The organism is Streptomyces sp. NPDC060064 (genome assembly GCF_042736455.1).
Taxonomy (GTDB): Bacteria; Actinomycetota; Actinomycetes; order Streptomycetales; family Streptomycetaceae; genus Streptomyces.
The window spans coordinates 225,162-330,587 of sequence record NZ_JBHWWF010000004.1 but is presented as its reverse complement, the minus strand read 5'-3'; the positions used below and the strand labels follow the sequence as shown (position 1 = coordinate 330,587).

102 protein-coding genes and 1 tRNA gene are annotated in these 105,426 nt (G+C 69.8%); 34 read left to right on the top strand and 69 right to left on the bottom strand.

Going from position 1 to position 105,426, the window contains the following annotated elements; all coding sequences use genetic code 11:
- Window positions 1-56 precede the first annotated feature (56 nt).
- Entirely contained in the window at window positions 57-2,582 is a 2,526-nt protein-coding gene (locus ACFWDI_RS08000; RefSeq protein ID WP_362689129.1) for an ATP-dependent Clp protease ATP-binding subunit, read from the bottom strand.
- Window positions 2,583-3,013: 431 nt separating this feature from the next.
- On the opposite strand from ACFWDI_RS08000, the gene ACFWDI_RS07995 reads away from it, so the two are divergent.
- Window positions 3,014-3,592: an SCO3374 family protein gene (locus ACFWDI_RS07995; RefSeq protein ID WP_385301945.1), complete on the top strand. Its 579-nt coding sequence runs from the start codon at window positions 3,014-3,016 to the stop codon at window positions 3,590-3,592.
- Here the strand turns inward: ACFWDI_RS07995 and ACFWDI_RS07990 are convergent.
- From ACFWDI_RS07990 to ACFWDI_RS07945, 10 genes are all read right to left on the bottom strand, one after another.
- On the bottom strand, window positions 3,571-3,906 hold the full coding sequence (locus ACFWDI_RS07990) for an Lsr2 family protein (protein WP_362689135.1): 336 nt from the start codon (window positions 3,904-3,906) through the stop codon (window positions 3,571-3,573). The genes ACFWDI_RS07995 and ACFWDI_RS07990 overlap by 22 nt on opposite strands.
- Before the next feature lie 143 nt (window positions 3,907-4,049).
- Window positions 4,050-4,571 carry an amino-acid N-acetyltransferase gene (locus ACFWDI_RS07985; RefSeq protein WP_327325290.1) on the bottom strand — a complete coding sequence of 174 codons (522 nt, stop codon included), beginning with the start codon at window positions 4,569-4,571 and terminating at the stop codon, window positions 4,050-4,052.
- Window positions 4,572-4,580: 9 nt separating this feature from the next.
- Window positions 4,581-4,976 carry a BlaI/MecI/CopY family transcriptional regulator gene (locus ACFWDI_RS07980; protein WP_385301944.1) on the bottom strand — a complete coding sequence of 132 codons (396 nt, stop codon included), beginning with the start codon at window positions 4,974-4,976 and terminating at the stop codon, window positions 4,581-4,583.
- Between the two features lie 102 nt (window positions 4,977-5,078).
- Window positions 5,079-5,252: a hypothetical protein gene (locus ACFWDI_RS07975; protein WP_385301943.1), complete on the bottom strand. Its 174-nt coding sequence runs from the start codon at window positions 5,250-5,252 to the stop codon at window positions 5,079-5,081.
- Window positions 5,253-5,266: 14 nt separating this feature from the next.
- A complete protein-coding gene (locus ACFWDI_RS07970) occupies window positions 5,267-5,890 on the bottom strand; it encodes a hypothetical protein (protein WP_385301964.1) in 624 nt (207 codons plus the stop codon).
- Between the two features lie 107 nt (window positions 5,891-5,997).
- Window positions 5,998-6,795: a type III pantothenate kinase gene (locus ACFWDI_RS07965; RefSeq protein WP_108151068.1), complete on the bottom strand. Its 798-nt coding sequence runs from the start codon at window positions 6,793-6,795 to the stop codon at window positions 5,998-6,000.
- Complete coding sequence (gene nadC / locus ACFWDI_RS07960) at window positions 6,795-7,823, bottom strand: carboxylating nicotinate-nucleotide diphosphorylase (RefSeq protein ID WP_385301941.1); 1,029 nt, start codon at window positions 7,821-7,823, stop codon at window positions 6,795-6,797. Before nadC ends, ACFWDI_RS07965 begins: the two co-directional genes overlap by 1 nt.
- A gap of 2 nt (window positions 7,824-7,825) precedes the next feature.
- Complete coding sequence (locus ACFWDI_RS07955; protein WP_385301940.1) at window positions 7,826-9,523, bottom strand: L-aspartate oxidase; 1,698 nt, start codon at window positions 9,521-9,523, stop codon at window positions 7,826-7,828.
- Window positions 9,520-10,530: a pantoate--beta-alanine ligase gene (gene panC, locus ACFWDI_RS07950; protein WP_385301939.1), complete on the bottom strand. Its 1,011-nt coding sequence runs from the start codon at window positions 10,528-10,530 to the stop codon at window positions 9,520-9,522. Before panC ends, ACFWDI_RS07955 begins: the two co-directional genes overlap by 4 nt.
- Window positions 10,527-11,447, bottom strand: coding sequence for a Rossmann-like and DUF2520 domain-containing protein (locus ACFWDI_RS07945; protein WP_385301938.1), 921 nt, complete (start codon window positions 11,445-11,447; stop codon window positions 10,527-10,529). The genes panC and ACFWDI_RS07945 overlap by 4 nt, the downstream gene beginning before the upstream one ends.
- Before the next feature lie 132 nt (window positions 11,448-11,579).
- On the opposite strand from ACFWDI_RS07945, the gene ACFWDI_RS07940 reads away from it, so the two are divergent.
- Complete coding sequence (locus tag ACFWDI_RS07940) at window positions 11,580-12,722, top strand: threonine aldolase family protein (RefSeq protein WP_385301937.1); 1,143 nt, start codon at window positions 11,580-11,582, stop codon at window positions 12,720-12,722.
- A gap of 74 nt (window positions 12,723-12,796) precedes the next feature.
- Here ACFWDI_RS07940 and ACFWDI_RS07935 read toward each other — a convergent pair whose 3' ends face one another.
- Entirely contained in the window at window positions 12,797-13,021 is a 225-nt protein-coding gene (locus ACFWDI_RS07935; protein ID WP_385301936.1) for a hypothetical protein, read from the bottom strand.
- 104 nt (window positions 13,022-13,125) lie between these two features.
- Here ACFWDI_RS07935 and ACFWDI_RS07930 point away from each other — a divergent pair, with 104 nt between their 5' ends.
- On the top strand, window positions 13,126-14,250 hold the full coding sequence (locus tag ACFWDI_RS07930; protein ID WP_385301963.1) for a DUF5937 family protein: 1,125 nt from the start codon (window positions 13,126-13,128) through the stop codon (window positions 14,248-14,250).
- Window positions 14,251-14,322: 72 nt separating this feature from the next.
- On the opposite strand, the gene ACFWDI_RS07925 is transcribed toward ACFWDI_RS07930, so the two are convergent.
- Genes ACFWDI_RS07925 through ACFWDI_RS07915 form a run of 3 tightly spaced genes read right to left on the bottom strand, consistent with a single transcriptional unit; the run spans window position 14,323 to window position 16,883 of the window.
- Window positions 14,323-14,925, bottom strand: a complete 603-nt coding sequence (locus tag ACFWDI_RS07925) for an AAA family ATPase (RefSeq protein ID WP_385301935.1) — start codon at window positions 14,923-14,925, stop codon at window positions 14,323-14,325.
- A gap of 33 nt (window positions 14,926-14,958) precedes the next feature.
- Window positions 14,959-15,642, bottom strand: a complete 684-nt coding sequence (locus ACFWDI_RS07920; RefSeq protein WP_327325280.1) for a response regulator transcription factor — start codon at window positions 15,640-15,642, stop codon at window positions 14,959-14,961.
- Window positions 15,643-15,683: 41 nt separating this feature from the next.
- Window positions 15,684-16,883 (bottom strand): sensor histidine kinase, encoded by a 1,200-nt coding sequence (locus ACFWDI_RS07915; RefSeq protein WP_385301934.1) that lies wholly within the window; start codon window positions 16,881-16,883, stop codon window positions 15,684-15,686.
- A 99-nt stretch (window positions 16,884-16,982) separates the two neighbouring features.
- On the opposite strand from ACFWDI_RS07915, the gene ACFWDI_RS07910 reads away from it, so the two are divergent.
- Both ACFWDI_RS07910 and ACFWDI_RS07905 read left to right on the top strand, forming a co-directional pair.
- A complete protein-coding gene (locus ACFWDI_RS07910; RefSeq protein ID WP_385301962.1) occupies window positions 16,983-17,951 on the top strand; it encodes an SAM-dependent methyltransferase in 969 nt (322 codons plus the stop codon).
- An 81-nt stretch (window positions 17,952-18,032) separates the two neighbouring features.
- Entirely contained in the window at window positions 18,033-19,175 is a 1,143-nt protein-coding gene (locus ACFWDI_RS07905; RefSeq protein ID WP_385301933.1) for an NADH-quinone oxidoreductase subunit D, read from the top strand.
- A 99-nt stretch (window positions 19,176-19,274) separates the two neighbouring features.
- Here the strand turns inward: ACFWDI_RS07905 and ACFWDI_RS07900 are convergent, their stop codons facing one another.
- From ACFWDI_RS07900 to ACFWDI_RS07885, 4 genes are all read right to left on the bottom strand, one after another.
- Window positions 19,275-20,276 carry a hypothetical protein gene (locus tag ACFWDI_RS07900; RefSeq protein WP_385301932.1) on the bottom strand — a complete coding sequence of 334 codons (1,002 nt, stop codon included), beginning with the start codon at window positions 20,274-20,276 and terminating at the stop codon, window positions 19,275-19,277.
- An 84-nt stretch (window positions 20,277-20,360) separates the two neighbouring features.
- Window positions 20,361-21,332, bottom strand: coding sequence for an ABC transporter substrate-binding protein (locus ACFWDI_RS07895; protein ID WP_385301931.1), 972 nt, complete (start codon window positions 21,330-21,332; stop codon window positions 20,361-20,363).
- A gap of 35 nt (window positions 21,333-21,367) precedes the next feature.
- A complete protein-coding gene (locus tag ACFWDI_RS07890; RefSeq protein WP_327325275.1) occupies window positions 21,368-22,054 on the bottom strand; it encodes an ABC transporter permease in 687 nt (228 codons plus the stop codon).
- Entirely contained in the window at window positions 22,054-22,788 is a 735-nt protein-coding gene (locus ACFWDI_RS07885; protein ID WP_385301930.1) for an ABC transporter permease, read from the bottom strand. The genes ACFWDI_RS07890 and ACFWDI_RS07885 overlap by 1 nt, the downstream gene beginning before the upstream one ends.
- Before the next feature lie 127 nt (window positions 22,789-22,915).
- Here ACFWDI_RS07885 and ACFWDI_RS07880 point away from each other — a divergent pair, with 127 nt between their 5' ends.
- Complete coding sequence (locus ACFWDI_RS07880; RefSeq protein ID WP_385301929.1) at window positions 22,916-24,070, top strand: ABC transporter ATP-binding protein; 1,155 nt, start codon at window positions 22,916-22,918, stop codon at window positions 24,068-24,070.
- A gap of 71 nt (window positions 24,071-24,141) precedes the next feature.
- Here ACFWDI_RS07880 and ACFWDI_RS07875 read toward each other — a convergent pair whose 3' ends face one another.
- Entirely contained in the window at window positions 24,142-25,254 is a 1,113-nt protein-coding gene (locus ACFWDI_RS07875) for an alpha/beta hydrolase (RefSeq protein ID WP_385301927.1), read from the bottom strand.
- Between the two features lie 145 nt (window positions 25,255-25,399).
- On the opposite strand from ACFWDI_RS07875, the gene ACFWDI_RS07870 reads away from it, so the two are divergent.
- The 6 genes from ACFWDI_RS07870 to ACFWDI_RS07845 all read left to right on the top strand — a co-directional run bounded on the left by ACFWDI_RS07870 (window position 25,400) and on the right by ACFWDI_RS07845 (window position 30,369).
- Window positions 25,400-27,229 (top strand): phosphatidylglycerol lysyltransferase domain-containing protein, encoded by a 1,830-nt coding sequence (locus ACFWDI_RS07870; protein WP_385301926.1) that lies wholly within the window; start codon window positions 25,400-25,402, stop codon window positions 27,227-27,229.
- Between the two features lie 132 nt (window positions 27,230-27,361).
- Window positions 27,362-28,219 (top strand): dihydropteroate synthase, encoded by an 858-nt coding sequence (gene folP, locus ACFWDI_RS07865; RefSeq protein ID WP_385301924.1) that lies wholly within the window; start codon window positions 27,362-27,364, stop codon window positions 28,217-28,219.
- Window positions 28,216-28,662, top strand: a complete 447-nt coding sequence (locus ACFWDI_RS07860; RefSeq protein ID WP_327325269.1) for a nuclear transport factor 2 family protein — start codon at window positions 28,216-28,218, stop codon at window positions 28,660-28,662. The genes folP and ACFWDI_RS07860 overlap by 4 nt, the downstream gene beginning before the upstream one ends.
- A gap of 189 nt (window positions 28,663-28,851) precedes the next feature.
- Window positions 28,852-29,211 carry a dihydroneopterin aldolase gene (gene folB / locus ACFWDI_RS07855; RefSeq protein WP_327325268.1) on the top strand — a complete coding sequence of 120 codons (360 nt, stop codon included), beginning with the start codon at window positions 28,852-28,854 and terminating at the stop codon, window positions 29,209-29,211.
- Complete coding sequence (gene folK, locus ACFWDI_RS07850) at window positions 29,208-29,831, top strand: 2-amino-4-hydroxy-6-hydroxymethyldihydropteridine diphosphokinase (RefSeq protein ID WP_327325267.1); 624 nt, start codon at window positions 29,208-29,210, stop codon at window positions 29,829-29,831. The genes folB and folK overlap by 4 nt, the downstream gene beginning before the upstream one ends.
- A 61-nt stretch (window positions 29,832-29,892) precedes the next feature.
- The gene (locus ACFWDI_RS07845; protein ID WP_385301923.1) at window positions 29,893-30,369 is read left to right on the top strand and encodes a DUF3180 domain-containing protein; all 477 of its coding nucleotides are present in this window, start codon (window positions 29,893-29,895) and stop codon (window positions 30,367-30,369) included.
- A 269-nt stretch (window positions 30,370-30,638) separates the two neighbouring features.
- Here the strand turns inward: ACFWDI_RS07845 and folE are convergent, their stop codons facing one another.
- The 6 genes from folE to dacB form a co-directional block, all read right to left on the bottom strand.
- Entirely contained in the window at window positions 30,639-31,244 is a 606-nt protein-coding gene (gene folE, locus ACFWDI_RS07840; RefSeq protein WP_327325265.1) for a GTP cyclohydrolase I FolE, read from the bottom strand.
- Window positions 31,245-31,362: 118 nt separating this feature from the next.
- Window positions 31,363-33,384, bottom strand: a complete 2,022-nt coding sequence (ftsH, locus tag ACFWDI_RS07835; protein WP_385301922.1) for an ATP-dependent zinc metalloprotease FtsH — start codon at window positions 33,382-33,384, stop codon at window positions 31,363-31,365.
- A 172-nt stretch (window positions 33,385-33,556) separates the two neighbouring features.
- Entirely contained in the window at window positions 33,557-34,096 is a 540-nt protein-coding gene (gene hpt / locus ACFWDI_RS07830) for a hypoxanthine phosphoribosyltransferase (RefSeq protein WP_385301921.1), read from the bottom strand.
- Between the two features lie 51 nt (window positions 34,097-34,147).
- Window positions 34,148-35,224 (bottom strand): tRNA lysidine(34) synthetase TilS, encoded by a 1,077-nt coding sequence (gene tilS / locus ACFWDI_RS07825; protein ID WP_385301920.1) that lies wholly within the window; start codon window positions 35,222-35,224, stop codon window positions 34,148-34,150.
- A 187-nt stretch (window positions 35,225-35,411) separates the two neighbouring features.
- Window positions 35,412-36,542 carry a zinc-dependent metalloprotease gene (locus ACFWDI_RS07820; RefSeq protein WP_362689217.1) on the bottom strand — a complete coding sequence of 377 codons (1,131 nt, stop codon included), beginning with the start codon at window positions 36,540-36,542 and terminating at the stop codon, window positions 35,412-35,414.
- Window positions 36,543-36,609: 67 nt separating this feature from the next.
- Window positions 36,610-38,013, bottom strand: coding sequence for a D-alanyl-D-alanine carboxypeptidase/D-alanyl-D-alanine-endopeptidase (gene dacB / locus ACFWDI_RS07815; protein ID WP_385301919.1), 1,404 nt, complete (start codon window positions 38,011-38,013; stop codon window positions 36,610-36,612).
- A gap of 86 nt (window positions 38,014-38,099) precedes the next feature.
- On the opposite strand from dacB, the gene ACFWDI_RS07810 reads away from it, so the two are divergent.
- Both ACFWDI_RS07810 and ACFWDI_RS07805 read left to right on the top strand, forming a co-directional pair.
- Window positions 38,100-38,594 (top strand): inorganic diphosphatase, encoded by a 495-nt coding sequence (locus ACFWDI_RS07810; RefSeq protein ID WP_108151010.1) that lies wholly within the window; start codon window positions 38,100-38,102, stop codon window positions 38,592-38,594.
- A gap of 171 nt (window positions 38,595-38,765) precedes the next feature.
- Window positions 38,766-40,418, top strand: coding sequence for a threonine/serine exporter ThrE family protein (locus ACFWDI_RS07805; RefSeq protein WP_385301918.1), 1,653 nt, complete (start codon window positions 38,766-38,768; stop codon window positions 40,416-40,418).
- Between the two features lie 105 nt (window positions 40,419-40,523).
- On the opposite strand, the gene ACFWDI_RS07800 is transcribed toward ACFWDI_RS07805, so the two are convergent.
- Window positions 40,524-41,219 (bottom strand): DedA family protein, encoded by a 696-nt coding sequence (locus ACFWDI_RS07800; RefSeq protein WP_385301917.1) that lies wholly within the window; start codon window positions 41,217-41,219, stop codon window positions 40,524-40,526.
- 184 nt (window positions 41,220-41,403) lie between these two features.
- Here ACFWDI_RS07800 and ACFWDI_RS07795 point away from each other — a divergent pair, with 184 nt between their 5' ends.
- Window positions 41,404-41,769: a YbjQ family protein gene (locus ACFWDI_RS07795; RefSeq protein ID WP_327325257.1), complete on the top strand. Its 366-nt coding sequence runs from the start codon at window positions 41,404-41,406 to the stop codon at window positions 41,767-41,769.
- 73 nt (window positions 41,770-41,842) lie between these two features.
- Here the strand turns inward: ACFWDI_RS07795 and ACFWDI_RS07790 are convergent, their stop codons facing one another.
- A complete protein-coding gene (locus ACFWDI_RS07790; RefSeq protein ID WP_385301916.1) occupies window positions 41,843-42,601 on the bottom strand; it encodes a MerR family transcriptional regulator in 759 nt (252 codons plus the stop codon).
- A gap of 221 nt (window positions 42,602-42,822) precedes the next feature.
- Here ACFWDI_RS07790 and ACFWDI_RS07785 point away from each other — a divergent pair, with 221 nt between their 5' ends.
- Window positions 42,823-44,244 carry a glutamate decarboxylase gene (locus tag ACFWDI_RS07785; RefSeq protein ID WP_385301915.1) on the top strand — a complete coding sequence of 474 codons (1,422 nt, stop codon included), beginning with the start codon at window positions 42,823-42,825 and terminating at the stop codon, window positions 44,242-44,244.
- Between the two features lie 126 nt (window positions 44,245-44,370).
- Here the strand turns inward: ACFWDI_RS07785 and ACFWDI_RS07780 are convergent, their stop codons facing one another.
- Window positions 44,371-45,012, bottom strand: a complete 642-nt coding sequence (locus tag ACFWDI_RS07780) for a PadR family transcriptional regulator (protein WP_385301914.1) — start codon at window positions 45,010-45,012, stop codon at window positions 44,371-44,373.
- A gap of 40 nt (window positions 45,013-45,052) precedes the next feature.
- Here ACFWDI_RS07780 and ACFWDI_RS07775 point away from each other — a divergent pair, with 40 nt between their 5' ends.
- The gene (locus tag ACFWDI_RS07775) at window positions 45,053-45,703 is read left to right on the top strand and encodes a bleomycin resistance protein (protein WP_385301913.1); all 651 of its coding nucleotides are present in this window, start codon (window positions 45,053-45,055) and stop codon (window positions 45,701-45,703) included.
- Here the strand turns inward: ACFWDI_RS07775 and ACFWDI_RS07770 are convergent.
- From ACFWDI_RS07770 to ACFWDI_RS07760, 3 genes are all read right to left on the bottom strand, one after another.
- Window positions 45,700-46,248, bottom strand: a complete 549-nt coding sequence (locus tag ACFWDI_RS07770; RefSeq protein WP_385301912.1) for a DinB family protein — start codon at window positions 46,246-46,248, stop codon at window positions 45,700-45,702. The genes ACFWDI_RS07775 and ACFWDI_RS07770 overlap by 4 nt on opposite strands.
- A 152-nt stretch (window positions 46,249-46,400) precedes the next feature.
- Window positions 46,401-47,858, bottom strand: a complete 1,458-nt coding sequence (locus ACFWDI_RS07765) for an aldehyde dehydrogenase family protein (RefSeq protein WP_327325251.1) — start codon at window positions 47,856-47,858, stop codon at window positions 46,401-46,403.
- A gap of 69 nt (window positions 47,859-47,927) precedes the next feature.
- Complete coding sequence (locus ACFWDI_RS07760) at window positions 47,928-48,791, bottom strand: helix-turn-helix domain-containing protein (RefSeq protein WP_385301910.1); 864 nt, start codon at window positions 48,789-48,791, stop codon at window positions 47,928-47,930.
- A gap of 311 nt (window positions 48,792-49,102) precedes the next feature.
- On the opposite strand from ACFWDI_RS07760, the gene ACFWDI_RS07755 reads away from it, so the two are divergent.
- Window positions 49,103-49,609: an ATP-binding protein gene (locus ACFWDI_RS07755; RefSeq protein ID WP_385301909.1), complete on the top strand. Its 507-nt coding sequence runs from the start codon at window positions 49,103-49,105 to the stop codon at window positions 49,607-49,609.
- 32 nt (window positions 49,610-49,641) lie between these two features.
- Here ACFWDI_RS07755 and ACFWDI_RS07750 read toward each other — a convergent pair whose 3' ends face one another.
- The 5 genes from ACFWDI_RS07750 to rpmG form a co-directional block, all read right to left on the bottom strand.
- Window positions 49,642-49,884 carry a DUF397 domain-containing protein gene (locus ACFWDI_RS07750; RefSeq protein WP_327325248.1) on the bottom strand — a complete coding sequence of 81 codons (243 nt, stop codon included), beginning with the start codon at window positions 49,882-49,884 and terminating at the stop codon, window positions 49,642-49,644.
- Window positions 49,885-50,146: 262 nt separating this feature from the next.
- On the bottom strand, window positions 50,147-50,389 hold the full coding sequence (rpsR, locus tag ACFWDI_RS07745) for a 30S ribosomal protein S18 (protein WP_385301908.1): 243 nt from the start codon (window positions 50,387-50,389) through the stop codon (window positions 50,147-50,149).
- The gene (locus tag ACFWDI_RS07740) at window positions 50,389-51,534 is read right to left on the bottom strand and encodes a CobW family GTP-binding protein (RefSeq protein WP_385301961.1); all 1,146 of its coding nucleotides are present in this window, start codon (window positions 51,532-51,534) and stop codon (window positions 50,389-50,391) included. The genes rpsR and ACFWDI_RS07740 overlap by 1 nt, the downstream gene beginning before the upstream one ends.
- Window positions 51,534-51,782, bottom strand: coding sequence for a type B 50S ribosomal protein L31 (locus tag ACFWDI_RS07735; protein WP_327325246.1), 249 nt, complete (start codon window positions 51,780-51,782; stop codon window positions 51,534-51,536). The genes ACFWDI_RS07740 and ACFWDI_RS07735 overlap by 1 nt, the downstream gene beginning before the upstream one ends.
- Before the next feature lie 22 nt (window positions 51,783-51,804).
- Window positions 51,805-51,969: a 50S ribosomal protein L33 gene (rpmG, locus tag ACFWDI_RS07730; RefSeq protein ID WP_327325245.1), complete on the bottom strand. Its 165-nt coding sequence runs from the start codon at window positions 51,967-51,969 to the stop codon at window positions 51,805-51,807.
- A gap of 67 nt (window positions 51,970-52,036) precedes the next feature.
- Here rpmG and rpmB point away from each other — a divergent pair, with 67 nt between their 5' ends.
- The 5 genes from rpmB to ACFWDI_RS07705 all read left to right on the top strand — a co-directional run bounded on the left by rpmB (window position 52,037) and on the right by ACFWDI_RS07705 (window position 54,596).
- Window positions 52,037-52,273 (top strand): 50S ribosomal protein L28, encoded by a 237-nt coding sequence (gene rpmB, locus ACFWDI_RS07725; protein ID WP_385301906.1) that lies wholly within the window; start codon window positions 52,037-52,039, stop codon window positions 52,271-52,273.
- Window positions 52,273-52,578, top strand: coding sequence for a 30S ribosomal protein S14 (gene rpsN, locus ACFWDI_RS07720; RefSeq protein WP_385301905.1), 306 nt, complete (start codon window positions 52,273-52,275; stop codon window positions 52,576-52,578). The genes rpmB and rpsN overlap by 1 nt, the downstream gene beginning before the upstream one ends.
- Before the next feature lie 39 nt (window positions 52,579-52,617).
- Window positions 52,618-53,073 carry a hypothetical protein gene (locus ACFWDI_RS07715; protein WP_385301904.1) on the top strand — a complete coding sequence of 152 codons (456 nt, stop codon included), beginning with the start codon at window positions 52,618-52,620 and terminating at the stop codon, window positions 53,071-53,073.
- A 284-nt stretch (window positions 53,074-53,357) separates the two neighbouring features.
- The gene (locus ACFWDI_RS07710) at window positions 53,358-53,648 is read left to right on the top strand and encodes a DUF6355 family natural product biosynthesis protein (RefSeq protein ID WP_385301903.1); all 291 of its coding nucleotides are present in this window, start codon (window positions 53,358-53,360) and stop codon (window positions 53,646-53,648) included.
- Between the two features lie 273 nt (window positions 53,649-53,921).
- Entirely contained in the window at window positions 53,922-54,596 is a 675-nt protein-coding gene (locus ACFWDI_RS07705; RefSeq protein WP_385301902.1) for a hypothetical protein, read from the top strand.
- A 51-nt stretch (window positions 54,597-54,647) separates the two neighbouring features.
- On the opposite strand, the gene ACFWDI_RS07700 is transcribed toward ACFWDI_RS07705, so the two are convergent.
- From ACFWDI_RS07700 to ACFWDI_RS07680, 5 genes are all read right to left on the bottom strand, one after another.
- On the bottom strand, window positions 54,648-55,025 hold the full coding sequence (locus tag ACFWDI_RS07700; protein WP_385301900.1) for an ATP-binding protein: 378 nt from the start codon (window positions 55,023-55,025) through the stop codon (window positions 54,648-54,650).
- Window positions 55,022-55,231 (bottom strand): hypothetical protein, encoded by a 210-nt coding sequence (locus ACFWDI_RS07695; protein WP_385301898.1) that lies wholly within the window; start codon window positions 55,229-55,231, stop codon window positions 55,022-55,024. The genes ACFWDI_RS07700 and ACFWDI_RS07695 overlap by 4 nt, the downstream gene beginning before the upstream one ends.
- A gap of 195 nt (window positions 55,232-55,426) precedes the next feature.
- The gene (locus ACFWDI_RS07690) at window positions 55,427-56,545 is read right to left on the bottom strand and encodes a DUF2786 domain-containing protein (protein ID WP_385301897.1); all 1,119 of its coding nucleotides are present in this window, start codon (window positions 56,543-56,545) and stop codon (window positions 55,427-55,429) included.
- Between the two features lie 136 nt (window positions 56,546-56,681).
- The gene (locus tag ACFWDI_RS07685; protein WP_385301896.1) at window positions 56,682-57,521 is read right to left on the bottom strand and encodes a nitrilase-related carbon-nitrogen hydrolase; all 840 of its coding nucleotides are present in this window, start codon (window positions 57,519-57,521) and stop codon (window positions 56,682-56,684) included.
- An 86-nt stretch (window positions 57,522-57,607) separates the two neighbouring features.
- Window positions 57,608-58,324, bottom strand: a complete 717-nt coding sequence (locus tag ACFWDI_RS07680; protein ID WP_385301895.1) for a lipoprotein — start codon at window positions 58,322-58,324, stop codon at window positions 57,608-57,610.
- Between the two features lie 45 nt (window positions 58,325-58,369).
- Between ACFWDI_RS07680 and ACFWDI_RS07675 the strand changes: the two genes are divergently transcribed.
- Window positions 58,370-58,951: a sugar O-acetyltransferase gene (locus ACFWDI_RS07675; protein WP_385301894.1), complete on the top strand. Its 582-nt coding sequence runs from the start codon at window positions 58,370-58,372 to the stop codon at window positions 58,949-58,951.
- Here the strand turns inward: ACFWDI_RS07675 and ACFWDI_RS07670 are convergent.
- Window positions 58,932-59,849, bottom strand: a complete 918-nt coding sequence (locus ACFWDI_RS07670; protein ID WP_385301893.1) for an NADP-dependent oxidoreductase — start codon at window positions 59,847-59,849, stop codon at window positions 58,932-58,934. The genes ACFWDI_RS07675 and ACFWDI_RS07670 overlap by 20 nt on opposite strands.
- 126 nt (window positions 59,850-59,975) lie before the next feature.
- Between ACFWDI_RS07670 and ACFWDI_RS07665 the strand changes: the two genes are divergently transcribed.
- The gene (locus ACFWDI_RS07665) at window positions 59,976-61,244 is read left to right on the top strand and encodes a LuxR C-terminal-related transcriptional regulator (RefSeq protein WP_385301892.1); all 1,269 of its coding nucleotides are present in this window, start codon (window positions 59,976-59,978) and stop codon (window positions 61,242-61,244) included.
- 97 nt (window positions 61,245-61,341) lie between these two features.
- A complete protein-coding gene (locus ACFWDI_RS07660) occupies window positions 61,342-63,027 on the top strand; it encodes a bifunctional 3'-5' exonuclease/DNA polymerase (RefSeq protein WP_385301891.1) in 1,686 nt (561 codons plus the stop codon).
- Window positions 63,028-63,145: 118 nt separating this feature from the next.
- Here the strand turns inward: ACFWDI_RS07660 and ACFWDI_RS07655 are convergent, their stop codons facing one another.
- Window positions 63,146-63,448 carry a hypothetical protein gene (locus ACFWDI_RS07655; protein WP_385301890.1) on the bottom strand — a complete coding sequence of 101 codons (303 nt, stop codon included), beginning with the start codon at window positions 63,446-63,448 and terminating at the stop codon, window positions 63,146-63,148.
- A 163-nt stretch (window positions 63,449-63,611) separates the two neighbouring features.
- Entirely contained in the window at window positions 63,612-66,461 is a 2,850-nt protein-coding gene (locus tag ACFWDI_RS07650) for a BTAD domain-containing putative transcriptional regulator (protein WP_385301889.1), read from the bottom strand.
- Window positions 66,462-66,730: 269 nt separating this feature from the next.
- Between ACFWDI_RS07650 and ACFWDI_RS07645 the strand changes: the two genes are divergently transcribed.
- Complete coding sequence (locus tag ACFWDI_RS07645; RefSeq protein WP_385301888.1) at window positions 66,731-67,603, top strand: hypothetical protein; 873 nt, start codon at window positions 66,731-66,733, stop codon at window positions 67,601-67,603.
- 212 nt (window positions 67,604-67,815) lie between these two features.
- Here ACFWDI_RS07645 and ACFWDI_RS07640 read toward each other — a convergent pair whose 3' ends face one another.
- From ACFWDI_RS07640 to ACFWDI_RS07630, 3 genes are read right to left on the bottom strand one after another with little or no spacing between them, the layout of a single operon-like run.
- Window positions 67,816-68,055 carry a hypothetical protein gene (locus tag ACFWDI_RS07640; protein WP_385301887.1) on the bottom strand — a complete coding sequence of 80 codons (240 nt, stop codon included), beginning with the start codon at window positions 68,053-68,055 and terminating at the stop codon, window positions 67,816-67,818.
- 25 nt (window positions 68,056-68,080) lie between these two features.
- On the bottom strand, window positions 68,081-68,179 hold the full coding sequence (locus tag ACFWDI_RS07635) for a polymorphic toxin type 17 domain-containing protein (RefSeq protein ID WP_385301886.1): 99 nt from the start codon (window positions 68,177-68,179) through the stop codon (window positions 68,081-68,083).
- Window positions 68,166-68,480 carry a hypothetical protein gene (locus ACFWDI_RS07630; protein WP_385301885.1) on the bottom strand — a complete coding sequence of 105 codons (315 nt, stop codon included), beginning with the start codon at window positions 68,478-68,480 and terminating at the stop codon, window positions 68,166-68,168. Before ACFWDI_RS07630 ends, ACFWDI_RS07635 begins: the two co-directional genes overlap by 14 nt.
- Window positions 68,481-68,575: 95 nt before the next feature.
- Here ACFWDI_RS07630 and ACFWDI_RS07625 point away from each other — a divergent pair, with 95 nt between their 5' ends.
- Together ACFWDI_RS07625 and ACFWDI_RS07620 are read left to right on the top strand one after the other, a co-directional pair.
- The gene (locus ACFWDI_RS07625; protein WP_385301884.1) at window positions 68,576-69,448 is read left to right on the top strand and encodes an arylamine N-acetyltransferase; all 873 of its coding nucleotides are present in this window, start codon (window positions 68,576-68,578) and stop codon (window positions 69,446-69,448) included.
- Window positions 69,449-69,865: 417 nt separating this feature from the next.
- Window positions 69,866-70,306, top strand: a complete 441-nt coding sequence (locus ACFWDI_RS07620; RefSeq protein WP_385301883.1) for a hypothetical protein — start codon at window positions 69,866-69,868, stop codon at window positions 70,304-70,306.
- Between the two features lie 789 nt (window positions 70,307-71,095).
- On the opposite strand, the gene ACFWDI_RS07615 is transcribed toward ACFWDI_RS07620, so the two are convergent.
- The 12 genes from ACFWDI_RS07615 to ACFWDI_RS07560 all read right to left on the bottom strand — a co-directional run bounded on the left by ACFWDI_RS07615 (window position 71,096) and on the right by ACFWDI_RS07560 (window position 88,036).
- Window positions 71,096-71,479 (bottom strand): hypothetical protein, encoded by a 384-nt coding sequence (locus ACFWDI_RS07615; RefSeq protein WP_385301882.1) that lies wholly within the window; start codon window positions 71,477-71,479, stop codon window positions 71,096-71,098.
- 450 nt (window positions 71,480-71,929) lie between these two features.
- Window positions 71,930-72,003 (bottom strand) — tRNA-Thr (locus tag ACFWDI_RS07610).
- 114 nt (window positions 72,004-72,117) lie between these two features.
- Window positions 72,118-73,668, bottom strand: a complete 1,551-nt coding sequence (locus ACFWDI_RS07605) for an alpha/beta hydrolase (protein WP_385301881.1) — start codon at window positions 73,666-73,668, stop codon at window positions 72,118-72,120.
- Window positions 73,669-73,808: 140 nt separating this feature from the next.
- The gene (locus ACFWDI_RS07600) at window positions 73,809-75,014 is read right to left on the bottom strand and encodes a DNA polymerase III subunit delta' (RefSeq protein ID WP_385301880.1); all 1,206 of its coding nucleotides are present in this window, start codon (window positions 75,012-75,014) and stop codon (window positions 73,809-73,811) included.
- A gap of 143 nt (window positions 75,015-75,157) precedes the next feature.
- Entirely contained in the window at window positions 75,158-78,277 is a 3,120-nt protein-coding gene (gene tmk / locus ACFWDI_RS07595; protein ID WP_385301878.1) for a dTMP kinase, read from the bottom strand.
- A gap of 123 nt (window positions 78,278-78,400) precedes the next feature.
- A complete protein-coding gene (topA, locus tag ACFWDI_RS07590; RefSeq protein ID WP_385301876.1) occupies window positions 78,401-81,247 on the bottom strand; it encodes a type I DNA topoisomerase in 2,847 nt (948 codons plus the stop codon).
- 210 nt (window positions 81,248-81,457) lie between these two features.
- The gene (locus tag ACFWDI_RS07585; protein WP_385301875.1) at window positions 81,458-81,655 is read right to left on the bottom strand and encodes a hypothetical protein; all 198 of its coding nucleotides are present in this window, start codon (window positions 81,653-81,655) and stop codon (window positions 81,458-81,460) included.
- Window positions 81,656-81,933: 278 nt separating this feature from the next.
- On the bottom strand, window positions 81,934-83,448 hold the full coding sequence (locus ACFWDI_RS07580; RefSeq protein ID WP_385301874.1) for a methyltransferase: 1,515 nt from the start codon (window positions 83,446-83,448) through the stop codon (window positions 81,934-81,936).
- A 139-nt stretch (window positions 83,449-83,587) separates the two neighbouring features.
- Window positions 83,588-84,274 carry a small secreted protein gene (locus ACFWDI_RS07575; RefSeq protein ID WP_385301873.1) on the bottom strand — a complete coding sequence of 229 codons (687 nt, stop codon included), beginning with the start codon at window positions 84,272-84,274 and terminating at the stop codon, window positions 83,588-83,590.
- A gap of 187 nt (window positions 84,275-84,461) precedes the next feature.
- Complete coding sequence (locus tag ACFWDI_RS07570) at window positions 84,462-86,867, bottom strand: sodium-translocating pyrophosphatase (RefSeq protein ID WP_385301872.1); 2,406 nt, start codon at window positions 86,865-86,867, stop codon at window positions 84,462-84,464.
- Window positions 86,868-87,141: 274 nt separating this feature from the next.
- Complete coding sequence (locus ACFWDI_RS07565) at window positions 87,142-87,591, bottom strand: ATP-binding protein (protein WP_385301871.1); 450 nt, start codon at window positions 87,589-87,591, stop codon at window positions 87,142-87,144.
- A 91-nt stretch (window positions 87,592-87,682) separates the two neighbouring features.
- Window positions 87,683-88,036 (bottom strand): STAS domain-containing protein, encoded by a 354-nt coding sequence (locus ACFWDI_RS07560; protein WP_003967428.1) that lies wholly within the window; start codon window positions 88,034-88,036, stop codon window positions 87,683-87,685.
- A 79-nt stretch (window positions 88,037-88,115) separates the two neighbouring features.
- Between ACFWDI_RS07560 and ACFWDI_RS07555 the strand changes: the two genes are divergently transcribed.
- Window positions 88,116-90,608 carry a DEAD/DEAH box helicase gene (locus ACFWDI_RS07555; protein WP_385301869.1) on the top strand — a complete coding sequence of 831 codons (2,493 nt, stop codon included), beginning with the start codon at window positions 88,116-88,118 and terminating at the stop codon, window positions 90,606-90,608.
- Here the strand turns inward: ACFWDI_RS07555 and ACFWDI_RS07550 are convergent.
- From ACFWDI_RS07550 to ssd, 7 genes are all read right to left on the bottom strand, one after another.
- Window positions 90,544-90,909: an Rv3654c family TadE-like protein gene (locus ACFWDI_RS07550; protein WP_385301867.1), complete on the bottom strand. Its 366-nt coding sequence runs from the start codon at window positions 90,907-90,909 to the stop codon at window positions 90,544-90,546. The two genes, ACFWDI_RS07555 and ACFWDI_RS07550, sit on opposite strands and share 65 nt — an antisense overlap.
- The gene (locus ACFWDI_RS07545) at window positions 90,906-91,343 is read right to left on the bottom strand and encodes a TadE family type IV pilus minor pilin (protein WP_385301960.1); all 438 of its coding nucleotides are present in this window, start codon (window positions 91,341-91,343) and stop codon (window positions 90,906-90,908) included. Before ACFWDI_RS07545 ends, ACFWDI_RS07550 begins: the two co-directional genes overlap by 4 nt.
- A gap of 61 nt (window positions 91,344-91,404) precedes the next feature.
- Window positions 91,405-91,560, bottom strand: a complete 156-nt coding sequence (locus ACFWDI_RS07540; protein WP_385301865.1) for a DUF4244 domain-containing protein — start codon at window positions 91,558-91,560, stop codon at window positions 91,405-91,407.
- A 71-nt stretch (window positions 91,561-91,631) separates the two neighbouring features.
- Window positions 91,632-92,402 carry a type II secretion system F family protein gene (locus tag ACFWDI_RS07535; RefSeq protein WP_385301864.1) on the bottom strand — a complete coding sequence of 257 codons (771 nt, stop codon included), beginning with the start codon at window positions 92,400-92,402 and terminating at the stop codon, window positions 91,632-91,634.
- Window positions 92,399-93,247, bottom strand: a complete 849-nt coding sequence (locus tag ACFWDI_RS07530; RefSeq protein WP_385301862.1) for a type II secretion system F family protein — start codon at window positions 93,245-93,247, stop codon at window positions 92,399-92,401. The genes ACFWDI_RS07535 and ACFWDI_RS07530 overlap by 4 nt, the downstream gene beginning before the upstream one ends.
- The gene (locus ACFWDI_RS07525; RefSeq protein WP_385301860.1) at window positions 93,247-94,395 is read right to left on the bottom strand and encodes a TadA family conjugal transfer-associated ATPase; all 1,149 of its coding nucleotides are present in this window, start codon (window positions 94,393-94,395) and stop codon (window positions 93,247-93,249) included. The genes ACFWDI_RS07530 and ACFWDI_RS07525 overlap by 1 nt, the downstream gene beginning before the upstream one ends.
- Complete coding sequence (gene ssd, locus ACFWDI_RS07520) at window positions 94,392-95,495, bottom strand: septum site-determining protein Ssd (RefSeq protein ID WP_362677974.1); 1,104 nt, start codon at window positions 95,493-95,495, stop codon at window positions 94,392-94,394. Before ssd ends, ACFWDI_RS07525 begins: the two co-directional genes overlap by 4 nt.
- Window positions 95,496-95,974: 479 nt before the next feature.
- Between ssd and ACFWDI_RS07515 the strand changes: the two genes are divergently transcribed.
- Window positions 95,975-96,823 carry an HAD family hydrolase gene (locus ACFWDI_RS07515; protein ID WP_385301859.1) on the top strand — a complete coding sequence of 283 codons (849 nt, stop codon included), beginning with the start codon at window positions 95,975-95,977 and terminating at the stop codon, window positions 96,821-96,823.
- A 337-nt stretch (window positions 96,824-97,160) separates the two neighbouring features.
- Here ACFWDI_RS07515 and ACFWDI_RS07510 read toward each other — a convergent pair whose 3' ends face one another.
- Complete coding sequence (locus tag ACFWDI_RS07510) at window positions 97,161-97,991, bottom strand: oxidoreductase (RefSeq protein ID WP_385301858.1); 831 nt, start codon at window positions 97,989-97,991, stop codon at window positions 97,161-97,163.
- Between the two features lie 102 nt (window positions 97,992-98,093).
- Between ACFWDI_RS07510 and ACFWDI_RS07505 the strand changes: the two genes are divergently transcribed.
- Window positions 98,094-99,080, top strand: a complete 987-nt coding sequence (locus tag ACFWDI_RS07505) for an ATP-binding protein (protein WP_385301857.1) — start codon at window positions 98,094-98,096, stop codon at window positions 99,078-99,080.
- Window positions 99,081-99,128: 48 nt separating this feature from the next.
- Here the strand turns inward: ACFWDI_RS07505 and ACFWDI_RS07500 are convergent, their stop codons facing one another.
- On the bottom strand, window positions 99,129-100,397 hold the full coding sequence (locus tag ACFWDI_RS07500) for a hypothetical protein (RefSeq protein ID WP_385301856.1): 1,269 nt from the start codon (window positions 100,395-100,397) through the stop codon (window positions 99,129-99,131).
- 292 nt (window positions 100,398-100,689) lie between these two features.
- Between ACFWDI_RS07500 and ACFWDI_RS07495 the strand changes: the two genes are divergently transcribed.
- Window positions 100,690-103,086, top strand: coding sequence for a SulP family inorganic anion transporter (locus ACFWDI_RS07495; RefSeq protein WP_385301855.1), 2,397 nt, complete (start codon window positions 100,690-100,692; stop codon window positions 103,084-103,086).
- Between the two features lie 264 nt (window positions 103,087-103,350).
- Window positions 103,351-105,306: an acetate--CoA ligase gene (gene acs, locus ACFWDI_RS07490; RefSeq protein WP_385301854.1), complete on the top strand. Its 1,956-nt coding sequence runs from the start codon at window positions 103,351-103,353 to the stop codon at window positions 105,304-105,306.
- Window positions 105,307-105,426 lie beyond the last annotated feature (120 nt).

Sequence of the window (105,426 nt, the reverse complement as noted above, 5' to 3'; positions counted from 1 at the left end):
GGACCGTACGAGTCGTACGGTCCGGGGCAGCCCCTCTGTTCAGCTGCTCAGAACGCTTACGCGTCCTTCGACAGGTTCGGACCGGCTCCGCCGGCCGCCTGCTCGATCGGCGGAACGTCCGGCAGTGCCGACTTCTCCTCGCCGCGGAAGGTGAACTTCTTCTCCTCACCCTCGCCCTCGGTGTCCACGACCACGATGTGACCGGGGCGCAGCTCGCCGAAGAGGATCTTCTCCGACAGGATGTCCTCGATCTCGCGCTGGATCGTCCGGCGCAGCGGCCGGGCGCCCAGGACCGGGTCGTAGCCCTTCTTGGCGAGGAGCGACTTGGCCGTGGGGCTGAGCTCGAGGCCCATGTCACGGTCCTTCAGTCGCTCATCCACCTTGGCGATCATGAGGTCGACGATCTGGATGATGTCTTCCTCGGTGAGCTGGTGGAAGACCACCGTGTCGTCGACACGGTTCAGGAACTCGGGCCGGAAGTGCTGCTTCAGCTCTTCGTTGACCTTGACCTTCATCCGCTCGTAGTTCGACTTGACGTCGCCCTGAGCCGCGAAGCCCAGGTTGAAGCCCTTCGAGATGTCCCGGGTCCCGAGGTTGGTCGTCATGATGATGACCGTGTTCTTGAAGTCCACGACGCGGCCCTGGGAGTCGGTCAGACGACCGTCCTCCAGGATCTGCAGCAGGGAATTGAAGATATCGGGGTGGGCCTTCTCGACCTCGTCGAAGAGGACGACGGAGAACGGCTTCCGGCGCACCTTCTCGGTGAGCTGGCCGCCCTCTTCGTAACCCACATATCCGGGCGGGGAACCGAAGAGACGGGAAACCGTGTGCTTCTCGCTGAACTCCGACATGTCGAGGGAGATCAGCGCGTCCTCGTCGCCGAAGAGGAATTCGGCGAGCGTCTTGGACAGCTCGGTCTTACCGACACCGGACGGGCCGGCGAAGATGAACGAGCCACCGGGGCGCTTCGGGTCCTTCAGACCGGCTCGCGTACGGCGGATCGCCTGCGAAAGGGCCTTGATGGCGTCCTTCTGCCCGATGACGCGCTTGTGGAGCTCGTCCTCCATGCGGAGGAGCCGCGAGGACTCTTCCTCGGTGAGCTTGAAGACGGGAATGCCGGTGGCCGTCGCGAGGACCTCGGCGATCAGCTCGCCGTCGACCTCGGCGACGACGTCCATGTCGCCGGCCTTCCACTCCTTCTCCCGCTTGGCCTTCGCCGCCAGCAGCTGCTTCTCCTTGTCGCGGAGCGAAGCTGCCTTCTCGAAGTCCTGGGAGTCGATCGCCGACTCCTTGTCGCGGCGGACGCCCGCGATCTTCTCGTCGAACTCGCGGAGGTCCGGCGGCGCAGTCATCCGGCGGATGCGCATCCGGGATCCGGCCTCGTCGATCAGGTCGATCGCCTTGTCCGGCAGGAAGCGGTCCGAGATGTACCGGTCGGCCAGGGTGGCGGCCTGAACCAGTGCCTCGTCCGTGATGGAGACCCGGTGGTGCGCCTCGTAACGGTCGCGCAGACCCTTGAGGATCTCGATGGTGTGCGGCAGCGACGGCTCCGCGACCTGGATGGGCTGGAAGCGGCGCTCGAGGGCCGCGTCCTTCTCCAGGTGCTTGCGGTACTCGTCGAGCGTCGTCGCACCGATGGTCTGCAGCTCGCCACGGGCCAGCATCGGCTTGAGGATGCTGGCGGCGTCGATCGCGCCCTCGGCGGCGCCCGCACCCACCAGGGTGTGGAGCTCGTCGATGAACAGGATGATGTCGCCGCGGGTGCGGATCTCCTTGAGCACCTTCTTCAGGCGCTCCTCGAAGTCACCGCGGTAGCGGGAGCCGGCGACCAGCGCGCCGAGGTCGAGGGTGTAGAGGTGCTTGTCCTTGAGGGTCTCGGGCACCTCGCCCTTGACGATGGCCTGCGCCAGGCCTTCGACGACCGCCGTCTTGCCGACGCCGGGCTCGCCGATGAGGACCGGGTTGTTCTTCGTACGGCGGGACAGCACCTGCATGACCCGCTCGATCTCCTTCTCGCGCCCGATGACCGGGTCGAGCTTGGACTCACGAGCGGCCTGGGTGAGATTCCGGCCGAACTGGTCCAGGACGAGCGAGGTCGAGGGGGTGCCCTCGGCCGGGCCGCCTGCAGTGGCGGCTTCCTTGCCCTGGTAACCGGAGAGCAGCTGGATGACCTGCTGCCGCACCCGGTTGAGATCGGCGCCCAGCTTCACGAGGACCTGGGCGGCGACGCCCTCGCCCTCGCGGATCAGGCCGAGCAGGATGTGCTCGGTGCCGATGTAGTTGTGGCCGAGCTGGAGGGCCTCGCGGAGCGACAGCTCCAGGACCTTCTTGGCACGAGGGGTGAAGGGGATGTGCCCGGACGGAGCCTGCTGGCCCTGCCCGATGATTTCCTCCACCTGCTGGCGGACCGCCTCGAGCGAAATCCCGAGGCTCTCCAGGGCCTTAGCGGCGACACCCTCACCCTCGTGGATAAGGCCCAGGAGGATGTGCTCGGTGCCGATGTAGTTGTGGTTGAGCATCCGGGCTTCTTCCTGAGCCAGGACGACAACCCGCCGCGCGCGGTCGGTGAACCTCTCGAACATCGTTAATCGCTCCTCAGAGCGGTCAGGCAGTAAGGGGTCGGTCCCCTCCCTGTCCTTCCGCAGCTTAGTCCCGCAAGCGGGGACCGCTCATTCCAACTGCCGACACCCGTCTGTGGCCTCCTGACCGCTGAACGCCGACAACTGCTCCAACCCGATGGTGCGAGACGATGTTCCCGCAGGCCAGGCAGTTACCCTCGCCATCGCTACGCCGATGGCGAACGCAAGGCGGCCAAACAGGCGTGTCGCCCCTCCCCACTAGGAATGTCTTACCCGTAAGGACTGACAGTCCATGCAGCGCGCACCGGTTCCCTCAGCTACGGGCGAACAACCTTGCGCCCTCGAATGGGCTTGTACGCCCCCAACTCGGACACCGCGTGCAATCATCCGTCGACTCTGCGTAACTCTCGAGTCGCCTCAGGAGTTCCGGGGGTATGGCCTTCACCGTCCCGCTCCCCCGTGCGCCCTTCGACGGCGGCACCGCGCAGTGGTACGAGAACGAACTCGGCTGGGCCGTGGCGGACTGCGATCCGGTGCAGCTGCTCACCGGTCTGCGCTTCGACGTACTGGAGCTGCCGGCGGACGCAGGCGCGGCTGTGCTGCGCCGAACGGGGCCTGCCGGGCCTGTGGCCCTCATGGGGCAGCGAATGCGGCTTCTGGTGGCCGCAGGGAGCGCGGACGAGCTGCCTGGGCTGCTCGACTGGCTGGAGTGGGGCGGTATCGCTCTCGATCTGACCGCCATCGGCGCGGGCGGACGGATGACCGCCCCGCCGCCGCCCGGATGGTCCGGCTCGCGGGAGGCCGCCGTATGGCTGCGGCCCCCCGTGCCGGGACGCGAGGTGGAACCGACGTTGCCGGCGCTTGCCCCATTCGGGCGCAGCGCCGGTTCCGGTGGGGGAATCAGCCCCGATCTCGTACGACTCGTGGCCACAGCGGCGACCGAGTGCCACCGGGCCCGTTTGCTGCGTACGAATACGCCGCAAACAAATACTCAGCCGTTGGCCTTCTCGTAAGCCTCGCGCACCGTGGCCGGGACGCGGCCGCGGTCGTTGACCTCGAAGCCGTTCGCCTTGGCCCAGGCGCGGATTTCGGCGGTGTCCTTGTTGCCACCGGCCGCGGCGCGGCCCTTGCCCCGACCGGCCGCAGCACGGCCACCGGTACGCCGGCCGCTCTTTGCGTACGGCTCGAGCAGACCACGGAGCTTGTCCGCATTGGCGGTGGTGAGGTCGATCTCGTAGGTCTTGCCATCCAGAGCGAACGTCACGGTCTCGTCCGCCTCGCCACCGTCGAGGTCATCGACAAGAAGGACCTGAACCTTCTGTGCCACCGGATTTCCTTTCATCGAAAATGCAGTACGCGGAAAGGAAACCGCTTTTCCCTGGAAAACACAAACCCTTGGCAGAGGTTCAGAACCTCAAGAACGCGGGAAACGTGCGCGATTCGGACATAGGGATCCGCCTCTTGTGGTGATCACAGGTGCAGAAGCATCCGGCTGTTGCCCAAGGTGTTCGGCTTCACTCGTTCGAGCCCGAGGAACTCGGCGACACCCTCGTCATAGGAACGCAGCAGCTCGCTGTAGACATCTCCGTCGACCGGCGTCTCACCGATCTCCACGAAGCCGTGCTTCCCGAAGAAGTCGACTTCGAAGGTGAGACAGAAAACCTTGCGCACTCCCAGCCGGCGGGCGGTCTGCAACAGCTTGTCGAGCACGTGATGACCGATGCCGGTGCCCTTGAACGCGGGATCCACCGCAAGAGTGCGTACTTCGGCGAGGTCTTCCCAGATGACATGCAGTGCACCGCAGCCGACCACCTGGGCATCCTCGTCGCGTTCCGCGACCCAGAACTCCTGGATGGCTTCGTAAAGCGTCACCGTCGCTTTGTCGAGCAGGATGCCTTCACTCACGTACGGGTCGACGAGTCGGCGGACCGACGGCACATCGCTGGTCCTGGCCCGTCGGACGGTGATGGCATTTGCTGCGGCATAAGGCATGGCCCGACGCTATCGCTCCGGCGCTGTCCCACCGTCGGCGGCCTCGTCGCCCTGAACGATGCGGACGGCGGCTTGCAGAGCCTCACGCTGCTCGGGCGACATCATGCCGAAGAAGGCGACAAGTGCGGCCGCGGGGTTGTCGCTCTTGGACCACGCTTCGTTCATGAGTGCGGCCGAGTAGGCGGCGCGGGTGGAGACCGCCGTATATCGATAGGCGCGGCCTTCGACTTCCCTGCGCACCCAGCCCTTCTGATGGAGATTGTCCATTACCGTCATGACGGTGGTGTAGGCGATGGACCGTTCCTGCTGAAGGTCTTCGAGGACTTCCCGGACCGTGACCGGCCGGTTCCATTGCCAGACGCGTGTCATGACGGCGTCTTCCAGCTCTCCCAATTGGCGGGGCACAGCGCCACCATAGTCGGAGATGTCGGAATGGCTGGTTATTGACGTAACAAAAAGGACGTACGGGCATAAAACGTCCGTACGTCCTCGATGCTGAGGAACGCGTCAGTCGCCGCGGACGACCTGCTGTGCGGCCTCCGCGCGAGCGACCGCGGCGTCCACGATCGCGTCCTCCTTGGCCTTGTTCGGGCCGCCCTGGCTCTTGACGATCGTCACGACCAAGAAGGTGAAGAAGGCAGCCATCACCACGGGGGGCAGGAGCGCGGATACGTAGTCCATGGCTCCCAGAGTAGCTATCCGACGGCCAGCTGTTCCGGTGGGGGCACGGGCTTGCGGCGCGGCGGGAAGGCCTCGGAAGGCTTCGGGACCGGGCGGTCGGTGGGCGCCGGCGCCTTGGGCTGCGGTTTCTCCTGCGGTTTCTGCTGGGGCTTCTGCTGCGGTTTCTGCTGCGGCTTCGGCTCGTCGGCGGCGGCGCGGCCGCCGGGGAGCGCGAGCAGGCGGGTGCGCCGGCCCGCGGCGACGGCTGCGGGCACCGCCTCGACCCGACGGCCCGCCAGCCGGGCCCGTACCGACGCTTCGGCGAGCGTCTGGCAGCGGTGCAGCACAGCGGCACCGGCCGCGGTACCGCGCAGGGTGCGCAGCGCGGCCAGATCCTCCGGGCGGGGGTCGTACCCGGCGGCCAGGGCGTCCTGGAGCAGCTCCAGATAGCCGGCGGCGGAGCCCGGGAGCGCTTCGCGGTAGCGGGCGAGATCGGCATGGAGGAACGCTCGCAGCCGGCCGGCCTCGCGGACCGCCTCGTCCAGGGAATCGGCCAGACGCAGACAGTCCTGGATGTCCTCGTCGGCGAGAGGGGCAGGGTGGAGGGCGACGGCGAGGGCACGTCGGAGCACACGCAGCTCGTCTGCGCCGAACGCCATTCCGCCGCGGGATCCGTATGGCGTGGGCATGGGCCGACGATACGCGCCAAAGGGACAAAATCTGGTTAATGCGATGAGTTCCGGCGCGGCGGAATGCCGCGCCGGGCTCACATTCGGGAGACGTTCCGCTCGTAGACCAGACGCAGGCCGATCAGGGTCAGCCACGGCTCGTGCTCGTCGATCGCCGAGGACTCGCCGAGCACCATCGGGGCCAGACCGCCGGTCGCGATCACGGTGACCTCGTCCGGGTCGTCGGCGAGCTCGACCTTCATACGTGCGACAACGCCGTCGACCTGGCCCGCGAAGCCGTACACGATGCCGGACTGCATGGCCTCGACGGTGTTCTTGCCGATGACACTGCGCGGACGGGCCAGCTCGATCTTGCGGAGCTGGGCGCCCTTGACGCCGAGCGCCTCGACGGAGATCTCGATGCCGGGCGCGATCACACCGCCCGCGTACTCGCCGCGCGCGCTGACCGCGTCGAAGGTCGTCGCCGTACCGAAGTCGACGACGATCGCCGGGCCGCCGTAGAGATCGACGGCGGCGACCGCGTTGATGATGCGGTCCGCGCCCACCTCCTTGGGGTTGTCCATCAGGATCGGCACGCCGGTCTTGATGCCGGGCTCGACGAGGACGGCCGGGACGTCGCCGTAGTAGCGGCGGGTCACCTCGCGCAGCTCGTGCAGGACGGAGGGGACGGTGGAGCAGATCGCGATGCCCTCGATGCCGTCGCCCAGCTCGTCGCCGAGCAGCGGGTGCATGCCCATCAGGCCCTGCAGCAGGACGGCGAGTTCGTCGGCGGTGCGGCGGGCGTCGGTGGAGATGCGCCAGTGCTCGACGATCTCCTCACCGTCGAACAGGCCGAGGACGGTGTGGGTGTTGCCGACGTCGATCGTGAGCAGCATCAGAGGCCTGCCTCGCGCAGGTCGAGGCCGATGTCGAGGATCGGGGAGGAGTGCGTCAGCGCGCCCACCGCGAGGTAGTCGACGCCCGTCTCGGCGTAGGCGCGGGCGTTCTCGAGGGTGAGGCGGCCGGAGGACTCGAGGGCGGCGCGGCTCGCGACGAGCGCGACGGCCTCCTCGGTCTCGGCCGGGGTGAAGTTGTCCAGCAGGATCAGGTCCGCGCCCGCGTCGACAACTTCGCGGACCTGGTGCATGGTGTCCACCTCGACCTCGATCGCGAGGTCCGGGAACTGCTCCCGTACGGCCTTGAAGGCCTGCGCGACGCCGCCCGCCGCCACCACGTGGTTGTCCTTGACGAGCGCGGCGTCGGACAGCGACATGCGGTGGTTGACGCCGCCGCCGCAGCGCACCGCGTACTTCTCCAGCGCGCGCAGGCCCGGGGTGGTCTTGCGGGTGTCGCGGACCCTGGCCTTGGTGCCTTCGAGCAGGTCGGCCCAGGCGCGGGTCGCGGTCGCGATACCGGAGAGGCGGCACAGCAGGTTGAGCGCGCTGCGCTCGCCGGTGAGCAGGTCACGGGTGTTGGTGGTGACGGACAGCAGCTTCTGGCCGGCCTCGACGCGGTCACCGTCCTCGACGTGCCGCTCGACCTCGAACTCGTCGGTGCAGACGATGGACAGGATGGCCTCGGCGATCTGCAGACCGGCGACCGTGCCCGCCTCACGGGCGGTGAAGTCGCCGGTGGCGACGGCGTCCTCGGGGACGGTCGCCACGGTCGTCACATCCACGCCGCCGTCGAGGTCCTCGCTGATGGCGAGATGGGCGATGTCCTCGACCTGTACGGGGTCGAGGCCCGCGTCGAGCAGAAGCTGGGCGAGGCCGGGGTCGAGGCCGCACTCCAGCTCGTCGTACCCCTCCTCGCCGGCGGAGCAGCCGCAGGCGTCTCCGCAGCCGCCCGTCGAGGCCGCTGCGGGTGCGCCGATCTGGATCAGCGGTACGTCCACGGGACGCGGACGTTCTTCGGGCGTGCTCACGGTTACGGCTCCCTGGGGGCGTCGGGGACTGTGGGGGCGAATGCGGTGTTCTCGGTGCGGCGGACGACCAGGCTGCGGTCCGGCGCGAGGCGTACGACGAGATGGCGGCGCCAGTCGGCGTCGTCGCGCTCGGGGCGGTCCTCGCGCCAGTGGCAGCCGCGGGTCTCCTCGCGTTCCAGCGCGGCGGCGGTCAGCACACGGGCCACGCACAGGAGGTTGGAGGTCTCCCAGGACTCGACTCCGGGCTCGGCCGTCTTGCCCGAACCTTGCTGGTCCTGCACGGCGTTGCGGTGTACGGCGCCGAGCGCGGCCGCCGCCTCGGTCAGGCTCTGCGCGGAGCGGAGGACACCCGCGCCGTCGGACATGATCCGCTGGATCTCGGCCCGCGTCTCGGGCGCGATGAGCGGCAGTACGGAGGGGGTCGCGGGCGCGGCAGGCCGGCCGGCCCGGAGCGGGGCGCGGGAGGCGATGTCGGCGGCGATGCGCTCGGCGAAGACCAGTCCCTCCAGGAGGGAGTTGGAGGCGAGGCGGTTCGCGCCGTGGACTCCGGTGCAGGCGACCTCGCCGCAGGCGTACAGGCCCGGGACGGTGGTGCGGCCGTGCAGGTCGGTGCGTACGCCGCCGGAGGCGTAGTGGGCGGCCGGAGCGACCGGGATGGGCTCGGTGACCGGGTCGATGCCGTGGGCCCGGCAGGCCGCGAGGATGGTGGGGAAGCGCTGCTCCCACATCTCGGCGCCGAAGTGGCGGGCGTCGAGGTACATGTGTGCGGCGCCCTGCTCCTGCATCCGGCGCATGATGCCCTTGGCGACGATGTCGCGGGGGGCGAGCTCGGCCAGTTCGTGCTGCCCGAGCATGAAGCGGGTGCCGGACGCGTCGACGAGATGGGCGCCCTCTCCTCGTACCGCCTCGGAGACCAGCGGCTGCTGGCCCTCGGAGTCCGCGCCGAGGAAGAGCACCGTCGGGTGGAACTGCACGAATTCGAGGTCGGAGATCTCCGCGCCGGCACGGAGCGCGAGCGCGACGCCGTCGCCGGTGGAGACCGCGGGGTTGGTGGTGGCGGAGAAGACCTGGCCCATGCCGCCGGTGGCCAGCACGACGGTGGGGGCGTGGACGGCACCGACGCCGTCGTGCTGGCCCTCGCCCATGACATGGAGGGTGATTCCGGCCGTACGGCCGTCGGCGTCCGTCAACAGGTCCAGAACCAGGGCGTTTTCGATGGCGCGCAGCTTGCTGGCGTGTACGGCCTCGACGAGCGCGCGGGAGATCTCGGCGCCCGTCGCATCGCCTCCCGCGTGCGCGATACGGCGCCGGTGGTGGCCGCCCTCGCGGGCGAGCTCGATCTCGCCGGCCTCGGAGGTGTCGAAGTGCGCGCCGGTGGCGATCAGCCGGCGTACGGCGTCGGGGCCCTCGGTGACCAGGGTGCGGACCGCCTCCTCGTCGCACAGGCCCGCGCCCGCGACCAGGGTGTCGTCCAGATGCTGCTCCGGGGTGTCGCCGTCGCCGAGCGCGGCGGCGATGCCGCCCTGCGCCCAGCGCGTGGAGCCGTCGTCCAGGCGGGCCTTGGTGACCACGACCGTGCTCAGCCCGGCGGCCGTGCAGCGCAGCGCGGCGGTCAGACCCGCGACTCCGGAGCCGACCACGACGACGTCGGCCTCGATGGCCCAGCCGGGAGCGGGGGCGTTCAGCCGTATTCCGGTCATGCTGGGGCTCCGAAGGTCAGGGGGATGTTGTCGATCAGGCGCGTCGCACCGATCCGCGCGGCGACGGCGAGGGTCGCCTCGCCGGTGTAGTCGTCGGGGACCTCGGTGAAGGTGGCCGGATCGACGAGGGCCAGATAGTCGAGGACGAGAGGCGGTTGGGCGCGCGCGGCCTCGTCGAGGACAGCGCGGGCCGCGGCGCGGACGGCGGCCACGCAGCCCGGTCCCGCCTGGGCCACCGCGTGCGCGTCGGCCGCCGCTCGGGCCTCACCGATCGCGGACAGCGCGGCGGCACGGGCGACGGTGCCGTGGGTGGCCTCGGCGCGGGCGTGCAGGGCGTGTTCGGCGGCGAGGCGGTCGTGCGCCGCGAAGAGGGACCTGGACAGGGCGAGGGCGGTACGGCGCTCGTCGGCCGCCAGGTAGCGGTTGCGGCTGGAGAGCGCGAGGCCGTCGGCCTCACGGACGGTCGGTACGCCGACGATCTCGACCGGGAAGTTCAGATCGAGGACCATCCGGCGGATCAGCGCGAGCTGCTGTGCGTCCTTCTGGCCGAAGAAGGCGACATCGGGGCGGGTGAGGTGGAGGAGCTTGGCGACGACGGTGAGCATGCCGTCGAAGTGGCCGGGGCGGGCGGCCCCTTCGAGCCGCTCGCCCATCGGGCCCGCGGTGATGCGGACCTGTGGCCGGCCACCCGGGTAGACCTCGCCGGCCGAGGGCGCGAACACGACGTCCGCGCCTGCCTCTTCGGCCGTCCTGAGGTCGGCGTCGAGAGTACGGGGGTACCGGTCGAGGTCTTCGCCCGCACCGAACTGGAGCGGGTTGACGAAGACCGTGACGACGACGAAGCCCTTGCGGCCGACATGCTCGCGGGCGGCGCGGATCAGGGTGGCGTGGCCCTCGTGGAGGGCGCCCATGGTCATGACGACGGCGGTGCGGCCGCGGACGGCGTGGTGGTCGAGGACGTGGCCCAAGTCGTCCAGAGTCGGCACGAGTTCGAAATCGTGGCTCATCGGACGTCCCCCTCGGCGAGGACGCCCAGCAGGTCCTCGGCGAGCTCCGGTTTGAGCATTCCGTGTGCGAGCGCCCGGTCGGCGGTGGTGCGGGCCATCGCCAGATACCCGGCGACCGTCGCGGGCGCGTGCTTGCGCAGCTCCGCGACATGCGCCGCGACGGTGCCCGCGTCGCCGCGTGCGACGGGTCCGGTGAGTGCGGCGTCGCCGGAGCGCAGGGCATTGTCGAGGGCGGCGCCGAGCAACGGGCCGAGCATCCGGTCCGGGGCGGAGACCCCCGCCGTACGCAGCAGCTCCATCGACTGGGCGACCAGGGTGACGAGGTGGTTCGCGCCGAGGGCGAGGGCCGCGTGGTAGAGCGGGCGGGCCTCCTCCTCGATCCACTCGGGCTCGCCCCCCATCTCGATGACGAGCGCCTCGGCGGCCAGCCGCAGCTCCTCGGGGGCGGTCACTCCGAAGGAACAGCCGGCCAGCCGCTGGACGTCGACGCTGGTCCCGGTGAACGTCATCGCGGGGTGCAGGGCCAGCGGCAGCGCGCCGGCCCTCGTGGCGGGGTCGAGCACGTTGACGCCGTACCGCCCGGAGGTGTGCACAAGCAGCTGTCCGGGTCGTACGGCACCGGTCTCGACCAGCCCGTCGACCAGCGCGGGCAGCGCGTCGTCGGGGACGGTCAGCAGCACCAGCTCGGCGCGTGCGAGGACCTCTGCGGGGGTCACCAGCGGTACGTCGGGGAGCAGTGCGGCAGCCCGTCGTACGGACGCGTCGGAGACGCCGGAGACGGCGACCGGGCGGTGTCCGGCGAGCTGGAGCGATGCGGCGAGGGCCGGGCCGACCCGGCCTGCTCCGACGACGCCGACGGTGAGTCGGGCGGGGCGGTCCCGCGGGTCGAGCGGTTCCTGTGGTGCTGTGGCATTCACGCGGCGGGGCCTTCCGTTCCAGTCCGCGGGGGGTACCGGACGATTTCTCGTCATGCTACGCCAGCGTTTCCCAGGCCTTCGAGTTGTCCACAGGCTGTGGGCGGCGATCGGCCGACGGTGCATGATCGGTGCATGGCTGACACGACCGAGCAGGACGAGCGGCACCGCAGGCTCACCGCATGGCGGGCGTCGGACCGGGTGCTGTGGCGGGCCTCCGCGGACCACCGGCTCGGGGACCGGCTTGCGGCGCTGGCGGCGCACGCGGGCGAGGTGTACGACCTCGACGCATGGACGGATGTATACGGCAACGGGGTCGTCGCGGAGCTGGAGGAGCGGGCGGCGCAGCTGCTCGGGTTCCCGGCCGCGGCGTTCTTCCCGACCGGGACAATGGCGCAGCAGGTGGCCCTGCGGTGCTGGGCGGGGCGTACCGGGAATCCGACGGTCGCGCTGCATCCGACGGCGCATCCGGAGGTGCATGAGCGGGGCGCGTTCGGCGTGGTGAGCGGGTTGCGGACGGTGCATCCGACACACGAGCCGCGGCTGCCGACGGCGGCGGAGATACGTGACTTCGACGAGCCCTTCGGCGCGCTGATGCTGGAACTGCCGCTGCGGGACGCGGGTTTCGTACTGCCGTCGTGGGACGAACTGGTGGAGGTCGTGGAAGCGGCGCGGGAACGCGATGCAGTGGTGCACTTCGACGGCGCGCGCCTGTGGGAGTGCGCCCCGCACTTCGGCCGCCCGCTGGACGAGATCGCGTCCCTCGCAGACAGCGTGTACGTGTCCTTCTACAAGTCCCTGGACGCACTTTCCGGCGCGGTGCTGGCGGGCCCGGAGGACCTGGTGGCCGAGGCCAGGACCTGGCGGCACCGGTACGGCGGCCAGGTCTTCCAGCAGTACCCGGCGGCGCTGTCCGCGCTGCTGGGCCTGGAGCGGGAGCTGCCGCGGCTGCCGTCGTACGTGGCCCACGCGAAGGTGGTGGCCGCGGCGCTGCACGAGGCCTTCACGGAGGCGGGCGTCCCGTGGTTCCGGGTCCACCCGCAGGAGCCGCACACGCACCAGTTCCAGGTCTGGCTGGCCCACGAGGCGGAAGCTCTGAACGAGGCGGCGGTGCGCCAGGCGGAGGAGACGGGCGTGACGCTCTTCAGGAGGTGGTTCACGGAGGGGTGCCCGCCGGGGGTGTCGGTGACAGAGGTGACGGTGGCGTCGGAGGGGCTGGAGTGGACGGGTGATGACGTGAGAGCGGCGGTGGCGGAGTTCATGCGGAGGGTGGGGTAGCCGGGCGCCTGGGGGAGCCGGGGGACCGGGGCCGGCCGGGCGTCTGGGGCGAGCCCGGCGCCCTCGACCCGGGCTCAGCCGCAGTTCGCCGAGTTCGCCGCACGCGGGTGCAGCAGGCGGGTCAGCGCCGCACGAATGCGGCCGTGGGAGCGGTGGCCGGCGAGCACCGCCTGGAAGCGGCGGTAGTCGCGGACCTCTCGGATCACCTGCCAGTCGTTCAGGCCCGGCTGTGGCGGCGCCTGCTCGCCCCGCTGCGCCGCGCGGTAATTGTCGATCATGTGCTGATGCATGGCGTTCATGCCTTTACGCTGCGCCCGCCCCGCCCACCCCGTCGCGTCGATTGACGAGCCGCGTCAAATGGCGCGAGACCCGCCCCGCGCACCCGCACCATGGAGGCGTGAGCGTGACCATCGATATCGCGGGGCTGCCCCCCGAGCGCATCGTCTTCGACATTTCTCCCCTCGCCGAGCTGGGCGTGGCGCTGCACGCGCTTGCCGAACCCGGGCACCATCCAGGGCTGCACGGCTGGGCCACCGCGACCGCCGCCGGGCTCAAGCCGGACCTTGCGGACCGGCTGCACGAGGCCGACTTCCTGTGGCGGTCCACCTTCTCGGACGTCTTCATGCCGTTCGCCGGGCTGCCCGCGGCCCTGGGCGCGGCCGGCGGCCGGACCGGCGCCAACCTCGCCGAAGAGCTGGACATGCTCGACCGGCTCGACGACGAGCGCTTCGTCTCCGCCGCCCTGGAGTTCACCTGCGCCAGTACGTACGGGACCGGCGCCCCGTCCGCCCTCACCGACCCCGCCAGGCGCGAGCGCGCACTCGAACTCGCCGCCACCCGCGGGCCCAAGCAGCTCGACTTCACCCGCCGGCTGCTGGACGACCCCGCCTCCGTACGCGCCTGGGTGCGGCGCCTCTTCGAGGACTGCGACCAGTCCTTCTTCGCCGACACCTGGCGACGCGTCTCCACCCAGCTCGCCGCCGACGCCCGCCACAAGACCGAGCTGCTGCGCCGCAAGGGCCTCGCCGAGGCGCTGCACGCCGTCTCCCCCGCACTCTCGGTGGACGAGGACCGGACCCGTATCAGCGCCGACAAACTCGCGGAAGGGCGGACGACCGCCGTCGACCCCGCCGTCGGCGCCGGGCTCTCCCTCGTCCCGTCCAGCTTCGGCTGGCCGCATCTCATGGTGCTGCACGCACCCGGCTGGCGGCCGGTGATCCACTACCCCGTCGGCTCGCCCGAACTGCCGGGACCCGCTCCTGTGGAGCTGTTGAAGCTGCGGATGGAGGCGCTGGCGCACCCCATGCGCATGCGGCTGTGCCGCAACCTCGCCCGCGCCCCGTACACGACCAGCGAACTGGCGGACGCGTACGGGATCACCGCGCCCGAGGTCTCCCGCCATCTGGCCGTGCTCAAGAAGGCCGGGCTGATCTCCACCCGGCGGCGCGGCCGGTACGTACTGCACCAGCTGGACGTCTCCGCCGTCGCCCGGCTCGGCAGCGACTTCCTGGAGACAGTGCTGCGTTAGGGCGTGGGAGCTGCGTGAGCAGGGTGAGAGCCGCGTCAGCCGCGTGGGACCCGTGATCCCGCGTGAGCCGCGTCAGTCGAAGCGGATGTGCTTGACGCCCGTCCACGCCTTGCGCAGCCGGTGCCGCAGCGGCCCGTCCCGGTTCGGCTCCAGCGTCAGCCCCGCCGACGCCGCGATCCGGTCAGCCACCTGCGGCACGGCCACCCGGTCCGTACGGATGTGCTCCGCGAACCGCGGCTCGTTCAGCCGCTCCAGGCAGTGGTCCAACTGCCGTACCGCGAAGCTCTCCCGCTTGAGTCCGCGCCCCAGCCCCCGCTCCGTCAGCCGGCGCAGCACCGTCTCGCGCTCCGCGAGCAGCGCGAAATGGTGCACCTCGTGGCCGGCTTCGCGCAGCCGCCCCACGGTCTCCTCGAAGTACGCCGGTTCGACCAGCGTCATCGGGGCGATCACCACGCCTTCGTACGTCCGCAGCGTCAGGTCCAGCACCTCGTACACTCCCTGCCGCCAGGCCTGCAGATCCTGGAAGTCCGCGCGCAGTCCGGGCGGCATCATCCGGTGCAGCCCGAAGCCGACATGCTCCGGATCGCAGACGGCGCTGCCGGGCAGCCGCCGATTCAGCTCGTACGCGGTCTGGGTCTTGCCGCCCCCGAAGGGACCGTTGATCCACAGCAGCATGGGGCCACCCTATGAGCGCCGTGCCCCGCGTCGTCAGGAAGAGCTCGCCTGTCCGCCGCCCGCCCGCACCAGCCCGGACTCATACGCGAGCACCACGACCTGCACCCGGTCGCGCAGGCCCAGCTTGGTGAGGATGCGGCCGACATGGGTCTTGACCGTGGCCTCGGAGAGAACAAGACGCGCGGCGATCTCGCCGTTCGACAGGCCCTGTGCGACCAGCAGCATCACCTCACGCTCGCGCTCGGTGAGCCGCTCCAGCTCCTTGTGCCGCGGCTCGTGGGAGCTGCTCGGCAGCATCGGCGAGAAGCGGTCCAGCAGCCGCCGCGTCGTGGACGGCGCGACAACCGCGTCGCCGCTGTGCACCGAACGGATCGCGCCGAGCAGCTCGGCGGGCGGCACATCCTTGAGCATGAAGCCGCTGGCGCCCGCCTTCAGCCCGGAGAACGCGTACTCGTCCAGGTCGAAGGTGGTCAGGATCAGCACCTTGGGGGCGTCCGGCTCGGCGCAGATCCGCCGCGTCGCCTCTACGCCGTCCAGCCTCGGCATGCGTACATCCATCAGCACCACGTCCACGGCGGTGGAGCGGAGGTTCTCGATCGCCTCCGCGCCGTCGCCCGCCTCCGCGACGACCTCCATGTCCGGCTGGGCGGCGAGCACCATCCGGAACCCGGTGCGGAGCAGCACCTGATCGTCGACGAGCATCACGCGGATGGACATGTCAGTTAGGCCTCGATCTGTCGTGGGATCCGGTGGGATCCCTAGTGGGCGGGCTTGAGGGGAAGCAGTGCGCTGATCCGGAAGCCGCCGCCGGGCCGCGGCCCCGTGTCGAGCGTTCCGCCGACCATACCGACGCGCTCGCGCATACCGATGAGCCCGTGGCCCCGGCCGTCGGCGCCGCCGTCCTCGTACAGCTCGTGCGCCGAACCGCGGCCGTCGTCCTCCACCAGCAGTCCGAGGCCGTCGTCGAAGTAGACGAGCCGCACGCTGGCCCCGGCCTCCGGACCGCCGTGCTTGCGCGTGTTGGTCAGCGCCTCCTGGACGATGCGGTACGCGGTGAGCTCGACGCCGCTCGGCAGCGGCCGCGGCGTTCCCTCGATCTTGAAGTCCACTGTCAGGCCCGAGCCGCGCACCTGCTCGACCAGGTCCTCGATCTGCTCGACATCGGGCTGCGGGACATACTCACCGCTCTCCGGGGCATCGCCGGTACGCAGCACGCCGAGCAGCCTGCGCATCTCCGCGAGCGCCTGGCGGCCGGTGCTCGAGATGGTCTCCAGAGCCTGCTTGGCCTGGTCGGGGGCGGCGTCCAGGACATACGCGGCGCCGTCGGCCTGCACCACCATCACCGAGACGTTGTGCGCGACGACGTCGTGCAGCTCGCGGGCGATCCGCGCCCGTTCCGCCGCGACCGCGACCTTCGCCTGCGCCTCGCGCTCCTTCTCCAGCCGGGTGGCTCGCTCCTCGAGCTGAGCGAAGTACGCCCGCCGGGTGCGTATCGAGTCACCGAGCACCCAGGCGAGGGCGAACGGCACACTCATGAAGATCGTGAAGAAGATCTTGCCGCCGACGCCGGTGTTCGCCTCCGGCCAGCGCAGCTGCGCCAGCGTGCCCGCGGCCAGCCCGCCGACCAGCGCCAGCCGGGAGGCCCAGCGCGCCCCGTCGTACGCGGCGACGGTGTAGATGATCACCAGCATCGCGAAGTCGGCCGGGTTGACCTCGACGTCCAGCGCGAGCTGGGCGACGCCCAGCGCGGCGGCGAGTACCAGCATCTTCTCCGGCATACGGCGGCGCAGCGCCACGACCAGACTCAGCAGCAGAACGATCAGAGCTGCGGTGATACGGGGCTGGATACCGACCGGTACCTGGATCACCCACAGCATGGAGAACCCGAAGAGGATGACAGCCCAGAAGCTGTCGACGCCCGTCGGGTGTCTGCGGATGAAGTCGTAGAGGCGCTGCACGTAACCCAGCGTAGGGAAAGGAGATAGGTGCAAGGGTCAACCGGAGGAGCGATCCGGTCGGCGGAAGCGTACTCCGCAAGGTGGAGACTTGTGCGCGTGATGGATGAGTCGTGTCAGTGGCGAGGATGGCGGGAAGCGACGGAAGCGGCGCTGTACGGGCCCGACGGCTTCTATCTGCGGCCCGAGGGACCGGCCGGGCACTTCCGTACGTCGGTGCACGCGTCGCCGCTGTTCGCCTCGGCGATCGCCCGGCTGCTGCTCACCACGGCGGAGCCGCTCGGTCTCGACGAGGTGGCACTGGTCGATGTCGGCGCAGGCCGCGGCGAGCTTCTCGCCGGCGTGCTGGCGGCGCTGCCGTCCGGTTTCCCGGTACGGGCGTACGCCGTCGAGCGCGCGGCCCGTCCCGCCGGCCTGGACCCCCGCATCGAATGGACCGCCGAGCCCCCGGCCGGGGTGAGCGGGCTGCTCTTCGCCAACGAATGGCTGGACAACGTCCCGGTGGATGTCGCGGAGGCCGACCCGGACGGCGTCGCACGGTACGTCCTCGTACGCGGGGACGGCACCGAACGGCTCGGCTCCCCGGTCTCCGGAGCGGACGCCGAGTGGCTGGAGCGCTGGTGGCCGCTGCCCGAGCCGGGGATGCGGGCGGAGATCGGCCGTCCGCGGGACGAGGCATGGGCACGGGTCGTGGGCACGCTCAAGGCGGGCCTCGCGGTCGCCGTCGACTACGCTCACGCCCTTCAGGCGCGGCCGCCGTTCGGCACGCTGACGGGTTTCCGGGCGGGCCGCGAGGTACGCCCGTTCCCGGACGGCAGCTGCGACATCACCGCGCATGTGGCCCTGGACGCGTGCGCGCTGCCCGGTGCGGAACTGCTCACTCAGCGAGAGGCGCTGCGGGACCTGGGCGTCACGGGCGAACGCCCCCCGCTGTCGCTGGCGACGTCCGACCCTGCGGCGTACGTCCGCGCACTCGCCTCCGCCGGGGAGGCGGCCGAACTGACGGCGCGGGGCGGCCTCGGCGACTTCGGCTGGTTGCTGCAGCGGCAACCCGGCCCGTCCGGCGTCTGAGGACCGGGGTCCGGGTCGGCCCCCCAGGTGTTCCACGTACTCGGCGCCCCGGGTGTTGCACGTACAGGGGATACTGTCGCCATGACGGAGACGACGGTCGGCATCGGCGGCGCGGCGGAGAGCACCGACATGGTGCTCAACATCGGCCCCCAGCACCCCTCCACGCACGGCGTGCTCCGCCTCCGTCTCGTACTGGACGGAGAGCGTATCCAGCAGGCCGAGCCGGTCATCGGTTATATGCACCGCGGCGCCGAGAAGCTCTTCGAGGCGCGCGACTACCGCCAAATCGTGATGCTGGCCAACCGCCACGACTGGCTCTCCGCGTTCTCCAACGAGCTCGGCGTCGTCATGGCCGTCGAGCGGATGCTCGGTATGGAGGTCCCGGAGCGCGCGGTCTGGACCCGTACGCTCCTCGCCGAGCTCAACCGGGTCCTCAACCACCTCATGTTCCTCGGGTCGTACCCGCTCGAACTGGGCGGCATCACGCCGATCTTCCACGCGTTCCGCGAGCGCGAGGATCTCCAGCATGTGATGGAGGAGGTCTCCGGCGGCCGGATGCACTACATGTTCAACCGGGTCGGCGGGCTCAAGGAGGACCTCCCGGCGGGCTGGCTCGGCCGCGCCCGCGAGGCCGTCGCCGCCCTCCGCTCGCGGATGGACATCTACGACAAGCTGGTCCTCGGCAACGAGATCTTCCGCGGTCGTACGCGCGAGGTGGGGGTGCTCTCGGCCGAGACGGTCCACGCGTACGGAGTGAGCGGCCCGATCGCCCGCGCCTCGGGTGTCGACTTCGATCTGCGGCGCGACGAGCCGTATCTGGCGTACGGAGAGCTGCAGGACACGCTCAAGGTCGTCACCCGCACGGAGGGCGACTGCCTGGCCCGCTTCGAGGTCCTTCTCCACCAGACGCACAACGCGCTGGACCTGGCGGACGCGTGTCTGGACAGGATGGCCGAGCTGCCGCCGGGCCCGATCAACCAGCGGCTGCCGAAGGTCCTGAAGGCACCTGAGGGCCATACGTACGCCTGGACGGAGAACCCGCTCGGCATCAACGGCTACTACCTGGTCTCCAAGGGCGAGAAGACCCCGTACCGGCTGAAGCTGCGCTCGGCGTCGTACAACAACATCCAGGCGCTGACCGAGCTGCTGCCGGGGACGCTGGTGGCCGACATGGTGGCGATCCTGGGCTCGCTGTTCTTCGTCGTCGGCGACATCGACAAGTAGACAAGTAGTCGAGCGGACAACACGTCAACGAGCAGCGCCCGCGACGCTCACGACGTCCGCGATATCGGGGACGTAGGCGGACGTTCGAGACGTCCGCGGTCAGGAAATCGCGCTGCGCAGCTCGGCGACGTCCAGCTGCTCCGTCTCGTCGTGCGCCGTCAGATCGATCACCTTACCGACCGCGCGGTCGTCCGTCGCGTCCTGTGCGGCCAGGGCCTCCTCGCCCACCACATCGGCGAGGTCCTCGTTCTGCGCGGCCTCGATCGCCTTCTGCGCACCCGCTTCGGCGGCCGTGCCGAAGAAGTCGAAGCCGCCCTCGGGGCGTGCGCGGCGGCGCTGCGGACCGTACGGAACGATCGCTGCTGCGGCCGGGACAGGACGCCTGGCCGGGACGGGACGAGGGGCGGGGACGGCGGACGACGGGCGGGTGTGCTGCTCTCCCCCGGCGGCCGCCGCGTGCTTCCCCTGCGGCTCGTCCGCCTCCTTGGCCCGCTCGGCGAGATCGCGTCGACGGGCTTCTTCGACGGTGCGCTTCGCCTCCTGCGCGGCGGCGTTGCGCGACAGGTTGTCCAGCGCCTTGGACGCGCGGAGGTACGTGGACGGGGTGGGCGTGGAACCGGCCGGGGGCAGCGCCCTGACCGGCGCCGCCGCTTCGAGCGCGAGCTGCCTGCGGCCCTCGAGCGCGCTGGCCCGCTCGGTCTCGGCCGTCGCGTACCGCCGCAGCAGCGCGGCATGTTCGTTGCGCAGCGCGGCGAGCTCGACCCGCTTGGCACGCAGCTTCGCGTCGAGCTTGGCGCGCAGCTCACGCGATTCCTCGAGATCCGTCTCGAGCTCGGCCAGGCGTTCCTCGGTCTTCCACTCGTCGCTCGCGCGGGCACGCGTGAGTTCCGCGACGCGGCGGCCGGCGTTCCGGTCCCAACTGCGCATCAGGACCGCGCCGGTGACAGCCGCCATCGCCGCGGCTCCGACCAGGGAGCGGAGCACGACTGGCTCCGCCAGAAACCACGCGCCGGCGGCACACAAAACCGACGCTCCGGCTACCGCCGAAGGCGGCAGCAGCCTGTGCAGGGGCGGGGAATGGCGGTGGCGTCCACGTGGCATGGCCTGAAATTTACCGTGCGAAGTCGCCGAATGGGGTGTCGGCCCGGCAAATCTCTGGATGAAGAACGCCGGGCCGACCCTTCTCTACTTCTTGAGCAGGCCCTTGGACGCGAGATAAGCCTTCGCCGCGTCCTGAGGCTTCGCGCGCTCGGCGTCCACCTTGCGGTTCAACTCGGCAAGATCCTCGGTCGTCAGCACCTTGGTGAGCTTGTCGAGCGCGTCGGCTATCTCCTTGGCGCCCGCGTCCTTGGCATTGACCACCGGAAGAACGTTGTCGGCGTTCTGGAGCTTCTTGTCGTCCTCCAGGAAGACCAGGCCGTCCAGCAACGCGTCCGTGGTGGTGGTCAGCACGAGCTGGTCGTCACCGTCCTTGACGGCCTGCTTGGACTGCGGGGTGCCGACTCCCTTGGGGTCGATGCCCGAGACGTCGATGCCGTACGTCTTCTTCAGACCCGGCGCGCAGAACGGCCGCACCTCGCACTCGTCGCCTGCCGCGATCTTCACCTTCAGCTTCGACTTCCCAAGATCGGAAAGCGTCTTGAGCTTGTTCTTCTCCGCGAATTCCTTGCTCACCGCGAAGGCGTTCTGGTCGACGGCGGCACCGGCGGGAAGCACCTTGAGCCCGCGCGGCTCGGCGAGCTTCGCGAGCGCCGCCACGGTGGCGGTGACATCGCCGGATGCCACCGGCTTCTCGTCGGGCGCCTTCGGCCCGTTCACCTTCGCGTTGAGGAATTCGGCGACCGTCGCGGCGTATTCCGGTACGACGTCGATCTCGCCCTTCTCCAGCGAGGGTTCGTACAGCTCACGGTTCTTCACCGTGGTGACGGACGTCTTGTAGCCGGCGTCGGCCAGGATCTGCGCATACAGCTCGGCGAGCACCTTGGACTCGGTGAAGGACGCGGCACCGATGACGAGCGCGCCTTTCTTGCCCGCCCCGCCGCCCGATTCGGAGCCGCCCTTCTCCTTCTCCAGGCTGTCGCCACCGCATGCGGCGAGAGAACCCGTCAGGGCCACCACACCGAGTATTGCGCCCGCGATGCGCGAGGTCTTGCTCATCAGGTTCTCCGTCCACAGCAAAGGGTTGGGCGTCGTCACACCGACGACACGGACGACACGGTCTTACGGAGGGGGCTCAGCAGCCGGTCGGCCGCCACCAGAACCCCTTCCACCAGCAGCGCGAGCAGCGCCGCGAGGAGCGCGCCCGCGACGACCTGCGGGGTGTTGTAGGTGTTGAAGCCGGCGGTGATGATCCGGCCCAGGCCGCCCTGGCCCACCATCGAAGCGATGGTGGCCGTGGCCACCACCTGGACTGCGGCCGACCTCAGGCCGGTCATGAGCAGCGGGTAGGCGAGGGGAAGTTCGACGCGCAGGAAGAGCTGGCCACCGGACATCCCCATCCCGCGTGCTGCCTCCACCACCGCCCGGTCGACTTCCCGCATACCGACGTAGGCGTTGGTCAGCAGCGGGGGCACGGCGAAGAGCACCAGGGCGATGATCGTCGGCAGATAACCGGCGCTGCGCAGCGGTGTGAGCATGAAGAGGGCGAGGACCGCGAAGACCGGGATCGCCCGGCCCGCGTTGGAGATGTTGACCGCGAGTGCGCCTCCCCTGCCGAGGTGCCCCAGCCAGAGTGCGACGGGCAGGGCGATCGCGCAGGCCAGTGCGAGGGCCACCCCGCTGACGTACACATGCTCGCCCAGGCGGTGCCAGGCACCACTCTCCCCCGACCAGTTGGAGCCGGTGGTGAGCCAGGTCCACGCGTCGGCCACTACCCCCATCAGCCCGTCCCCTTCGCCGTGCCCACTCGGTTCGCCGGACGTATTCGCTTCGCCGGGCGTAGGCGGGTCCAGGGCGTCAGCAGCCGCTGTGCGCCGAGCAGCAGCAGATCGGCGACGGCCGCCAGCAGCACACAGAGCACGGATGCGGTCAGCACCTGCGCCTTGAAGGTGGTCTGCACGCCGTCGTCGATGAGATTGCCCAGACCGCCCTTGCCGACCAGCGCGCCGACCGTCGTCAGCGCGATCGTCGAAACGGTCGCGATGCGCAGGCCCGCCATCAACGCGGGCAGCGCGAGCGGAAGTTCGACCTCCCAGAGCAGCCGGCCCGATCCGTACCCCATGCCGCGCGCGGCCTCCCGCGCCTCGTCGGGCACCGCGTCGAGTCCGGCCATGATGTTCCGTACGAGGATGGTGAGCGAGTACAGCACCAGGCCGGTCACCACCAGCGCCGCCGACAGCCCGAAGACCGGCAGCAGCAGAGAGAACATCGCCAGCGACGGGATGGTGTAGAGCAGCGTCGTGAGTCCGAGCACCGGGCCCGCGAACCGCGGTCCGGCGCGGGCGAGCAGCGCCAGCGGAAATGCGACGGCGAGACCGATCAGAACCGACACCACGGTGATCCAGACATGCTGAACCGTGGCATCGGTCAATTCCTGGCTGCGGGTGCGGAGGTACTCCCCGCAGATCCAGTCATTGGCCGCCAGACAGCTCTGCGCAGCCTGCTGCGTACTCATGCCCCCCACCTCCCCAGCAGTGCCGAACGTACGTCTGGCGACCATATCCCTGACCACTGACAATCGCCGAGGGCCGCCACATTGCAGCAACATGGCCTTCACACAACACCCGTCACAATGGGGAACCATGATCCGTTTCGAGCACGTCACCAAGCGGTACCCGGACGGGACGACAGCGGTCGACGACCTGTCGTTCGAGGTCGCCGAGGGCGAACTGGTCACGCTCGTCGGACCGTCCGGCTGCGGGAAGACCACGACCATGAAGATGGTCAATCGCCTTATCGAGCCGAGCGGCGGCCGAATTTTCCTGGACGGGGACGACATATCCGCCATCGATCCGGTCCAACTGCGGCGCCGTATCGGCTACGTGATCCAGCAGGTCGGTCTTTTCCCGCACAAAACGGTCCTGGAGAACACCGCGACCGTTCCCCATCTCCTCGGCTGGAAGCGCGGCAAGGGCCGTGAGCGCGCCGCCGAACTCCTCGACCTGGTCGGCCTCGACCCGTCCGTCTACGGCGACCGCTACCCCGAGCAGCTCTCCGGCGGTCAGCGTCAGCGCGTCGGCGTGGCCCGGGCGCTGGCGGCCGACCCGCCCGTACTGCTGATGGACGAGCCGTTCGGCGCGGTGGACCCGGTGGTGCGCGAGCATCTGCAGAACGAGTTCCTGAGGCTCCAGTCCCAGGTCCGTAAGACCGTGCTCTTCGTCACCCATGACATCGAGGAGGCAGTCCGCCTCGGTGACCGTATCGCCGTCTACGGACAGGGGCGGATCGAGCAGTTCGACGCACCGGCCGCGGTGCTCGGCACCCCCGCCAACCCGTATGTCGCGGACTTCGTCGGCGCCGACCGCGGCCTCAAGCGCCTCTCGGTCACCCCTATCGAGGAGGGCGATCTGGAGCAGCCACCGGTCGTCCACCTCGACGACCCGCTGCCCCGGAAGCTCGGCTCCCGCTGGGCCGTCGTCCTGGACGCCGAGGACAATCTGCACGGCTGGATATCGGCCGAGCAGACCGCCGCGTCGGGATCCGTACGCGAACACGCCCGCCGGATGGAGGCGTGGCTTCCGGTCGGCGCCTCGCTCAAGCAGGCGTTCTCCACCATGCTCCAGCACGACGCGGGCTGGATCGCGGTCATCGACAAGGAGGAGACCGGGCGCTTCCTCGGTGTCCTCACCCCGGCCCGGCTGCACGAGGCGCTGCGCCGCTCCATAGACGCGGACGCCCAGGCCATCCCGCGTACCCAAGTCGCGCTGCAAACGATCGAAACGGTGAAGACGCTCTGAGCCCCACGACGCGCTGAGCCCTGCGAAGCGCTCGGCCCCGCGAAACGCTCGGCCCCGCGAAACGCCCAGGCCTACGAAGCGCTGAGCCTGCCGCTGATCCAGGTCAGCGCCGGCGGAATCTCGCGCCGCCAGGTGTTGAAGTTGTGCCCACCGCTGTCGAGCGTGATCGACGAGACGCGCGCGGGCGACTTCACCTTCTTTATGAAGGCCAGCGTCGACTTGAGGTTGGCCTCGCCCGCCTTCGACGTCGTGACCAGGAAGGACGACTTCCCCTGCGGCAGGTGGTCCAGGCTCCACAGCAGATTGGCCCGGCTCTTCTGCTTCTTGCTGCCGTGGAAGAGGTCACCGGTCGTCGGGTCGTCGGCAGCCTTGTAGTACGCGGAGAGACCCGCGCTCGCCCCGAACTGCTCCGGGTGGTGCATCGCGATCTTCAGGGCGCAGTATCCACCGGTGGAATTCCCCATGAAGCCCCAGTTCTGCGGTTTGGTCCCGACCCGGTACGTCTCCGAGATCGCCTTCGGCAGATCCTTGGCGAAGAAGGTCTCGGTCTGCGGCCCGCCCGGTATGTCCACGCACTCGGTGTCCCGCGGCGGCGCGACGGTCGGCCGCATCATCACCAGGATCATCGGCTGCATCTTGCCGTCCTTGGCCTGCATGAAGGCCGTCCTCGGGTACTTCAGGCCCTTGAGCAGGTTCTCCGCGGTTCCCGGATATCCGGTCAGCACGATAGATGCCGGAAATGTTCTCTTCTCGTATTTCGCCTGGAAGTACTCCGGCGGCAGATAGACATACGCCGGGCTGTCGATCTTCGACTTCTCGCCCACCACGACGATCTTCTGTATCTGACCGCCCATCGCGGGCCGCGAGCCGCCCGGCACATCCAGCATCTGCTTGCCGACGACCTTGACGCGCTTGCCGGAGGCCGAGTGGTCCACCACCACACCCATGTCCTGCTCCTGACCGAAGAGGTCGGACCAGGAGCCGTAGAAGAGGAAGGAGTTGTTGGCCGCGAGGCCAACGGCGGAGAAGAGCGCGAGCTGAGTCGCCAGCAGCAGCCCGATCCTGCCCGTCACGGCGCGCCAACTGCGACGCGAGAGCCGCGGCCAGAGCCAGACGGTGGCGGCGAACAGCAGCACGGCCACCATGATCGCCAAAGCCAGGACTTTGTTACTGGTCAGACCCATGAGTCGCGTGAGCTTTCTTCCTTGAGAATTTCCTGTGAATGAGTGAACCCGCCTCCCGGAAGTCCCGTCCTAGAGAGAGCAAATCGTCCGGAGCCACACACCTGAGGCTCGGGACACAGGATCTCTCGCGGAATCACGGGAAGCGATGTCTGCAACGGTAGATGGGGACAAATCAGGATTGGTTCCGGATCGGGTGCGTCGCATATTGCGCGGCCCCCGCCCGGAGGCGGTCCCTGCGCTGGTCGGCACGGCCTCCACACTCGTCGGCCTGATCGACGTTGCCGCCGGGGTCTTCCCCCGATTCCGGCACAGTCGGATGCACTCGATCGCCGAGGTGCTGCCGGGATCCACCGGCCCCTTCGCCGCGGCGCTCTCGCTCTGCGCCGGCGTACTGCTGCTGCTGCTCGCCCACGGGCTCAAGCGCCACAAGCGCCGCGCCTGGCGGGCCGCGGTGATCCTGCTGCCCGTCGGGGCGGTGGGGCAGTTCGTCTACCGCCACTCGGTGATCGGTGCGCTGGTCTCGCTGGTGCTGCTGACGCTGCTGCTGCGCCACCGGAGTGAATTCGCCGCGCTGCCCGACCCGCGCAGCCGCTGGAAGGCGCTCGCCAACTTCATCCTCATGGGCGCCGGTTCCCTGGGCCTCGGCCTGGTCATCGTCAGCGTGCACCCCGGCAACGAGGTCGGCAGCCCCAGCCTCACCGACCGCCTGGAGCACGTCCTGTTCGGGCTGTTCGGCTTCGAGGGTCCCGTCGACTACGCCGACGGGGTGTCCTGGACGGTCGGCTACTCCCTCGGTGCGCTCGGTCTGCTGACCGCCGTCACCACCATCTATCTCGCCTTCCGCCCCGAGCACCCGGCCGCGCGCCTCACCGAGGACGACGAGCGCCGACTGCGCGACCTGCTCACCCGGCACGGCAGGCGGGACTCGCTGGGACACTTCGCGCTCCGCCGCGACAAGGCCGTTGTCTTCTCACCGAGCGGCAAGGCCGCGGTCACCTACCGCGTGGTCTCCGGCGTCATGCTCGCCAGCGGCGACCCGATCGGCGATGTCGAGGCCTGGCCCGGCGCCATCGAGCGCTTCATGGACGAGGCCAAGGCGCACTCCTGGACCCCGGCCGTGATGGGCTGCTCGGAGACCGGCGGCGAGGTCTGGACCCGGGAAACCGGTCTGGACGCGCTGGAGCTGGGTGACGAGGCGGTGGTGGACGTCGCGGATTTCTCCCTCACCGGGCGCGCGATGCGCAACGTACGCCAGATGGTGAAGCGCATCGAGCGCAATGGCTACGAAACCCGGGTACGGCGCGCTCGTGACCTCTCCGACGAGGAGCTGGAGGCGATCCGCCTGGCCGCGGCGGCCTGGCGCGGCACCGACACCGAGCGCGGCTTCTCGATGGCGCTGGGCCGGATAGGCGACCCGGCCGACGGCGACGCCGTGATCGCCACGGCTCACAAGGAGGACCCCGATTCTCCGTACGGCGACCTCAAGGCGATCATCCACTTCGTCCCGTGGGGTACGGACGGGATGTCCCTGGAACTGATGCGCCGCGACCGCTCGGCCGACCCGGGCATGAACGAACTGCTGATCGTCGCGGCGCTGCAGGCCTCGCCGGGGCTGAAGATCGAGCGCGTCTCGCTCAACTTCGCGATGTTCCGCTCGGCGCTGGCGCGCGGCGAGAAGATCGGCGCGGGCCCGGTGCTCCGGATGTGGCGCGGCCTGCTGGTCTTCCTGTCCCGCTGGTTCCAGATCGAGTCGCTGTACAAGTTCAACGCAAAGTTCCAGCCGCGCTGGGAGCCGCGCTTCGTGGTCTTCCGCAATACGCGTGACCTGCCGCGTATCGGCTTCGCCGCGATGCAGGCGGAGGGCTTCGTGAACGTCGCGCTCCCCCGCCTCTTCCCGCGCCGCCGCCCGGCCCGCCAGCCGCGCCCCTGCGCACACATGACCGTCAAGGCGGAACACGAGGTCCGCGCGGCGTGACAGCCGAGCCCTTGGCTGTGGGGTATCCCGTACCCCCACAGCCGAGGGCGGGCGGGTGCGGCAGACCCTCCCGGGGTCTCCCCGGCCCACCGGCGTGACCTCCGCCCCGCCCGGCGGGCCTAGGCTGGGCGTATGAGTACGTTGCGTGGACGGGGCACGGCCGACGGCCTGCCGGAGTGGGATCGCTGTGCGGTCATGGGAGTCGTCAATGTGACGCCCGACTCCTTCTCCGACGGCGGCCGCTGGTTCAACACCACGGCCGCGGTCAAGCGCGGCCTCGACCTCGTCACCGAGGGCGCCGACCTCGTCGACGTCGGCGGTGAGTCCACCAGGCCCGGCGCCAGCCGGGTCGACGAGGACGAGGAGCTGCGGCGGGTCGTTCCCGTCGTACGCGGCCTGGCGGCCGAAGGCGTCACCGTCTCCGTGGACACCATGCGCGCCACCGTCGCCGAGCAGGCCGTCGCGGCCGGCGCGGTGCTCGTCAACGACGTGAGCGGCGGCCTCGCCGACCCCCGTATGGTCCCGGCGGTCGCCGCGACCGGCGTCCCCTTCGTGGTCATGCACTGGCGCGGCTTCAGCCAGGACATGAACAACCGTGCCGTGTACGGAGACGTCGTCGCCGAGGTCGTCGCCGAGCTGCGCGACCGTATGGAGGCCGTCGTCGCGGGCGGCATCGCGCCCGAACGCCTCGTCATCGACCCCGGCCTCGGCTTCGCCAAGCAGGCCGAGCACGACCTCGCCCTCGTCGCCCACCTCTCCGAACTGCGCGCGCTGGGCCGCCCCGTGCTGGTCGCCGCCTCCCGCAAGCGGTTCCTCGGCCACGTACTGGCGAAGGAGGGCGCGGCGCCGCCGGCCCGGGAGCGCGACGCCGCCACGGCCGCGGTCTCCGCGATCGTGGCGCACGAGGGCGCGTGGGCGGTACGGGTCCATGAAGTACGGGCGACGGCCGACGCCGTCCGGGTCGCGCGGGCCGTCGAGGCCGCCCGGTGAGCCGTACCGACGTAGAACTGGTCGAAGAGGCCAACACCGCGTTCTACGAGACGATGGAGCGCGGAGACTTCGAGGAGCTCTCCGGTCTGTGGCTCGAGGACGACATCTCGTGCATCCATCCCGGATGGCCGGTGCTCTCGGGCCGCGGCGAGGTGCTCCGCTCGTACGCGCTGATCATGGCGAACACCGAGTACATCCAGTTCTTCCTCACCGATGTGACGGTGAGCCTGGCCGGCGACACCGCGCTGGTGACCTGTACCGAGAACATCCTCAGCGGCGGCCCGGCCGAGGAGAGCGGCGCGCTCGGACCGCTCGTCGGGCAGCTCGTCGTGGCCACCAATGTGTTCCGCCGCACATCGGACGGATGGAAGATGTGGTCACACCACGGTTCACCCGTCCTGACGGAAAGCGACGACGAAGAGGACAACGAGACCCCCTCGTAAGTGGGTAGGCGCACTTTGGGGGATTGGAAATCCGGGTCCCGGGTAGGGCGGCTACCAGCCTCGCGGCATGCCCGTCCACAACCCGTGGGCGAGCACTGTCGGTGCTCGCAGGTAGATTCGAATCTGGACACCGAGCCGCCCGCACGTGGCTGTGTGCCCGCAAGACCAACGACAGCAGGAGTGATTCGCGTGGATCGTGTCGCGCTGCGCGGCCTCAAGGCCCGCGGGCACCATGGCGTCTTCCCCCGGGAGCGCGAGGAGGGGCAGACCTTCATCGTGGATCTGGTGCTGAGCCTCGACACCCGCCCCGCGGCGGTCAGCGACGACCTGGCGAAGACCGTGCACTACGGCATTGTCGCGGAGGAGGTCGTCGCGGTCGTCGAGGGCGAGCCCGTCGACCTCATCGAGACGCTGGCCGAGCGGATCGCCCAACAGTGCCTCAAGCACGACGGCGTGGAGGAGGTCGAGGTGGTCGTGCACAAGCCGGACGCCCCGATCACCGTGCCCTTCGACGACGTGACCATCACGATCACCCGGAGTCGAGTATGACCGTATCTTCGTCGTTCCCTTCGGACTGGACGCAGAGCGACCCGACCGTGCAGCCGGTGCCCGCCTCCGTGGTGGAACAGGTCGACGCGGCCGATGTCACACTGTCCAATCCGAAACGGGCCGTGATCTCTCTCGGCTCCAACCTGGGCAACCGCCTGGAGACGCTTCAGGGCGCGATCGACGCGCTCGAGGACACGCCCGGCCTGCGGGTCAAGGCGGTCTCTCCGGTCTACGAGACGGAGCCGTGGGGCGTCGCGCCCGGCAGCCAGCCCTCGTACTTCAACGCGGTGGTCGTGATCAAGACCACACTGCCCCCGTCCTCCCTGCTGGAGCGCGGCCAGGCCATCGAAGAGGCCTTCGAGCGGGTCCGTGAGGAGCGCTGGGGCCCACGCACGATCGACGTCGACATCGTGGCGTACGCGGATGTCGTCTCGGACGACCCGGTTCTCACCCTTCCCCACCCGCGGGCCCATCAGCGCGCCTTTGTGCTCGCCCCGTGGCACGACGTCGAGCCGGAGGCCCAGCTGCCGGGCCGCGGCCCGGTCGTTGAACTGCTGGCCGGCATCGGCCAGGACGGTGTGCTTGCCCGGGCCGACCTGGAACTCCGTCTGCCCGAGTAGTCGTTAGGCTCTTCGGATCCGTACGGCACGCGGCACACGACAAACAGATGAGGGGCGCTGGGTGAAGCAACTGCGGCTCGGGGTACTGGCCGGTCTCTTCATCGTGGCCGGGGTACTGAGCTGGGGCGGCGCCCGGCTCTGGGAATCGTTCGGCACACTGCCGAGCGTGCCGCTGGCCGCGCCGATCGTGCTGGCGGTGATCGCGGTCGTCCTCACCGCGACCGCGCTCTCGCTCCGCGCCCGCCTGAAGGCTCAGCGCGAGCGGCGCCCCGGCGCGAAGGGCGTGGAGCCTCTGATGGCGGCGCGCGCGGTGGTCTTCGGCCAGGCGAGCGCACTGGTGGCGGCGCTGGTCTGCGGGATGTACGGCGGCGCGGGCGTGTTCCTGCTGGGCTCCCTCGACATCCCGGCCCGCCGGGACCAGGCGATCTACGCGGGCTTCTCGGTGGTGGCGGGCATCGGCGTGATCGCGGCGGCGTTCTTTTTGGAGCGGGTCTGCAAACTCCCGGAGGACGACGACGAAAACGCGGCCCCGGTGTAAGCGGCGCGCTCAGTGCCCTGGTTCACCATGGGCGACGTCCACTGCTTCGCGCGCCCAGGCGGCCGTCACTTCCGTGACGGTCGTCTGCACGGTCCGCTCCCCGTCCAAGGTCCACAAGGTGGAGCCGCCCCGGACGTTCCTGGCCTGTTCGCGCCCGCCGACCACATGCACAGTCTGCTCGCTCGGAAGCCCGTACCCATCGCGATCCCCCTTGATCAGCGATCAACTCCGCTGATCCAGGACCGTATCGGGCACCACTGACAATCCGGCTATCGCGCCAGTATCAGGCTCATCGCCTCGGAGCGCGTGGTGGAGTCACGCAGCTGGCCGCGCACCGCCGACGTGGTCGTCTTGGCGCCGGGCTTGCGGATGCCTCGGACCGACATGCACATGTGCTCCGCCTCGATGACCACGATCGCGCCGCGCGCCTCGAGGATGCGCATCAGCGAGTCCGCGATCTGTGTGGTGAGTCGCTCCTGCACCTGCGGCCGACGGGCAAACACGTCGACGAGGCGGGCCAGCTTCGACAGGCCCGTGATCTTGCCCGTGTCGGCCGGGATGTAGCCGACGTGGGCAACTCCGTGGAACGGCAGCAGATGATGTTCGCACAGAGATACGATTTCAATGTCCTTCACCAGGACCATCTCGTCGTGCCCCAGGTCGAACGTCGTCGTCAGGACCTCTTCGGGCTCCTGCCACAGGCCGGCCAGGAGCTCCCTGTACGCGCGCGCCACGCGGCCCGGCGTCTCCCGCAGGCCCTCGCGGTCCGGGTCTTCCCCGACCGCGATGAGGAGCTCGCGTACGGCGTTCTCGGCCCGCTTCTCGTCGAATTCGCCGATCGTGCCTTCGCCGTCCAGCGTCACCGGGTCGGTCATCTGTGCCTCGTTCCTGTGCTTTCGCGTGCGTGCATAAAAGAATGCCGCGCCCCCCAGGCTAAAACCTGGGGGGCGCGGCATTCATTCCGGGCCCCGTGTGACCGGAGCGACGGCAGGGTCAGCCCTCCGGACGCTCCTCCGGGACCGCCTCGACGGCCGGAACGGCATCCGTCGGCTGCGCGCCGTTGGAGCCGACGGCGCCGTTGGTCAGCGCCAGCTCCTTCGGCGAGAGCACCGGCGGCCGCGTGGACGGCGTACGCCGTGAGGAGCCGGTCCACGCGGGGCGGGCCGGGCGCCGCACGAGGGGCGCGAAGATCTCGGCGATCTGCTCCTTGCCGAGGGTCTCCTTCTCCAGCAACTGGAGGACCAGGTTGTCGAGAACATCGCGGTTCTCGACCAGGATCTCCCAGGCCTCGTTGTGCGCGGTCTCGATGAGCTTCTTGACCTCTTCGTCGACGAGCGCGGCAACCTCTTCCGAGTAGTCGCGCTGGTGACCCATCTCACGGCCCAGGAACGGCTCGGTGTTGTCGCCACCGAACTTGATCGCGCCCAGCCGCTCGGTCATGCCGTACTGCGTGACCATCGCACGGGCCGTGGTCGTGGCCTTCTCGATGTCGTTGGCCGCACCGGTGGTCGGGTCGTGGAAGACAAGCTCCTCGGCCGCGCGCCCGCCCAGCATGTACGCCAGCTGGTCGAGCATTTCGTTGCGCGTGGTCGAGTACCTGTCCTCGTCCGGCAGGACCATGGTGTAGCCCAGCGCACGGCCACGGGACAGGATCGTGATCTTGTGGACCGGGTCGGAGTTCGGCGAAGCCGCCGCGACCAGGGCGTGACCGCCCTCGTGGTACGCGGTGATCTTCTTTTCCTTGTCCGACATGATCCGGGTCCGCTTCTGCGGGCCCGCCACGACGCGGTCGATCGCCTCGTCCAGGGCGTGGTTGTCGACCAGCTTCTTGTCGCCGCGTGCGGTGAGCAGCGCGGCTTCGTTCAGCACGTTCGACAGGTCCGCGCCGGTGAAGCCGGGCGTACGACGGGCGACAGCGCCCAGGTCGACGTCCGGGGCGACCGGCTTGCCCTTCTGGTGAACCTTGAGGATCTCCAGACGGCCCTGCATATCGGGACGGTCGACGGCGATCTGCCGGTCGAACCGGCCCGGGCGCAGCAGCGCCGGGTCGAGGATGTCCGGCCGGTTGGTGGCGGCGATCAGGATGACGCCGCCCTTCACGTCGAAGCCGTCCATCTCGACGAGCAGCTGGTTCAGCGTCTGCTCGCGCTCGTCGTGGCCACCGCCGAGACCCGCACCGCGGTGCCGGCCGACGGCGTCGATCTCGTCGACGAAGACGATCGCCGGGGCGTTCGCCTTGGCCTGCTCGAAGAGGTCACGCACTCGGGAGGCACCGACGCCGACGAACATCTCGACGAAGTCGGAACCCGAGATCGAGTAGAAGGGGACGCCCGCCTCGCCCGCGACGGCGCGAGCGAGCAGCGTCTTGCCCGTACCGGGCGGGCCGTACAGCAGCACACCCTTCGGGATCTTGGCGCCGACCGCCTGGAACTTGGCCGGCTCCTGCAGGAACTCCTTGATCTCGTGGAGCTCCTCGACGGCCTCGTCGGCCCCCGCCACATCGGCGAAGGTCGTCTTCGGAGTGTCCTTGGTGATCAGCTTGGCCTTGGACTTCCCGAAGTTCATGACTCGGGAGCCGCCGCCCTGCATCTGATTCATCAGGAACAGGAAGACCACGACGATCAGGACGAAGGGCAGCAGCGAGAGCAGCACCGAGACGAACGGGCTCTGCTTCGACGGCGAGACGGTGTAACCCTTCCCGATGTCGCCCGCTTCGTACTTCTTCTGCAGAGTGGTCGCAAGATCAGCACCCTGGGTGCCGATATAGCTGGCCTGGATCTTGTCGCTGCCCTTGACCTTCTGGCCGTCCTTCAGATCGACCTTGATGATCTGTTCGTCGCCGGTGGTCAGCTTGACCTGGTCGACCTGGTTCTTGTCGATCGCCTGGACGACCTCGCCAGTGTCCACCGTCTTGTAGCCGCCGGACGAGCCGACGACCTGCATCAACACGACCACGGCGAGGACGGCCAGCACGATCCACATGACCGGCCCACGGAAGTATCGCTTCACGTCCATCCATACGGAGCGAAATCGCCCCGTCCCTCCTGCCCGTAGGTAAATGCTGCTGTGAGAAAAGACTGTTCTTCGGACGGTACCCCAGCATCGTCACCGCGACCGCACGGTACGGCTGACAATCCCGCCCTCCCATGCTCCAACGGCGAGAAGGGGGCTGAGGTTCCCGGCGGGGTCAGCCGCCGTAGACGTGCGGCGCGAGTGTGCCGACGAAAGGCAGATTGCGGTACTTCTCCGCGTAATCCAGCCCATACCCGATGACGAACTCATTCGGGATGTCGAAGCCGATCCACTTCACGTCGATCGCCACCTTTGCGGCATCCGGCTTACGCAGCAGAGTGCAGACCTCGAGAGAGGCCGGCTCGCGCGAACCGAGGTTCGACAGCAGCCACGAGAGCGTGAGGCCGGAGTCGATGATGTCCTCGACGATCAGGACGTGCTTGCCCTTGATGTCGGTGTCCAGGTCCTTGAGGATCCGGACCACGCCCGAGGACTGGGTGCCCGCGCCGTAGGACGACACCGCCATCCAGTCCATCGTCACGGGGGTGGACAGCGCACGCGCCAGGTCCGCCATCACCATCACGGCGCCCTTGAGGACACCGACGATGAGCAGGTCCTTGTCCGCGTACTCCGCGTCGATCTTCGCAGCCAGTTCAGCCAGCTTCGCGTCGATCTCTTCCTTGGTGATGAGCACCGACTGGAGGTCGGTGCTCATGTCCTTCTCGTTCACCCGGGTCACTTTCGTTGTGCATTCGCTGCAGCTGCGTCAGCCTTGCCGGATGACCAGTCTGCCACCCTGCCGCCGCGCCTCGACGCGCCCCGGCAGATTGATGGCTCCCTGACCGCGCCAGCTCGTGATCAGCCGGTCGACTTCCTCGACGTGCCGGGCGAAGAGCGAACCGGCCGGCGCACCGGCTTCGATGGCGGCCCGGCGCAGTACCCGGCGGCGGACGGCGGGCGGCAGCGCGTAGAGCTTCGCGCACTCGAGCCGCCCGGCGTCGTCGCGTACGGAGGAGTCCACGTCGGCGGCCCAGGTGTCCAGGGCGTCCGCATCGTCGCGGGAGAGCTGAGCGGTACGGGCCAGGGCCTCGACGACGCCCTTGCCGAGCGCCTTCTCCAGGGCGGGCAGGCCCTCGTGGCGCAGCCGCGAGCGGGTGTAGGCCGGGTCGGCGTTGTGCGGGTCGTCCCAGACGGGCAGCGACTGGACCATGCAGGCCTTGCGGGCTGTCTGCCGGTCGAGCTGGAGGAAGGGGCGACGGTAACGGCCCGCCGCCCCCGAGACGGCCGCCATTCCGGAGAGCGAACGGATGCCGGAGCCGCGGGCGAGGCCCAGCAGGACGGTTTCAGCTTGATCATCGCGGGTGTGGCCGAGCAGAACGGCCGCGGCGCCGTGGCGCTCCGCGGCGTCGTCGAGGGCGGCGTAGCGGGCATCGCGGGCCGCGGCCTCGGGGCCGCCCTCGCGGCCGACTCGTACGGCGATGGCTTCGACGGGGTCGAGCTGCATCGCGGTGAGCCGTGCGGCGACTTCGGCGGCGCGGAGGTCGGAGCCGTCCTGGAGGCCATGGTCGACGGTGATGCCGCCGGCCCGGACGGAGAGTTTGCGGGCCTCGAAGGCGAGGGCGGAGGCGAGGGCCATGGAGTCGGCGCCGCCTGAGCACGCCACAAGGACGAGCGGCTGCTCGCCTGAGGGCGCGGCGTGGAGGGGGGAGGTCGCGGAGGAGGAGTGCGCGGGAGCCGCGTGGCCCACGGAGCGCGAGACACGTTCGCAGTGTTCGGTGAGTACGTCGTGGAGTACGCGGCGGACCGCCAGGCGTATCGCCGCGACCGCAGGATGGGGACCCATGTCCGGTGCCCTTCGTGAAAGTTGGGGGGTGCCTCGGTCGGAGTCGGGACGGAAGATTCAGTCACTCAGAGTGCGTCGATGGTGACAGAACCGGGCCGATACCCGAGCATTGCACGCCTACCCATTGCCTACGGTCCCTCGGATGGGTGATTAGGGGGGCGTCCTTCTGCCGTCGGACGCCTCCCGCTCACGACTCTGTTTTACGGTGCACCCTCGCGACCCAGTCCGCCGGTTTGGCGATCTCCGCCTTGGTGGGGAGGGTGTTCGGGGACGTCCAGACCCGGTTGAATCCATCCATACCGACCTCATCGACCACGGAGCGAACAAAGCGCTCGCCGTCGCGGTACTGACGCAGCTTGGCGTCGAGCCCCAGGAGCTTGCGCAACGCCTGGTCGAGACGGCTCGCGCCACGGGCCCTGCGCTGCTGGAACTTCTCCCGGATCTCGGCGACGGACGGCACGACATCTGGTCCGACGCCGTCCATCACGAAGTCCGCATGGCCTTCCAGCAGCGACATCACGGCGGTCAGCCGACTGAGGATCTCGCGCTGGGCGGGGGTCTGCACCAGCTCGACGATGGAGCGGCCGCCCTCGTCCTCCTCGCCCTCGGGGCGGGCGCCGGAGAGCGACTGGGCAGCCTCCCGGAACCGCTCCAGAACGGTCATCGGGTCGACCTCGGTCTCGCCGAGAAATGACTGGATCTCACCCTCAAGATGGTCCCGAAGCCACGGCACGCCGGTGAACTGGGTGCGGTGGGTCTCCTCGTGCAGGCAGACCCAGAGCCTGAAGTCGTGCGGTTCGACCTCGAGTTCACGCTCGACATGGACGATGTTCGGGGCGACAAGGAGCAGCCGCCCGCCGCCGTTCTGACCGGCAGGCAGCTCGCGGGTGGCGGGGGCGAAGGTCTCGTACTGTCCGAGGACCCGCGAGGCCAGGAACGACAGCAGCATGCCCAGCTCGACGCCGGTCACCTTGCCGCCGACCGCGCCGACCAGTGCGCCTCCCGGGCTGCCGGAGCGGCGCTCCTGCATCTTGTCCAGCAGCGGCTTGAGCAGCTCGCGGAAGCCCGCGACATTCGCCTTGACCCAGCCCGCCCGGTCCACGACGAGGACGGGGGTGTCCTGCGGCTCATGGCCTTCGGGGATCATCCGGGTGAAGGCCCGCACATGCTCTTCAGAGGATTTGGCATGCCTGCGCAGCTCGGCGACGACGGCACGCGCCTCGTCCCGGCTCACGTCGGGGCCCGGCCGCACGAAGCGGGTTGCGGTCGCCACAGCGAGATTCCAGTCGACCATCTCGACACCACCGATGCTCGTCATGCGTCAACCGTACGTTGTCGGCTCCGGCGGCGGTCAGGTGTTGGAACCGGCCGATTCGCCGGGTACGTCACGAAGCCAGTGCGGCGGCCAGCCGGTCCAGGGCGGGCTGGGCGGCCTCCGCGGACGGGGTGCTCCCTGCCAGGAAAGCGAAGGCGAGGAGGCGTCCGTCCGGGGCTACGACCGTGCCTGCCAGGGCGTTGACGCCGCTCAGGGTGCCGGTCTTGGCGCGCACCAGGCCGGTGCCGGGCGAGGTGGCGCCGTAGCGAGTCTGCAGCGTGCCGCTGAAGCCGGCGACCGGGAGGCCGGTCAGGACCGGGCGCAATTCGGGGTGGGCCGGGTCGGCGGCGCGGGTCAGCAGCGCGGTCAGCAGGCTCGCGGACAGTTTGTCGTCGCGGTTCAGACCGCTGCCGTCGGCGACGTGCGCGCCGGTCAACGGGAGCTTCAGTTTGGCGAGTTGCTTGGTGACGGCGCGCGCGGCCCCGTCGAAGCTCACCTCCTCGCCCGTCGCGATCGCGGTCTGGCGGGCAAGTGCTTCGGCGATGTCGTTGTCGCTGTTGGTCAGCGCCCGCTCGACCAGCGCCGAGAGCGGTACGGAGAGGACTTTGGCGAGAGGGACCGAACCGGCGGCGGGCCGGCCGGAAGCGGGCTCCGCGGAGGTGTTGATGCCGCGCTCGGACAGCAGGCGCCCGAAGGCGCGGGCCGCGTCACCCGCCGGGTCCCCGGTGCGCCCGGCGTTGCCGGTGGTCCTGTCGTCGATCCGGCCCTCGCCGACCATCAGCGCGCTGACCGGGGCGATGTTCCCGTTGGGGCCGATGGGGTGCCGGCCGGGGCCCGCGTAGAGCGAAGTGTCGTACGTGAGGCGGACCGTGGTGGTCCCACGGTCGCGCAGGGCACGTGCCGTCCGGTCGGCGAGCCTGCCCAGACCGGCCCTGTCGAGGCTCGCGTCGCCGCCGCCGACCAAGGTGAGCGTCTTGCCGTCCTTGGACGCGACGACCGTGGTGGGGATGCGGTGGTCGGGGCCGAGCGCCGACAGCGCCGCGACCGAGGTGGCGATCTTGATGGTGGAGGCCGGTGTCATCGGGTCCGCGGCCCCCTTCCCGTACAGCTGCCTGCCGGTCGCCACATCGACGACCGAGGCCGTATGGACCGCTCCGAGGCCGGGGTCGCCGAGGAGCGGCGCGAGCAGCTTCGCGAGCCCCGCGGGTGCGGTCGCCGGGGCCGTCGCGGGCGCGGTCGCCGGAGCGCCGAGCACGGCGAGCACTCCGGGGGCGCTGGGCGCGGGCGCCGGCCGCTTCGGCCTGCGGACCTCGTGATGTGCGCCACCCGCGTCGCTCTGGGCAGCCACCCGCTGCCTCTCGGCCTTACGCTGACCGGAGTCCCAAGGGCCGGCCGCGGCCACCGCCCCGGCAGCGAGGGCGAGGCCGACCACGGCGGCGCCCGCAGCGAGCTGCCACGTCCTGACCTCTGGCACCTCGCACCAGCCCCTTTCGCGATCACACACCTGCGTGAGGGACACTTAACCACCAGACGTATGTGTTGATCATGGAGGAGCCACCCGTGGAGTTCGACGTCACCATCGAGATCCCGAAGGGTTCGCGGAACAAGTACGAGGTGGACCACGAGACCGGTCGGATCCGCCTGGACCGTCGACTCTTCACCTCGACCAGCTACCCGGCCGACTACGGCTTCGTCGAGAACACCCTCGGCGAGGACGGCGACCCGCTGGACGCGCTGGTCATCCTTGACGAGCCGACCTTCCCCGGCTGCCTCATCAAGTGCCGCGCCATCGGAATGTTCCGGATGACGGACGAGGCAGGCGGCGACGACAAGCTGCTGTGCGTGCCGGCCTCCGACCCGCGAGTGGAGCACCTGCGCGACATCCACCACGTGTCCGAGTTCGACCGCCTGGAGATCCAGCACTTCTTCGAGGTCTACAAGGACCTGGAGCCCGGCAAGTCCGTCGAGGGTGCGAACTGGGTCGGCCGCACCGAGGCCGAGGCGGAGATCGAGGCCTCCTACAAGCGCCTCGAGGCGCAGGGCGGGGCTCACTGAGCTCCCGCCGGGCGGGCTCACCGAGCCGGCGCTGAGCGCGTACTGATACGCCGCTGAGCTGCTCGTACGGGCGGTACACCCTCCGGGGTGTACCGCCCGTCGTTCGTGTGGCCAGGTGTCCGTGCCCATACTGAGCTGACACGGCGACACGAGAGGGAGCGAGGACAGCACGTGGTGGCGGAGCCGGAGGGTCCGGAAGACCGGAAGCCTCAGTCCGACGAGGCGCACAGCGCCTTCACCCCACCGGCGGGGGTGGGACAGCCGGAAGCGCCCGAGGAGGACCATCCATCCTCGGAGTTCGCCGTTCCGGCCGGGATCGGCACCGAAGCTCCGGCCGAGCCGGAGGGTTCCGCTTTCGCCCCGCCCCGCACCTACAGCGCCAAGGACTCACCGCCCGCCTTCACCCCCGCGCACGGCATCCCCGCGGTCCGGCTCACCAAGGACGGGCCCTGGCAGGACCGGATGCGGGCGATGCTGCGGATGCCGGTGGGCGAACGGCCGGTTCCCGAAGCGGTGCAGAAGCACGACGAGGGCGGTCCCGCCGTTCCCCGCGTGCTGGACCTGACGCTCCGTATCGGCGAACTTCTGCTCGCGGGAGGCGAGGGCGCGGAGGACGTCGAGGCCGCCATGTTCGCCATCTCGCGTTCGTACGGCCTGGACCGCTGCGAGCCGACCGTCACCTTCACCCTGCTGTCGATCACGTACCAGCCCTCGCTGGTCGACGATCCGGTGACGGCGAACCGGACGGTGCGGCGGCGTGGCACCGACTACACCCGGCTGGCGGCCGTCTACCGCCTCGTCCACGACATCAGCTCCGAGGAGATGGAGATCTCCCTGGAGGAGGCCTACCGGCGGCTTGCGGAGATCCGGCGTAACCGGCACCCGTATCCGGGCTGGGCGCTCACCGCGTCCGGCGGTCTGCTGGCCGGCGCGGCATCCGTGCTGGTCGGCGGTGATGTGGTGGTGTTCCTGGCGGCGGCGATCGGCGCGGTACTCGGCGACCGGCTGGCCTGGCTGTGCGCGGGACGCGGGCTGCCGGAGTTCTACCAGTTCGTCGTCGCGGCCATGCCGCCGGCCGCGATGGGTGTTGCCCTGACGCTCTCACCGCTGGATGTACGCGCCTCCGCGGTGATCACCGGTGGACTCTTCGCGCTGATCCCGGGAAGGGCTCTCGTCGCCGGTGTGCAGGACGGCCTGACGGGCTTCTACATCACCGCGGCCGCCCGGCTGCTCGAGGTCGGCTATCTCGTCGTCGGCATCGTCGTCGGCGTGCTGATGGTGCTCTATCTGGGCGTCGCGCTGGACGCGGGCCTCAACCCGGAGACCGCCATCCACAGCGTGGAGCGGCCGGAGATCCAGACGCTGGCGGCGATGGCGCTGTCGCTCTGCTTCGCCGTACTGCTGCAGCAGGAGCGCAACACAGTGCTGCTGGCGGCGCTCAACGGTGGAGTGGCCTGGGTGGTGTACGGGGCGCTGGCGGACACCGCGGGTGCACCGCCGGTCGCCGCGACGGCCGTCGCGGCCGGTCTGGTGGGCCTGTTCGGGCAGATGCTCTCGCGCTACCGGTTCGCGTCCGCGCTGCCGTACGTCACCGCCGCGATCGGGCCGCTGCTGCCGGGTAGCGCGACGTACTTCGGGCTGCTGGAGATTGCCAGGAACGACCTCAACGCGGGCCTCGCCTCACTGTCCAAGGCGGCGGCGCTGGCGCTGGCCATCGCGATCGGGGTGAACCTGGGTGGGGAGATCTCCCGGCTGTTCCTGCGGGTGCCGGTCACCGAGGGGCCGGCCGGGCGCCGCGCGGCCAAGCGGACACGCGGCTTCTAGACCTCCGGCGGGAGCTTCGGGACCCTCCGGCGGGACTTCGAGAACCCTCCGGGGGAACTGCTGAACCCTCCGGGGGAACTGCTGGACCTTCCCGGTGGGAAGGGGTCAGCGCCTGGCGTGGCGGCCGCGCTGGGCCGACGGCACTTCGGCGGCCGGTCCGGCAGCGGCGGCTTCCTTCTTGTTCTTGGAGCGGGCCCGCAGGAACTCGATCCCGATCGGGACGACCGAGAGCAGCACGATCAGGATCAGCATCGCTTCGATGTTCTTGTGGACGAACTCGACGTTGCCGAGCGCGGCGCCGAGCAGGGTGACACCCGCGCCCCAGAGCGTGCCGCCGATGACGTTGAAGGTGATGAACGAGCGGTAGTTCATCCGGCTCACACCGGCGATGATCGGCGTGAAGGTCCGCACGATGGGCACGAAGCGGGCCAGGACCAGCGACTTGGGGCCGTACTTCTCGAAGAATTCGTGCGCCTTCTCCACGTTCTCCTGCTTGAAGAGCTTGGAGTCGGGGCGCTTGAAGAGAGAGGGGCCGACCTTTCGGCCGAAGAGATAGCCGACTTGGTCACCGACGACCGCGGCAAGCACCACCAAGGCGCACACCGCCCACAGCGGAAGGCCGTTCAGGCTCCCGGTCGTCACCAGCAGGCCGGTGGTGAACAGCAGCGAGTCACCCGGCAGGAAGAAGCCGATGAGCAGGCCGGACTCGGCGAAGACGATGACCAGGACACCGATGAGGCCGAAAGTCCCGATCAGATAGTCCGGGTCCAGCCAGCTCGGTCCGAGCGCAAGGGTGGTCACGAGGTCCGGGCTCCTGAGTCGATAGTCGGTCGATCGGCGATCTGCATGGTCGGCCGCCCAAAGGTATCAACGCCTTCGGGCACCTCCACGTTCCATCTGCCTGTTCAGGATGCACTGTGCGCGGACTGGGACAAAGCTGTGCGTCACAAGCCCCGGACGGCAGCGGTACGGAAGGTGGACGCAGATGGGCATCGAGGATTACGGCGGCGGACAGGGCCCGCAGTCCGACGTACTGGTCGTCACCACGAACGACGTACCCGGATTCCAGGTGCAGGAGGTCATCGGCGAGATCTTCGGTCTGACGGTGCGCTCGCGGCATCTGGGCAGCCAGATCGGCGCGGGCCTCAAGTCGATGATCGGCGGCGAGCTGAAGGGGCTGACCAAGACCTTGGTCGAGACCCGCAACCAGGCGATGGAGCGGCTCGTCGAGCAGGCGCGGTCGCGCGGCGCGAACGCGGTGCTGATGTTCCGCTTCGATGTGACGGAAGCGGCGGATGTGGGCACGGAGGTCTGTGCATACGGTACGGCGGTGATCCTGGCCCGTACCTGAGCCCTGGACGGGCCCGAATCCGGACCGGACGGGCCCGAATCCGGACCAGGAATCACCCACCCACAGGAATCCCTCAGCTGTTGCGCACCGCGTTGGCGAGGATCGCGTCACGCAGATGAACGGCGAGGCCCGGCCGGGTGGAGTCGTAGAAGGCGCGGAACCGTTCGTCCGACACATACATCTCGCCGAGGCACGTGTGCATCTCGTAGGTGCACTCGTAGAACCACTCGGTGATGTGCTGCCGGTGCTCCTCGGCCAGGCCCATGGCCCGCTCACCGGTCGGCGGCTCGCCGTCCGCCATCAGGGCGTCGTAGCGCGCGCCCCAGTCGGCGACCTCGGCCTGCATGCGCTTCCAGTCGTCCTTGGCGTAGCCCGCGGCCCGCCGCTGCGACTCGGCGTAGGCAGCGGTGCCGCCCCAGCGCTGCTCGGCCTCCTCCGCGTACTGCTCGGGGTCCTTGTCCCCGAAGACCTCGAACCTCTCCTCGGGCGTGAGGTTGATGCCCATCTTCTTCGCCTCCATGGCTTGTTCGACGGCGGCGGCCATCTGCTGCAACTTGGTGATCCGGGCGGACAGCAGCTCGTGCTGCCGGCGCAGGTGTTCCTGCGGGTCCGCATCCGGGTCGTCGAGCAGCGCCGCGACCTCCTCGAGCGGGAAGCCGAGCTCCCGGTAGAACAGGATCTGCTGCAGCCGGTCGAGGTCGGCGTCGTCGTAACGCCGGTGGCCCGCAGTGCTGCGGCCGCTCGGGGAGAGCAGTCCGATCTCGTCGTAGTGATGCAGTGTGCGCACCGTCACTCCGGCGAAACCGGCGACCTGTCCCACGGAGTAGCTCATCGCCTTCCGCTCCCTTCGTTTCTCGGTACGCGCCTCAGCCTGAGTCCTCACGTCACGTGAGGTGCAAGCCCAAAAGTGCGACGCAGCCTCATCGCCGCCCGACGAGCCATCAGTCCCCTTTGTCCGTATCGTCGCGCTTGAACTCATCGCGGTACGTGAACTCATCGCGCTTGAACTCATCGGGCTTGAACTCATACGGACCGAGGAAGGCAGAGCGACGGATGCCACTCCACAAGGGCGCAAGCGACTCCCCCGACGAGCAGGCGCGGCGCCGACTCGCCCTCAACCCCTTCTTCGGGGAGGCCGACCCGGTCAGTGGAATGACCTTGGCCCCGCCCAGGCACCGGCTTCCCGACGGTCCGATGCCGCCGGCGACCGCGTACCGGCTGGTCCATGACGAGCTGATGCTCGACGGCAACTCCCGGCTCAACCTCGCCACCTTCGTCACCACCTGGATGGAGCCGCAGGCCGGGGTGCTGATGGCGGAGTGCCGGGACAAGAACATGATCGACAAGGACGAGTATCCCCGCACGGCCGAACTGGAGCGGCGCTGTGTGGCCATGCTCGCCGACCTCTGGTGCGCCCCGGACCCCGGTGCCGTGGTCGGCTGCTCGACCACCGGCTCCAGCGAGGCCTGCATGCTCGCCGGGATGGCCCTCAAGCGCCGCTGGACGCAGCGCAACAGCGACCGCTACCCCGCCACCGCCCGGCCGAATCTCGTCATGGGCATCAACGTCCAGGTCTGCTGGGACAAGTTCTGCAACTTCTGGGAGGTCGAGCCGCGGCTCGTGCCCATGGAGGGCGACCGCTTCCACCTCGACCCGCAGGCCGCCGCCGATCTCTGCGACGAGAACACCATCGGCGTCGTGACCGTGCTCGGCTCGACCTTCGACGGGTCGTACGAACCGGTCGCCGAGGTCTGCGCGGCCCTGGACGCCCTCCAGGAGCGCACCGGCCTGGACATCCCCGTCCATGTCGACGGCGCGTCCGGCGCGATGGTCGCGCCCTTCATCGACGAGGAGCTGGTCTGGGACTTCCGGCTGCCGCGGGTCTCCTCCATCAACACCTCCGGGCACAAGTACGGCCTGGTCTATCCCGGCGTCGGCTGGGCGCTGTGGCGCTCGTCCGCCGAGCTGCCCGAGGAGCTGGTCTTCCGGGTCAACTATCTGGGCGGCGACATGCCCACCTTCGCCCTCAACTTCTCCCGGCCCGGCGCACAGGTCGTGGCGCAGTACTACACGTTCCTGCGGCTGGGGCGCGAGGGTTTCCGGGCCGTCCAGCAGACGACCCGCGATGTCGCCCTCGGGCTCGCGGACGAGATCGCGGCCCTGGGTGATTTCCAACTCCTCACCCGTGGCGACCAGTTGCCCGTGTTCGCCGTGACCACCGCACCGGACGTGCAGAACTTCGATGTCTTCGACGTCTCGCGACGGCTGCGCGAGCACGGCTGGCTGGTGCCCGCGTACACCTTCCCGGCGAACCGCGAGGATCTCTCGGTGCTGCGGGTGGTCTGCCGCAACGGCTTCTCGGCCGACCTCAGCGAGCTGCTGCTCGAAGACCTGCGGACGCTGATGCCGGAACTGCGCCGCCAGCCCCACCCCATGAGCAAGTACACGGCGGCGGCGACAGCCTTCCACCACTGACTTCCGCCGGTTCCGGTGTCGGCGGCCGAGCCGGCCGGGCGACGCGCCCAGGTCCACGACGAGGCGAAGGACCACGACGGGACGAAGGTCCACGACAGGACGAGGGTCCCGATGGGGCAGACCTGATCAGCTCTGATCGTCCTCATGCGGCTCGCCCGTCGCGTACGGGTTCTCCTCGCCCTCCGCGAGCACCCCCACAAACGGCTCGCCCTCCCCCGCGAAGGTGTACGCCCCGCCCTCGATCCGCCGGATCAGGCCCTGCGTCCACTCCGCACCCGAGTCCGCCGAGGAGACCCACATATTCATGATCTCGCCGATGTGCCCGATCGACTCCGGGCCGTCCTCGGGCGTGTAGTAGTCCGTCACCGAGGACCGCCACTCCTGGAGTCCGCGCACCCGCTCCTTGAGCAGCGCCACGGCCTCCTCCCGCTTCAGATCGACGATGAAGCCGATCCCCGCCGAGAGCACGTCCATCTTCTGGTCGTAGGACGTCAGCGACTCGCGCAGCAGCGCGAAGTACTCCTCGGTGCCCTTCTCGGTGATCTCGTACTCGGTACGCGGCGGCCCGCCGGCCGTGGACGGAGCGATCTCATGAGCGTGCAGCAGCCCTTGCTTCGCCATCTGCTTCAGCGCGTGATAGATCGAGCCGGGCTTGGCGTTGGACCACTCATGCGCGCCCCAGTACTCCAGGTCGTTGCGGACCTGATAACCGTGCGCCCGCCCGTGCTGGCGTACGGCTCCGAGGACGAGCAGCCGGATCGCAGACATCCGCGTACCTTTCTATTCAACTTTGACTAGAGTAGCTGGCATGGCCGAGAAGACGATTCCGATCCTGCCGTGCCAGACCCTCCAGCCGGTGCTCGACTTCTACACCGCGCTCGGCTTCGAGGTGACCTTCCAGCAGAAGAGCCCCAATCCGTACGCCGTCGTCGAGCGCGGCGGCATCCAGCTGCAGTTCTTCGGGATGAAGAAGTACGACCCCGCCGGATCTTTCAGCACCTGCTACGTCGCCACGGACGAGGTGGACGCGCTGTACGAGTCCTTCCGGACCGGTCTGAAGGCAGCGTACGGAAGGATCCCGACGCGCGGTCTGCCGCGCATCGGGACGCTCAAGGACATGAGCTACGGGGTGCGTCAGTTTCTGATGACCGACCCCGGCGGCAACTGCATCCGCGTCGGGAAGCAGATCACCGAGGACCAGCACCACCGGCCGGCTCCCCGGGAGACCTTCGCGCGTGCTCTGCACATGGCGACGCTCTTCGCCGACTCCAAGGACGATCCGGCGGGCGCCGCGAAGATCCTGGACCGGGTACTGGGCCTGGAGGACGAGCAGCCCACCGCCGTACAGCTCGTCCGACTCCTCGCGCTGCGGGCGGACGTCGCCGAACAGCTCCACGACGACGACACGGCGGCCCGTCTGCGTGCACGGGCCGCCGCGGTGGATGCCGGGGAGTCCTAACCCCAGTCCTGGCCACTCTCCAGGGCCACCAGCTCGAAGGCGGTCTTGCCGTCCAGCGACTCACGGACGATGTCCGCGTGGCCCGCGTGCCGGCCGATCTCCTCCACCAGGTGCAGCAGCAGCCAGCGCATCGACACCGCACCGTCCTTGGGGTACCAGGGCTGCGGGGGCAGCGGGAAGGTGTCGTTCAGGCTGGGCACGGAGTGGATGAACTCGGCGGTCTCCTTGGACACTTCGTCCCAGAAGGCCAGTACCCCGGGAACCGTCTCGCCCTCGACGAGACGGAAGCTGTCGCCCCAGGTCTCTTCGGTGCGCTGCCTCTCGTTCGGCTTCTGCTGCGCCAGCCGGAGCCAGCCGAGCTCCGTCTCCGCGACATGCTTGAGCAGTCCGGAGAGCGAGAGCTCGCCGGCGCTCGGGCGGCTTGCCGCCTGCCCCTCGGTCAGTCCGAGTACGGAGCGGCGGATCGCGCCGCGCTGCGCCTCGACGAAGGAGAGGAGCGCGCCGCGCTCGTCGCCGTGGGCCTCTGCGGGAACGTGAGTGACCATGATGTCCGCCCTTCCGGGTGCTTCACGGAGAGGCTGTCCGCCCTCCTTCTGACACCACTCACGCTACGGACCCTTGCGGTCAGGTTCTGTCCGCAAGGGTCCGTGGGCGCAAAGTCGAAGCGGGGTCGGAGAGAGGGGGTTGGACACCAGGGTCAGAACGGGAACTGCGAGCGGCCGTGCTGCACCGAGATCCACTTCTGGGTGGTGAACGCCTCGATCATCGACTCACCGTTCAGCCGCCCACTGCCGGAGTGCTTCTCGCCGCCGAACGGCACGATGGGCTCGTCGTGAACCGTGCTGTCATTGATGTGGATCATGCCGGTGTTGATCCGGTGCGCGATCCGTACCCCGCGCTCGACGTCACCGGTGTGCACGGCGCCGCTCAAGCCGTACGGAGTGTCGTTGGCGATCCTGACCGCCTCGTCCTCCCCGTCGAACGGCACGATGAGCGCCACCGGGCCGAATATCTCCTGCGACAGGATCGGCGAGTCGTCCGCCAGGTCGGTCAGCACCGAGGGGCCCACCAGATTGCCCTCGGCGGTCCCGCGCAGCAGCGCGGTCGCGCCGCCCTCCACCGTCTGCTCGACGAGCGATGTCACCGCGTCGGCCTGCGTGGAGTTGATGAGCGGGCCGATGTGGGTCTGCGGGTCCGCCGGGTCGCCGACCTTCAGGGTCTTGACCTTGGCGACGAACTTCTCGGTGAACTCCTTCTCCACCGTCCGGTCCACCAGGATGCGGTTGGCCGCCATGCAGACCTGGCCCTGGTGCACGAAGCGGCTGAAGACCGCCGCGTCCACCGCGTAGTCGACATCGGCGTCGTCGAGCACGATCAGCGCGCTGTTGCCGCCGAGTTCGAGGATGGCTCGCTTGAAGTTCGCCGCGCAGACGGTGGCGACATGCTGCCCCACCTTGTCGGAACCGGTGAAGGAGATCGCCTTCGGCACCGGGTGCGCGATCAGCGCGTCCCCTATCTCCGCTATGTCGGTGATGACGACATTCAGCAGGCCGGCCGGCAGGCCCGCCTCCTCGAACACCTTGGCCACCAGGGATCCGCCGCAGATCGGGGTGTTCTGATGCGGCTTGAGCACCACGGCGTTGCCGAGCGCCAGCGCCGGCGCGACCGACTTGATCGACAGCAGGAAGGGGAAGTTGAAGGGGCTGATGACGCCCACGACGCCGACCGGCAGGCGGTAGACGCGGTTCTCCTTGCCGTCCGTCGGCGAAGGAAGGATCCGGCCCTCGGGCCGCAGCGCCAGCTGCACCGCCTCGCGCAGGAACTCCTTGGCGAGGTGCAGCTCGAAGGCCGCCTTCAGACGGGTGCCGCCGAGCTCCGCGATGATCGTCTCGGCGATCTCCTGCTCACGGTCCTCGATGACCCGCAGAGCACGCTCGAAGACCAGTCGGCGGGTGTACGGATTGGTCGCGGCCCAGCCCTCCTGCGCGCGCTCGGCGGCGCGGTAGGCCTGGTCCACCTCCACAGCGGTGGCGACCGGGATCGAGGCCAGCTTCTCGCCGTCGTACGGGTTGAAATCGATGATGTCCCAGGAGCCGCTTCCCGGCCTCCACTCGCCATCGATGTACTGGTGGGCCAGCTCGGTGAAGAAGGACATGTGATCCGATTCCTAACCTCAGAAGACTGCAGAGGCAGATGCCTGATGTGACGTCATCGTACTGACGTTTCAGGTGAGTTGGAGAAGACCACGGAGAAGGTCACGGCTCTCGGCCGGATCCGGACTGTCCTCCTGCAGCCGCCGCATGACCCGTTCGTACTGAGCGACCTCCTCGCGCTTGTCGAGATACAGGGCGCTGGTGAGCTGCTCCAGATAGACGATGTCGGAGAGGTCCGACTCCGGGAAGCGCAGCATGGTGAAGGCTCCGCTCTCGCCCGCGTGCCCGCCGAAGCTGAAGGGCATCACCTGCAGCGTGACGTTCGGCTGTTCGGAGATCTCGATGAGATGCCTCAACTGGCCCTGCATCACATCCCGGTCGCCGTACGGACGGCGCAGCGCGGCCTCGTCGAGCACGGCGTGGAAGCGCGGCGCGCGCTCGGAGACGAGGACCTTCTGACGTTCGAGACGTAGCGAGACCCGGCGGTCGATCTCGGCCCGGGGCGCGTCGGGGATGCCGCGGGTGACGACGGCATGGGCGTACGCCTCGGTCTGCAACAGGCCGTGTACGAACTGCACTTCATAGATGCGGATGAGTGAGGCGGCGCCTTCCAGCCCCACATATGTCTGAAACCAGCCGGGCAGCACATCGCCGTAGCTGTGCCACCACCCAGCGACATTGGCCTCCTTCGCGAGGCCCAGCAGGGATCCTCGTTCTGCTTCGTCGGCGACTCCGTAGAGCGTCAGCAGATCCTCGACGTCCCTCGCCTTGAAGCTCACCCGTCCCAACTCCATGCGGCTGATCTTGGATTCGGACGCGCGAATGGAGTACCCAGCCGCCTCACGGGTGATGCCACGCGATTCGCGCAGCCGCCTCAGCTGTGAGCCCAACAGGATGCGCCGTACCACGGAACCGCTCGACTCGCCTGCGGTCACGACCCCAACCCTCCCCATCGCCTCATAGGTATGCCTGACGGAGCACCCCCGAACCCCGAGACCCGGGATTCTGCCACCAAAACGCTTCAGCCCGTACTCATTCGATTACGGAGATGAGAAGGCTTCGGGAAGGGGGCGAAAGAGATTGGAGGAAGAAATGAGCAAGAACCGGCACGGGAGCGGACAGGTCCGGCGCGTGCACGTGCATCTGCCCTTGCATCTGCTCTACGCATTCGGAACCATGGTCCTCGCGCACCTGCGTGCTCGTTCGTGTTGTAGCGTCACAGCCGCGATTCCCGGGAGTGCCTCGCATGGGGATGAATGGATCGACCATGCTCGAGCCGTTACGGCAGGGGCTTCCCCCCATCGATCCCGCAGCGGTTTCCAGCTCGGCCTCGTGCGCACTGCCCGCCCGCTATGAAGCGGTGCGCGGAGCGCGGCAGTTCACCAAGGCGACGCTAGGCCAGTGGGATCTGAGTGACAGATTCGACGATGTCGCACTGGTCGTCTCCGAACTCGTCACCAACGCCCTGCGGCACGCGCTGCCCGCGGACACTCCGCGGGAGGTTCAGGAACCGCCCGTACGGCTGCACTTGATGCACTGGACGAGTCGGCTGGTGTGTGCGGTACGCGACCCCAGCCATGCCAGTCCCGGGACCGGCGAGAGCGACGACATCCCTTTTCCCGACCCCAGTGGTGCGGCCGAGTCGGGCCGTGGTCTGTTCCTGGTGGACTCCTTCAGCGACAGCTGGGGCTGGCACCCGCTCGCCGGGGCGCTGCACGGAAAGGTTGTCTGGGCGCTGTTCCTGCTGGGCTAGCGCCGGGTTGAGCGGGCCCGCCGTCGGGCGGGCTAGCTCCCCACGATCAGGTGATCGAACTCCCCGTCCTTGACGCCCAGAAGCAACGCTTCTATCTCCGCAGGCGTATATACGAGTGCGGGGCCGTCGGGGTGCCGTGAGTTGCGCATCGCCACGTCTCCGCCCGGCAACTTGGCGAACTCCACGCACGAGCCCTGGGAGTTGCTGTGTCTGCTCTTCTGCCAGACGACCCCGTGGAGCTCCGTGGCCGCGATGCCGTTGTACGCGTGGTGCACGAGTCGCTCCCGGGGACAAGGTGCATAGGTCAACTGTCCCGGATCATAGCTCTGTTCATATGCCAATGCATGAGCAGATGCACGTGCACGCGGGGTGGTCCCTCGGTTACAGCTTCTCCAGCGTCTCCCGCAGCGCCGAATCCTTCGTACACAAGGAAGAGACGTGCACCGCGCCGTTCCGGCTCCCATGTTCAGGTAATCGATCGACCCGGCGGACCCGGGGGCCGGCCGTCCGGACCCCGGGGAAGTCGTCGTCGGCCCGTCAGCGGGCAAAGGAGTACGGCAGCAGTGCCATCTCCCGGGCGTTCTTGATCGCCAGCGCCAGTTGGCGCTGCTGCTGGGCGCTCACCCGTGTCACCCGACGGCTGCGGATCTTGCCGCGGTCCGAGATGAATTTTCTGAGCAGGTCGGTGTCCTTGTAGTCGATATAGGTGATCCCCGCGTGGTCCAGCGGGTTGGGGCGGGACTTGACGGGCTTGCGCGGCTCGGGGCGGCGCGGGGACATCAGACCTCCAGGAGGGAGTCGAAGGCGGGCGGCAGCCGCTTCCATGCCTCGCGGCCCGCGGCGTACTCGGCATCGGTCAACAGGCAGGATTCGAGAAGTTGCGCCAGGCCGTCGCGGTCCAGGCCCGGTGAGGTGAAGACCAGGTGCTGGCAGCAGTCACCGTGCTCGGGGTGCCAGTCCAGCGCGGCCGCGGCGCGGCGGACCGGCGGCACCAGCTCCCAGGCGGCGTCCGGCAGCGAGGCGAGCCAGGGGCCCGCGTTCTCCACGCAGAGCGCGCCGCCCGCCGCATCCCAGGCCAGCAGGGTGTCCGGGCGGTCGGCCAGCCAGAACCGGCCGCGGCTGCGGGCCGCCGCACAGGTCAGGTCCTCCAGCGCCCGGTAGAGCCGCTCCGGGTGGAAGGGGCGGCTGCGGTGCCAGACATACGTACCGACGCCGCAGTCGTCCGCGTCCTGCGGCAGCAGCGCACAGGCCGGATGCTGCGCGGCCGCGGCCGCCTCGACGTCGAAGCCGGCCAGCGCGGCGGCGGCCAAGTCCGGTCCTCCGGCAGCAACTTGGCGGGCCGTCGGATGCAGCTGCGCCAGCAGGGCGCGGTCCTCGTCGGAAGCGCCCTCGGGTCCTTCACTGTCGACGACGGCGAGCACCGGCGCGTACTCCAGCTGGCGGGCCCAGGTGTCGGCGACGGTGCGCCGGTCGGTGGTGGCGGCCGCGAGTCCGGCGTCCATCAGATCGTCGCCGTTGCCGAGATACGGCAGCAGCAGCGCCGGATCGACGGCGGTCATCACCGCGGTGACGACCAGCCGTTCGCCGCCGTGCGCCGCGACGACCTCGGCCATCGCCTTGGGCTCGACCGAGTCCCAGAGCTCCACAACCGCGAGCCGGGTGGCCCCGTCGTCCGCGAGCCGTTCCAGCTCGGGCACCAGGTCCTCGCGCAGTGCGCAGCAGGCACAGTCGTTGACCAGCGGCGCCTCTCCGGTGTCGCGGACGCCGCGTGCGTCACGGACGGTTCGGACGACCGTGCCCTGTACGGCAGTCGAGAGGTCGTGGTGGAGCGCGACACTGCCCGGCACGGTGGCCAGCAGCCGCTCCACGGCGGCCTTGCGGGCGTCGGAGTGCAGCCCGCCGACGAGCGCGACGGCCAGCTGCATCATCCCCGGCCTCCGTAACGGCGCTCGAAGCGCTCCACGCGGCCGGCCGTGTCGAGCACGCGCGCGGTCCCCGTATAGAAGGGGTGGCTCGCCGAGGAGATCTCGACATCGATGACGGGATAGGTGTTGCCGTCCGCCCACTCGACCGTCTTCTCGCTGGTGGCGGTCGAGCGGGTGAGGAAGGCGAAGTCGGCCGCCTTGTCGCGGAAGACGACGGGGCCGTACGCGGGATGGATTCCGGGCTTCATGGTCGTGGGCCTCCTCGGCGGGTCAGCGCTCTTCGCGGAAATCGACGTGCCGGCCGACGACCGGGTCGTACTTGCGCAGCGTCATGCGGTCGGGGTCGTTACGGCGGTTCTTACGGGTCACATAGGTGAAGCCGGTGCCTGCCGTGGAGCGGAGCTTGATGATCGGGCGGAGTTCGTTGCGGGCCATGAGGGCTAGTATATGGAAATGGTTTCCATTACCAAATGGGAGCCCGTCAACGAGAGGTGGATCACCTGTGTCCGCGCACTGCCAGCTGACCGGCGCCCAGCCGGGCTTCGGCAACAACATCTCCCACTCGCACCGGCGCACGTCCCGCCGCTTCGACCCCAACATCCAGCGCAAGCGCTACTGGCTGCCGAGCGAGGGCCGCCATGTCCGGCTGACGCTGAGCGCCCGTGCGATCAAGACGGTCGACACCGTCGGCATCGAGGCGGCCGTGGCCCGGATCCGTGCCCGCGGGGTGAAGGTCTGATGGCGAAGAAGAGCAAGATTGTCCGTAATGAGCGGCGCAAGGTGATCGTGGAGCGATACGCGGCGCGGCGGGGGGAGTTGAAGGAGATCATCCGCCGTCCGGGCACGAGCAAGTCCGAACGGCTTTCCGCACAGGTGGAGTTGCGGCGTCAGCCGCGCGACGCGAGCGCCACGCGGGTGCGGAACCGGGACAGTGTGGACGGCCGGCCCCGCGGGCATCTGCGGAAGTTCGGTCTTTCCCGGGTGCGGCTCCGTGAGCAGGCGCACGCCGGATTCCTTCCAGGGGTGCGCAAGTCCTCCTGGTAGCTTGGCGCGGTCTTGCAAACCGACATGGGGGACCGATAAGTGCACAAGCTCGTACGTAGGTCAGTCGCCGCGGCGGGACTTGTCGCCGCTCTCGCGCTGACCGGCTGTGGCAGCAGCGATGACGCGGCCAAGGACAAGCCCTCCACCACGCCGACGCAGGCCGGCGGCGGGGGAGGCGACGCCGCGAGCGGGAACATCGAGGGCGCCTGGGCAGGCGTGACCGAGAGCAAGGCCGTGTCCCTGGCCGTTACCGGCACGAAGGCGGTGCTGCTGGCCGACGGGCACGCCTGCACCGGCGAGGTGTCGGACATGGGCAAGCAGATGCTGTCGCTGAAGTGCGCGGACGGGAACACCGACCGCACGATGGGGACGATCGAGTCCAACGACGGCAAGACGCTGGTCATCTCGTGGGACGCGGGTGCGAAGGACACGCTGACCAAGTCGGCGGCGGGCAAGCTGCCGACAGGGCTGCCGACAGGCATCCCGACTCCCTGACGTACGACGTCGGTTACGGGCCTCGGACCTTCACGGGTCCGGGGCCCGTCGTCGTGCGGCCACCGTCCAGCGCGCGGCCACGACGGAGCGGGGTCGGCCGGCCCGGGACCACCGCGGAGCACGAACTTCTGCCGGCGGCGACCAAACGGTCGGCACTCGATCCAGTGCACTCCCTCACTCGTGCGAGCGAGATCGCGTGACTACCCGGATCGACTGGCGCAATGGTCTCCAGGTGCACGAGTGATCAGTACTCGGGCATCGCGTTCTCAAGAAGGAGACTTCCCATGCGTGTTCGCCGTTCCCTGTTGGCCGCTGTCGGCGCTGCGGCTCTTGCCCTCGGTCTGCCCACTGCGGCATCCGCCGCTCCCGGCCCCGTGGCCGCGATGAACCCCTGCGGGTTCTACGAGACCAGCAGCGACGCCCACTACAACCACTGCACGAGCGATGGCTCACACGTAGTCATCGAGGTCGAGGTGTTCGGGCCCAACTACGAGCGGTGCGTGGGCCCCGGCGACACCTGGCTGGGATCGGCCGACAAGATCCAAGGGGCGTATTACGTCGGGCGCACCTGCTGACCTCGGCATGACTACGGGCCCGGGGCGCAGCGTCCCGGGCCCGTCCTGCTCAGCACGGGGATCCGAAGATTGCGCCGGTTTTGGGCCGAGCCGACGCAGACGCCAGTTTCACCCTCAACTACAACTTTACCTCCTCTTGGTGTGGCTGCGGAGGCTGTTGGGACAGCCTCGCATGCACAGGCGGTGAGCGCGGAGGCGTACCGGGACCCTCAACTCTCGTACAGAGTCGTCCGGTTCACCGGCCCCCCAATGCACAACGCGAAAGGCACCAGGATGACGATGAATCGCGCCATGCGGCACGGCGGCCGTTTACTGGCCACAGCAGTGGCGGCATGCGGGATAGCGGCGGCGGCCGCCCCGTCCGCGGCCGCCGAGGAGCAACCGACACGGCAGCAGCTCACGGCGGACTGCGCCTCGGGCGAGGGCAAGTGCACCTTCAACTCCCCCCAGCTCGGCGAGGCGTACCTGGGTGGGTTCCGCCAGGTCTCCGACTCGCTCTTCAACTGCAGTACGTCGGACGCCACTCAGTCCATGACCTGGAGCGACACCGTCGGCTCCACCGACTCGGTCGGCGTCTCGGTCACCGTGGGCGGCAAGATCGCGGACATCATCGACCTGAGTGTGACGGCGAGCTACAGCCACAGCTGGTCGAGCACGCACTCGGAGAGCAGCTCCCTGGGCATGACGGTCAAACCCGGTGAAGTGGGCTGGATCTCCCGCGCCCAGGTGATGCAGCAGGTCTCCGGCACCTGGCAGACCCACTACGACAGCCCCAAGTGGGGTCACTACTACTGGTTCTGGCAGGACACCGTCACCGGTCCGGCCCCGAACGGCACGGACGGCAAGAGCAACGCGGTGGTCGTCAAGAGCCGCAAGATGACCGCAGCCGAGAAGAACTCCTGCTCCGCCGACGCCCACGACGGCCGGGCATTCGTCCAGCAGCGCTGATCAACGGCCCCCTGCCCTGTCTCAGGGCGGGGCAGGGGGTGCGCCGTTGGACTACGCGTCGCCCAGCTCGCACCACACCGTTTTGCTGTCCTCGCCCCGGACCACGCCCCAGCGCAGGGAGACCGCGTCCAGGAGGGCGAGGCCGCGTCCCGACTCGTCGTAGTCGGCAGCCCGAGCGGGCACGGGTATGGCGCCCGGGTCGGGGTCGGTGACCTCGACGCGGGTGAGCCCGCCGTCGGCGCCGCTGACACGGAGGGTGACCGGGGTGCCCTCGCCGAGGTGCAGGATCACATTGCTGAGCAGTTCACTGACGCAGAGCTGTACGTCGACGCACTCCTTGCCAAAATGCTGCCGCACGGTCTGTCGCAGAGCGGCCACCGCCTGCGGGACGGCGAGCAGTTCGAGCTCGAGCCGGCGCCCCAGCCTCACCGCGCGGCCGCCTTCTGCAGGGCGGCGGCCAGCTCGCGGGCGGTGGCCGTGTTGCAGTTGCCGAGGGCCACGAGGCTCGGTGGGCTGCTGCCGGCGAAGGTCAGGGGATCGACGCCGAGGGAGGGCAGGGTGATGCCGAGGGCCGCCAGTGCGGTACGGAGTTGCTCGACGCAGTCGTGTACGTCGTGCGGGGCGGGATCGTTCATGCCCGTATGCCTTTCCAGTGCACTGTGTGACGAACCGCTTACACAGTGACGCGGTTCGTCGTGCCGTGAAAGGGTTCAGGGCTCCACAGAGCGAGCCGTGGAACGGTGAACCATGGCTGCACGCAAGGACATTGACGGCTCGGCGGATCCCCGCGCTGATCCCCGGCCGCACCTGGGCAGCCTTCATCGCGGGCATCAAGTAAGCGGAGGGTGCGCCTTCGGCATGTGCGCGCTGTCCGCCGCTGTTGTGCCGTGCTCCCAGCCCGCCAGGTCCGTCACCCCGCGCACCCGGGTGCTCGTCGTCCGCGGGAACATCCGGTCCGCGTGATCCGTGACCGCCACGTCCCGGGACGCCAGCACGGGCAGCAGGTCCTCCGCGGCGGTCACGCTCTTGGTCGCCGCCGCCAGCCGCTCCCCCAGCCGGCTCGCGTACGCCATCAGGAACGACTGCCGGAACGTCTTCGTCCGCTTGCGGCCACCGGCGCGCTGGCCCGCCTCCGCCCGCGTCATCGCCGCCGTCCCCTGCACCAGCAGCGAGGTGTACAGCAGCTCGACACCCTCCAGATCGGCCTCGAAGCCGACGACCGTCGAGAAGCCGAAGCCGCTGTTCCACACCGCGCGGCAGCGGTTCGCAGAGGCGACCGCGTCGAGCAGGATCGCCTTGGCCGTCTCGTACGGCGCGTCCACACCGATCCGGCAGGCCGCGGGCGCATCGGCCCGGTGGGTCTGCGCGGCGAGCACCGCCTCGTCGATGCTGTGTCGCGCCATGAGCTCCTGCGCCTTGGCGGTGAGCGCCTCCGCCTCCTCCGGATAACCCGTCGCCTCCGCCTTGGCGAGCAGCGCGCGGATCCGGGTGAGCATGCGCGGTTCCCCGGCCGACGGGACCACGTGCAGGGCGGAAGCGCCCGGCACCTGGCCGACGGGCTCGATCGAGGGCAGCCGGACCAGCAGCCGGTACAGCTCCAGCACCGCCGTCGCGTACGAGAAGCGGTCGGCGCGCCACTGCCCCGCCTCAAGATCGGCGAGCTGCGCGGACCAGCGGGGCGGCAGCCGCTCCCCGTACCGCTCCGTCTCCTCGGCGATCAGGCCGCAGACGAGCCGCACATGGTGTTCGTCCAGGTCGCGCCGGACGATCCGTACGACATCGGCCGGCTGCCAGCCCCGCTCCCACGCCCGGCGGACAAACTCCTCGCCGCGCAGCCGCAGTTCCGCATCGGCCGCCCGGTCCGCCGCGAGCAGCGAGGCCGCGGTGTCCAGCGCCGAGTCGTCCGCCACGTACAGCGCACCTGCCAGCGCCTTCTCGACCGTACTCACGTACCGATGATCCCAGGTGGTACGGCCGGCACCGCTCCGAGGCCCGAGTCACCCCACCTCGACGGTCACCCGACCCCGACAGTCACCCGACCCCGACCGGCGTCCATCGCGGCACAGGCGGAGCGGTATGTACGACCTAGCTGTCCCCGCCCTCGTCGATCAGCCGCCGCACCTCGCGGTCGATCAGACCGAGGCGCGCCTCCGCCACCAGCGGCACGGCCCGCCGCTGGCGGCGCGCCTCGTGGACGTCGATGTCGACGGTGACCAGGCCGGGCTCCCACTTGGGAGCCTGGGCCACCACGGCTCCGCGCGGGTCCACGACGCGGGACCCGCCCCAGAACGACGCACCGTTCTCGCTCCCCACCCGGTTCACGAAGACGACCCAGCACTGGAGCATCCGTGCCGTGTAGGACAGCAGCGTGTCCCAGTACAGGCCCGTGTCCATCGCCTCCGGATCGAGGCTGGCCGCACTGTTCGTGGGTACGACGATGACCTCGGCGCCGTCCTGCACGGCCAGCCACGGCAGCACCGGCTGCCAGGCGTCGTTGCAGACGAGGGTCGCGGCCCGGCCCTGGCCGCGCGGCAGGTCGTACGCGCGCACCGACTGGCCCGGACTGACGTGCTTGCGCTCCTCCCACGCCAGATAGTTGGGGAGGTACAACTTCCGGTGCGCGTGCAGCAGTTCACCGCCGCTGTAGTACGCGGAGGTGTTGTACGCCCGCAGCCGGGTGTGCTCGTGCAACCCGGCCACCACATCCGGGCCGAGCGTCCCCAGCTCCAGCAGCCGCGGATCGCGCGCCTCCACCGAGGTGTCCCGCTTCAGCGCGCCCAGGTGGTAGCCGTGCAGGCTCAGCTCCGGGAAGACGACGAGGTCAGCGCCCTGGGCGGCGGCCTGCTCGATCTGCTCGCGAGCCGTCCCGAGATTCTGGTCCACCTCACCCAGTGCGCAGTCGGTCTGTGCCAGTGCCACTCGCATGGACCAAGCCTCGCAGTGCCGCGACGATCGGGCACTTCGGGCGGGCCCGTACGGATACGGGCCCGCCCCGGGAAGAGCGCGGCCCGTCAGGCGCTGCGCACGCTCTTCTTCGCCAGCTCGTAGGCCGGGAGCATCTGCTCGTGCTCCGCCGAGTCCAGTCCGCCGAGGTGCAGGACGACCACACCGCGCGGGGTCGTGAAGGCGAGCGCCCGCTCCTTCTTGGGCGCGTCCAGGAACTCGTTGGTGTTGAGGTAGGTCACCTCGGCGGCGGCGTACTGGCCTGCCTTCGTCGCGCTGTACGCGACCTTGTCACGGCTCTTGGCCTCCGCCGCGACAAATGCTTCGAGCGCCTTGCGCGCATCGTCGTCGCTGCCGCCGCCGGTCCAGACACGGAGAAAGCCGATGTTCCCGGCCAGCTTCGCGTCGATCTCGCAGACGAGAGTGACGAGGCCCTGCTTCGGCAGCCCGAACTCCGGGTCGTCCTTGACGGCCTTCGGCTTCCAGTCCGCCGCGAGGTCGAACGAGACGGGCAGTGCGCACGGCGAACCCGCGGCTCCAACCGTGCCGCCCTTCGCGGCGGTCTTCGTCCCACCCTTCTCGGCCCTCTTCGTCCCGCCCTTTCCAGCACTCCCCGTCCCGCCCTTCGCGGCGGTCTTCGCTCCGCCCGCCGGCCGGTCCGGCTCGGGCTCCGACGAACAGCCGGTCAGCACCACCATCGCCAGCACCGCCGGGACCAGTCCCACAGCTGTGCCGCGCATCAGACCTCGCACCACGATTCCCCACCCCTGGGTCAGTTCGAACACGCATGATCGATCCTAGAGAGGCCGACCGCCGTGGAGGGACGTGGGATGGGCGAGAACAAGGACCGCATGCTGGCCGGCGAGTGGTACCTCCCGGACGACCCCGAGCTGGGCGCGGACACCGAGCGGCGCTCCGCGCTCTGCGCCGCGTACAACGCGAACGGCGGCGCGGCCCCCGGCCGGCGCGCGGAGATCCTCGCCGAGCTGCTCGGCTCGGTGGGCGAGGACGTACGCATCCGGCCGCCGTTCCAGTGCGACTACGGCCGCTACATCTCCATCGGCGACCGTACGTTCATCAACTTCAACGCGGTCTTCCTGGACGCCGCTCCGATCACGGTCGGCGCGGACGTACAGATCGGACCGAACGTCCAACTCCTGACCCCCGCACACGAGTTGGACGCCGAACGACGCCGGGCAGGCTGGGAGAGGGCCTCCCCCATCACCATCGGCGACAACGTCTGGCTGGGCGGCGGGGTGATCGTCTGCCCCGGCGTGACCATCGGCGAGAACACCGTGGTCGGCGCCGGCTCCGTGGTCACCAAGGACCTGCCGGCCGGGGTGCTCGCAGTGGGCAACCCGGCCCGCGTCGTCCGTACGCTCACCCCCACGGTCACCCCTCGGACGGAGTGATCACCAGCTTTCCGCGCACATGGCCCGTCTCGCTCAGCGCGTGGGCCTTGGCCGCCTCCGCCAGCGGGAAGACCTCCGCGACCGGAATCCGGATCCTGCCGTCGGCCGCCAGCCGGACGTGCTCCGCCAGAGCGATCTCCGGCGGCTCCGTGCCGCCCGCCGAGAAGCGGACTCCGTGGGCGGCCGCGTCCGGGTCCGCGATCGTGATGATGCGGTCCGTGGTGCCGCCACGCAGCTCGACCGAGGCCGGCAGCGCGTCCTTGCCCGCCGCGTCGAAGACGGCGTCCACACCCTGGGGAGCGGCCGCGCGGACGCGCTCGACGAGACCGTCGCCGTACGCGACCGGAGTCGCGCCCAGCTCCCGCAGAGAGTCATGGTTGGCCGGAGACGCCGTGCCGATGACCGTCACACCGGCCGCCACGGCGAGCTGGACGGCCACCACGCCGACCACCCCCGCGGCCCCGTGCAGCAGCAGCGTCTCGCCGCTGCGCACGCCGAGCAGATCGAGCACCCGCTGGGCGGTCTCTGTCGCGACCGGCAGGGCCGCGGCCTCCGCCCAGTCCAGTCCGGCCGGCTTGGGGACGAAGGACTCGGCCAGGGCGTACTGCGCATACGCACCGGTGGTGGTCCAGCCCAGCACCTCGTCGCCGACCGCGGCGGCCGTGACGCCCTCGCCGACCTCGTCGACGATCCCGGCGAACTCCAGGCCCGGGATCGCGGGAAGCTTCGTCGGGAACTGCTGCTCCATCCAGCCGTAACGGATCTTGTAGTCGAGCGGGTTGACCCCCGCGGCCATGACCTTCACCCGCACCTGGCCGGGACCGGCGTGCGGCTCCTCGGCCTGCGCCGGGCTCAGTACCTCGGGTCCGCCGAACTCTTCGAAGACGATCGCTTCCATGTCTGGCTCCTTCCGCCGGGATCAACCCTCGGTCTCCGGCGGGCCAGGACCGGCCAGTCCTTCGGACGGTTCGACCTGGCCGAAGGGACAGCCGCCCGCGCCGCTCGCGGCCGTACGCTGGCCGTCATGGAACTCACCGGATCCGTGCCCGCCGCGCCCGCCCTGGCCGCCGCCTACGAGGTGATCCGGCAGCCGCTGGGCCGGATCCTGCCGCGGTTGTCCGCGATCCTGGGCACGATCGTCCCGCATCTGGCCGCCGCCGAGCTGTCGACGAACTGCGCGCACTCGCCGTTCAAGACGTACGGCGACAGCGGTTCGCCGGCCGGACGGATCACCGCCGCCGAACTGCACCCGCTGGTCGCCTCGGTGCCCGCCGGGCAGCCCTGGCAGGGCACGGCCGGCATCGGCGGGGCCGAGCATCCGGTGCTCGCGGTGGCCAGCGACGCGACGCCGCGAGGGGCGCTGCTGGTCCTCGTACGGCGTGAGGACAGTGTCCTCGCCGCGTCCGACACCGCCGTCGTACAGGCCATGTGGGACCTGGTGACCAGCCATCGCGACCGGCTCGCCACCGAGGCCACGCCGGGCACGCTCGCCCAGTCGCGGGCCTCCGCCGGGGAGCGGGCCAGGGTGATCGCCGAGCTGACCGAGACACATGCGACGGCGCTGTCCGGGCTGCTCGGCGTGTTGCGCAGCCGGGGTATGGACGACGCGGCCGCCCGCACAACGGCCGTCGAGCTGGCCGTCACCGCGCTGGTCGAACTGCGCGCCGAGACGGAACGGGACCAGGCGGTCGCCGAGGAACCCGCCGGGCAGGCCTTCGCCCGGCTCGCGGACTCGCTGCGGCCGATGCTGCGCTACAGCCCCGTCCGGCTGGAGCTGGGCGCGCCCGACAGCAGCCGGCCGCTGGCCGCCGATGTCGCGCACGCGGCGCGCGCGGTCGTACGGGCCGTGCTGCTGACCGTCCTCGAGCAGGACGATGTGAACCGGATGCATGTCGGCTGGCATCTCACTGAGAACGAGCTGCGCGCGACGGTACGGGACGACGGCCCCGGCGAGCTCTCCACCTGCACGCTCGGCCCGCACCGGGTCGGCGAACGGCTCGAGGCGCTGGGCGGGCGGCTGGACGTGGACGCGGTGCCGGGCTGGGGCACCACGGTCACGGCGACCATCCCGCTCGGAGCGCCGGAGACCCCGCGCGCCGATCCGCTCGCCTCGCTGGGGGACCGGGAGCTGGAGGTGCTGACGCATCTGGCCCGCGGGCACCGCAATCGCCTGATCGCGCAGGAGCTGCACATCAGCGAGTCGACGGTGAAGTTCCACGTCGCGAACATCCTGACCAAGCTGGGGGTGGCGTCGCGCGGCGAGGCGTCGGCGGTCTTCCACGCGGTGGCCTGACGCTCCGCGCTCTGCGATGTCGGGTCCGCTGCGATGTCGGGTCCGCTGCGATGTCGGGTCCACCGCGATGTCAGACCCGGCTGCCACACTCGCATCCATGAGCGAACGATGGGCTCTGGCGGCGGCGGAGGGTGACGGGGCGCGGCTCGTCCCCCTCGGCCCCGACGGCCTGCCCGCCGGGCCCGTCCAGGAGGAGCCCGACCTGGTCGAGGCCGTCCGCTCCCGGCCGGAGGTCGGCAGGTGGGTCTGGCGCTCCACCACCGAGATCTATCCGCGGCTGCTGGCGGCCGGGGTCCGGGTCGAGCGGTGTTACGACATCGAGGACGCGGAGCTGCTGCTGCTCGGCCACGAGGGCCGGCTCGGGGAGCCCCGTTCGGCAGCGGCAGCCTGGGCGCGGCTGCGCAACGCTCCCGTACCGCCCGATCCGCCGCAGCGCGCGGCCGAACCGGGCTCGCAGTCCTCGCTTTTCGAGCCGCAGCCCGTGTCCGTTCCGCTGGAGGCTCTCCTCGAGGTCTACGCCGATCAGCAGCGAAGACACGATGCCGCCGAGCATCCGGGGCGGATGCGGTTGCTCACCGCGGCCGAGTCGGCCGCGATGCTGGTGGCTGCCGAGATGAACCGCTCGGGGCTGCCGTGGCGGGCGGACGTGCACCGGGCGCTGCTGCACGAGCTGCTGGGCGAGCGGTACGCGGGCGGCGGCGAGCCGCGCCGGCTGGCGGAGCTCGCGGACGAGGTGTCGGCCGCGTTCGGCCGTCGGGTGCGGCCGGATCTTCCGGCGGATGTGGTGAAGGCGTTCGCGCAGGCCGGGATCAGGCTGAAGTCCACGCGGCGCTGGGAGCTGGAAGAGCTCGACCATCCGGCCGTGAAGCCGCTGATCGAGTACAAGAAGCTGTACCGGATCTGGACGGCGCACGGCTGGGGCTGGCTCCAGGACTGGGTCCGTGACGGGCGGTTCCGGCCCGAGTATCTGCCCGGCGGCACGGTCTCGGGCCGCTGGACGACCAATGGCGGCGGGGCACTTCAGATCCCGAAGGTCATCCGGCGGGCGGTGGTCGCCGACGAGGGCTGGCGGCTGGTGGTCGCGGACGCCGACCAGATGGAGCCGCGCGTGCTGGCCGCGATCTCCCGCGACCCGGGCCTGATGGATGTGGCGGGACACGAGGGCGATCTGTACGCGGCCCTGTCCCACCGGGCGTTCTCCGGCGACCGCGACCACGCCAAGGTCGCGCTGCTCGGCGCCATCTACGGCCAGACGTCGGGCGACGGCCTGAAGAACCTGGCCATGCTGCGGCGCAGATTCCCGAAGGCCGTGGCATACGTCGACGAGGCGGCGCGGGCCGGCGAGGAGGGCCGGCTCGTACGGACCTGGCTGGGCCGGACCAGCCCGCGGGCGGCGGGCTCGGGCGACGACGACGAGGCGGGGATCCCGCAGGCGAGCGAGGAACTCCCGTCCGCAGAAAGCGAGTTCACGCCCGGATACGCCTCGTCGAACGCACGGGCGCGGGGCCGCTTCACCCGTAACTTCGTGGTGCAGGGCAGCGCGGCGGACTGGGCGCTGCTGATGCTGGCGGCGCTGCGGCAGTCCACTGCGGAGATACGGGCCGAGCTGGTGTTCTTCCAGCACGACGAGGTTATCGTGCACTGCCCGGCGGAGGAGGCGGAGGACGTCGCGAAGGCGATCCGGGCGGCCGGGGAGCTGGCCGGGCGGATCGCCTTCGGGGAGACGCCGGTGCGGTTTCCGTTCACGACGGCGGTGGTTCAGTGCTACGCGGATGCGAAGTGAGGGACCTTGTGGCCTGAGAGACCTTGCGGCTTGAGAGACCCTGCGGCTTGAGAGACCCTGCGGCTTCAGGCGCACCTTGCGGCTTGAAAGATGCCCGGCGGCTTGAGGCACCTTGCCGCTAGCGGGCCGCGAGCCACACCGGGTCCGTGGCGATGGCCTTCAGCTCCGCCATCGTGATCAGGGGCTTTTTGCCGCTCTTGAGCGAGTTGGGGGTCGGGGCGTTGTAGGCGGAGACCTGCGTCGTCAGACCGTTCGGCCGGAAGGTGTCGACCTGCCGGTGCAGGACGCCGGGATGCGCGCCCGCCTTCTCCACGGCGGCCAACTTCAGACCGTCCGGGCGGGTCTCCGTCCAGACGGCCTCCCCGCCGGCCGTCCGCACCGCCTCGATATAGGTGCGGTCCCCGGTGTTCCTGTCGACCACGACGACGTGCCCGTCGGCACCGTTGACTCCCTCGGAGACAACCTCGAGAGCTGGCGCGCCCGGCCGCGAACTCCCTGAAGTCGTCCGTGCGGGACCGTCTCATGTCTCTCCGTTCTCGTGACCGACCTTCACCCCCTTGACGCGATGACCCCCGCGGAATGTCTCACGCGGGCACGGAGCGGCCGCCCAGCAGCTCCCGCAACTCCTCCAGGAGCCGCGCATGCTCCCCGTCCAGCGCCTGAAGCGCGGTGAAGGCCCGGCGCCACCGCTCTCGCGCCTCGCACTCGCGGCCCTCCGCGTGCAGCAGCAGTCCACGCTGATGGTGGACGAGCGCCTGCATATGCGTGTCCGCCCGTGACTCGGCCCGCTCCAGCAGCAGCCCGCACTCCCGGTGGGCGTCCTCGGCGCGGCCCAGTTCGCGCAGGGCACGGACCCGGCCGATGCGGGACTGGGACTGGCCGTGCCAGTCGCCGTCGTCGCCGAGGATGGCCAGCGACTCGTCGAAGTGCCGTACGGCTTCGGCCGGTTCGCCGAGGGTGAGATGGGCGAAGCCGATATTGCAGTGGGCGGTCTGCCGCAGGATCTCGCTGTCCAGCCGTACGCCGGCGGCCAGGCTGCGCTCGTGGTAGCCGATCGCTGCGCGGGCGTCGGTGTGCTCGTACAGATTGCCCAGATGGCTGAGGACGACCGCTTCACCGTGATCGTCGCCGAGCCTGCGGGCGTACTCGATCGCGGACTCCAGCGCACCGGCCGCCTCCTCGTACCGGCCGAGGCCCTCGAGCAGCATGCCGCGGTTGCCGAGGCCGCGCTGGATGCGGCGGTCCTCGCCGAGGGTGCGCCAGATCGTGACGGCCTGTTCGTTCAGGGAGAGGGCACGCTCGGGCCTGCCGCTGAGGAAGTTCCTGCCCGCGAGGTCGGTGAGGGCATGCGCCTCGGCCTCGGCGTCGCCTGCCGCGCGGGCGGCGGCCAGGGCCAGTTCGCCGAGGACGGCCAGTTCCTGAAGCCTGCCGCGGCGCTGGAGATAGATGAAGCAGGACCGCACGAGCAGCAGCGCTGTCGGGGACACGGCCGCGTACCGCTCGGTCAGCGCCACCAGGTTGGCCAGTTCGAGGTCTCCCCAGGCCAGGGCCTGTTCGGTGGTGTCGAACGGTGCGGCGTCGCCGATCGGCGGCGGCAGCCGCAGCTCGGCCTCCTGGCCGGACGGGAGTAGCGCGACACCGGTCTGGCGGGCGGACTCGGCGTACCAGCGCAGCACGCGCTCGGCGGTCTGCGGCCGGTCGCCGTCCCGGTCGGCGAGTTCGCGGGCGAAGTCCCGTACCAGGTCGTGCGGGACGAACCTGCCGTACGAGACCTCCTCGAGGAGCGACACATCGACGAGCCGGTCCAGGGCGGCCGCCGCGCGCCGTTCATCGGTCTCCATCAGCCGGGCGACGGCGGGCGCACCGTACTCGGGCAGGTCCACCGCGCCGAGACGGCGCAGCGCGAGGGCCGCGTCCGGGTCGAGGCCGTCGTGCGCGACGGCGAGCGAACCGCGCACGCTCAGGTCGTCGTACTCGAGATGGTCGAGCCGGCCCGCCTCGGCGTCCAGCAGCCCGGCGAGTACATCGGCGGTGAGCGCGCGGCGGGCGGCGAGGCGGGCGGCGACGACGCGCAGTGCGAGCGGCAGCCGCCCGCACCGTTCGACGAGCCGCTCCAGACCCTCGTCGAGGCCGCGTCCTGAGACGGCACGCAGCAGCGTCCCGCTGTCCTCGGCCGACAGCGGCGCGAGCGGGAACCGGGCAGCGCCGTCGAGCGCGGTCAGCGGGGAGCGGCTGGTGACGACGACCGCGCAGCCGCTCCCGGCCGGCAGCAGCGGCCGCACCTGCGCGGCGGACGCCGCGTCGTCGAGCACGAGCAGGGTCCGGGTCGGCGCGAGGGTGGAGCGCAGCAGGGCCGATGCCGCGTCCATGTCGTCGGGGATCTGCCGCGGGTCGACGCCGAGGTCGCGCAGCAGCGTGGCGAGTGCGTGACCGGGGTCGAGCCGGGCCACGCCGGGGATGGCGCCGTGCAGGTTGAAGTACAGCTGCCCGTCGGGGAATTCGTCGCGCAGTGCGTGGGCGACATGCACGGCGAGGGCGGACTTGCCGACTCCGGCCATCCCGGAGACGACGGCGGGGCTGCCGGCGCGACACGTGAGGACGGCGCTCAGCTCGGCGACGAGCGTGTCGCGACCGGTGAAGTGGCCGGGCGCGGGCGGCAGCTGGGCGGGCCGCGGCGGCCGTGGCTCGGGCGCCGCCGCGGGTGTACGGAGCACCTCCTGGTGCGCCTCCTGGACGGCCGGGCCGGGTTCGACGCCCAGCTCCTCCACGAGCGTGCGGCGCAGCGACCCGTAGGCGGCGAGCGCCTCCGCCTGGCGTCCCGTACGGTGCAGTACCAGTATCAGCTGCCGGTGGAAGGCCTCCCGCAGCGGGAACTCCGCGACCAGTGCGGCCAGTTCGGGTACGAGCCCGTCATAGCGGCCCAGCTGCATCTCGGCGTCGTACCGCCACTCCAGCATCAGCAGCCGCGACTCCCGCAGCCGCTGGACAAGTGCCGGGGTGCCCTCGTCAGGGTCGTACAGACCGGCCAGCGGGCTGCCGCGCCACAGCGCGAGCCCCGCGCGGGCGGCCTCGGCCACGGCGGTCCAGTCGCCCTCGGCGGTCGCGGCACGGGCGGTGCGCACGCGGGCCTCGAAGACGTCGGTGTCCAGCTCGCCCGGCTCGACCCGCAGCAGATAGCCGGGCGGTACGGCCCGCAGCCGGTCCGCCTCGGCGAGCAGCCGGCGCAGCCGCGTCACATGGTTGTGCAGGGAGGCATGGGCGGAGGCGGGCGGCTCGTCGCCCCACAGGGCCGCCTTCAACTCGTCCACCGGGACTACCCGGTTGGGCCGCAGCAGCAGCGTGGCGAGCAGGGCGCGGAGCTTGGCGCTGCCGAGGGGGCGCGGCTCGCCCGCGGCATCGTGCACTGCCGGCGGACCCAGCAGGCCGAACCGCATCAGCGTCCTCCACTTTCAAGCCACCGGTATGACTGTTGGCCATATGTTAGCGATCCGTTGGAGAGGACTGTTTGGATCGATGCATCGGATCCGGCCCGCCGGTGCTCGGCGTGGACAGCCACACTCGGGGGAGTGTCGCCGCCGTGGCCGGATCCGCTGATTCCCCGGTACTCCACAGACCTGGTACCACCTGGTACTCCTGCGGACGTACCGGTGGTGTCTCCGCCCGGACGATGCGGTCGCACCCCGTCCGGGCGGATGCTTCCCCCATGACCAGCGCAGACCTCAGGCACCGGCTCAGGCACCGGTTCCGGGACCGGCTCAGGCAGCAGCTCGGCGACCAGCTCGACCAGCACCGGCCCCGGCACCAGGACCAGCACCAGCACCGGCTCGAAGAGCGCCGTCGGCCGCGCGTGGTCGAGCGCCTCGGCTACGTCACCGGCGCCGTCCTGATCGCGGCAGGCCTCTTCCACCTGGGCGTCTTCTTCGTCGACGGCGGCCCGTGGACCGGCCCGGTCTCCTGGCGCAAGCCCTTCACCTTCGGGGTCTCCTTCGGCCTGACACTGATCGCCGTCGTGTGGGTGACGTCGTATCTGCGCATCGGCGCCCGCGCCCGCTCCGTACTGCTGGGCCTCTTCGCCGCCGACTGCGTGCTCGAGGTCGGCGGCATCACCCTCCAGGCATGGCGGGGCGTACCGTCGCACTTCAACCGTGAGACGCCCTTCGACAACGCGGTCGCCACGGCGCTCGCGGTCGGCGGCGTGCTGCTGGTCGTGGTCCTCTCCACGTTCGCGATCGCCTCGTTCAGGCACCGCCCCGAGGGCCCGGCGGGTATGTCCCTCGCTCTGCGTACGGGCTTCGCCGTACTGCTCGTTGGTCTCCTCTCGGGCGCGGCGATGATCGCGTACGGCGTCGTGGTCACCCGCACCGACAGCCAGGAGGCGGCATACCACTCCACCGAGGCGCTGAAGCCCCTGCACGGAGTGGCCCTGCACGCGGTCCTCGTCCTGCCGGCCCTGGCCCAGCTGCTGACCCTCACCTCCTGGCCCGCCGACACCCGCCGCAAGCTGGTGTCCGCGGCATCGGCGGCATATCTCACAGCGGTCGTCGGCGCGGGCGTGTGGGCAGTCGTCCAGCGCTAGGTCCCGCCGCCAACTGCTCGCGGCTACCGGGGTGTCCGCGTCGACACGCCACTTCGGCAGCACGCACGGGAAAGCTTCTCAGGCTGAGACGTTGCCACGAAAAAAGCAAAAGTCCCAGGTCACGGTCCCCGCCGTCACCTCTCCGTCCGGTGATGCTTTCTCAGTGATCGGAATTCACGCGGTGGATCGAGGGTGAGTGCACCAACGGGCCACTAAAAGTAGTCCTCGTGCTTGCGGTCCCGTCCCGTCGGTTGCAGTTCCTCCCGCTCGAACTGCACCAAGAAGTCGTGGTCGTCCAACATCACTGCATAAGACGGTGGAGTGTCGGGGTTGGTGGGCTCGGTGATTCCGAGGATGGCCCCCAGCCGGCCCTCCAGCTCCGTACGCCTGGGTGAACTGACCACCCGGACTTCCGCGTAGAAGTGGAACTCGTCCTCCGCCGCCTGCCCCATACCGATATTCCAGCCCTTCCCTGTGTCACTTGTGCGTGATTTCCCCGTCGAGGGAAACATTCAGATGACTGCCGTCCCGGCTGAGCCAGCCCAGTTGGGCCCGCCCCTTCTTACTGAGCTGCACATCCCACTCGAAGGGCTGTCCGGCGGTCCGCGAAGGCCCTTACGGAAACGGCCTGGCTGACCCCGAACAGCTCCGCGGCAGCTTCCTGGACCGGGTTCTGCCGCAGCAGGAGCACGAGCACAACGGACTTGTACAAGCCCAGCGCCCACATCCGCCCCTTTATCGCCGGCGGGTCCGGATCCTCCACAAGCACCCGATGGACCCGCGCCACCAGCCCGTCCAGTTGATCGTTCTCCAGCCCCGAACGTTCCAGTTCAACGGCGCTGCCCCGGTGCTGCGCTGACGATCTCTCGACCGTCACACTACCGAGCAGGGCCACCTTCATGATCAAGGACAGCCAAGCACGAAACCCCGTGAATAGGCCTCCAGTTGTCACACGTCGAGTAGTGTTCAAGCATGCTGAGCAGCGCAATGACACTTCAATACCTTGAGCGGCTGCAGATTCATCGCCCGAAGCGGCCGACCACCGCAGCATTGTTTGCCTTGCACCGGGCGCACGTTGAGAAAGTTCCGTACGAGACGCTTGAGATCCAGTTGGGTCGGCCGACGTCAATCGACCCGGATGAGTCGGTCGATCGAATACTTGGCGGCCGAGGCGGCTACTGCTACCACCTCAACGGGGCGTTCGCTGCGCTGCTGTCCACTGTCGGTTACAGGGTTGCGTGGCATCTGGCAGGCGTCCAGGTGGGGGCGGAATCGGCAGCAGGCGCGAATTGCAACCATCTCGCGCTGACCGTCGAATGTGAAGGCCAAACGTGGTTTGCGGACGTCGGTCTCGCCGACGCGCTGTATACCCCACTGCCGCTGAGCGAAGGGATGTACTCCCAGGGATGCATGACGTTTGGCCTCCGCCTATCGGAGGCCAAACCGGGGGGATGGCGGTTCGACCATGACTCCAAAGGATCATTCCTCGGCATGGACTTCCAAGCCGAGCCCGCGTCCCCTGCCGACTTCGTGGAGCAACATCAGTATCTTTCGACCTCTCCGAAGTCCCCGTTCGCTAACACGGCCTTTGTTTTTCGGCGCGATTTCCACGGAGTTGACGCACTGCGCGGCTGTGTTCTGACGCGGATCGACCGCGACGGTCGGCGCAAGCATGAGCTGACCACTGGCGAGGAGTGGTTCGCAGTACTTCGCAGCCGTTTCGGCCTGACCCTCAGCGACCTGAGCGCCAGCGAACGCCAGGGCCTGTGGCATAGAGTCCATGAGGCCCACGTGGCTCGGGAATCCACCATGACTCATGCGTCCTACACGGCGGCTGCAGATTGAACCGCGCCGGGTTTCGTAGCGACTTCAGTTCTTGGCTTGATTCCCTGAGGCCTATTCACGGGGCCTCACCAGCCCTTTTTGTGCCATCAGCCCGTCCAGTTGATCGTTCTCCAGCCCTGTCGTAACGTTCCAGTTCAACGGCCCTGCCCCGATGATGCGCTGACGATCTCTCAACCGTCACACTACCGGGCAGGGCCACGTTCATGATCAAGGACAGCCAAGCACGAAACCCCGTGAATAGGCCTCCTGGCCGAAGACTGTTCGACCGCCGACCGCGCGGAGTTCACCTGGGACGACACCCGCCTGGCCACCGCTCGGCCTGGCGCCCAAGTGCGGGATAGACCTTTGGAATGCCTCACCGGGATAAAATGCCGATAGCGGCCAGCCCTGATGAATTGCCGCAATAAGGGACACTCGATGGACCCCATGAAGGACCCGCAGATCAAGAGATGGACAGAAAGCGCGGGTGTCGACCTCGATTACCTGGACTTCCTCTCCCAGCACGTAGGGCTGTCCGAATGGATCGCCGTGTCGCGCGTGTTCCTGCCGCAGTTCGTCGAGGTGGAGGGGTGTGTGTTGTGGGATCGTTCGTACGATCCCGACAATTTTCGGATGTGGCACAACGTATTGAAGGGGGATGTTGTCTCGATCGAAGCGACTCTGAATCAATTCAAGCTGTGGCAACACATCGATATCGACGAAGACGCCGAATCCGAGGCCAATGCCTTCGCACTGGCTCAGGAGATCGCGACATCGTGGCGTCTCTCTCTCGGGCAGGCATTTCCGCAACGGAGCTTTGACGTACAGGCGACCGATACGGTGGACGGTCCGATCGTGTCTTTCACCAGCCTGGCGTAGGAGTCGCGTGCCTCCTGCTTGCGTTGCTCCCGGCCTCGCGTGCTGCCTGCGCTGCTCCGCCTCGCGCTTATGCACGAGCCCTGCTGGTGCAGGCCCGGCACGGCGCGCGGTTTCAGGCGGACTTGTATGCCAGGTCGGCCCTCATAGGCGACACCGTGACGTCCTGCCCCGGCGTCCCCGGGGCGTCAAGAGGTGTCCAGAAGAACGCCGATGCCGACGACGGATCAACACCCGCGCAGTCGTCGATGCCTCCAGCAACCTGGACCACCCCAGCCCTCTGCAGTCGGCTGGGGCCACGGCTGCTTCGAGCCGTCGCAGGACCCCGCGACTTACGCCGGTCGCCCCACGGCGGCCATCCACGAACATCCGAAAGCGGTGCGCCGCCCGGAAGCAGAACGGGTAGACCAGCCGCGCGACGGTCGGCGCGACAAGCACGCACCGTGGCCACCCTCTGTACGCGCGCTGCGCACATGGCCACCCGAGGGCCACCCCTTGCTCACGCAGCCCATGACACGGTGTTCGGGCAAGCCCGCCCGGTGGATCCAGACATGGAAAAAGCCCAGGTCACGGCGAGTGAGTCCTGGGCCTTTCCGGAGCCGCCTTCGGGATTCAAACCCGAGACCTACGCACTACGAGAAGATCGGTTCTCGTCCACCCTTGTCCACTGAAGGATGATCCGTACACAGCGCAGCAGGTCAAGGAACTGGATGGGGTGCAACGGACGCACACGGACCGCCCTGGATTGCGCCACCACTGAGACTAGGTCCGAGCCTGGAGCGCAGACACGACCTACGGGACGGTGCAGACGACCCAGGCCCTCGCAGAGGCGCTAAAGGTGGCGGTGTTTTTCACACCGACCGTCCAGCCCCCGCTGGTTGGGGTGGAGTCCGTGAGGAAGGTGAGCGTGCTGCTGGTCGTGCCGCCTCCCCCGGTGGGCACCCTGCCCGATGGACAGTCCACATGCGCGAAGGCGAAACCTCCAGCCGGGATGGACACGCTGGGGCCTAGGTACTGGGGGTGCGCGCTCAGCGGCGCCACGAGACCGGTGTCGACGGGGAAATCGGTCTTCTGCGGATCGTCGCTGGCGTCCAGCGCGCTGGCGGAGGTCACGCCGCTGGCGAGGAGCACGACGGCGGCCATGGCGGCCACGGCGAGGGGGCGGATGGGTTTCATGCCAGCCTTCCTTACGTATTCGGGTTCCGGACAGCCCTGGTTTTCCCGAATCCCGCAAGGTGATCCGCTCGGCCACTCGTTCGGCTCAGGAAGAAACGTATGTGCGCATGCCGAAAGAGTGACCCCTCGGCGACTTTGACGAGGATCTCGTCGGCGGTGCTGAGGCCCTCCTCGGCGACGTCGTCTCCGACAACTTCCATTTCGCCGACCTCGGCGCGGTCACCCGCACCGAGAGCCAGGAGGCGGCGGCATAGCCCCTGCACGGAGTGGCGCGGGCGTGTGGGCGGGCATCCAGCGCCAGGTCCCGCCGCCAACTGCTCGCGGCTTCCGGGGTGTCCGCGTCGACACGCCACTCCGGCAGCACGCACGGGAAAGCTTCTCAGGCTGAGACGTTGCCACGAAAAGGCAAAAGCCCCAGGTCACGGCGAGTGAGTCCTGGGGCTTTCACGGAGCCGCCTTCGGGATTCGAACCCGAGACCTACGCATTACGAGTGCGTTGCTCTGGCCAACTGAGCTAAGGCGGCAAGCTGCGGATATACCCGTCCTCGCGAGAACACGTTCGCATCAGCAGCGGCGCCAAGTCTACAGGGTTGTTTTGGGTGCCCCGAACCAGGTCCGGGGCACCCCACAGCCCGCCCTCAGCGGCAGCGCTTGTTGTCCGCCGGGGCCGTGCCTTCCAGCAGGTACGTGTTGATCGCCGTGTCGATGCAGTCGCTGCCGCGCCCGTACGCCGTGTGGCCGTCGCCGTCATACGTGAGCAGGCGCCCGGAGGAGAGCTGCCCGGCCAGCCCCTGCGCCCACTTGTAGGGCGTGGCCGGGTCCCGGGTGGTGCCGACGACCACGATCGGGGCGGCGCCCTTCGCCTCGATGCGGTGCGGCGCGCCGGTGGCGGGGGTGGGCCAGTACGCGCAGTTCAGGGAGGCCCAGGCGAAGCCCTTGCCGAAGACCGGGGAGGCTTTCTCGAACGCGGGCAGGGCCGACTGCACGCCCTTGGGGGCGGTGAAGGCGGGCGGCAGGTCCAGGCAGTTCACGGCCGCATTGGCGTACATCAGGTTCGCGTACGAGCCGTCGCCCTCGCGCTCGTAGTAGCTGTCGGCCAGCGAGAGCAGCGGCGCGCCGTCACCGTTCATGGCTTGAGCCAGGGCCTTGCGGAGCTGTGGCCAGGCGGCCTCGTCGTACATCGCGGCGATCACTGCGGTGGTGGCCAGCGACTCGCCGAGTTCGCGGCTCTCGCCAGTGGGGACGGGCTTGGCGTCGAGGGCGGCGAAGAAGGCCTTGAGGCGGTTGGAGGCGTCGGCGGCCGACTCCGTGCCGAGCGGGCAGTCCTTCTCCTTGACGCAGTCGGCGGCGAAGGACTGGAACGCGGTTTCGAAGCCCGCGGTCTGGTCACGGTTCATCTGCTGGGACGCAAGCGACGGGTCCATCGCGCCGTCGAGGACGAGGCGGCCGACGCGGTCGGGGAAGAGCTCGGCGTACGTCGCGCCGAGGAAGGTGCCGTACGAAGCTCCGACGTACGTCAGCTTCTCGTCGCCCAGCACGGCGCGCAGGATGTCCATGTCACGGGCCGCCTCGACGGTGGAGACATGGGGCAGGATCGTGCCGGAGCGCTTCTCGCAGCCCACCGCGAAGCCCTTGAGGGACGTGGCGAGACGGGTCGTCTCGGCTGCGTCGTCGGGGGTCTGGTCGACCTGGGTGTACGCGTCCATCTCCTTGCCGCTGAGGCATTCGACGGGCTCGCTGCGGGCGACGCCGCGCGGGTCGACGGACACCATGTCGTAGCGGGCACGGACGGGCTCGGGGTAGCCGATGCCCGCGTACCCCTGGAGATAGCTGACGCCCGAGCCTCCGGGGCCACCCGGATTGACGACCAGGGAGCCGAGGCGCTTGCCGGGGCCGGTGGCCTTCTTGCGGGCGACGGCCAGCTTGACCGAATCGCCGTCAGGCTTGGCGTAGTCGAGCGGAGCCTTCATCGTTGCGCAGTCGAAACCGGGGACGCCGCAGGGACGCCACTTCAGCTGCTGTGCGTAGTACGGCTTGAGGGCGGCGGTCGGGGCGGCTCCTCCACCACCGCCGGAGGAGGCGGACTCGGAGGCGCTGGGTGACGAACTCCCGCCGGTGCAGCCGGAGATGAGCAGGCCGGCTGTGGCCAGCACGAGTGCGGAAGTACGGAGCAGGCGCCTGGTGTCCATCCATGGAGCGTAATCGCAGGTTGACCGCTGCCGCCTTTCCGCGCTCTTACGGGTGAGCCGGTCAACCGATCGGCGGCAGGCCCGACGGCCTGGCGGTGCACATTCGATGGCCAGGGGATGGCCAGGAGGCAGGCCGGACGTCAGCCGGCGCGGAGAGCGACCGCCATCGCCTCCACGGCCAGCAGCGGCGCGACATTGCGGTCCAGCGCCTGGCGGCAGGCGACCACCGCCTCTATCCGGCGCAGGGTGCCCTCCGGTGTCGAACCATGGGCGATCCGGTCGAGGGAGTCCCGGGCGTCGTGATTGGCGAGCGCGACCTCCGAGCCCATCTGGAGGGCCAGCACATCGCGGTAGAAGCCCGTCAGATCGGTGAGCGCCAGGTCGAGGCTGTCGCGCTGGCTACGGGTCTTGCGGCGCTTCTGCTTGTCCTCGAGCTCCTTCATCGCCCCTGCCGTGCCCCGCGGCATCCGTCCGCCGGCGGACGCGCCGAGGGCCGCCTTGAGGTCTTCGGTCTCCTTGACGTCGATCTCCTCGGCAACCTGCTTGGCGTCCTCGGCCGCGGCGTCGACCAGCTCCTGGGCGGCCTTGAGGCAGCCGCCGATGTCCTCCACGCGCAGCGGCAGCTTGAGCACCGTGGCCCGGCGGGCACGGGCACGCTCGTCAGTGGCCAGTCGGCGGGCACGGCCGATGTGGCCCTGGGTGGCACGGGCGGCGTTGACGGCGACCTCGGGTTCGATGCCGTCCCGCCGGATCAGGACGTCGGCGACGGCGGCGACCGGCGGCGTACGGAGGGTGAGGTGGCGGCAGCGGGAGCGGATGGTGGGGAGTACATCCTCGAGGGAGGGCGCGCAGAGCAGCCATACGGTGCGGGAGGCGGGCTCCTCGACGGCCTTCAGCAGGACATTGCCCGCGCCTTCGGTGAGTCGGTCGGCGTCTTCCAGGATGATCACCTGCCAGCGGCCGCCGGCCGGGGAGAGCTGGGCGCGGCGGACGAGCGCGCGGGTCTCCTTGACGCCGATGGAGAGCAGGTCCGTACGGATCACCTCGACGTCGGCGTGCGTACCGACGAGGGTGGTGTGACAGCCGTCGCAGAATCCGCAGCCGGGCTCACCGCCGAGGGCGCGGTCGGGGCTGGTGCACTGCAGCGCGGCGGCGAAGGCCCGGGCGGCGGTGGACCGTCCGGAGCCGGGTGGGCCGGTGAACAGCCAGGCGTGCGTCATCTTGGACGCGTCGGGGGCGGGGGCGCCGTGGGCCTGGGCGGTGACGCGGGTGTCGGCGTCCCGGGCGGCGGCGGAGAGCTGCGCCTGGACGCGCTCCTGGCCGACCACGTCGTCCCATACGGTCATGGGCCGTCACCGCCTTTCGTGCTGGGGGGTTCCATTGTGGGGCAGGGGTCTGACAGCGCAGACGCGGTGGCAGGGACTCGCCACCCCGAACCGGCACCAGGACGAACCCCTGCACCGCAAACGGGCGCCGAAGCGCCGAACCGTCAGCGCCCGCCCCGCCGCCCGTTCTCGTCCTCGTCGTGCGGGCCGAGCAGCTCGTCCGCCAGCGTCGGGAGGTCGTCCAAGGGGGTCTCCTCCGCCCAGTCCGAGCGGCGGCGGGGACGGCCCGAGTCCGGGTCGACCTGCGGGAGTTCGCGGGTGCGCTCGTTCGTACCCTCACTCCCCGCCTCGTCGCGGAAGATGCCCGGCGGGACCCGGTCAGCTGGATCCGTATCCCGTACCGGCTCGCGTACCGGCTTGCGTGCGGACTCCCGTACCGGCGGAAGCACCGTCGTCTCGGCCGCATCCCCCGACACCGGCGGAAGCACCGTCGTCTCGTCCACGTCCGCCGGCACCTTCGGAAGCACCGTCGTCTCGGCCACATCCGGAACCGCAGGCACCTCCTGAGTCACCTCGTCCGGCGTGACCACCGGCGTCGGCACGGTCACCTCATGAGCCGAGGTCGGAGCTGCGGTCGAGGCCGCGGCTGAGGCCGACGCCGCGGAAGCAGCAGCCGCCTCCGCCGCCCGCCGTGCCTCCTCCGCCCGCAGCAGCGCCTCCTCCGCCTTGCGCTGCTTCTCCAGGCGCCGCTCCTCCGCCTCCGCCCGGAGCCGCGCCTCCTCCTCGGCCTGCTTGCGGAGCCGTTCCTGCTCCGCCGCAGCCGCCCTCTCCTCGGCGAGCCGCCGCGCCCGCTCCTCGTCCGCCCGCCGCCGAGCGTCCTCGGCCCGCAGCCGGGCCTCCTCCGCCTGCCGCTCGGCCTCGCGCTGCCGCGCCTCCTCCAGCTCGCGGCGCTTGCGCTCCTCCTCCTCGGCGCGGAGCTTGGCCAGCTGTTCCTGCCGCTCGCGCTCGACCCGCTCCTCCTCCGCCTTGCGCGCGGCTTCCGCCTCCGCGCGCCGACAGGCTTCCTCCTCAGCCGCCTTCCGCGCCTCCTCCTGCGCCTTCACCTCGGCATCGGAGAGCGGAAGCAGCTGGTCGAGCCGGTGCCGTACGACGGTGGTGACCGACCCCGGGTCCTGGCCCGCGTCCACGACCAGATACCGGCCCGGGTCCGCCGCGGCCAGCGTGAGGAAACCGGAACGCACCCGCTGGTGGAACTCCGCCGGCTCCGACTCCAGCCGGTCCGGCGCCTCCGTGAAGCGTTCGCGCGCGGCCTCCGGCAACACGTCGAGCAGCACCGTGAGATGCGGTACGAGTCCGTCCGTCGCCCACCGCGAGATACGGGCGATCTCGGTCGGCGACAGATCGCGCCCGGCACCCTGATAGGCGACCGAGGAGTCGATGTAGCGGTCGGAGATGACGATCGCGCCGCGCTCCAGTGCGGGCCGTACGACCGAATCGACGTGCTCGGCCCGGTCCGCGGCGTACAACAGCGCCTCCGCCCGGTTCGAGAGCCCGTCCGACGACACATCCAGCAGGATCGAACGCAGCCGCTTGCCGATCGGCGTCGCACCCGGCTCACGCGTCACCACAACCTCGTGGCCCTTCGCCCGGATCCACTCTGCGAGCGCCTCGACCTGCGTGGACTTCCCGGCCCCGTCGCCGCCCTCGATGGCGATGAAGAAACCGTTCGTCGCCGGCGCCTGCGCCGGATCGGCCCCGCGGCGCAGCGCGTCGCCAAGATCGCGGCGCAGCGGTACGCCGGAACGGTCGTCCGTCTTGGCGAGGACGATGGCCGCGACGGGCAGCAGCAGCGCGCCGACCAGCATCAGCGTGAACGCCGCGCCACCGTGCGCGAAGACGAAGTCGCCGCTCGCGAGCCGGTGCGGCCCGATCGCGGCGGCGAGCAGCGGGGCAGCGATCGCGCCGAGGGCGATCGCGACCCGTACGACCGCCTGCAGGTGCTCGGTGATCCGGGCCCGCCGGAACTCCTCGGCCTCCTGGTCGATGAGCGCGTGCCCGGTGCTCGCGGCGACACCGGCCGCGAGTCCGGCGAGCAGCGCGATGAACAGCACGGTCGCCGTGTCCGGCACCAGCCCCATGGCGAGCAGTGCGACACCGGTGACCGCGAGCGCGAGGGCGAGCAGCCGGCGGCGGGAGAGCGTGGGCAGTACGGCGCCGGCCCCGCGGATACCGAGCCCCGCTCCGCCGGTCAGCGCGAGCACCAGCAGCGCGAAGGCCACCGGCCCGCCGCCGAGGTCGAAGGCGTGCAGTACAGAGACGGCAACGGCGGACGAGATCGCGCCCGCGACCGCCGCGCAGCCGACAACGAACAGCGGTATGGCGCCTGTACGCCCCCTGTCCAGGCCATTGCCGGTGGACGGACGGCGCAGGCCCTCCAGCGGCGAGCGCGGCCTCGGGGTCAGCGAGCCGGGCAGCTCCAGGAAGTACAGCGTCGATACGGACGCGGCGAAGAGACCAGCCGCGAGGTACGAACCGAGGGCCGCCTGGTGCAGCGAGAACCACTCGATGCCCGAGCCGAGCAGATTGCCGATCAGCGTGCCGAGGAGCAGCACCGCGGCTCCGGCGGGGATGGCGGCGAAGCTCGTACGCAGCCAGAGCCTGCGCAGTGCGTCGAGGTGGTCCGGCAGCGGACGGACCGCCGCGCCTTCCAGCGGCGGGGCCGGCAGCAGTGCGGGTGCGGCGCCGTCGCGGGCGACCGTCCAGAAGCGCTCGGCGACGCCGGTGACGAAGACGGTGATCAGCAGGAGCGCCGGCGCGTTGCCGGGGGTCCAGTCGATCCACAGAGGTGCCACGATCAGCAGCGCAAGACGCAGCACATCCGCGCCGATCATCGTCCAGCGGCGATCCAGCGGGCCGTTCGGCGAGGTGAGCGTCGTCAGCGGGCCGAGTAGTACGGCGCCGAAGAGCAGCGTGGCCAGGACACGGGTGCCGAGCACCGTGGCGACGGCGAAGGCCGCCCCGCGGTAGCCGGCCCCGAATGAGCCCTCCAGTACCGCCGCCTGCAGTGTCAGCAGCAGAAGCACAAGAACGGCAACGGCATCCCCGACGCCTCCGACGACCTGGGCGCTCCACAGCCGTTTGAGCGGCGGGAAGCGCAGCAGGGCCCGCACCGCGCGCTCGCGTGAGTCCGCGGCAAGCGCTTCGGATGCGTCGGAGTCTGAGGCAGTCTCTGAGGCGGTGCTCACGACCGCCTGCTGCTCGGCTGGCTGCTCGGCTCGCGTCATCCGCCCAGCCTATCCGGAGCGCGCCGCTCCCCGGAGACCTGACCGAACATACGGGCGCTTTGTACGGAGGGTGGGAAAACTCCCCGAACAAACTCTTCGCACAAAGCGCCCGTGATGATCTCGCTACTCGTCCGTCGAGGCCTTCGCCGACGCGGCCGTCTTCTTCGCCGCGGCCGCCGTCGTCTTGGCCGCAGCCGTCGTCTTCTTCGCGACGGTCTTCTTGGCCGTCGTCTTCTTGGCTGCCGTCTTCTTGGCCGCGGTCTTCTTCGCCGGTGCCTTCTTGGCCGCAGCCTTCTTCGCCGTCTTCTTGGCGGGGCCCTTGGCGCGCTTCTCGGCGAGCAGCTCGTAGCCGCGCTCCGGCGTGATGTCCTCGACACTGTCGCCCGTGCGGAGGGTCGCGTTCGTCTCGCCGTCCGTGACATACGGGCCGAAGCGGCCGTCCTTGACGACCACCGGACGCTCGCTCACCGGGTCCGTGCCCAGCTCCTTCAGCGGCGGCTTGGCAGCTGCCCGGCCCCGCTGCTTCGGCTGCGCGTAGATCGCCAGGGCCTCGTCGAGCGTGATGTTGAAGAGCTGGTCCTCGGTCTCGAGAGAACGCGAGTCCGTGCCCTTCTTCAGATACGGGCCGTACCGGCCGTTCTGCGCGGTGATCTCGACGCCTTCCGCGTCGACGCCGACCACCCGCGGCAGCGACATCAGCTTCAGCGCGTCCTCGAGCGTAACCGTGTCGAGCGACATCGACTTGAAGAGCGAGGCGGTACGCGGCTTGACCGCGTTCTTGCCGGTCTTCGGCGTGCCCTCGGGCAGCACCTCCGTGACGTACGGGCCGTAACGGCCGTCCCGCGCGATGATCTGGTGCCCGGTGGCCGGGTCGGCGCCCAGCTCGAAGTCACCGCTCGGCTTGGCCAGCAGCTCCTCCGCGTACTCCACGGTCAGCTCGTCCGGCGCGAGGTCCTCGGGAACGTCGGCGCGCTGGTGGCCCTCCGCGTCCTTCTCACCGCGCTCGATGTACGGGCCGTAGCGGCCGACGCGCAGCACGATCCCCTCGCCGACCGGGAAGCTGGAGATCTCCCGGGCGTCGATCGCGCCGAGGTCGGTCACCAGCTCCTTCAGACCGCCGAGGTGGTCGCCGTCGCCGTTGCCCGCCGCGGAGGCCACACCGGCGTCCGCGTCGCCCTCGCCGAAGTAGAACCGCTTCAGCCACGGCACGGCCTGCGCCTCGCCCCGCGCGATGCGGTCGAGGTCGTCCTCCATGCGTGCGGTGAAGTCGTAGTCGACCAGTCGGCCGAAGTGCTTCTCGAGCAGGTTGACCACGGCGAAGCTCAAGAACGACGGCACCAGCGCCGTCCCCTTCTTGAACACATACCCGCGGTCGAGGATGGTGCCGATGATCGAGGCGTACGTCGACGGGCGGCCGATCTCGCGCTCTTCCAGCTCCTTGACCAGCGAGGCCTCGGTGTAGCGGGCCGGCGGCTTGGTCGCGTGGCCGTCGACCGAGATCTCCTCGGAGGAGAGCGCGTCGCCCTCGGCGACCTGCGGCAGACGCCGCTCACGGTCGTCGAGCTCGGCGTTCGGGTCGTCGGCCCCCTCCACGTACGCCTTCATGAAGCCGTGGAAGGTGATCGTCTTGCCGGACGCGGTGAACTCCGCGTCCCTGCCGTCGCTCGCCCGGCCGCCGATCCTGACGGTGACGCTGTTGCCGACCGCGTCCTTCATCTGCGAGGCGACGGTCCGCTTCCAGATCAGCTCGTAGAGCCGGAACTGGTCGCCACTCAGACCCGTCTCGGCCGGAGTGCGGAAACGATCACCCGAAGGACGAATCGCCTCGTGCGCCTCCTGCGCGTTCTTGACCTTGCCGGCGTAGACGCGTGGCTTCTCCGGCAGATAGTTGGCGCCGTACAGCTGCGTGACCTGCGCCCGCGCCGCCGAGACGGCGGTGTCGGAGAGCGTGGTGGAGTCCGTACGCATATAGGTGATGAAGCCGTTCTCGTACAGCTTCTGCGCGACCTGCATGGTGGCCTTGGCCCCGAAGCCCAGCTTGCGGGAGGCCTCCTGCTGCAGCGTCGTCGTACGGAAAGGTGCGTACGGAGAACGGCGGTACGGCTTCGACTCGACCGCGCGGACGGCGAACGAGGCGTCCTGGAGCGCAGCGGCGAGCGCGCGGGCGTTCGCCTCGTCCAGGTGGAGAACCTGGTCGGACTTGAGCTGCCCGTCCGAGCCGAAGTCACGGCCCTGGGCGACGCGCCGTCCGTCGACGGTGTTCAGGCGGGCCGTGAGGGTGGAGGGGTCGGAAGCGTCCCCGGCACGGCCGGTGGAGAAGGTGCCGGTCAGATCCCAGTACTCGGCGGAACGGAAGGCGATGCGCTCGCGCTCACGCTCGACGACGAGGCGGGTGGCGACGGACTGCACACGGCCGGCGGACAGCCGCGGCATGACCTTCTTCCACAGGACCGGCGAAACCTCGTAGCCGTAGAGACGGTCGAGGATACGGCGGGTTTCCTGGGCGTCGACCATGCGCGTGTTGAGCTCGCGCGGGTTCTCGACGGCCTCGCGGATCGCGTCCTTCGTGATCTCGTGGAAGACCATCCGGTGGACGGGGACCTTGGGCTTGAGGACCTCGAGCAGGTGCCAGGCAATCGCCTCGCCCTCGCGGTCCTCATCGGTGGCGAGGAAGAGTTCGTCGGACTGCGCGAGCTGTTCCTTGAGCTTCCTGACCTGGGCCTTCTTGTCGGCGTTGACGACATAGATCGGCTGGAAGTCATTGTCGACGTCGACACCGAGGCGGCGCACCTCGCCGGTGTACTTCTCCGGCACCTCGGCGGCGCCGTTCGGGAGGTCGCGGATGTGCCCGACGCTCGCCTCGACGACGTATCCAGGGCCGAGATAGCCCTTGATCGTCTTAGCCTTGGCAGGAGACTCGACGATCACGAGTCGGCGGCCGCCCTTTGCGGTCTCGCTGGTCGGGGACAACTTCGCTCTTCTCTCCGGTCGACGCTCGATGGGCACAAACGGCAGTAGAACCGCGTGGTCACGGTTCTGCCGCTGCTGTCGCTGCGGAGTGTGACGGTACAACCCGCCCTCGTGTCAAACGGCAAAAGCCCGCAACGGCCACTCGAACGGTAACCCGACTCCGGCCATTCCTGCCGCCCGGACCGGCACGTCGGCGGCTCCGGCCCCAGATCAGACGCGGCCGAAGCACCACACCCCGAGGGCCAGGGACGCCGCGCCGAAGAGTGTCGAGAGGGCGACGGCCGTGGCGGGGCTCACTCCGTGCGCGACGGGGGCACGGTGCAGCGCGCGTGCTCCTGTCCACAGCAGCAGCCCGGCCCCGAACAGCGCGAACGCCGTCCCGGCGAAGATCGCTGGCCCGCTCTCCATGCCCGTACCCCGTTCTTCCCGATGTCTGGACTTCCCGGCGGCCCGAGGCTGACAGCTCGGGGCGTCAGGGGCGCGAATTCCTGGTGAACGCCGCGTGGGTTCACCCGCCCGGTCGCGGTGACAGATCGAGAGCCGGGCGGAGCGCGGGGTGCGGGGCGGGGCGAAGGGCGGGCCGGGAACCTCGAGGAGGGCGCAGCGGAGGCGGCAGCTCCTCTTCCTCTTGTTTCTGTTCTTCCCTGCTCCTGCTGTTCTGCTTGCGGATGTTGGCCGATTTCACCTCATGGACGGACCGGTTCCAGGAAGCCCTCCTCGACCAGCAGCCGTACGGCCTGCGGCGTGCGGTCGCGGAGCACCACCGGGTCCTCGTCGATGAGCTGGGCAATCGCGTCCAGAATCCGCCCGGCGCTCAGCGTGCCGTCGCACACCCCGGCGAAGCCCGCGCCGACCGTGTCCACCTTGGTGGCGCGCCGCATACCGCGGTGCTGACGGAGCACCACATGCTCGGGGTCCTCCGCGCCCGGCAGCCCGACCTGCTCCTGCACGACCTCTGCCGCCAGCCTGAAGTGACCGGCGAGCAGGGCAGCGTCGTCGTGCGTACGCAGATAGTCCTGCCGCGCGAAATGCGCCAGCACGCTCTCGCCGAGCGGCTGCTCGACGGGGTGCGGCCACTCCTCGGCGACGATCGACGGGCGCTCGGAACCGGACTTCCTCAGCGTGATCCAGCCAAAGCCGACCGCCTTGGTCTTACGCGCCTCGAACTCGTCCAGCCATGCGTCGTACCGCGCCGCGTACTCGGACGGGTCGCTGCGATGGTCTCCGCTGTCGCGCAGCCACAGCTCGGCGTACTGCGTCACGTCCTGCACCTCGCGCTGCACGATCCACGCGTCGCAGCCGCGTGGCACCCAGGAACGCAGCCGCTCCTGCCACTCCTGCCCCTCCACGTGCTGCCAGTTGGCGAGGAACTGCGCGTATCCCCCGTCGTTCAGCCTGGCTCCCGCCTGCTGAACGAGCGTGCGGCACAGATCGTCCCCGCCCATCCCGCCGTCCCGGTAGGTCAGCCGGGCACCGGGCGAGATCACGAACGGCGGGTTCGACACGATCAGGTCGTAGGTGTCCTGCCCGACCGGCTCGAAGAGCGAGCCCTCGCGCAGATCGGCCTCCGGCGCCCCGGAGAGCGCGAGGGTCAGCCGTGCGAAGTGCAGGGCGCGCGGGTTCAGATCGGTGGCCGTCACCCGCGTCGCGTGCTGTGCGGCATGCAGCGCCTGGATGCCGCAACCGGTACCCAGATCGAGCGCGGAGGAGACCGGCGTACGGACGGTGATCCCCGCGAGCGTGGTGGACGCCCCGCCGACGCCGAGCACCACCTCCTCGCCATGGCCGCTCGCGCCGCCCGCACCGCCGACCGCGCATCCCAGGTCGGAGACGATGAACCAGTCCTGTCCCTCGGGTCCGCCGTACGGCCGCACATCCACCGTGGCCCGGACCTCCCCGCCGTCAGCCAGCAGCAGCCAGCCGTCGGCCAGGCACTCCTCAAGGGGCAGCGCGGCTCGCGCCCGCTCGTACGCGACGGGACGCTGGAGCAGGAACAGCCGTACGAGCGTGTCCAGGACGCCGTCGCCGCGGGTGGCCCGCAGGGCGGGCACGGTCTCGCTGCGGGCGAGCGCGGCATACGCGGGCGCACCGAGCAGGTCGAGCAGCCCGTCGGCGGTGAAAGCGGCGGCGAGGAGGGCTTCACGCAGCCGGGTCGAGTGGTCGGGCGAAGGAAGGCCTGCGGCAAGGCTGGTCGTACTCACTCGCCCATTGTGGCCGCCGCCACTGACAAACGCCGCACGGCCCGGCCCCCGTGGTGCGGGGGACCGGGCCGTGCACGCGTGCCGAGCCGTACAGCGGGGCTGAGCCGGGCGCGCGGGCGGAGGCGGGCAGGGGGGAGGGTTATGCCTTGCTGGACGCCTTGCTCGAGGGGGTCGCTCCGGCCTTCGCGGGGCTCGAGGGGGTCGCTCCGGTCTTCGCGGGCGCCGAGGAGGACGAATCTGCCGGTTCGGACGGGGCGTCGGGAGCGGGCGCGGGGCTCGACGTCTTCTTCGCCTGGCAGCCGGGCTGCTTCGCCATCGCCGTGCCCAGTTCGCCGGACTGCAGCTTCTTCAGCGCGGCCTGGTCCATGTTCTCGATCTTCTTCAGCCCGTCGGCGACGCCCTGCAGGCCGTCCGCGAACTTCTGCTGGTCCTTCGCGTTGAGAGCGTCGACCTGCTTCTTCAGGTCGAGATACGCCTTGGCCGTGGCGTTGAGTTCGTTGACCGCGTCCGTCTGAAGCTTCTCGCCGTTGTCGACGGGCGGCGTGCCGGCCGCCTTCACGGCGGCGGCGAGCGCACCGTCCGCGGCCGCGATGTCCTGGAAGGCCTTCGAGTCCGCGGCCTGGATGTCGGCCGGCTTGCCGTCGGCTGCGGTCGAGATGATGGTCTGCTGGGCGTTGGCCCTCTTCTGGATCTGCGGCTGCGCCTGGTCGCAGACCTTCTTGGCCCAGGCATTCACCTTGCTGTCACCGCTGTCGTCGCTGCATCCCGACAGCGCCAGTACCAGTACCGCACCGCCGGACAGTGCGGCCGCAAGCTTCTTGTTCACCGGATTGGTCCCTTCCAAGGCTCTCGGCCCCGGAACATACACGCCATGTGGGCGACAACCGCGTGTCGTACACCCGATCCATAACCTATTGCAGCCATTTGCACCAAGGGAGACAAGGCTCACCCGCGCATGCAAACGGGCGGACGACGCGTCAAAGTGCGCCGTCCGCCCGCCTTTTGAGCTGGTGCTACGAAACCACCGCTGGATCAGGTGACTTCGAGCTCCGCTCCGCGGAGTTGCCTTCGTCACCGACAGCGATGCCTCGCCGCTTGGAGACGTACACCGCGCCGGTGATGACGAGGATGGCGAGTACCGCCACCAGCGCCCGCACTCCGGCGTTGGAGTCGTCCCCGTAGCTGAACTGCACCACCGCGGGCGCGATGAGCAGTGCCACCAGGTTCATCACCTTCAGCAGCGGGTTGATGGCGGGCCCGGCGGTGTCCTTGAACGGGTCGCCGACGGTGTCGCCGATGACGGTCGCGGCGTGGGCCTCACTGCCCTTGCCACCGTGATGGCCGTCCTCGACGAGCTTCTTGGCGTTGTCCCACGCGCCACCGGAGTTGGCCAGGAAGACGGCCATCAAGGTGCCGGTGCCGATAGCGCCCGCGAGGAAGGAGCCGAGGGCTCCGACGCCGAGCGAGAAGCCGACGGCGATCGGGGTCAGTACGGCGAGCAGACCTGGTGTGGCCAGCTCGCGCAGCGCGTCCTTGGTGCAGATGTCGACGACGCGCCCGTACTCCGGCGTCTCGGTGTAGTCCATGATCCCGGGGTGCTCGCGGAACTGCCGCCGCACCTCGTAGACCACCGCGCCCGCCGACCGGGACACCGCGCTGATCGCAAGCCCCGAGAAGAGGAAGACGACCGCGGCGCCGAGGATGAGGCCCACCAGGTTGTTGGGCTGCGAGATATCCATGACCAGGTTCATCGGGGCGCCGTCGCCGACCTTCTCGCCGACGTCCCGTGCGGCGTTCGCGATGGCTTCGCGGTACGAGCCGAAGAGCGCGGCCGCCGCCAGTACAGCCGTGGCGATGGCGATGCCCTTGGTGATGGCCTTGGTGGTGTTGCCGACGGCGTCGAGGTCGGTGAGGACCTGCGCACCCGCGCCCGTGACGTCCCCGGACATCTCGGCGATGCCCTGGGCGTTGTCGGAGACGGGACCGAAGGTGTCCATGGCGACGATGACGCCGACGGTGGTGAGCAGGCCGGTGCCGGCCAGTGCCACCGCGAAGAGCGCGAGCATGATCGACGTACCGCCGAGCAGGAACGCCCCGTACACGGCCAGGCCGATCAACAGCGCGGTGTACACGGCGGATTCCAGACCGATGGAGATACCGGCCAGCACCACCGTCGCGGGTCCGGTCAGCGAGGACTTGCCGATGTCCCTGACGGGACGCCGGGTGGTCTCCGTGAAGTACCCCGTCAGCTGCTGGATCAGGGCCGCCAGCACGATGCCGATGGCCACCGCGACGACCGCCAGAACCCGCGGGTCCCCGCTGTGCGTCTTGATGGCTGCCTCGGTGACGCCGTCCAACTCGGCGTACGAGGAGGGCAGATAGACGAAGACCGCCGCGGCCACCAGGGCCAGCGAGATCAGTGCGGAGATGAAGAATCCGCGGTTGATGGCAGTCATCCCGCTGCGGTCGGCGCGCCGCGGGGCGACCGCGAAGATGCCGATCATCGCGGTGACCACGCCGATCGCCGGGACGATCAGCGGAAAGGCGAGTCCGGCGTCGCCGAATGCCGCCTTGCCGAGGATGAGTGCCGCGACGAGCGTGACGGCGTACGACTCGAAGAGGTCGGCCGCCATACCCGCGCAGTCACCGACGTTGTCGCCCACGTTGTCGGCGATGGTGGCGGCGTTGCGCGGGTCATCCTCCGGGATGCCCTGCTCGACCTTGCCGACGAGGTCGGCGCCGACGTCGGCGGCCTTGGTGAAGATGCCGCCGCCGACACGCATGAACATGGCGATCAGCGCGGCGCCGAGGCCGAAGCCCTCGAGCACCTTGGGGGCGTCGGCCGCGTAGACGAGAACCACGCAGGAGGCACCGAGCAGGCCGAGGCCCACCGTGAACATGCCGACCACGCCTCCCGTGCGGAAAGCGATCTTCATGGCCTTGTGCGAGACGGCCGTCAGATCCTTTTCCGGCTCGCCCTCCGCCGGTGTCGCTTCACGCGCGGCCGCGGCCACGCGCACATTTGCTCGTACGGCAAGACGCATGCCGATGTATCCGGTGGCCGCCGAGAAGATCGCCCCCACCAGGAAGAACACCGAACGTCCGGCTCGCTGTGACCAGTCGTCGGCCGGCAACAGCAGCAGCAGGAAGAACACAACGACGGCGAAGACGCCGAGGGTGCGCAACTGCCGTGTCAGATAGGCATTCGCGCCTTCCTGAACGGCTGCCGCGATCTTCTTCATGGAATCGGTGCCCTCGCCGGCGGCCAGCACCTGGCGCACCAGCAGCTGGGCGACGACCAGTGCCGCCAGGGCGACTCCCGCGATGACGATCACGATCAGCCGGTTGTTGTCGGTGAGTACCGCGGCTGCGAGAGAAGTGGGTTGATCGGACAGTTCTGAGTTGACGAGCCCCGCCATTCGTCCTCCTTGACGCTCAGAGCTCAAGATGTGGACGGATTGTATGGAGCGGAACCTGATCAAAACAGGGCGCGACAAATGTAATTGACCTTCACTTGCTACTCAGCAAATGATCGCGTCCCCAAAGTGGCCCCGAAAGAGGTAATGGGGCAAAGGCATTGACGCTTGATCGATGATCTACGGAAAAGGAAAAAGGCCCTGCTCAAGCAGGGCCTCTTCACTTCCCGGAACTACAAAACGATCAGCAAACTGTCCGCACGGTCGGGCCGCACGATCAGGGCGCTATGGTGGCCGGCGTCGTGGGCCAGCTCATCCGGATCACGCCGCCGTCCTCGGTGGAGGTGACCTCCACGTCGTCGACGAGGCCGCTGATGACCGCGAGGCCCATCATCTCGTCCTCGCCGTCGGAGTCCGGGTCCTCGTCCCCGGCCTCGCGGGCGCCTGGGGCCGCAGGGGACCCACCGCCGCCCGCAGCCGGGACCTCGTCCGCGACTTCGATGGAGAAGGCTTTCTCCTCCTCGGACAGCGCCACCCGAACGGGGGCGGTGATGCCATGGCTGCGGTGCAGCCCGACGGCACGGCTGCATGCCTCGCCGACCGCGAGCCGGACCTCGTCCAGCACGGCCTCGTCGACCCCGGCCCGGCGAGCCACGGCAGCGGCCACCAGACGGGCGGTCCTGACATGCTCGGGCTGGGCGCTGAAGCGGAGTTCAACGGTCGCCATGCATTCCCCCTCAGACGTACGGGCGTGCATCTCAGGGGACCGGGCTGGATGCCCGGTGCCCCTTCCTTCTTCCGGCAGTCCTCGCCGACCGTCAGTCGGTCGCCGCGACAGCTTCGTCGACCGTGGTGTGGATGGGGAACACCTTGGTCAGACCTGTGATCCGGAAGATCTTGAGAATGCGTTCCTGGTTGCAGACCAGGCGTAGCGAGCCTTCATGCGCACGCACACGCTTCAGGCCGCCCACGAGTACGCCGAGGCCGGTGGAGTCGAGGAAGTCCACGCCCTCCATGTCGACAACCAGGTGGTAGCTGCCGTCGTTCACCAACTCGACCAACTGCTCGCGCAGCTTGGGCGCGGTATACACATCAATCTCGCCACCGACCTCGACGACCGTACGGTCGCCACCAGGGCCGGACACATTGCGAGTCGACAGGGACAGGTCCACGGATCCTCCAGCACCTTGCTATCGAGCGGCCGCCCCATGAGGTCTCCCCGGCGGAGCCGGAGGACGGTCGCCAGCCGCGATGGCATTCAATCACTTACCAGCAGCCATGCACGACGCCTTGGGACCATTGTCCGTCACTCCGGTGACACACTCGGTGCCGATGGCCAAGAATCACCGTCCCAGACGACCTCCCGAGAGCGGGGAAACCCGCCCCTCCCCCGGTACGGTCCTCGACCGGCTCACCGCAGGGGCGAGCCGAGCTGCGCGCATCACTCATACGGAGCACTTGCCCCCCAGGCCCGGCCGCCATGCCGTCTGGCCCGACCGCATCCGCCCGGAAGTGATCAACGCCATTCAGCAGGCCGGCATCGAGCACCCCTGGACCCACCAGGCGGCCGCCGCCGAGCACGCCCTGGACGGCGAATCCGTCGTCATCGCCACCGGTACAGCGTCCGGCAAGTCCCTGGCCTACCTCGCGCCCGTACTCACCGCCCTGCTCGACGGCTCCGAGGCCGCCAACGGTCGCGGTACGACCGCCCTCTACCTGGCCCCCACCAAGGCCCTGGCCGCCGACCAGCGCCGCGCGGTGAAGGAGCTCGGCGCGCCGCTCGGCAACCGCATCCGCCCCGCGGTCTACGACGGCGACACGCCCGTCGAGGAACGCGAATGGGTCAGGCAGTACGCCAATTACGTCCTCACCAACCCCGACATGCTGCACCGCGGGATACTTCCCTCACATCCCCGCTGGTCCTCCTTCCTGCGCTCACTGCGCTACGTGGTGATCGACGAGTGCCACACCTACCGGGGTGTCTTCGGCTCGCACGTCGCCCAGGTGCTGCGCCGTCTTCGCCGTGTATGCGCCCGCTACGGTGCAAACCCCGTCTTCCTCCTCGCCTCCGCCACCGCCGCGGAACCTGCCCTGGCCGCCGGCCGGCTCACCGGCCTGCCCGTCCAGGAGGTCGCCGACGACGCCTCACCGCGCGGCGAACTTGTGTTCGCCCTCTGGGAGCCCCCGCTCACCGAGCTCCACGGCGAGAAAGGCGCTCCGGTGCGCCGCACCGCCACCGCCGAGACCGCCGACCTCCTCACCGATCTGACCGTCCAGGGAGTCCGTACGGTCGCCTTCGTACGCTCGCGTCGCGGGGCCGAGCTCATCTCCGTCATCGCCAAGGAACGCCTCGCGGAGATCGACCGCTCCCTGCCGCCGCGGGTCGCCGCCTACCGCGGCGGCTACCTCCCCGAGGAGCGCCGCGCCCTGGAACGGGCGCTGCACTCCGGCGAGCTCCTCGGCCTCGCCGCCACCACCGCCCTGGAACTCGGCGTCGACGTCTCGGGCCTCGATGCCGTCGTCATCGCCGGCTACCCCGGGACACGGGCGTCGCTGTGGCAGCAGGCGGGCCGCGCGGGCCGCTCCGGCCAGGGCGCCCTGGCCATCCTCGTCGCCCGCGACGACCCGCTGGACACCTTCCTCGTCCACCACCCCGAGGCGCTGTTCCAGCAGCCGGTGGAGTCCACCGTCCTCGACCCGGACAACCCGTACGTCCTGGCCCCCCATCTGTGCGCTGCCGCCGCCGAGCTCCCGCTCACGGAAGACGATCTTGAGCTCTTCGGCCCGGCGACCGCCGAGCTCATGCCCCAGCTGGAAGCGGCCAAGCTGCTCCGCCGCCGGGCCACCGCCTGGCACTGGACGCGCCGCGAGCGGGCCGCCGATCTCACCGACATCCGGGGCGAGGGCGGCCGCCCCGTCCAGATCGTCCAGATCGTCGAGGCCGCGACCGGCCGGCTGCTGGGCACGGTCGACGAGTCGGCCGCCCACACCGCCGTCCACGACGGTGCCGTCCACCTCCACCAGGGCCGTACGTACCTGGTGAAGCATCTGGACCTGGAGGACTCCGCAGCCCTCGTCGAGGAGGCCAACCCGCCGTACTCCACCACCGCCCGCGACACCACCTCCATCTCCGTACTCGAAACCGACACCGAGATCCCGTGGGGCGACGGTCGCCTCTGCTACGGCTCCGTCGAGGTCACCAACCAGGTCGTCTCCTTCCTGCGCCGCAAACTCATCACCGGTGAGGTGCTCGGCGAGACCAAACTCGATCTGCCGCCCCGCACCCTGCGCACCCGGGCCGTGTGGTGGACGGTCACCGAGGACCAGCTGGATGCCGCCCGGGTCAACCCGGAGCAGCTGGGCGGGGCCCTGCACGCCGCCGAGCACGCCTCGATCGGGATGCTGCCGCTCTTCGCCACCTGCGACCGCTGGGACATCGGCGGGGTCTCCGTGCCGCTCCACCCGGACACGCTGCTGCCGACGGTCTTCGTGTACGACGGCCATCCGGGTGGCGCGGGCTTCGCAGAGCGGGCCTTCCACACCGCCCGTGAGTGGCTCACCGCGACCCGTGAGGCGATCGCCTCCTGCGAGTGCGAGGCGGGCTGCCCGTCCTGCATCCAGTCCCCCAAATGCGGCAACGGCAACGATCCGCTGCACAAGCGCGGCGCGGTCCGCCTCCTCACGGAACTGCTCCGGGTGGCCCCGTCGGGCCAGGAGGTCCCGGCGGTCCCGCCCGCGACCTGACCGTCGGGGCGTACGGGCCGAAGCGGGCCTGCGCCGTCACATCGGCGATCTCGCCCCGCACGGCGCAGCGCACCACCGTCGCGCCCTGCGCCCGGGCCACATCGGCCGCCTTCGCACAGGCTGCGGCGGTGCCGCTCAGGGCGTGGTCCGCCGCAGCGAGTGCCGCCAAATCCGCGGCGGAGCCCGCCCGGTGTCGGGCGACCACGGCCTGGCCCATGGCCAGGACGGCCGCGAAGACCGCACACAGCACGGTCGTGGCCATGGCCACCCAGACGGTCGCCGACCCGCGCTCGCGGTTCACTGGGCCACCTCTGCGGTGCCTCCTGGGCCTGCGGCTGCTCGGCCGGCTCCCGGGCCCTGGGCGGTGTCCTGGGCCGCGGCGTCCTGGCCCACCGTGTCCTCGGCGAGGGCCGCGGCGTCCGCGCTCAGCGTCAGCGCCAGCCCGCCCGGCCCTGGAGCCTTCGCCTCGACCCGCACCCGCCACAGGGCCCCAGACCGCCCCAGCGTGACCCGGGCACCACCCGGGGCCGCCGAGCGGGCGGCGGCCAGCGCGACCGCCCGTGGCTCTGACCTGGCCGCGGCCCGGGCACCGGCCCGGGCCGCGTCGACGCACTGGATCTGCGCTGAGGCAGCCATCAGCGCCCAGACCAGGGCCATGGCGAAGACCACCAGAGCGGGCACCGCGACGGCCGCCTCCGCCGTCACGGACCCCCTGTCGCGCACCTGGCCGCGCATCTCAGATCCGCGCACTTCAGAACCCGGCGCCTCAAAACCGCGCACCTCAGAACCGGGCGCCTCAGAACTGCGCATTGAGAGCCTTCCCGATCACCGACTGCAGCGCCGCCGAAACAGCCCCGCTGGTCACGACCTTGTACAGGACGGCCGCGAAGGCACACGCAGCGATCGTCCCCATTGCGTACTCGGACGTGGTCATCCCTTCGTCCCTGCGCATCCTGCGCGTCAACCCGCGCACCCAGCCCCGCAACGAATTCCACATATCAACCAACCCCCAAGAGATTTCGCTCAGTTGCCGTTCAACAATCCGTCGGCCAGGCCGATCACCACCGGGGCCACCCCGACCGCCAGGAAGGCGGGCAGGAAGCAGAGCCCCACCGGAGCGGTGATCAGGACCTGCGCCTTCCGGCCCTGCGCCGCGGCCGCCCGCGCCTGGTCCGCCCGGAAGCGCTCGGCCAGTCGGGACACGGGCTCCGCCGCCGGTGCCCCGGTGGAGTCGGCCCGCTCCAGACATCGGGCCAGCGCCGCCGCGCCCGGTATCTGTCCGAACCAACCCCAGGCCTGTGCCGGCTCACCGCCGAGCCGCAGTTCGGCGGCCGCCCGCGCCAGCCGTTCGCCGACCGGCCCGCCGAGCGACTCCCCGACCGCCTCCGCCGCCTCGCGCGGACCAGCCCCTGCGGAGATGCAGGCCGCCAGCAGATCGGCGGCGAGCGGTAGTTGACGACCCGGCACACGGTCCCCGGCGTCCGCAGCAGGCTTACGGCTCCGCTGCCAACGCCACACGCCATATGCTCCGGCGAACCCGGCAACGGTGCCGATCACCCCGCCGACCAGGACATAGCCGGTGATCACCGCCCCCAGCGGAGCCACCCAGCGCCTCGCCCAGACGCCGCATTCGGGCCGCCACCGCCGTCGTTCGTACTGCACCGCCAGCAGCGCCTCGATCCGCCTGCGCACTCTGCGCTCGCGCCGTCGTCCCGCGACCACCAAACCCAGGCAGGCCACTGCGACCAGAACCCACACCGCTGCCCCCAGCCTGTGGACGGCGTCCCCGGTCATGTCTCCTCCCTGCCCCGTACGATCCGCATGGCCCAGCAGAACCCGGCCGCCTCCAGCAGCCCGCCGACCACCAGGCACACCAGGCCCGCAGCGGTGTGCAGCAGCACCCCGAGGGGATCGGCGCCCAGTGCCCAGCCCATCGCCAGGCCGACCAGCGGAAGCACCGCCAGCAGGACGACGGTCGACCACGCACCCGCCAACTGGGCCCGCAGCTCCTGCCGCTGGTCCCATTCGGCCCGCAGAGCCGCCTCCAGCCGGTCGAGCCCAGCGGCCAGACCCGCCCCGCTGTCCACGGCCACCCGCCAGCAGGCCGCGACCCCGGCAAGACCGTCCGCTCCCGGCTGTCTGGCCGCCTCCCGAAGCGCCTGAGGCACATCGCCCCCGAACCGCGCCGCCGCCAGCACCGCGGCCTCCGCTGCGCCCAGCACCCCGGTGGATCTGGCGGCGAACAGCAGCGCCTGCCCCGGCTGCAACCCCGCCCGCAGCTCGCCCGCGAGCGCACCGCACAACGCGATGACGCCCTCAGCCCGCCGCTCCCGCTCCCGCCTCCGCTCCCGGGCCTGCAACCGCCTCCTCACGAGCGGCACAGCCACCGCTCCCGCGACCAACGGCAGCACCGACTTCCCCAGCACCGCGAGGACCAGCGCCGCCGGCAGGCACAGCCACTCCCGCCGCAGCCGGACCACCGGCAGCAGCCGCTGGCAGGACCACCTCGGCGGCAACTCCACCGGCCCGCCGCCCGCGAGGAGCAGCCGCGCCCGCCGCAGCCCCTGCTCCCTGCCGACCGTCAGCCACGCCGCCGCACCCGCACACACCGCGGCCGCGTACACCGGGTCACCCGCCATCACAGCGAACCCCCGATCAGGGACCGCAGCCGCTCCCAGCCCCGCTCGTACGCAAACGCCTCCGCGCCCCACCGCAGCGCGGGCACCGTCACCACCAGCCCCGCCGGGTCCCGCTCCAGCACGTGCACCTCAGCGATCCGCCGCTGCCCGCCCCTGTCCCGTACGAGATGGACCACCACCGAGAGGGCCGCGGCCAACTGGCTGTGCAGCGCCGCCCGGTCGAGCCCCGCGGCTGTCCCCAGCGCCTCCAGCCGCGCCGGCACATCCGCCGCCGCATTGGCGTGCACAGTCCCGCAGCCGCCCTCGTGACCGGTGTTCAAAGCGGCCAGGAGCTCAGTCACCTCGGCTCCTCGCACCTCCCCCACCACCAGCCGGTCGGGCCGCATTCGCAACGCCTGCCGCACCAGATCCCGCAGCGTCACCCGGCCGGCGCCCTCCTGATTCGCCGTACGCGACTCCAGCCGCACCACATGTGGGTGGTCCGGCCTGAGCTCCGCCGAGTCCTCGGCCAGCACGATCCGCTCACGCTCCCCCACCAGCCCCAGCAGGCTCGAGAGCAAGGTTGTCTTGCCTGATCCCGTGCCACCGCTGATGAGGAAGGACAGCCGGGCCTCGATCAGCGCCCGCAGCACCCCGTCCCCGCCCGGCGGCACCGTCCCCGCCGTCACCAGCTCGCCCACCGAAAACGCCCTGAGCCGCACCACCCGCAGCGAAAGACACGTCGAGCCGACCGCCACCGGCGGGATCACGGCATGCATCCGTGTGCCGTCCGGCAGCCTGGCGTCCACCCACGGCCTGGCGTCATCCAGTCGCCGCTCGGCAACCGCCGCAAGCCGCTGTGCCAGCCTGCGCACCGACGCCGCATCCGCGAACGTCACCTCGGTGAGCTCGAGCCCGCGGCCCCGGTCCACCCACACCCGGTCGGGCGCGGACACCAGCACGTCCGTCACCGACGGATCGGCCAGCAGCGGCTCCAGCGGCCCCGTCCCCACCAGCTCGCATCGCAACTCCTGGGTGCCGCCCAGCACTTCAGCGTCCCCCAGCAGCCGCCCCTGTGCCCGCAGGGCTGCCGCCACCCTGGCCGGCGTCGGCTCGGCCCCGCTCTCCGCGAGCCGCTGTCGTACCGCGTCCAGCAGTCCGGCGCTCATGAGACCCCGCCCCCGGCCAGCGCCCGCTCCCAGAAGGCCGTACAGAACCTCGCCAGCGGCCCGCGCCCACTGCCTCCCGGCGGAGCGCCACCGTCCTGCGCCGCCAACAGTCCGGCCTCCACGGGCAGTTCACCCGCCAGCGGCAGCCCGAGGGCGTCCGCCACCCACTGCTCGTCCAGCCCGGCGGCGTACGGCCCGCGCACGACCGCCCGCAGGTCCTGGAGCACCATGCCCACTGTCGACGCCACCCGGTTCGCCGCGGCGACGGCTCGTAGCTCGCCCGGCACCACCAACAGGCCGAGATCCAGCTGGGCCAGGGCCTCCGCCACGCCTTCGTCGACCCGCCGCGGCAGATCCACGACCACCACCCCACCGCGCCTGCGCGCCGCGGCCAGGACCGACCGCATCGCCTCCGGCGGAATCACCACCGAATCGCCGCGGTCCCAGCTGAGCACCCGCAGCGCGTGCAGCTCGGGCAGCGACTCCTCGAGTGCCCCGCCGGCGACCCGTCCCTTGGAAGCGGCGAAATCCGGCCATCGTCTGCCGTCCGCTTGCTCTCCGCCGAGCAGCACGTCGAGCCCTCCGCCCAGCGGGTCGCCGTCGACGAGCATGGTGCGACGGCCGTCCCGGGCCGCGGTCACCGCGAGCGCGCAGGCCAGCGTCGATGCACCGGCGCCGCCCCGTCCGCCGATCACTCCGACGGTCAGCGCCTGCCGCCCGACCCCTTCGACCACATCGGCGATCCGGTCGACGAGCCAGCTCTCCGCATCGGGCAGCCGCAGCACGCAGTCCGCCCCGATCTCGACCGCCCGCCGCCAGACGTCCGGGTCGTCCTGGTCGTGCCCCACGAGCAGCACACCGCGTCTGCGGGTCGCTCCCCGGCAGCGCGCGGCCGCGTCGTCGCCGACCAGGACCAGTGGCGCGCCCTCCCAGCTTCCCCGTCGCTCCGGCACCGAATGGTGGACGTCAGGCTCGGCCCCGGCCGCGGCGCACAGCCGCAGCAGATCGTCGAGCAGTTCCAGGTCTTCAGTGACGATCAGCGGCCCGTCCCGGCGCCCTTCGGCGACCGGAGGCCGTTGCGATGTGATAGATCCAGCCACGATCTCCACGCCCCTCTTACTTCGATCTCACTTGAAGGCGAGATCTGCGATTCCTTCGGCCCGCGAACTACGCGGGTGGAATCACCGTGCAGCGCACCGGAAAATCGTGTGGATCTTGCTGAAAAACTGTGGACAACTAGCCACTTGTGAATATCCCCGTAGCCCATACCGGTGACTCTCGGAGAGCAGCGCAACCGCTACGCTCAGTGACGAGTCGGGGTATGCGGAACCCAGCAGCGGACACGGCCCGCGGAGGGAGGAATGATCGGAGTCGATCGCAGAAGGCGGACGAAATGCGTCCGGACATGCGACGACCCCCGCCGGGGGGGAGAGCGGGGGTCGTCTCTCCGGCCGACTCGGGGGGGGAGGAGCCGGACCGGGTTAGCACGGTCGCGAACGATCCGTGACTTCCATGGTGTACCCGAGAGCCTTCTCAGGCAAACCCACACGCCCGAGCGTACGCCGAATGGCGGGCACCTATGCTCAGGCTCGTGGAAAACCACTCCTTGCCCCGCGCAGCTGCCTTCTTTGACCTGGACAAGACGGTCATTGCGAAGTCATCGACTCTGACCTTCAGCAAGTCCTTCTACCAAGGCGGGCTGATCAACCGGCGCGCCGTACTACGCACCGCCTATGCCCAGTTCGTTTTTCTCGCGGGCGGCGCCGATCACGACCAGATGGAGCGGATGCGCCAGTATCTCTCCGCGCTCTGCAAGGGCTGGAACGTCCAGCAGGTCAAGGAGATCGTCGCTGAGACCCTCCATGACCTGATCGACCCGATCATCTACGACGAGGCCGCGTCGCTCATCGAGGGGCACCACACGGCCGGCCGCGACGTCGTCATCGTCTCCACGTCCGGCGCGGAGGTCGTCGAGCCGATCGGCGAGCTCCTCGGCGCGGACCGGGTGGTGGCCACCCGCATGGTGGTCGGCGAGGACGGCTGCTTCACGGGCGAAGTGGAGTACTACGCGTACGGGCCGACCAAAGCGGAAGCGGTCAAGGAGCTGGCCGCGTCCGAGGGATACGACCTGGCCCGCTGTTATGCATACAGCGACTCGGCCACCGATGTCCCGATGCTGGCGTCTGTCGGCCATCCGTACGCCGTGAATCCGGACCGCGCACTGCGTCGCGAGGCGACCGCGCGCGGCTGGCCGATTCTCGTCTTCAATCGCCCGGTGCAACTGAAGCAGCGGCTGCCCGCGTTCTCCATGCCGCCGCGCCCCGCTCTGGTCGCGGCGGCCGCGGTGGGTGCGGCCGCCGCCACGGCCGGCCTGGTCTGGTACGCCAGCCGTCGGCGCACCGCAGCCGCGCAGATCACCGCCGTATAGTAATTCGCCCGTATTTGAACCTAAAAGTAAAGATGCGCGGCCAGGGGTTCCGCTTCACCGCGAGCAGGAGTAGAAAGGACTTAACGGCCCGCGAGACCAAGGACATCCGAAAGGATCACCTTTAACGCATGAAGGCCCACGGACCGAAGCATGAAAACTGAGCACCCACGCGACGTCGACCCGTCGATTACGGGCCAGCCGCACCAGGTGACGGGCAGAAGTTCCCGACCTGATGGGCAAATATTCGAGGACGCATGGTAACTCGGCGGACGTGCCAGCGGCGGTACCACCCATTGGTACCGCCGCAACCCTGTTCAGGGGCTTTTTCAGAGGCAGTTCAGGCAGCGCCGCGCTGCAGCGCCTCGCACACCGCCGTCGACTCCCGGACTCCCAGCTCGACCGCACGTCCGCAGTGCGCGATCCAGGCGGCCATGCCCTCCGGCGTTCCGGACCGATAGCCCTCGAAGGCCGCGACGTACGCCGCCCGCCCCTGCTCCGCGTGGCCGACCTCCGCCGGGCAGATCGACTTGGGGTCGAGTCCGCTGCCGATCAGCACAATGCGCTCGGCCGCCCGCGCGACCAAGCCGTTGTACGAGCCGAAGGGGCGCAGCGCCAGCAGCTCGCCGTGCACCACGGCCGCCGTCACCAGCGCCGGCGCGGAACTTCCCACGATGATCAGCTCCGCCAGGCCGTCGAGCCGGCCGGCCACCTCGCTCGCGTCCGGCAGCGGCGCCTCGAACAGCGGCTCGTCGACCGCCTCGCCCGCCAGGCGCGGACGGCCCACCGTCTCGTCGTCACCGGCGCCGCCTGCCGCGACCAGATGCAGCCGGGCCAGCACCCGCAGCGGCGACTGCCGCCAGATCGAGAGCAGTTGACCGGCCTCGGCGGTCAGCCGCAGCGCCGCGCCGACCGTACGCGCCTCGGCCTCGACGCCGAAGTCGGTGCGCCTGCGTACTTCTTCCAGGGCCCAGTCCGCTCCGGACAGCGCGGCGGAACCGCGCGCTCCGCGCAGTGCCGCCTCCGAGGTGACCTCATTACTGCGGCGCCGCATGACCCGGTGCCCGTAGACGCGGTCGACGGCTTTGCGTACGGAGTCCACGGAGTCGGCGACGCCCGGCAGGGAGCCGAGAGTGGCGAGGGGGTCGACCGACGAGGCATTCGTACTCATAGGTAGCGAGGCTACGCGCACGCGGGGCGCGTCCCACCTTGGAGTGGTCTTGTTCACGCACCTCGACCACACCGTGCGCACATACCGCTACCCTAGGTGAACATGAAGATCGCTTTCGTAGGGAAGGGCGGCAGCGGCAAGACCACGCTGTCCTCGCTCTTCATCCGCCACCTGGCCGCCAATGAAGCCCCCGTCGTCGCGGTGGACGCCGACATCAACCAGCACCTGGGGGCCGCGCTCGGTCTCGACGAGGCGGAGACCGCCGCGCTGCCCGCGATGGGAGCGCATCTGCCGCTCATCAAGGACTACCTGCGTGGCTCCAACCCCCGGGTCGCCTCCGCCGAGACGATGATCAAGACCACGCCGCCGGGCGAGGGCTCGCGGCTGCTGCGCGTCAATGAGGACAACCCGGTCTACGAGGCCTGTGCCCGCACCGTCCGCCTCGACGACGGGGACATCCGGCTGATGGCGACGGGCCCCTTCACCGAGTCCGATCTGGGGGTGTCCTGCTACCACTCCAAGGTCGGAGCAGTCGAGCTCTGCCTCAACCATCTGGTCGACGGCCCGGACGAGTATGTGGTCGTCGACATGACCGCGGGCTCGGACTCCTTCGCCTCCGGGATGTTCACGCGTTTCGACATGACGTTCCTGGTGGCCGAACCGACTCGCAAGGGCGTCTCCGTCTATCGCCAGTACACGGAGTACGCACGGGACTTCGGCGTCGCGCTGAAGGTCGTCGGCAACAAGGTGCAGGGCCGGGACGACATGGACTTCCTGCGCGAGGAGGTGGGCGACGACCTGCTCGTCACGGTCGGGCAATCCGACTGGGTCAGGGCGATGGAGAAGGGCCGGCCGCCGCGCTTCGAGCTGCTGGAGGCGGAGAACCGCATGTCGCTGCAGGCCCTGCAGAACGCCGCGGAGGACTCGTACGAGAACCGCGACTGGGAGCGCTACACGCGCCAGATGGTGCACTTCCACCTGAAGAACGCGGAGAGCTGGGGGAACGCGAAGACCGGCGCCAACCTGGCGGCGCAGGTCGACCCCGGCTTCGTGCTCGGCGAGCATTCAGCAGTACCCCAGCCCAGCTGAGGAAACCGCACCCCAGGACCGGCATACTCCCCGGGCGTGTGGCGGATGTCAGTGCTGCTCAGCCTGCTTCGCCGCGGGCTGGGCGGCGAGGAAGCCCGTCCAGCCGCCCGGCGGGGCCTGTCCGACCTTCAGGCCGTGCATCTTCTGGAGGACCGCCGGGTCCTGCGCGTCCAGCCAGTCGGCGAGCTGCCGGAAGGACACGCACTTCACATCGCGCTTCACACAGACCGTCGCGATCGTCTCCTCGACGGCACGCATATACGTGCCGCCGTTCCAGGACTCGAAGTGGTTGCCGATGATCAGCGGGGCGCGATTGCCCTTGTACGCGCGGTTGAAGGCCTGCACCAGGCCGTCGCGCATCTGGTTGCCCCAGTACTCGCGCTCCGCCGGGTCGCCGTTGACCGTCCCCGACTGATTGACCATGAAGTTGTAGTCCATGGAGAGCGTCTCAAAGGCGCGGCCCGGTACCGGGACCAGCTGCATCGACAGGTCCCACAGGCCCAGTTCCTTCTTGGGCCAGATCTGGTCATTGACGCCGCTGGTGTCATAGCGGAAGCCCAACTCGCTCGCGGCACGGAGAAAGTTCGGGCGTCCCTCGAGGCAGGGCGTGCGGGCGCCGATGAGCTCCTTCTCGTAGTCGAAGGGCAGCGGCTGCTCGGTCTCCAGGCCGGCGTTCGTCCTCCAGTTCTCCACAAAGGACTTGGCCTGACTGATCTCGCTCTTCCACTCGTCGACGGACCAGTTGCCGACCCCGCCGTCCTTGCCGCAGAAGTGGCCGTTGAAGTGGGTACCCACTTCATTGCCCTCCTGCCAGGCGCCGCGCAGCTCACGCACGGTGTCCCTGATGCCCTGGATGTCATTGAAGCCGATTTCGGAGCTTCCGGCCAAGTGCTGGGGCGGGTCGTAGAGGTTCGCCTTCGCCTCGGGGAGCAGATAGATGCCGCTGAGGAAGTAGGTCATCGTCGCGTCGTACTTCCTGCCGACCTTGCGGAAGTGCGAGAAGAGCTTCTGACTGTCCTCGCTGGCCCCGTCCCAGGAGAACACCACGAACTGCGGTGGCGCCTGACCGGGCTTCAGACGCTGTGGCTTCATCAGGCCGGGCTGAGCTCCGGTGAACGCCGTCGAGCCGTCGCCGATGAGACGTACCGCACTCTGGGGGCCCGCAGCGCCGTGCTTTGCTCCGGGGGCGCCGTGCTTCGCCCGGGGGGCGCCCTGCTTGCGGACGGACGCTGCCTCCGTACCGGAACAGCCGGCTAGCCCCGCGACCAGCGCCGTTGCGACTGCAGCGACAGCGATCCTCTTCGTAGCGGCCTTCATCCGCCCACCCTCTTTCCTGGACCGTATGCCTATATGTCTGTACGACGACCTACTTACGGCGCCGACAAACTCGCATCGCGGTGGTGAGAGGGAAGCGCGACGAGCCGCGTTCAAATCATTAATCACTGGATCGGGTGAAAGAGTGCCCCATTTGCCCTGAAATTAATGCCAGACTCTTTACTCTGCATTACGATCCATTTACCGAGAGTTGAGTATCCCGCCGCTGCACGCCGTGACCCACGGCCGCGTCCCCCCATTCCGCGACCGCGCTGCCCCGGAGGAGACGGGAACCATGCCTTCCTGCGTCCCCACTCGCACCGACGACCCTTCGCGCAAGACCAAGCACAACAAGTCCCGTACCAAGTCCCGTACGAAGTCGCTCACGTTTCTCGCCTCGCGCTTCCAGCGCCCGCACAGTCCGCCGTCGCCCGACGGCGGCCATGGCGGTGGCCGTCGATTCCGTATCGCGGGCGCCGACTTCTCCGCCTCGATCTCCGTCTTTCTGATCGCGCTGCCGCTCTCCCTCGGCATCGCACTCGCCACCGGCGCACCACTCCAGGCCGGGCTGGTGGCCGCCGCCGTCGGCGGCATCGTCGTCGGCCGGCTCGGCGGGTCACCGCTGCAAGTCAGCGGCCCCGCGGCCGGACTGACCGTCGTCACCGCCGATCTGATCCAGCGGTACGGCTGGCGCACCACCTGCGCCATGACCGTTCTCGCCGGACTCGTCCAACTCGGGCTGTCCGCCCTGCGGGTGGCCCGTTCGGCCCTCGCCGTCAGCCCGGCGATCGTGCACGGCATGCTGGCCGGCATCGGCGTCACGATCGCCCTCGCCCAACTCCATATCGTTCTCGGCAGCACCCCGCAGAGCTCGGCGGTCGACAACGTCCGGGCTCTTCCGGCCCAGTTGGCCGGCCTCCACCCGGCCGCACTCTCGGCCAGCATCCTGACCGTCGCCGTACTGCTGCTGTGGCCACGGATTCCGGGGCGTACGGGCCGGATCGTACGAAAGCTCCCGGCCGCGCTCGCCGCGGTGGCGGGCGCGACCGTCTTCGCCACGCTCGCCGGGCTGAACCTGACGCGCGTCGATCTGCCGTCCTGGAGCAGCCACGCCCTGCCCCAGCTGCCCGAGGGTCCGGTGCTGGGCATACTCGCCGCCGTGCTCACCATCACCTTGGTGGGCAGCGTGGAGTCACTGCTGTCGGCGGTCGCCGTCGACAAGCTGGTGGCCGCCCGCAAGGAGCCGGCCGTTCGCATTCCGCGCGCTCATCTCGACCGCGAGCTGGCCGGGCAGGGAGCGGCGAATGTCGTCTCCGGCGCACTCGGCGGGCTGCCCGTCACCGGGGTCGCCGTACGCAGCTCCGCGAATGTGTCCGCGGGCGCTGTGAGCCGTAACGCCACGATGCTGCACGGCATGTGGATCGCCATCGCCGCGCTGCTGCTGGTGCCCGTGCTCGATCTGATCCCGCTGGCGGCCCTCGCCGCGCTGGTGATGGTCGTGGGCGTCCAGATGGTCAGCATCACGCATCTGCGCAGCGTGAAGCGGAACCGCGAAATGCTGGTGTACACGGTGACGCTGGCCTCGGTCGTCATCACCGGCGTACTGGAAGGAGTGGCGATCGGGATCGCGGTGGCGGTCGCCGTCGCGCTGCACCGACTGACCAGGACCCGGATCACCTCCGCCGAGCAGGAAGGGGTCCACCGGGTGCGGGCGCGCGGTCAGTTGACGTTCCTCGCCGTGCCTCGGCTGAGCCGGATGCTGAGCCAGATCCCCCAGGAGGCCGACTGCGTCATCGAGCTGGACGGGTCGTTCATGGACCATGCCGCGTACGAAGCGCTGCACGACTGGCAGATCTCGCATGTCGCGCAGGGCGGGACGGTGGAGTTCACCGGCCGGGCAGGGGGCCGGATCAGCGAACCCGCCTCCGAAACACACGGCTGCTGCCGCCCCTGGACGCCCTGGCGCAACCACCACTGCGACGAGCGCCCGCCACGCGCCAAGCCGCATCAACTGGCCAACGGGCTCAGCTCGTTCCAGCGCAATACCGCTCCACTGGTGCGCGACGAGCTGGCGCGGCTGGCCCGCGAGGGGCAGCGGCCCTCGCAGCTCTTCCTCACCTGCGCCGACTCCCGCCTGGTCACCAGCATGATCACGGCCAGCGGTCCGGGCGATCTGTTCACCGTACGTAATGTGGGCAATCTGGTGCCCCTCCCCGGCGCGGAGAGCAGCGACGACTCGGTGGCGGCCGCGATCGAGTACGCCGTCGATGTGCTGGAGGTGGACTCGATCACCATCTGCGGGCACTCCGGGTGCGGGGCGATGCAGGCCCTGCTGAACGCTCCGCCCGGGGGCGCCCAGACCCCGCTGCGGCGCTGGCTGCGCCACGGGCTGCCGAGTCTGGAGCGGATGAAGTGCCGACACCGTTCCTGGGCCAGGATCTCCGGGCGGCTGCCGACCGACGCTGTCGAGCAGCTGTGTCTGACGAATGTGGTCCAGCAGTTGGAGCATCTGCGCGCCCATGAGGCGGTGGCCAGGCGGCTCGCCGAGGGCACGCTGGAGCTGCACGGCATGTACTTCCATGTCGGCGAGGCCCAGGCGTATCTGCTCGCGAGCAGCGACGAGCATGAGATCGACGAGGTCTTCGACCGAGTTGCCCCCACCCCCTCGGTCCTCCAGAAGTCGCGCGCCTGAACCGCCCCCCGGAAACCACGCGCCCTCAAAAACGCGCCCTGAAACCACGCGCCTGAAACCACACGCCCTGAAACCACGTGCCTGAACCGCTCACCCTTCCCGTCCGTGAGAACGTATGGCCCCTCTTTCCCGCCGCCCGGGGAGGAGGGGCCACCTATAGGTCTAAACCAATTTCCGGCAGGCTCTTGTGTCCCGGCCCGTCGGCTGATGAGCTATGGCCTGGGACACATAGGCACATAGGACGCCCTGGGAAAGGGAGATGTCGTGAGCAACGAAAGCCTGGCCAACCTGCTCAAGGAGGAGCGGCGGTTCGCGCCTCCGGCCGAGCTGGCCGCGAACGCCAACGTGACGGCGGAGGCGTATGAGCAGGCCGAGGCGGACAGGCTTGGCTTCTGGGCCGAGCAGGCGCGCCGGCTCACCTGGGCCACCGAACCGACCGAGACCCTCGACTGGACCAACCCGCCGTTCGCGAAGTGGTTTGCCGACGGCAAACTCAACGTCGCGTACAACTGCGTGGACCGCCATGTCGAAGCGGGCAACGGCGACCGCGTCGCCCTCCACTTCGAGGGTGAGCCCGGCGACAGCCGGGCCATCACCTACGCCGAGCTCAAGGACGAGGTCTCGCGCGCCGCGAACGCCCTCACCGAGCTGGGAGTCGTCAAGGGCGACCGGGTCGCCGTCTACCTCCCGATGATCCCCGAAGCCGTTGTGGCGATGCTGGCCTGCGCCCGTATCGGCGCCGCCCACTCGGTGGTCTTCGGTGGCTTCTCGGCCGAGGCCGTCGCCTCCCGTATCCAGGACGCCGACGCCAAGCTGGTCATCACCGCGGACGGCGGCTACCGCCGCGGCAAGCCGACCGCGCTCAAGCCCGCGATCGACGAGGCTGTCGCCAAGTGCCCGCAGGTCGAGCATGTCCTGGTGGTACGGCGTACCGGCCAGGACACAGCGATCACCGAGGGCCGCGACGTGTGGTGGCACGACATCGTCACCCGCCAGTCCGCCGAGCACACCCCGGAGGCCTTCGACGCGGAGCACCCGCTCTTCATCCTCTACACCTCCGGCACGACGGGTAAGCCGAAGGGCATCCTGCACACCTCCGGCGGCTATCTCACCCAGGCGGCCTACACCCACCACGCCGTCTTCGACCTCAAGCCGGAGACGGACGTCTTCTGGTGCACCGCCGACATCGGCTGGGTGACCGGCCACTCGTACATCGTGTACGGGCCGCTGGCCAACGGCGCGACCCAGGTGATGTACGAGGGCACGCCCGACACCCCGCACCAGGGCCGCTTCTGGGAGATCATCCAGAAGTACGGCGTCACGATCCTCTACACGGCGCCGACCGCGATCCGTACGTTCATGAAGTGGGGAGACGACATCCCCGCCAAGTTCGACCTGAGCAGTCTGCGGATCCTCGGGTCGGTCGGTGAGCCCATCAACCCCGAGGCGTGGATGTGGTACCGGGAGCACATCGGCGCCGGCAAGACCCCGATCGTCGACACCTGGTGGCAGACCGAGACCGGCGCGATGATGATCTCGCCGCTGCCCGGTGTCACCGAGACCAAGCCCGGATCCGCGCAGCGCGCGCTGCCCGGGATCTCGGCGACCGTCGTGGACGACGAGGCGAACGATGTGCCCAACGGTGGCGGCGGCTATCTCGTCCTCACCGAGCCGTGGCCGGCGATGCTGCGCACCATCTGGGGCGACGACCAGCGCTTCATCGACACGTACTGGTCGCGCTTCGAGGGCAAGTACTTCGCGGGCGACGGCGCCAAGAAGGACGACGACGGCGATATCTGGCTGCTGGGCCGGGTCGACGACGTGATGCTGGTGTCCGGCCACAACATCTCGACCACCGAGGTGGAGTCGGCCCTGGTCTCGCACCCGAAGGTCGCCGAGGCGGCGGTCGTGGGCGCGACGGACGAGACGACCGGTCAGGCGATCGTTGCCTTCGTGATCCTGCGCGGTACGGCGAGCGAGGACGAGAACCTCGTGAACGACCTGCGCAACCACGTGGGCGCGACGCTCGGCCCGATCGCCAAGCCGAAGCGGGTGCTGCCGGTGGCGGAGCTGCCGAAGACGCGCTCCGGCAAGATCATGCGCCGGCTGTTGCGTGATGTTGCCGAGAATCGTCAGCTGGGCGATGTCACCACGCTCACGGACTCGTCGGTGATGGACCTGATCCAGTCGAAGCTGCCGAGCGCGGCCAGCGAGGACTGAGACCCGGCGTTGGGGGAAGGGGTCCCGGCCCCCCCCGGGGGGCGGGCCCCCTAGCCCCGGTAGGGGTTGGGTGCCAGGGGGTGGGGGCCCGGGTGGTGCCGGGGCCCGCGCCCCCCTGCC

Bases quoted from the DNA above. Each gene is read 5' to 3' on its own strand.
- ACFWDI_RS08000 (WP_362689129.1), bottom strand. From the start codon at position 2,582: ATGTTCGAGAGGTTCACCGACCGCGCGCGGCGGGTTGTCGTCCTGGCT.
- ACFWDI_RS07995 (WP_385301945.1), top strand. From the start codon at position 3,014: ATGGCCTTCACCGTCCCGCTCCCCCGTGCGCCCTTCGACGGCGGCACC.
- ACFWDI_RS07985 (WP_327325290.1), bottom strand. From the start codon at position 4,571: ATGCCTTATGCCGCAGCAAATGCCATCACCGTCCGACGGGCCAGGACC.
- ACFWDI_RS07975 (WP_385301943.1), bottom strand. From the start codon at position 5,252: ATGGACTACGTATCCGCGCTCCTGCCCCCCGTGGTGATGGCTGCCTTC.
- ACFWDI_RS07970 (WP_385301964.1), bottom strand. From the start codon at position 5,890: ATGGCGTTCGGCGCAGACGAGCTGCGTGTGCTCCGACGTGCCCTCGCC.
- ACFWDI_RS07965 (WP_108151068.1), bottom strand. From the start codon at position 6,795: ATGCTGCTCACGATCGACGTCGGCAACACCCACACCGTCCTCGGCCTG.
- ACFWDI_RS07955 (WP_385301940.1), bottom strand. From the start codon at position 9,523: ATGACCGGAATACGGCTGAACGCCCCCGCTCCCGGCTGGGCCATCGAG.
- panC (WP_385301939.1), bottom strand. From the start codon at position 10,530: ATGAGCCACGATTTCGAACTCGTGCCGACTCTGGACGACTTGGGCCAC.
- ACFWDI_RS07940 (WP_385301937.1), top strand. From the start codon at position 11,580: ATGGCTGACACGACCGAGCAGGACGAGCGGCACCGCAGGCTCACCGCA.
- ACFWDI_RS07935 (WP_385301936.1), bottom strand. From the start codon at position 13,021: ATGAACGCCATGCATCAGCACATGATCGACAATTACCGCGCGGCGCAG.
- ACFWDI_RS07925 (WP_385301935.1), bottom strand. From the start codon at position 14,925: ATGCTGCTGTGGATCAACGGTCCCTTCGGGGGCGGCAAGACCCAGACC.
- ACFWDI_RS07920 (WP_327325280.1), bottom strand. From the start codon at position 15,642: ATGTCCATCCGCGTGATGCTCGTCGACGATCAGGTGCTGCTCCGCACC.
- ACFWDI_RS07910 (WP_385301962.1), top strand. From the start codon at position 16,983: ATGGATGAGTCGTGTCAGTGGCGAGGATGGCGGGAAGCGACGGAAGCG.
- ACFWDI_RS07905 (WP_385301933.1), top strand. From the start codon at position 18,033: ATGACGGAGACGACGGTCGGCATCGGCGGCGCGGCGGAGAGCACCGAC.
- ACFWDI_RS07900 (WP_385301932.1), bottom strand. From the start codon at position 20,276: ATGCCACGTGGACGCCACCGCCATTCCCCGCCCCTGCACAGGCTGCTG.
- ACFWDI_RS07895 (WP_385301931.1), bottom strand. From the start codon at position 21,332: ATGAGCAAGACCTCGCGCATCGCGGGCGCAATACTCGGTGTGGTGGCC.
- ACFWDI_RS07890 (WP_327325275.1), bottom strand. From the start codon at position 22,054: ATGGGGGTAGTGGCCGACGCGTGGACCTGGCTCACCACCGGCTCCAAC.
- ACFWDI_RS07885 (WP_385301930.1), bottom strand. From the start codon at position 22,788: ATGAGTACGCAGCAGGCTGCGCAGAGCTGTCTGGCGGCCAATGACTGG.
- ACFWDI_RS07880 (WP_385301929.1), top strand. From the start codon at position 22,916: ATGATCCGTTTCGAGCACGTCACCAAGCGGTACCCGGACGGGACGACA.
- ACFWDI_RS07875 (WP_385301927.1), bottom strand. From the start codon at position 25,254: ATGGGTCTGACCAGTAACAAAGTCCTGGCTTTGGCGATCATGGTGGCC.
- ACFWDI_RS07870 (WP_385301926.1), top strand. From the start codon at position 25,400: ATGTCTGCAACGGTAGATGGGGACAAATCAGGATTGGTTCCGGATCGG.
- folP (WP_385301924.1), top strand. From the start codon at position 27,362: ATGAGTACGTTGCGTGGACGGGGCACGGCCGACGGCCTGCCGGAGTGG.
- folK (WP_327325267.1), top strand. From the start codon at position 29,208: ATGACCGTATCTTCGTCGTTCCCTTCGGACTGGACGCAGAGCGACCCG.
- folE (WP_327325265.1), bottom strand. From the start codon at position 31,244: ATGACCGACCCGGTGACGCTGGACGGCGAAGGCACGATCGGCGAATTC.
- ftsH (WP_385301922.1), bottom strand. From the start codon at position 33,384: ATGGACGTGAAGCGATACTTCCGTGGGCCGGTCATGTGGATCGTGCTG.
- hpt (WP_385301921.1), bottom strand. From the start codon at position 34,096: ATGAGCACCGACCTCCAGTCGGTGCTCATCACCAAGGAAGAGATCGAC.
- tilS (WP_385301920.1), bottom strand. From the start codon at position 35,224: ATGGGTCCCCATCCTGCGGTCGCGGCGATACGCCTGGCGGTCCGCCGC.
- ACFWDI_RS07820 (WP_362689217.1), bottom strand. From the start codon at position 36,542: ATGACGAGCATCGGTGGTGTCGAGATGGTCGACTGGAATCTCGCTGTG.
- ACFWDI_RS07795 (WP_327325257.1), top strand. From the start codon at position 41,404: ATGGGCATCGAGGATTACGGCGGCGGACAGGGCCCGCAGTCCGACGTA.
- ACFWDI_RS07790 (WP_385301916.1), bottom strand. From the start codon at position 42,601: ATGAGCTACTCCGTGGGACAGGTCGCCGGTTTCGCCGGAGTGACGGTG.
- ACFWDI_RS07785 (WP_385301915.1), top strand. From the start codon at position 42,823: ATGCCACTCCACAAGGGCGCAAGCGACTCCCCCGACGAGCAGGCGCGG.
- ACFWDI_RS07780 (WP_385301914.1), bottom strand. From the start codon at position 45,012: ATGTCTGCGATCCGGCTGCTCGTCCTCGGAGCCGTACGCCAGCACGGG.
- ACFWDI_RS07775 (WP_385301913.1), top strand. From the start codon at position 45,053: ATGGCCGAGAAGACGATTCCGATCCTGCCGTGCCAGACCCTCCAGCCG.
- ACFWDI_RS07770 (WP_385301912.1), bottom strand. From the start codon at position 46,248: ATGGTCACTCACGTTCCCGCAGAGGCCCACGGCGACGAGCGCGGCGCG.
- ACFWDI_RS07765 (WP_327325251.1), bottom strand. From the start codon at position 47,858: ATGTCCTTCTTCACCGAGCTGGCCCACCAGTACATCGATGGCGAGTGG.
- ACFWDI_RS07755 (WP_385301909.1), top strand. From the start codon at position 49,103: ATGGGGATGAATGGATCGACCATGCTCGAGCCGTTACGGCAGGGGCTT.
- rpsR (WP_385301908.1), bottom strand. From the start codon at position 50,389: ATGTCCCCGCGCCGCCCCGAGCCGCGCAAGCCCGTCAAGTCCCGCCCC.
- ACFWDI_RS07740 (WP_385301961.1), bottom strand. From the start codon at position 51,534: ATGCAGCTGGCCGTCGCGCTCGTCGGCGGGCTGCACTCCGACGCCCGC.
- ACFWDI_RS07735 (WP_327325246.1), bottom strand. From the start codon at position 51,782: ATGAAGCCCGGAATCCATCCCGCGTACGGCCCCGTCGTCTTCCGCGAC.
- rpmG (WP_327325245.1), bottom strand. From the start codon at position 51,969: ATGGCCCGCAACGAACTCCGCCCGATCATCAAGCTCCGCTCCACGGCA.
- rpsN (WP_385301905.1), top strand. From the start codon at position 52,273: ATGGCGAAGAAGAGCAAGATTGTCCGTAATGAGCGGCGCAAGGTGATC.
- ACFWDI_RS07710 (WP_385301903.1), top strand. From the start codon at position 53,358: ATGCGTGTTCGCCGTTCCCTGTTGGCCGCTGTCGGCGCTGCGGCTCTT.
- ACFWDI_RS07705 (WP_385301902.1), top strand. From the start codon at position 53,922: ATGACGATGAATCGCGCCATGCGGCACGGCGGCCGTTTACTGGCCACA.
- ACFWDI_RS07695 (WP_385301898.1), bottom strand. From the start codon at position 55,231: ATGAACGATCCCGCCCCGCACGACGTACACGACTGCGTCGAGCAACTC.
- ACFWDI_RS07685 (WP_385301896.1), bottom strand. From the start codon at position 57,521: ATGCGAGTGGCACTGGCACAGACCGACTGCGCACTGGGTGAGGTGGAC.
- ACFWDI_RS07675 (WP_385301894.1), top strand. From the start codon at position 58,370: ATGGGCGAGAACAAGGACCGCATGCTGGCCGGCGAGTGGTACCTCCCG.
- ACFWDI_RS07670 (WP_385301893.1), bottom strand. From the start codon at position 59,849: ATGGAAGCGATCGTCTTCGAAGAGTTCGGCGGACCCGAGGTACTGAGC.
- ACFWDI_RS07665 (WP_385301892.1), top strand. From the start codon at position 59,976: ATGGAACTCACCGGATCCGTGCCCGCCGCGCCCGCCCTGGCCGCCGCC.
- ACFWDI_RS07660 (WP_385301891.1), top strand. From the start codon at position 61,342: ATGAGCGAACGATGGGCTCTGGCGGCGGCGGAGGGTGACGGGGCGCGG.
- ACFWDI_RS07650 (WP_385301889.1), bottom strand. From the start codon at position 66,461: ATGCGGTTCGGCCTGCTGGGTCCGCCGGCAGTGCACGATGCCGCGGGC.
- ACFWDI_RS07645 (WP_385301888.1), top strand. From the start codon at position 66,731: ATGACCAGCGCAGACCTCAGGCACCGGCTCAGGCACCGGTTCCGGGAC.
- ACFWDI_RS07640 (WP_385301887.1), bottom strand. From the start codon at position 68,055: ATGGGGCAGGCGGCGGAGGACGAGTTCCACTTCTACGCGGAAGTCCGG.
- ACFWDI_RS07625 (WP_385301884.1), top strand. From the start codon at position 68,576: ATGCTGAGCAGCGCAATGACACTTCAATACCTTGAGCGGCTGCAGATT.
- ACFWDI_RS07620 (WP_385301883.1), top strand. From the start codon at position 69,866: ATGGACCCCATGAAGGACCCGCAGATCAAGAGATGGACAGAAAGCGCG.
- ACFWDI_RS07615 (WP_385301882.1), bottom strand. From the start codon at position 71,479: ATGAAACCCATCCGCCCCCTCGCCGTGGCCGCCATGGCCGCCGTCGTG.
- ACFWDI_RS07605 (WP_385301881.1), bottom strand. From the start codon at position 73,668: ATGGACACCAGGCGCCTGCTCCGTACTTCCGCACTCGTGCTGGCCACA.
- ACFWDI_RS07600 (WP_385301880.1), bottom strand. From the start codon at position 75,014: ATGACCGTATGGGACGACGTGGTCGGCCAGGAGCGCGTCCAGGCGCAG.
- tmk (WP_385301878.1), bottom strand. From the start codon at position 78,277: ATGACGCGAGCCGAGCAGCCAGCCGAGCAGCAGGCGGTCGTGAGCACC.
- ACFWDI_RS07585 (WP_385301875.1), bottom strand. From the start codon at position 81,655: ATGGAGAGCGGGCCAGCGATCTTCGCCGGGACGGCGTTCGCGCTGTTC.
- ACFWDI_RS07570 (WP_385301872.1), bottom strand. From the start codon at position 86,867: ATGGCGGGGCTCGTCAACTCAGAACTGTCCGATCAACCCACTTCTCTC.
- ACFWDI_RS07565 (WP_385301871.1), bottom strand. From the start codon at position 87,591: ATGGCGACCGTTGAACTCCGCTTCAGCGCCCAGCCCGAGCATGTCAGG.
- ACFWDI_RS07555 (WP_385301869.1), top strand. From the start codon at position 88,116: ATGGCATTCAATCACTTACCAGCAGCCATGCACGACGCCTTGGGACCA.
- ACFWDI_RS07545 (WP_385301960.1), bottom strand. From the start codon at position 91,343: ATGCGCGGCCAGGTGCGCGACAGGGGGTCCGTGACGGCGGAGGCGGCC.
- ACFWDI_RS07540 (WP_385301865.1), bottom strand. From the start codon at position 91,560: ATGCGCAGGGACGAAGGGATGACCACGTCCGAGTACGCAATGGGGACG.
- ACFWDI_RS07535 (WP_385301864.1), bottom strand. From the start codon at position 92,402: ATGACCGGGGACGCCGTCCACAGGCTGGGGGCAGCGGTGTGGGTTCTG.
- ACFWDI_RS07530 (WP_385301862.1), bottom strand. From the start codon at position 93,247: ATGGCGGGTGACCCGGTGTACGCGGCCGCGGTGTGTGCGGGTGCGGCG.
- ACFWDI_RS07525 (WP_385301860.1), bottom strand. From the start codon at position 94,395: ATGAGCGCCGGACTGCTGGACGCGGTACGACAGCGGCTCGCGGAGAGC.
- ACFWDI_RS07515 (WP_385301859.1), top strand. From the start codon at position 95,975: ATGCTCAGGCTCGTGGAAAACCACTCCTTGCCCCGCGCAGCTGCCTTC.
- ACFWDI_RS07510 (WP_385301858.1), bottom strand. From the start codon at position 97,991: ATGAGTACGAATGCCTCGTCGGTCGACCCCCTCGCCACTCTCGGCTCC.
- ACFWDI_RS07505 (WP_385301857.1), top strand. From the start codon at position 98,094: ATGAAGATCGCTTTCGTAGGGAAGGGCGGCAGCGGCAAGACCACGCTG.
- ACFWDI_RS07500 (WP_385301856.1), bottom strand. From the start codon at position 100,397: ATGAAGGCCGCTACGAAGAGGATCGCTGTCGCTGCAGTCGCAACGGCG.
- ACFWDI_RS07495 (WP_385301855.1), top strand. From the start codon at position 100,690: ATGCCTTCCTGCGTCCCCACTCGCACCGACGACCCTTCGCGCAAGACC.